We start from the raw sequence: 86671 nt of genomic DNA on the forward strand, positions 1-86671 counted from the left end.
CCATTCTAACTTATTTCTGCTGTTTTGTCAGTCTTAATTTCTGGTATCATTATAGAATAACCATCCGTAAACATTGAGTTTTTTAAAGGCATATCAAGTGTTCCTTCTGTGCACTTAAACCAAAATTTGTTAGATACGGTCCATGGATCATCAGCTAATTTTGCAGCTGCTTTAGCTTCTGCAGGCAAACTAGAATGATAACTCCACAAAAACTCTTTTCCACCACTATATTTCCATCCTAGAAAAAAAATAGGCATTGGCCTGTAAACATTGCCCACTCAACAGCACAAAAAATAATAATAAGGACACTACACATTTAAACTTCTTTTTGCTATTCACAAAAACCTTACTTCCTTCAATAGTATTTTATTCTGACAAGGTTATCAGCTGAATACAAAAAACTTAACATTCAAATTAATATACTTTTAAACTAACTTCAAACCCATTAATTAGTTTAACAAATTTATTGCGCTATCTCATTATGTAGCTTTATAAATTTTTTCTAGAAAAACATTTTCAGAATTAAACTTCATATATCCTTTAGAGGTTATGAAAGCCTATTTTCCCAAAGTTACAACTGTATGAATAATTAGCCATGATATATAATAGTTTAAGCTGTTTTTAAATTTCCTTATTATTACTGCATGCAGTTTTTCTAGTTTTTTATCTACTTCTATCACAAAACTTTTAGTAAAAGATACCCCCTTTCCTCATACGAAAATTAAACCAAGTTTTTCTAAATGAATAGCGACTATAATTACTTCCAGCAACTCGCAATATACTATCAAAAAACTTTTTTTGTAGCAATCGTCCGTTATTTTTTTAAATTTTCTACTTCTTCAATAAAATAGCTTCTGTGAAACTTCAGCATATACTGCAGTTCTATCAATTCATTTATTGATTTGACAATTACAATATTATGCTAAAGTTTTTCATTCACAGTACTTACCTCCAAATAAAGTTAGCACAATAATTAATTTTAATATATCCATATAGTTACATAATAATATATTATCCTAACTTATTGTAACAACACTTCAAAAATCAATTAATTATAATAAATGCTAATAATACAATACATATATACTATATTTGTCAAGTTAATTTTTCTTTACATGGAAAACTTACCCAGTTTTTTTCAATTAAAATGTGCCAATAAACTTTCGCACCCACCCGGGTAGCTAATAGTCACTTTTTTAAATCTGGACAGCAGGGGACCTAAAAAAATAATAGAAGATCTCATTTCCGTTGCGAGATCTTCAGGAATTTCGGTGCTGTTAATGGTTGAAGAATCAACTGTTACAACATCTTCTTCAAACTTAACCTTGCAACCTAACTTCCTCAAAATCTCAAGCATTATCTCCACATCCCGAAGCCTCGGGCAATTCTTTATGACACTTATACCATCATTAAGAACTGTGGCGGCAAGTATGGGTAAAACGGCATTTTTTGAACCCTCAACAACTATTTCACCCTTTAGCTTCTGTCCACCTGTCACAATCAACTTACTCATAATACACCTCCGTAACATTCGGTGGTTAAACCCAAAATATCTTTTTCTATTCGTATAAATATAGATATAACTATATGTATATAATTATTTTATGCTGGGTTTACAAAAATGTTACTTTGGTGATTATATAAGAAAAAGGACTCTTCGCGAGTCCTTATGTCAAGTTTTCTGTTTTGTTTTCATTATGTCTTTTATTATTGCATATATTTTTTCCGTTGCATTTGTTATACCCATGCTCTTTGCACTTTTGGCCATATTGGAGAGCATGTCATTATCGTCAAGAAGTCTTGTAATCTGATCATACAATATATCCGGCCTTAAGTTCTTTTCCAGAATCACCACCGAAGCTCCATTATGCTCTAAGGCTCTCGCATTGTGCTCCTGATGATTGGCCGTAACATAGGGTGAAGGAATCAATATTGAAGGAACTCCCAATGCGGTAAGCTCGCTTATTGTTATTGCCCCTGCCCTGCATACCACAAGGTCTGCCGCCGCCATGGTATTTGCCATGTCAAATATATATGGCAGAACATTAATATTTGGAGACTTAACATCCCCGATTTTCTTCATTATATCCTCATATTGAGCCTCACCGGTTGCGTAAATCAAATGAAATCTCAAATCGTTTTTATGTCTTTTAATAAGCTCAGCCACAGTGCTGTTTATATTTTCAGCACCCCTGCTTCCTCCAAATATTACGACAAGGGGCTTATCTTTCGGTATCCCAAGTTTCTTTCGGGCAGTCTCCCTGCTAACTTCCAACATCTCACTTCTTATGGGATTTCCGGTAAATACCACTTTTGATTTGTCTTTAAAGTACTTTTCCGCTTCCTTAAAGCTTATTGCCACCTTGTCAACAAACTTTGACAGTATCTTGTTCGTCACTCCCGGAAAAGCATTCTGTTCATGAACAAGGGTTGGTATTTTCATTCTTGAAGCATTAAACAATACCGGTCCGCAAACATATCCTCCGGTTCCTATCACCAAATCCGGTTTAAATTCTTTTATAATCTTTCTTGCCTCCGAAAGCCCCTGAAACAACTCCTTCACAGCAACAAAAGTATCTACGGAAAGCTTTCTTTTAAATCCCCTCACCTTTATCATCTTTATCTCAAAGTTCTCTCTCGGTACAAGCTTGGTCTCAAGTCCTCTCTCGGTCCCAATAAAAAGAATCTCAGCTTTAGGGTTCTTCTTTTTAATATACTTGGCAATCGCAAGTCCCGGATTAATATGCCCCGCTGTACCTCCCCCGCTGATAATCACCTTCAAAATCAACTCACCTCAGATTCTTTCATAGTTTGAATATCTAGAAATATTAAGAAGTATGCCTACCCCCGCCATAAGGAAAATAAGAGAAGTTCCTCCGTAGCTAAAAAACGGAAGAGGCATTCCCGTTACCGGCATGGAAGATGTAACAACAGCAACATTTATAACTGCCTGAAATGCAATCAGCGAAGTTATACCTATAGCCACCAGACTTCCGAAGACATCGGGAGCATTCATGGAGACCTTGACTCCACGCCATATAAAAATGAGGAACAAAAGAAGCACCAAGGCAACTCCTATAAATCCCAATTCTTCAGCCAATACCGCCAAAATAAAGTCATTATACGGCTCCGGGATATAAAGGAATTTTTGAAGACTGTTTCCCAATCCCCTTCCAAACAATCCACCGGAACCAATGGCATAAAGGGATTGTATAACCTGCCAGCCCGCTCCCGTCGGGTCATTCCAAGGATTTAAAAAGGACAAAACTCTGTTCATTCTATATTCGGAGGTAAAAATCAAATAGCTTACCGCCGCTACAGCTGGCACTCCCATTAATACAAAGTGTTTTATCTTCGCCCCTGCGCAAAAGAGAATTACGCACGATACCAAACCTATAATAATTGTCGCACTCATGTGAGGCTGCAAAAGCAGCAACAATGCATGAACGCCTATCAGTATCAGGTACGGAACAAGACCCTTGAAAAAGTACTTAAGGGTATCCTGCCTTTTGGAAAGACTGTAAGACAGGAAAAGTATCATGGCAAGCTTTGCAAATTCTGACGGCTGAAAGTCAACAAACCCTAAATCAAACCACCGGGTTGCATTGTTACGGGTGGCACCGATTCCGTCAATCCAAACAACAGAAAGCATCCCAAGACTTACAAGCATGATAATCGGCGATAATTTACCAAGCTTTCTGTAATCGATATTCATTGTGACAAACATCACACAAAGCCCCGCAGGAACATATAACAACTGCTTCTTTAAAAAATGATATGAATCACCCTTCAAATAGTTATATGCATGGGGAGCACTAGAACTAAATACCATTATAGAACCGATGGTAAGCATTATCAATACAGTAAGAAATATCAAAAAATCGAATGGCTTTTTAGTTGTAGTTATAGATTTCATTGTTTTCCCCCTCTAAAGCTTTCAGCCTTAAAAGCAGCTAATACTTTTTAGGATTTTACCTTGCAAAACGGGTTAAATCAATAGAATTTAAGTCTTAGTGCAAAGAATCCAAGGATGCAAAGGAGCACCGTTATTCCCCAAAATACCCAAACCACCTTTACTTCTTTCCAACCTGAAAGTTCGAAATGGTGATGAATAGGCGCCATCTTGAAAACTCTTTTTCCCGTCAATTTAAACGAAAGCACCTGTATCATTACCGACAATGCCTCAATTACATAAATACCGCCAACTATTATTAAAATAAGAGGCATTTTCATCAAAATTGCAATTGCACCGACTGCGCCGCCCAATGCCAGCGAGCCCGTGTCTCCCATAAAAACTTTGGCAGGGTGCGCGTTAAATGCCAAAAATCCCAAACACCCTCCCGAAACTATGGCTGAAAATATTTTTATGTATTCCCACTCGCCTCTTGTCATTGCCACTATGGTGAAAAAGACAGTCACTATTAAAGTCACTCCCGCTGCAAGTCCGTCCAGCCCGTCGGTAATGTTCACCGCATTCGTTGACGCAATTAATACAAGAACAACAAAGGGAACAAACAGCCATCCCAACGACACCGTTCTATCCATTCCCATAAAAGGAATTATGATATCCGAAGTCTGGGTACGAGACACATAAACGGCAAAAACAACAGCAACCAAAAGAAGTCCAAACATTTTCTGATTCCAGTAAAGACCGTCTTTTCTTTTTTTCACTACTTTTATAAAGTCATCAATAAAACCTATAATCCCAAATCCCAAAGTCACAAAAATAAGAGGAAGAATTCTCTTGTCATGCCCTGCATAAAAAGCCGCAAGAACAACAACAGGTATTAGAAAAATCATTCCCCCCATGGTCGGCGTACCTGTCTTTTTATAGTGGGATTTCGGTCCGTCATCCCTTACCGTCTGGCCGAATTTCAACCGCGTCAGCATTGGAATAAGTACAGGACCTAATATCAGAGAAAAAATGAAACATAGTATAAATTCAAAAACATGTGTTGAAATATTAAACGGCAAATTCAATTCCACACTCCCCCAATAATAGCAATAATCTACTCATTGCAGATTATCCGTGCAATTTTATATCAATCCAACTTTACACCTTTATGCCTGACTAGTCAATATATTAACTATTTCCTCCATTTTCATACCCCTTGAACCCTTTACAAGCAGTACATCACCGCACTTTAAAAATTCTTTTAAAAACCTGGCGGCATCCGTATTGTCCTTAAATTCAAAAACCCTTTCCTCTTTTGCCCCTGCCTCAATGGCACCATAGGCAATATTTTTTCCAAGTTCTCCCACAGCCATTATATAATCTATTCCCTTTGCGACAGCATATCTACCCAATTCCATATGAGCACTTTTGGAGATTTCCCCAAGCTCAAGCATGTCGCCCAACACGGCAAAGGTCCTGCCTTGACCGGATATATCCTTTAAAACATCAATCGCAGCCTCCATTGACTGGGGACTTGCGTTATAGGCATCGTTTATAATCTTCAAACCATTGTAGTTTAAAATATTGAGCCTCATCTTTCCCGGCGAAAATTCCTCAATACCTTCAACTATTTTCTCCGGCGGTATGCCAAGCTCAATTCCTGCTGCAATGCCTGCAAGGGCATTATAAACATTATGTATTCCCGGCACAGGAATTCTCACCCTGTACTCTTTTCCTTTAATCTCAATATCAAAGGTGGAGCCTTTCTCCCCCAAAGATTCTACATTGTATGCCCGGTAATCGAGCCCTTCTTCCGTTCCGTAAAATACGGTCCTAAACTTTAAAAGGTTGTTTAATCCATACAATAATTTGTCATCACCATTTAGTATTGCCAAACCTTTCTCATTTAAGCCCTCAAAAATCTCCATTTTTGCTTTTAATATATTATTTTTTGAACCCAGCTTTTCTATATGGGAAACTCCTATATTTGTTATTATTGCTATATCGGGCTTTACTATTGATGCAAGACGGCTTATTTCGCCAAAACCGCTCATGCCCATTTCCACAACGGCAGCTTCGTGAGATTTGTCAAGGTTGAAAATTGTGAGGGGTACTCCAATCTCATTATTAAAGTTGCCCTGAGTCTTTAGCACATTAAAGCCTTTTGACAATACTGCAGCAGCCATTTCCTTGGTGCTCGTTTTTCCCACACTTCCGGTAATTCCTACAAAAGGGATCTTGTATTTCTGTCTGTAATACGCCGCAAGATCCCTTAATGCCTTAAGTGTATCCGAAACCTTTATCAAAACTTTGCCTGAAAATGGCTCCGTTTCCTTTTGGGTAAAACTTCCGAAAGCACCTTTTTCCAAGGACGACTGAATGTAATCATGCCCGTCAAATCTTTCTCCGATAAGAGGAACAAATAAGTCTCCTTCCTTAATATTTCTCGAATCGGTGGAAATATTATAAAAAACTGTATCTATTTCTCCGGATATTAAGGTACCGCCAACTGCTTTTAGTACTTCCTCGCATTTCAAGTTTTCCATCTGATGTTCCCTCCAAGGCCGGTTAATTATTGTTACTGCCTAGTTCCTTAAGTATATCCCTTACTACTTCCCTCTCGTCAAAATGGATGGTTTTATCCTTTAAGATTATATATGTTTCATGCCCCTTACCTGCAAGGAGAATTATGTCCTTTGGTTTTGCATTCGCCAAAGCATATTTTATAGCTTCTCGCCTGTCGGTAATTGTGGTATACAAGCCCTCTGTCTTTTTTATTCCCTCTTCAATGTCCCTTATTATTGCCTCCGGGTCTTCCGTTCGCGGATTATCCGAGGTTATGACGGTAAAATCCGCTATTTCTCCCGATATTCTTCCCATAATCGGTCTCTTGGTCTTGTCACGGTCGCCACCGCATCCGAACACACACACCACCCTTCCGGGAGCATACGCCTTTACTGTGGTCAGAATATTTTCAAGGCTGTCGGGAGAATGGGCATAGTCAATCATTACAGTATAGTCTTTTTTGACATCAAGAACCTCCGCCCTTCCCGGAACGGTCACATTCTCCAATCCTTTTTTGATATACTCAAAGGGAACTCCCATAAGAGCACAGCTTCCTATGGCAGCTAAAGCATTATATACACTGAATTTTCCGGGAATATTCACCTTTATGTCCCCGGCAAACCAGGGTGAAACAACCGTAAAATTCACACTGTCCGAATGGTGTACAATATCCACCGCCCGCAAATCCGCTTTATTGTCTATTCCCATCGTATAGACTTCACACTTGGCGCTGTCCACCACTTTTGGTCCGAATTCATTGTCTATATTTATCAGGCCTTTTTTACACATGCCAAAAAGCTTGGTTTTTGCATTAAGATAATTATCAAAAGTCTTGTGAAAGTCGAGATGGTCTCTTGAAAGGTTTGTAAAAACTCCTATGTCATATTCACAGCAACTTACCCTGTGGAGTTCAAGGGCATGGGAAGATACTTCCATTACAACACTGTTCACATTCTTTTGAACCATCTCCGAAAAAAGTTCCTGAAGGTCATAGCTTTCCGGTGTTGTTCTGTCAGTTGGAAGAACCTCGTGCCCTATCATATTTGATATTGTACCTATAAGCCCAACCTTCTGTCCGAAAGCTTCGAGAATCGACTTAATCATGTATGTAGTGGTGGTCTTCCCTTTTGTTCCGGTAATGCCCACCAAATTAAACCGGCTTGACGGATGCCCGAAAAAAGCATCGGCCACGCTGGCAAGAGCATATCTTGTATCCTCAACCTTGACAACCGTCGCATCGTCAGGAACATCCACATCTTTTTGAACCAGAAAAGCTCTGGTTCCATTCTCTATTGCCTGGGGAATGAACTTGTGTCCGTCCGCCTTAAAGCCTTCTATGCAGACAAAGAGAGAACCTGCTTTTGCTTTTCTGGAATCATAAGCAATATCATTGATTTCGACATCCATATCGCCTTCTAATTCAACCACATTCAGCCCTTTTACCAGATCTTTAAGTTTCATAAAAATCCTCCCGTCAAATTCATCCTGTGTTCTTATAATAGTTTTAGGTTAATGTGTATCAAGGAATACAAACTCAACCTCAACCACTTCGCCCTGAGCTATTTTGGTCCCCGGCTCAATGCTCTGCCTCACCGCATTTCCGCTGCCTACAACTTTTATATTAAGTCCTGCAGTATTTAATGTTCTCGTTGCTTCATCAATTGTCTTGCCAATTACCTCCGGTACTTCAACCATTATTTCCTCTTCCGGCTCATAGGTATACACAATAACAACGGATTTTTTTGCAAGAAGCGCACCGGGCTTTGGAATTTGCTCTTTGACAACCGTGTTCCCGTCAGTATTGTCCCCTTCTATTCTATATTCAAGTCCATACTCTTTTAGAATCTTTTTTGCTTCATCTATAGTTTTATCTCTTATATCGGGAACATATACCTCTTCTGCTATCATTTCCATGTCTTTTTCACTGTATATTCTTTCGACACCGAGATAACTTAATGTTTGCTCCACTATTTTGCCCGCCACCGGCGCTGCAATAGTTCCTCCATAGTACGCTTCACCTCTCGGATTATCCAAAGCCACCAGAACGCATATGCGCGGATTGTCTGCCGGCGCAATGGCTGCAAAGGAAGCAATGTATACCCCTTCATCATCAGTTTCGGAAGTACCTGTCTTTCCGGCAACTCTGTATCCTTTAACATACGCATTCCTTCCCGTACCTTCAGATACAACTCCTTCCAGCACATTCAGAAGGGTTTGGGAAGTCTGCTTTGAAATAACATTTCTAACAACCTGAGGCTCAAACTTCTCTACCACATTTCCTTCCGAGTCAACGACCTCTTTTACAAGATGAGGCTTTATAAGCTTTCCTCCGTTGGCAATTGCCCCATAGGCAGCAATCATTTCAAGGGGAGTAACTTTAAATCTCTGTCCGAAGGAAGCAACAGCCAAGTCAATATCCTTCGGCTTTTCATGGAAATTTCCCTGAGCTTCTCCAGGAAGCTCTATACCCGTCTTGTCATAAAATCCAAAGGCCCGAAGGTAATTGTAGAACTTTTCAACACCTACATCCAATGCCACTTTGACAAAAGCGGGGTTACAGGAATTGTACACGGCTTCCCTGAAAGATTCCTCGCCATGGAAATTCGGCTTCCAGCAATTTATATTATGTCCCTGAACATTAATGGTTCTGTCGCTGGTTCTTGTCTCAGGAGTTACAACGCCTTCTTCAAATCCTATGGCAGTTGTTATTGCTTTAAAAGTGGAACCCGGTTCATAGGTATCCGAAACCGCCTTGTTTCTCCATACAGTCCTGTACAGGGTTTCTACATCCTTCTGAGAGGTTCCGGTCCATGTGGTAGGATCTTCTGACGGGGGACAGGCCCTCGGGTCGTTGAGATTAAAGTCTGGCTTTGATACCAACGCCAGGATTTCTCCGTTTCTAGGATCCATTACAACGGCAAAAGCACCGTTTGCCACCTTGTTGTCTTCTACGGCTTTCTGCAAAGCCTCCTCGGCAAAATACTGAATGTTTTCATCTATTGTGAGCACCACATTCAATCCATCCTGAGGGTCAATACGTTTGTTTTCATAGTTGGGCATTTGACGCCCTTTGGCATCGACCTCGCTCAAAATTTTCCCCGGCACTCCCTTAAGATATTTTTCCATGGTCTTCTCAATACCGTCAAGACCCTGGTTGTCTTCTCCGACAAATCCTACTATATGGGCCGCAAGATTTCCCTTGGGATAATAACGTTTAGTGTCTTCGTCAATATACAGTCCCTTGATTTTCTCTTCACTTTTCCACTGTCTTATCTGATCGCCGACACTCTTTTCAACTCTTTTCTTTATTATCTCATATCTGCTGTTGGTCTTGTTTATCTTTTTTAATACCGATTCCTCGTCCAAGTCCAAAAACTCCGAAAGCTTTTTAGCAATTTTTTGTCTTACTTCCGGTGATTTATCTATCTCTGTGGGGTTTACTACTATCCTGTCAACAGTGGCACTTATAGCAAGTTGCTTGCCGTTTCTGTCAAGTATTGAACCTCTTCTGGGAGGTATTTCCCTGTCGCTGTTTTGCTGTTCATAAGCCTTTCTTTGCAGTTCTTCACCCCTAGCAATTTGAAGCCATCCGACTCTTCCCAACAAAGCTATTATTAAAAAAGTAAATATCAATAATACAGCCAAAAGCCTCTTTTTCATCACCAAAGTTGTGCCTGCCAACCAAATCCCCCCAATACTGTTTTTAAACCAATACTGCTTTTAATACTATAAAAACTGCCCACTAAATTTAAGCCAAAAAACTCTTTCCCCTCAAACAAAAAGACTTGTATTCGGGGTTTACTTAAAAATTTAACGTGCAGTTTTCCAAAAATACAAACATATTCTTTTATACCGGCTGTACTATCAATTTACCTCTCTTTAAGCAGCAAGCTTAATACAAGAGATTGGCAAGCAAATCAATCTTGTTAATAATGGCAGAGAATATGCCGGCATTTTTCATTTCCTCCTGCTTTGCCGCTTCAGATACTATGGTAAGGTCACTTTGGGGAACCTTCACATATGTAATCTGGTGTTTGTCGGGTTTATGCATACCAAGTTCTTTTTCAGCATATTCCTTTATCTTCTGTATGTCAATGCTGTTTTCTATTTCAACTTGTATTCTGATATTTTCATTTTTTATTTCATTATAAGCTTTAAGTTGTCTGTCAATTTCATAATTCATCTCAGTTATATGGGAATATCTGTACATTGCCAAGACTCCCATGGCAAATACGGCTATAAGGCAAAATACAATCTTCCTTTTTATTTTGTTGTTGTTCCTTTGTTTCTTCTTTGCATTTAGTACTTTGTTTTCTTCATATACGTCGTATTCAATTTTTCTTGCCGCTGTTCCGTTTATATAGTTCTTATCCTCTAACATATGTATTCACCTCACACCAATTATATTCCCATTAAACAGACAACAAATCCGGGGGCTAGCATAAAAGCATCCCCACCCGGAATAATCAATCAAAAAACATCTGCCGTAAAGCTTTATCTTTTGTAACGCTACTTAACTTTCTCTTTTTCCAAATTAGGTTTTTTCTTTTGTTTTCTTCTACTTTGTCTTTTGTTTGTTTTTTAGTCCAATTTTTCTTTTGTTTTTTAGTTTTTGTTTTAATTTTTCGTTTTTTCTTTTGTATAAAGTTCTGGTATCAATTTTTTCTTTTTTCTTTTGTTTTTTAATTCTTTTAGTTTTATCTTTTGTTTTTGCTTTTAAATTTTGTTTTATTTTATTAAAATTTTGTCTTTTGTATATTTTTTGCTTTATCCTTTGTTATCGTATCTGTTTCTTTATTATTTAAATCTAAATTTTTTCCAATACTCTAAGTTTTGCACTTCTTGCCCTTGGATTAACCTGAAGCTCTTTTTCATCCGCAACTATCGGCTTTCTGTTTACAAGCAATGCCACAGGTTTTCTTCCGCATGTACAAACCGGAAACTGTTTCGGGCAAGTACAAGGATTTACTTTCTTGCCAAACTCATCCTTGACAATCCTGTCCTCTAGCGAATGGAATGTTATTATGCAAAACCTTCCGCCAGACTTTAAAAGCTCTGTCCCGTCTTCAATGGTCTTGGCAAGTATCCCCAACTCATTGTTTACAGCTATTCTTAATGCTTGAAAAGTCCTTTTTGCAGGATGGGGACCTTCACGTCTTGCAGAGCTGGGTATCGCGGCCTTGATAATGTCAACCAACTCTCCGGTTGTCTCAATTTCTTTGGTCTTTCTTGCCTCCACAATAAACTCTGCAATTCTTGACGCCCATTTTTCCTCGCCATAGTCTCGAATTATTCTCTTTATTTCCTCCCCATCGTATTCATTGACTATTTTCTTTGCTGTAAGCTCCCCTCTTCTGTCCATTCTCATATCCAATGGGGCGTCTTTGTTGTAGCTAAAGCCCCTGGAAGCCTCATCAAGCTGATGGGAGGAAACCCCCAAATCCAAAAGTATCCCGTCTACAGACTTAATATTGTGCTTTTCACAAACATCCTTGATGTTTACAAAATTTGTGTTTTCGAGAATAATTCTTGCTTTTAAGTTTAATTGGGCCAATTTCACTTGTGATGTTTTAATCGCAAACTCGTCCTGATCCAGGCCTATTAATGTACCGTTTTTATCAAGCCTTTTTAAAATCTCACCGGAATGACCTGCGCCTCCCAAAGTACCGTCTATGTATACTCCATCAGGCTTGATATCAAGGTTTTTAATGGTTTCTTCGAGCAAAACAGGCTTGTGATGAAATTCCATTTAAGTTAACCAACTCCCACTTTAAAATTCAGCATCTATTTTATACAGCTTCATATTCCCAGCATCGCCATCTTTTCAGCAATACTTTCGGCACTCATATTTTCATCTCCAGAATAGCTTTCCCATTTGCTCTTATCCCATACTTCAACCCTTGTGGATACACCAATTATATATACGTCCTTCTCCAGGCCTGCATACTCCCTTAGATTTTGCGGTATGAGTATTCTTCCCTGCTTGTCCACTTCAACCTCAGCAGCACCCGCAAAGAAAAACCTCACAAACGCTCTTACATCTTTATCTGTGAATGGAAGTGATTTTAGCTTGGCTTCCAAGTTGCCCCATTCTTCCAAGGAATACGCAAACAAACAGTTATCCAAGCCCTTGGTCAATATAAATCTCTCACCAAGGCCTTCTCTGAATTTGGAAGGTATTATCGCCCTTCCTTTTGCATCAACTGAATGTTGGTATTCACCATAGAACAACAATTTCACCTCACATTTTGGAACAACTCACCACTTCACACCACTTTCCACCACTTATACTTCAATTTTAGTTCAAAATCGTCCAATAATCAAGCCTATTTTAAAAATTTCCTAATAAAAAAGCAAAAGATAGGAAACAAGTCCTATCTTTTGCAATAAACATTAGCTTTTCTCTTCTACAATTTTTTGATTAATTACTCACTTATTTACTCACATAAAAGCTTTTTTGTCTCCTTGCCGATACACTTAAAACCACTCCGATGGCAATATAGTTGGTAAGCATCGCACTCCCGCCCTGACTTACAAACGGCAGGGGAATTCCCGTAACCGGCAAAAGCCCAATGCTCATACCAATATTTTCAATAAAGTGTATTGCCAAAAATGCCGTTATGCCAGTAACCACAAAAGTTCCATATCTATCTCTGGCATTTCTTAAAATATACAAGCATCTCATAAGAATGAAAAACACCAATCCCACAATTACAATTGCTCCAACAAACCCCAATTCCTCGCCTACCACAGAGAATATAAAATCCGACTCCTTTACGGGCACCAAGGAATTTTGCGTCTGAATCCCTTTAAAAAGCCCTTTCCCGAAAATCTTACCCGAACCTATGGCAATTTTCGACCGGATAACGTTCCATCCTGCTCCCAAAGGGTCCAATTCAGGGTTTAGGAAAACTCTTATTCTATTCTTTCTTGTATCATTGAGCACAAAAAACCACATAATCGGTAAAGCTGCAACACCGGCTCCCATTAGCATAAAAATATACTTATAACCAATTCCGAAAACAAACAGCATTACAAAAACCACAAATACAAATACCAAGGTGGTTCCAAAATCCTTTTGTGCCATGACCAGAGCTATCGGTATGGCGGAGTATATGACAAACTTTATGATGTTGGCAACCCTGTTCTTTTGCCCGTCATAAATTCTTTCCAGAAAAACGGACGAAACCAGAACCATGGATATCTTCGCAAGCTCCGACGGCTGAAAGCTGAAACCCATTATTTTAAGCCAGCTTCGGCTTCCCAAGTCCTCTCCCGTACCTACGAAAAGAACCAATACCAATAAAGCTACAGTAAAAATATAAAATGGAATTCCCAGTATCTTAAAATCCTTATAGTCCAGCAAACTAATAATTAGAGCCAAAACAGTTCCCACTACAATGCTTCCCGCCTGTACCAAAAACATTCTCCGTCCGCTGGGCATTGTAGCTACTGCGCTTCTTAAAACAAAAGCTCCTATAACAGATAACAATGTTACAGCAAAAAACAGCAAATAGTCAAATCTTCTCAATATATTGGAGTTTTTCACCTTTTCAATAAAATACATAGAATGTCACCTTCTAAAAGAATAATATGTAATCGGTCAACAGGCATTGAAATCAATAATTAAAAACTACTGCCAAGCCCATCTCGGATTTATTGCCTGACAGTAGTCCAACTGCTAATAATCACAATATAATTATATTTTCATATCAAAGCAATGTCAACCAATTCCAAAATTTAACCGTATAGAGCTTAATAAATAATATCTTCTGCTTGGTTAATTCGCATTCTTCCTCCCTAACAATTCGTTGTAGTACTCGACAATAAGCATGTCAAGCTTGACACTCAGTTCGTATATTTTTGAGTAATCTTTTGAGTAATCGTCGCAGTTGTCAATCATATCATTCAATTGACTCTGTAAATCTTGAATTTTCAATTGCATTTACTACACCACCATTTATCTTTTGTAAATTTTTACGACGTGAAAACTAAATTTGTGACATTCATGTTTATTTTTTGTTCCTCTATTATAAAAAATTACTAATTACGAGTCAATAGCCTTCGAAAAATGTAATAATAATGTAATATTTGATGTATACATGCCAATTATAGCATTTTTTTATTGTCAACCTGACTCTCTTCAACACTTTTTTCCATATTTTCCTGTTTGGTGTCGTATTCTGTACCATTTTCGGAATCCTTTACGTCCAAAGGTTGTCCCAAAGCATTGTAGACCAGTTCGCCTTTTGAAGTCCTGTGCCTTATAACAATTATTACGGCAAATGTTATCGAAAAAACAATAGCAAGAACCTGTGAAATCCTAAAACTGCCAAGGTAGAGGCTGTCGGTCCTAAGTCCTTCAATCCAAGCTCTGCCTATGCCGTATAGGAGCATATAGAAGGAAAATAATTCGCCGCGCACCCTATACCTCTTTCTGTACCAAATCAAGAAAAGGAAAACTCCAAAATTCCACAGGGATTCATATAAAAATGTCGGATGGACCGGCATTGTAGGATCAACACCGATGACTTTCAAATCTCTTAAGTATTTTTCCACCGCTTCACTGTGCATTCCCCATGGAAGATTGGTATTTGTCCCGAAGGCTTCTTGATTCACAAAATTACCCCATCTACCAATTGCCTGGGCCATGACAAAGTAGGGAGCACCAAGGTCTGCCAAACGCAGAAAATCTATCTTTTTTGCTTTTGCAAAAAAATATGCTGTAACAACTGCGCCGATCAATCCCCCATAAATCGCCAACCCACCGGTCCTGATGTTAATTATTTTCTTTATATCGCCATTAAACTCATGCCAATTAAAAATCACATAATAAAGCCTTGCACATACAATTGCTATGGGTGCGCCCCAAAAAACAAGGTCAATTGCGTCATCGGATTTTATGCCGAATTTCTCACTGTTTCTAAGACCTAAAACAACTGCAAGAAAAAAACCTATGGCAATTATTATTCCGTACCAGTAGACAGGCATGCCGAAAATATAGAAGGCAACCCTGTCTATGGTAAACTCCAATCCCAATTTCGGGAATTTCACAACATTTACAGTATCCATATTTTCCCCCTTTTCTCTATACCGGATTTATCACCGACATTGCCAAATTATCCAAATTAAAATGACTATCAAATACGCCTTTTACATAATCAAAAGTCATATTGTCATAGACATCCGGATAATCAAACATACTTACCTCTCTAAAATACACCGATATAAACATATGCGAAATTCTTTCCACCGAATTGAGCTGCCTCATAAATCTTCCCTTCATGGCTCTTTTTATCCGCTCGTAGCTGTCTTTGTCAAGTCCGCTCATTTGGATTTTCTTAATTTCATCCATCACCCTTTTCTTTACCGCCAAAGGGTCTTTGGACTCACCCCCGAAGGCTGAATAGGCATAATTTTCTTCGATGGTATAATCAAAATCAAAGCTGTTGTTTATAAGACCGTCATTGTACAATTCATTGTATAGGCTTGAGCTTCTTCCCATTATCATTTCAAGTATGAGCTTTATTGCAATTTCCCTCTTTAAGCACTCAATTCCCTTTGAATTAAAGTCATTGTCCTTAAATCCCATTTGAAACATGGGCATGGCAACTGCAAGCTTCTGCTCGACATAGTCCCGGTTAATGGTTTTGGGTTCCTCGGGAAAAATCCTCTTTATTTCCGGCTTGCTGCTCTTTGTATCAATGCTGTCCTCAATCTGTTTGAACACTTCTTCCGGTTCCACATCTCCTACTACCAGAATCATCATATTGGAGGGATGGTAGAAGGTATTATAGCACGTATACAAAATATCCCTGTTGATTTTGCTTATACTTTCAACCGTTCCTGCTATGTCAATCTTTACAGGATTGTTTACGTAAAATGCATCCAGCAAATTGAAGAAGACTCTCCAGTTGGGATCATCTTCATACATCCTTATTTCCTGAGCTATGATGTCCTTCTCCTTCTCAACGCTTTCCTCCGTAATAAAGGGGTTTTGGACAAAATCCAAAAGGAGCTGGAAATTGTCTTTGAACCTGTCGGTACAGGAGAAAAGATAAACCGTCTGAGCAAAGCTGGTATACGCATTGGGATTTGAACCAAGCTTCGAAAACTTATCCATGACACTTCCGTCTTTTTGCTCAAAGAGCTTGTGCTCCAAAAAGTGCGCAATTCCGTCGGGAACTCTGATAGCATCTTTTTCCCCTGGCACAATAAACTCATTATTTATAGAACCGTAATGAGTTGCAAAGGTTGCATACTTCTTGGAATATCCTTTTTTAGGTACCACAAAGGATTTAAGACCGCTTGAATGCTCATAAATATATACAGTTTCATCGATGTTTTTATACTCAATAGTCCTGATATTCATATGATTTTGGATTCTCCCTTCTATTTTTTCTGCCATTTATTCCTTCGATGTTAAAAAATAAACTGTATCCAGCTTTATTCTTTCGGAAATATCCACTACATCCTGCTTAGTTACTTTCTTTACATTTTCAATAACATCATCGGGAGTGTCATTGGTCTGTGCTATATACTGGCTAAGATAAAAATCTACAATCTGAAGCTGGCTGTCCTTTAGAGATTTAATCCCCGTTTCTATGCTTTTGATGGATGCTTCATATTCGTAGTCGGAAATATTGCCTTTTTTTATCTCTTCCAGCTGCTCATATATTATCTCCAAGGCCTTGTCTTTGTTTTTTATCTCTATCCCGCTGCTTAGCACCATAAGGCCCTTGAATTTTTCAAGTCTTGAAAACGCATAGTATGCAAGCCCCGCTTTTTCTCTTACATTCTGGAAGAGCTTCGAGTGAAGACCGCCGCCTAAAATGCTGTTGTAGACCAGCAATTTATAATAGTCCTTGCTGCCGGGCGGTGTATTGGTTCGAAAACCCAGGCACAGTTTTCCCTGGTTTACACTCACTCTTTCAGTTATGTTTTTGACTTCTCCCACTTCAACTTCCACTTTGGTCTTGGCAATAGGCTTGATATTTCCCCTCTTTATTTTCGCAAGACCGTCCGCTATGTATTTCACTCCTTCATCATCAATGTCGCCGGAAATGAAAACATATACAGGCAAAGTCTCAAGGAAGTATTTATAGTGTTCGTATAGGTTTTTCTCATCAATCTCTTTCAAATCCTCCACATTTCCGTAGTCATATATCCCAAAGGGCTCATCCTTGCACATTTCTTCAAGGCATTTTTCAATGACATATTGCATTTTATCATTTACCCTGCTTTCGATAAGCTCTTTCAAATTCTGGGCTTCCTGCTCCACATACTCTTTTTTAAAAGCATTGTTTTCAAGTACAGGCTTCGTTATTATGTCTAAAAGCAGGTCAAAGGTTTTCTTTGTCAGGTCAATATCGGATCTTGCATATTTATTGGAAATATATTCAATATAAAACTGAATAATCTGATGCTCTCCCTTTTTCGTCACGCCGCAGTCAAACACAGAGCCATAAAGCTCTTCAAGATAAAGAGAGATGTCTCTTATTGTGGGATAACCCTCGCAACCTCTTCTCAAGACAGCAGGAAGCATTGCATTTTTGGCTGCATTTTCCCTGGTCAAATCGTCATAGAAGAAGATATTAATTGAATTGGTCTTGAATTTCCGGCTTTGAATCCTGTAAATCTTTATTCCGTTAAAAGATGCAATTTCAGATACTTTATTTTCTGAAATCAAAGTATTCATCAGATCAATCCTCTCTTTAAAAATGATAACTCTCATGAAAATTCCAGCTTTAACAAAATCAACTTCAAAAACTTTCGGTAAAACAATGTATGTTAATAGTATAATAAAAAAATACACCTTTATTCAATATTTGTCAGTTAAGTTTTATTAGTTGTTTATTATTAGTAAAATAAAAATCTTGAGCATTGAAAATAATAATATTGGAGGGATTTCAATGAATCAGGTTAGATATTACAGAAAATATCCTAGAACGCATTCAAAACAAAGTGAACAAAATGAACATAATGACGCTCCGACCATTGATTTAAGTATTGCCCAAGCTGCAGGAATACTTGTATTGACCTTTGCAACAGGGATGCTATCGGGATGTTTGCTAAAAAGATTTAGATAAAGAGGGAGGCATATCTGCCTCCCATTCATTCTATCTACAACTTCAATTAAGCAAAATCAAATATCAAAATATTTTCTGGTAATCTCTACATCATTTTCTATTTGATTTATAAGTTCTTCTGCGCTGCCAAACTTAATTTCATCTCTTAGTTTTGAAATGAAAAAGACTTCTATTTCTTTTCCGTAAATATTCCTTTCAAAATCCAGTATATATGTTTCGACAGAAATATTGTCCAAACCTCCAAATGTGGGGTTATAGCCAACACTTGTAACGCTGGGATACATTTTGCTGTCCACAAGGGTCTTTGTTATGTACACACCGTTGCAAGGAAGAACAAGATAATCCTCCGGATAAATATTAGCAGTGGGAAACCCAATAGTGTTTCCAATCCTTTTGCCTTTTTCAACCCTTCCGGCAACGGAATAGTGCCTACCTAAAAATGCAGACACCTTCTCCATATCCCCATCTAAAATGTAGCTTCTTATCTTGGTGCTGCTTACCACTTCATCTCCAAACATAACCGGCTCAATAACAATGACCGTAAAGCCCAGCTCTTTTCCCAGCTTGTATAAAAGCTCGGTATCTCCCTGTCCCTGGTAGCCGAATCTATAATTAAAGCCTGCCACTGCAAGCTTCATATTCAATCTTCCCACCAGGATATCTTTTACAAACTCTTTAGGCTCCATTCTGGAAAAGGTTTCATCAAATTTCTCAAAATATAAATAGTTGAGCCTGGTCCTCTCAAGCAGCTCCACTTTCTTACGTGTTGAAGTAATCAAAGGAGTAAACAGCTCTTTTCTGATTATGTTTTCCGGGTGCTTGCTAAAGGTGTAGACAACCGAATCCAATGAACTTTGCTCCGATTCCTTTATTAATTTGTCTATCAAAGCCATGTGACCTACATGCAAGCCATCAAAATTTCCAAGTCCCACACCCGTCGGCTTTATAAAATTGTGTTTGTTTTCTGCTCCATATATGACTTTCATATGCTTTCCTTCTACAACTCCGCCTACAATAATAAAAGTTTGGGGTATCAGTCCCTTTGCTTTTACCCCTTTCATTCGCTTCAAGGGGCTGGATAACTGTTTTTTTGCTAATATATAATACTATGTAAAAAGCTTGTCAATCTTAAGACTTAACTGTCCGTTTCTGTCCAAAACCGTTTCTCCCAAAGCCAGGAAAGTGCCCTCATTACTATATACCCTGATTTTTTGAGCCAAAATATATTCGCCATACCTTCCAAGGCTTACAAATCCACCGTTTAAAAATCTTATTTTATCCTTTTCATTGAGACAAACTTTGTCATAATCCTGAAAAGCTACATCTATGCCCGTGAGCATTTTTTCAAGGGTTCCTTCCCGGGCCATCTCTTTTATCTGTTCCAAGGTCAAAGCATTTTCAATATCAAAGCTTCCTGACCTCATCCTTACCAGAAAAGCCATATGTCCTCCGCAGCCCAGCCTGTCTCCGATATCGGAGCACAAAGTCCTAATATAAGTACCTTTGGAGCATCCCACATCAAAAACAACCCTGCTACCCCTGATACTTAAAATATTAACAAAATATATTTTTACATTCCTAGGACTTCTCTCTACTTCAATACCGCTTCTGGCAAGCTCATACAGCTTCTTTCCGTTCATTTTGATTGCCGAATACATAGGAGGCAGCTGGCTGTAATCCCCTTCGAAGGACTTAATCACCTTTTCAATTTCATCATGGGAAGCCTTTACTTCCTGCTCCCTTATAACTTTTCCGTAAGAATCCTGGGTATCGGTGGATACACCCAGCAAAAGCTCCGCTCTGTAAACCTTATCTTTGTCAGTAAGATATTCAATTGCTTTTGTAGCCTTGCCTATACAAATAGGAAGCACACCTGCCGCACCAGGGTCAAGCGTGCCCGTATGTCCAATTTTTTTTATTTTCAATATTCCCCTAAGGTATGCCACCACATCAAAGGATGTCATGCCAGGAGGTTTTAAAACATTCAATATACCATCCATAACTTACAAGACTTCACTAATCTCCTTTACGAGCATTTCTTTTACATCATTTATATCGCCTTTTACCGTACATCCGGCAGCTCTTTTGTGGCCGCCGCCGGAATGCCTGTTTGCAATAACCGAGACATCAACATAGTCTTTTGACCTGAAGTTCACTTTAAGCTCACCGCTTGCACGCTGACGGATTACCACTGCCACTTCCACACCTTCTATATTTCTTCCTATGTTGACGATGCCTTCGCAGTCCTCTTCCTTTGCTCCGACACTCTTTAGCAAGTCGTCGGTAATCTTTATCACTGCCAACTTTCCGTTTTCAAACAATTCAAGATTCTCAATTGCCTTTCCCATCAGTTTTACTTTTTGCAAGGACAAGGTATCAAATACCGTCTGGGATATATAGGAAACATCCACACCGTTGTTTATCAAATCGGCGGTTATCTTATGGGTATCAGGCGTTGTATTGCTGTACCTAAAGCCCCCGGTATCTGTAGCTATAGCAACATAAAGACATGTGGCCATATCTTTGTCCAAGCCGATTTTCATCATCGTAAGAAGCCGGTATATTATTTCACCAACCGCCGATGCGTTTGTATCCACAAAATTCACGCCGGCAAACTCTGTATTTGTAGGATGATGGTCTATATTAACGGTAATGCCGGCATTATTGAATATTTCCACCCTTTTTCCCAGCCGGTCCAAATCACCGGTATCCAAGGCAATTACAAGCTCGTATTTGTCCGGTTTTCCTTCATATATCCGTGAAAGCTCCTTGCCCGGTAAAAAACCGTATATGGAAGGCATCTCTTCCTCAAAATAAATCACTGGCTTCTTGTTTAAAATATTTAGCGCCAATGCCAGTGCCAGACTCGAGCCTAATGCATCTCCGTCTGCCGAAACATGAGGCAAAATAGCAATTTTATCTGCTTTTTCGATTAAAGAAATAATTTCATTCTCAATCATTATATAACCTCTCAACAATTCATCCTACATTTTTATCAAATTCCATTAATTTGTCAAGCATCTTCAGGGTCTTTTATGCTATTATCCTGAGCTGATGTCTCATTAATAAGCTTGGTAATATACGCTCCCTGCTCAATGGAATTATCCAACTCAAAATGAATTTCGGGAGTATACCTTATTTGTACCCGCCGGCCGATTTCGCGTCTTATAAAACCCGCTGCACTTTTAAGCCCTTCCAATGCATTTGCTTTTTCCTCTTCGCTTCCTAAAACACTGACATAAGCTTTCGCATAACGAAGATCTTTTGTAACGTTTACATGAGTTATGCTTATAAGTTTTGGAAGCCTCGGGTCCTTTAATTCATTTTGAATAATACCGCTCATTTCCCTTTTTATCTCTTCCGAAATACGTTCTATCCTCTCCATGAAAAACACTCCTACAACTTATTGCGTGTTTATATTTTGATGCAAAGTCAAAAGAATTATTTTACCTCTTCCATAACAAAAGCTTCAATTACGTCTCCTTCTTTTATATCATTGAACTTTTCTATGGATAAACCGCATTCATATCCTTGGGCCACTTCTTTTACATCATCTTTAAATCTCTTTAATGAGCCCAGTTTTCCTTCGTGAACTACTATTCCGTTCCTTACCAATCTGATACCGCTATTTCTTGTAATTTTTCCATCAGTTACATAGCAACCGCCAATTGTTCCCACACCGGAAACTTTAAATATTTGCCTTATTTCAACATGCCCAATAATAACTTCCCTGTAAGTCGGGTCAAGCATTCCTTTCATAGCGGCTTCAATGTCCTCAATGGCATTGTATATAATTGTGTAAAGCCTTAGGTCAACTCCGGCTTTCTTTGCGGCGTCAATGACATTGGCTGAAGGTCTTACGTTAAATCCGATTATAATGGCGTTGGATACCTGTGCCAAAGTAACATCGGATTCGTTCACCGAACCGACGGCGCCATGGATAATCTTGATTCTAACCTCATCATTGCTAAGCTTCTCCAATGACTGTTTCAGAGCCTCAACAGAACCTTGGACATCGGCCTTTACAATGATATTAAGATCTTTAACCTTACCCTCTTTTATCTGGTTAAACAGGTCATCGAGAGTTACTCTTGCGGTAGCTTTTAGCTGCTGCTCTCTTAATTTTAGTTTTCTCTTTTCTATCAATTGTTTTGCAGTTTTTTCGTCAGTTATGGCATAGAAAGTTTCTCCAGCTTCCGGAACTTCATGCATACCAAGAATCTCAACCGGTGTTGAAGGTCCTGCCTTTTTGATTCTGTGACCCTTGTCGTCCGTCATTGCCCTTATTCTTCCGGTAGTGGTACCGGCTATAATGGAATCTCCAACATTCAAGGTTCCTCTCTGTACAAGTACTGTAGCAACCGGTCCTTTGTCTTTGTCAAGTCTTGCCTCTATGACAGTACCTTTCGCTTGTTTATTCGGATTTGCTTTAAGCTCCAGCATATCGGCCGCAAGAAGAACCATTTCCAACAGCTGGTCTATATTCATTCTCTTCTTTGCAGACACCTCAACGAAAATTGTATCGCCGCCCCATTCCTCAGGAATGAGTCCGTACTCTGTCAACTCCTGCTTTACTCTCTCGGGATTTGCAGTCGGCTTGTCAATTTTGTTTATTGCAACAATAATTGTCACGTTTGCGGCTTTAGCATGGTTTATAGCTTCAATTGTTTGAGGCATGACACCGTCATCCGCCGCTACAACCAAAATGGCAACGTCAGTAACCTGGGCACCCCTTGCTCTCATGGCAGTAAAAGCCTCATGACCCGGGGTGTCGAGGAATGTAATATTCCTATTATTTATTTTTACCATGTAAGCGCCTATATGCTGCGTAATTCCACCTGCTTCACTTTCCGTAACATTTGATTTCTTTATAGCATCCAAGAGGGATGTCTTTCCGTGGTCAACATGCCCCATAACAACTACTACAGGCGGTCTTGGCACTGCCTCCGGATCGTTCGGGTCATCGGAATCGTCAAAGAGAATATCCTCTTCGTTGATAACAACTTCCTCTTCCGCTTTTACCCCAAACTCATCCGCAACTATAGCCGCCGTGTCAAAGTCCAGTTCCTGATTTAATGTTGCCAAGATTCCCAAGGACATAAGCTTCTTAATTACTTCAGCAGATGTCTTTTTAAGAGCCTCAGCCAATTCTTTTACAGTAATGGGAGCAGAAATTTTTATAGATGTAAGAACGGCCTTCGGCGGAATATACTTCTCTTCTTTTTTCTCTTCCTTCTTCTTTTTCACTTTTCTGACTCTCTTTGTACCATTGAAGTAATATTCCTCCATTTCAAAATCGTCGGACAATACTTCAGCAACTCCTTTTTTAGCACTAAGGACATTCTTAATCACCTTGTGATTTTTATTCCTTCCGCTATTGATTCCGGCACGGGGCTGTTCTTTCTTAAGCTCTCTTTTTGAATCCTTTTCAACATCTTTATTGAAATCTCGTCTCTCAGAGCGTTGTGAATTCAATTCTTCTTTTTGCGAAGCAGTAAGCTCTACCTTTGGTATTTCCAAAGGCTTTTTAGAAACCATACGGCCGCCTTTATCGGTACCGGGCTTGTTATTGTTTTTATTATTGGCATCCTGAGTACGATTAAAATCATTTCTCTTCATATCAGGTCTGTGTTCATTTTTCTTTACATTATTGCCTTTATTGTCATTCTTCCTGACATCATTTTTCTTTTCATTATTCTTTTTTGCATCGTTCTTTTTATTCTCATTTTTCTTGTCTGAATCTTTCTTGTTTGCAGACTGCACAGCATTGCTTTCTACACCACCTGCTACACCGCTTTCCACAGAAGCTTGCTTGCTTTCATCTGCTTTTTTGTCTTTGTCGGTATTAACATCCAAATTTGCATTCACATTATCAACGCTCTGTTCAGAGACAGTTTTTACTTCTTCAATCACTTTACCTTCCATATTCATAGAGCCATCCTTAATTTCAGCAGTTTGTTTGGAAACATCCTCTTTCTTTTTATCATGAGTCGTATCCTTTGGCAAATTATCTTTCATATTGTTTTTATCCGCATCTTTCTTCTCATTGATTTGAGCTTTTGACGTCTCATTCTTTTTCTGTTCTTCAAGAATTCTCAGATATTCCGGCTTTGTTTCCCTCACAAGTCCCGGTCTCAAACCGGAAGTATCTGTTGAGACTTTGACAAAGTCATTTTTCTTTCGCCTGTCTTCAGCTTTTTTTTGGTTTTTGGATTCAGCTTCCCTGTTTTCCTTTGATTCTTCCTCTTTTGAATCAAGATAAATCTCCGTTGTCCTAATAATTCTCGGTGCCTTTTTGGCATCTCTTTTAATTTCCTTCACAGCCTCGCTGCTGTGCTGAACAACTGTATGAGCAGTAGTACTTTTATTGTCATCTGTATCGGATTTGTCATCTTTATGCCTGATAACACCAATATGGTCATATAAAGCTTCCAGTTCATCCTCCTCTAAAAAGCTCATATGGTTCTTGACAACTATGTTTATTTCCTCGAGTTTTTCCATTAATCTCTTACTTGTTGTGTTTAGTTCTTTTGCGAGCTCATAAACTCTCTTTTTTGCCAATAGCTTCACCCCCGCATCCAATTTTTGCTTCATCAATCATTTGTATTGTCCTATTCGCAAATCCCTTATCAAGTATTGCTATCACCGACCTTATATCTTTACCGATAAATTTGCCCAACAACTCTTTCTTTCCGAATATTTTTATATCCACGCTCCTGTAATTGCAGGCATTAATAAACTTTTCCTTTGTGCTTAGCGAAGCATCCTCGGCCACAATTATCAAGCTTACTTTTCCTGCTTTTAATAATCTTTCACAGGATTCATATCCCGATACCAGCTTGTTTGCTTTTCTAGCCAAACCCAGAAAAGAGTATATTCTCTCAGTCATGCCCTTCCTCCAACTCTTTCCGTAATGATTCAAATATTTCTTCATCAATAGAAGTCTCAAAGGCTCTTTCAAACTTTCTACCCTTTCTGGCTTTTTCAAAACAAGAAATACTCTTGCAGATGTACGCTCCTCTGCCCGGTTTTTTTCCGTTAAAATCCAAAGAGATTTCGTTCTCTTTGTTTTTAACCACTCTGATAAGTTCTTTCTTAGGTCTCATCTCCTGACAACCAAGGCACATTCTCATTGGAATCTTTTTCTGTTTCACAACTCACCACTTCCCAAAATCAAGCTTAAAATGTATAAAGTTCCTCCTGCTTCCAGTCGATGAACCGTAAGGAGCAAACTAAAAATATACAGCCATATTCATTATATATTAAATTATATATCATCTGTAGTATCTTCCACTACATCCTCAATTACATCTTCCCCAGTATCGTCGATGGAATTTTCATCGCCGTTTTCTTCAAAATCGGTCTTAAAGAGTTCACCGGATATAATATCCGGGTCGGCACTGTAGCTGCCGTTAAAGTTTAAAAGTTGCTGCTCAATCGTAGCCCTAAGCTGTGATTCACTCTTAATATCGATTTTCCAACCGGTAAGTTTCGCAGCAAGCCTCGCATTCTGTCCCTCTTTACCTATCGCCAGCGAAAGATGAAAGTCGGGGACGGTCACCTTGGCACTCTTTTCTTCTTCATTTATATCAACTCTTATAACCTTTGCAGGGCTAAGGCTACTGGAAATATATTCCTCAGGATTACTGCTCCATTTTATTATATCTATTTTTTCACCGCGAAGTTCATCAACAATTGCTTGAACCCTGGTACCCTTTTGACCGACACATGCTCCTACCGGATCTACATTGTCATCTTTAGAGTAAACGGCAATCTTTGTTCTTGAGCCCGGCTCCCTGGAAATACTCTTTATTTCAACAATTCCTTCATATATTTCAGGAACCTCAAGTTCAAACAGTCTCTTAATAATCCCGGGATGTGTTCTTGACACCATTATTTGAGGACCCTTGGTGGTCTTTTTCACTTCAATTATATAAGTTTTTATCCTGTCGTTAAATTTATATTCCTCGCCCGGTATTTGCTCTGCGGGAGCAAGTATAGCCTCGGCTTTTCCAAGGTCAATTATAACGTTTTTTCTTTCTATTCTTTGAACAACCCCGGTAACTATTTCGCCCTCTTTATTTGAAAACTCGTTAAAAATAATTCCTCTTTCCGCTTCTCTGATACGCTGTACCACCACCTGTTTGGCAGTCTGAGCCGCTATCCTTCCAAACTTTCTCGGTGTTACCTCTATCTCAACGATATCATTTTCTTCAAAACCCGGATTTATTCTCTTTGCATTTTCGATAGATATTTCCAATAACTCATTTTGAGGATTTGCGGTAACCTTTTTCAAGGCAAAAACTTTAAAGTCCCCTGTTTCACGGTCTACCGCCACCCTTACATTCTGAGATGAGCCAAAGCTTCTCTTGTAAGCTGAAATGAGGGCAGCCTCAATAGCTTCAATTATTGTATCCTTATCAATCCCTTTCTCTTTTTCCAATTGTTCCAATGCATGAATTAAATCAGCACTCATTTTAGAGCCTCCTTGTTTACTTTCCATGTTTATAATATCAAAAAACATCACCTAAAGTGATCTTGTTTTAATTTTTGTCAGCTTAAGCTAAAACTTTATGACTCTTCTCACCATGGCAACCTTATCCCGCTCAAATTCCATGTTTTCATTATCATTCTTTTTTATAACAATCTTGTTGTCCTTATATCCCACAAGTTCACCTTCAAATATTTTCTTTCCTTCAATGGGCTTAAAAACTTTAACTTCTACCAGTTCTCCTTTAAACTTTTCAAAATCTGATTCTTTCTTAAGCGGTCTGTCAAGCCCCGGTGAAGATACTTCCAAAAAGTAACTTTGAGGTATAGGATCCTCTTTATCCAGTATATCGCTTATTTCCTCGCTTACAATCTGGCAGTCATCTATAGTTATTCCGCCCGGCTTGTCAATATATATACGCAGGTACCAACTTGAGCCTTCCTTTATAAACTCAACATCTACCAACTCAAAAGAGTGCCTGTTTACTATTGGATTGGCAATTTCAGTTACAAGTTCTTCTATTCCTTTCCTCGACATACAAACCTCCGATAGAATTGGGTTTTGGTAGCTTTTCATGTCCTCTTTTTAAAAAATAATACGAAAGAGTGGGTCCGACCCACTCTTTACCATAAGCTACTATTTGCTTTAGTCCAAATGTATTATAACATTATTATTTGTAATTATCAACATTTTATTATCATTAATTATAATTATTATTGAAATTTCATGGATTCCCAGATTCTTTCCAGAATTTTTTTGTTGTTCTCACTGGCTCTGAAGCTTTCAACGGTAAGAAATACACAGTAAACGTTACCGTTTTTACCGAAAACATATATAGACTGTTCAAATACATATGTACCTTCCTTCAGTGTTACGTTAAACTTCTTTGCATTTGTTCCTTTGGCCGTAACATCCTCAATACTGTTTACAGTGATACCCGACACTTTGGACGACTGGCTTATTTTATCAATAAACTGGTTGATATACTCGTTGAAAGATACCCCTTCCAAAGTACTCAGCGTAACACACATGTATCCGTCATCGTTAATATATTCCACCAAGCTAGTTCCATTATTGTTCTGGCTTGGCTCCCATGTCGAAGGCAGCTCCATTGACCACTTATACCTGGTACTTTCCACAGTTCTATAGCTTTCTTCAATGCCAAGGAATCTGGTATCCAACATATAACCGATTTCGTCAAAGTCAGGCTCTTCAAATCTGAAAGAATACATCATATCCAATATTTTTTCCCTGGATTTGATATCATTATAAGTTTCCTCGGTAAAACTACAGCGAATATTGTATTTATAGTTTTCCCCCAACACAAATATGTCCATCAAGTATTCCGTCATATCACCGTTTGAAAACTTATACAGCAACTCCTTTGCTTTTTTGCCGTCAATTAAGACATCCTTTGTGCTCACAAGGCTATACATCTTCGGATTGTACTCTTTTTTGATATAATCAATCTCCTTCTTTACGACTTCGTCCAATGAAAGGCCTTTATCGTAAGAAAACATATTAATGCAAACGGAGTTTCCTAAATTATCTACAAAATCCACAGTATTTTCCGTACCCTCATATTTTATTTCCGCCCAGTCGGCCAAAACATCTATTGAGTATTTCAAGTTTTTGTTTGTATAAGGCCTTACACCCTTTTCAGTAACATCCGAAAGGTCCTCGATACTTCCGTCATTTACAAACTTTACGCTAAAAGAATCAAGAAGCCTTTGAATGTCCTGATCAGACTTGTAAATGTTATAATCCTCAAAAATCAAGTTAAGATAATATATTTTACCGTCTTTGATATAATACCTGTCCTCATAGGCAAATATTCTGTCTCTGTATACCACTTTAGCATAACCTTCACCCTTTTCCTGCTTCATAAGAGTGTAATCATCTTTTACACTGCTTAAAGCGAAAGAAAGAAGATTGTCTATTGTAATTTTATCGCTTTGCAATATGCTCAACATAATGGAATAATTGCCGTCTTTGTCAGCAAATATGTTTAAATTACCGTTAAAGCTTCTGTATCTAAGATTCAAATTTTTTGGGAAGTTCATGGACCAACCGTAGTAACTGTCTCCTACTTTATCCTTGGTCGTTTTCTTCAAAATAAGGCTAAAATCTTTTATACTGTTCTCATTTGCAGTTTCTTTTACAACCGTAATCTGCTTTGTTTTATCATCATAATCCACGTCCGCTCCAAAGTTTTCCGTTATAAATCTTAATGGAACCATTGTCCTGTCGTTTATTATCCTCGGAGCTTCCAAAAGCTCTATGGCAACGCCATCCACATATGCTTCTTTTTTATCAATGTACAGCTTTATTGTAACTTGGCTGTAGTTTAGAGTAACACATCTTTGCTGTCCGTCCCAATTAACCTCGGCACCGAAAGCTTCCGTAATAACTCTTAAAGGCACAAGTGTCACGCCGTTGATAACAACAGGCTTTTCAACTTTGACATCTTCACCGTTTATTTTCAAGATTTCGTCTCCGACTTTAAAGCTTATCTCTATCCTTTCTCCTTCTTCTGCCGCCCCGGCAACGCAAGTCAGCAAAACAACAAATAAAAGGGCAACAACCAGCACAGAAAACTTTTTCAAAATAATTCCTCCCAACTTTTGTAATCTCAAAATATATCAAACGCTATTCTTAGAAACCTTTAATATCAGTTGCCAAGAACAACATTTACATTCGTTTTTACGCCTTTCCTGCTTATCTTTATGTTTACCTTGTCGTTCGGAAGATACTTTTTCATTTCTTCATTAAAGTCCACCAGGGTATTTACATCCGCACCGTTTATTGCAAGTACCACATCTCCTTCCAAAAGCCCGTATTTCTCTGCGGCCGAATTTCTATCAACCCCTACTATCTTAAGGCCGCTGTTGGTAGGAAGCCCTACTTGGGCAGCCCAATCCTCCTCAAAGGCAACCCCAAGCTTCGGTCTTACAACTTTGCCGTACTTTTCAAAGTGTTTAAGCACAAAATCTATGGTACCTACAGGAATTGAAAAACCCAAACCTTCAACGCCAATCCCTGAGAATTTACTGGAATTCATCCCCAAAACCTTTCCGTTTAAATCCACAAGGGGTCCTCCACTGTTTCCGGGATTAATGGCGGCATCGGTCTGAATCAAGCGATATGAACTGTTAATGCTCCTGTTTACTCCGCTTATTATTCCTATAGATGCGGAATTCCTCAGAGAAAAGGATACCGGAGTGCCGATTGCAATAACAGTCCTGCCTATGATTATATCTTCCTCAGTTCCAAATTCCGCAGGTTTAAGGCCTGTCTTGCCTATTTTTATTAATGCCAGGTCGGTTTCTTCGTCGATACATTTAAGCTCGGCTTCATATCCGCTTCCATCCGCAAGAACCACCACTATCTTTTCCATGTCTTTGACAACATGGGCATTGGTAAGTATCTCACCATTTGACTTTATTATAACACCCGTGCCGTGAACAATTTGCTCCTCATACTTTCCGGACGAATACAGGTAATCTTCCTTAAGGTTGCCAATGACACCGACTACCGAAGGACTGACAGATTTAATCACTTCCGGAACCTGGCTGTCTCTTCCGCCCTCAGGTAATGTGATGCTTACGGTTCTTTTCGTACCGTCCCAATCAACATTGGCTCCTAGCGCCTCGGATACAGCCCTTGCAGGAAGATATACCCTGTCATTTATTATTGCGGCATCACTATTTAACTCAACACCATTGACAAGCACCTTGATATTAGCATTTCCAAGAGCCGTAAACATTGTCAGCCCAAAAAGGAAAATAACTATAATTCCAGCCGATATAAAAATCTTTTTCATAGAATTTGACCCCCAAACCATTTTCCTGCCGCCAGCATAAAACTCATTCTACCGATGCATTAAAATCTCTTTGCTGCAAGTATGCAACAAAAAGATATATTGAAAAAAGATATATTGAAAAAAGATATATTGAAAAAAGATATATTAAAAAAAGAAATTGTAAGATAATAGAGATTTTTAGATTACAAAAAATCTCTTTCGATAACCAGAGCAATTATTGAAACTTTTATTAAAAATTAACTGAATAGATGTGCTAAATATGTATAATAACTATTATTTTTTTCCAAATCCGCGATTATAGTTACAATTATACATAATATTTGTATTATATTCAATAAAGCTTTAGAATAAATTTTCAAACAGAATATCAGCCAAACAAGCTTATCTGGTTGCTCTCCGGCAAACCGTCCAGACATCCGCTTTGCTGCAAAATTTCTATAACCGTCTTGCTTACTTTCGCCCTTACACGCAAGTCATCCACAGACAAAAACTCACCTTCGCATCTTGCCTCTACAATACTTTGCGCTGCCGAACTTCCAAGCCCTTGAAGAGCATTGAGGGGCGGTCTGATACCGTCTTTCTCAATCAGAAATTTTACGGCATCCGATTTATAAATGTCGATGGGCAAAAACTTTATGCCCCTTGCATACATTTCATTGGCAACCTCAAGTATGGTAAGAGTATTTTTTTCTTTCTGAGTCATGTTGTTTCCCTTTAGCTCAAACTCTCTTATCTTGTTTTTTACTTTTTCCTTTCCATGGCACATCATAACAGCATCAAATTCATCCGCCCGGACAGTAAAGTATGTTGCATAAAATGCTTCCGGATAATATACCTTAAACCATGCAATTCTGAAAGCCATCATAACATACGCCGCCGCATGGGCTTTCGGGAACATGTACTTTATTTTTTTGCAGGAGCCTATGTACCAGTCGGGTACATTTTTCTCTCTCATTATCTGCTCATACTCTTCCTTAAGTCCCTTACCCTTTCGGACATCTTCCATAATCTTAAATGCTGTTTTGTTCGGTAGACCGTAATGTATAAGGTTTAGCATTATGTCATCCCTGGTACATATAACCTCGGACAATGATGCAATATTATTCCTCACAAGGTCCTGGGCATTGTTAAGCCAGACATCCGTTCCGTGGGAAAGCCCCGAAATCCTTATAAGCTCGGAAAAAGTTTTCGGCTTGGTGTCTACAAGCATCTGCCTTACAAACTTGGTTCCGAATTCGGGAATCGCAAAGGTCCCCACAGGGCTGTTTATGTCTTCGGGGTTTATTCCCAGAGGTTCGGTACTGCTGAATATCCCCATGGTTTTCTTCTCTCCTATGGGAATTGTCCTGGCATTAACCCCGGTCAAATCCTCAAGCATCCTTATAACCGTAGGGTCGTCATGGCCTAATATGTCGAGCTTTAAAAGCCTTCCGCTTATGGAATGGTAATCAAAATGGGTTGTGATGGTGCCAGAGGTTGCATCGTCCGCCGGATACTGTATCGGGCAAAACTCATAAATTTCCCTGTCTTGAGGAACAATCATAACTCCCCCCGGGTGCTGTCCGGTAGTCCTCTTTACACCGGTACAGCCCTTAACCAAACGGTTGATTTCCGCATTGGTTGCCACTATACTTCTTTCATCTAAGTAGTTTTTTACAAAACCGTAGGCCGTCTTCTCGGCAATTGTTCCTATGGTACCCGCTCTGTAAACATGTCCCACACCGAAAAGCTCTTCGGTATATTTATGGGCTACCGGTTGGTATTCTCCAGAAAAGTTTAAGTCAATATCAGGCTCTTTATCCCCTTCAAATCCCAAAAAGGTTTCAAAAGGAATGTCATAACCGTCTTTCTTTAGGTTTTTGCCGCAATTGGGGCATTCCTTCTCCGGCATGTCAAAGCCGCATCCGTAACTTCCGTCCAAAACGAACTCCGAATATTTGCAGCTTTCGCATATGTAGTGGGGCGGAAGGGAATTAACCTCGGTTATTCCTATAAGATAGGCAACAAATGATGAACCGACAGACCCTCTCGACCCTACAAGATAGCCGTCACTCAAGGATTTCCACACAAGCTTTTGAGCAATAATATACATAACCGAAAAGCCGTTGGTTATTATTGAGTTAAGCTCCTTTTCCATGCGCTTTTCCACAATCTCCGGAAGGTTTTCCCCGTAAATCTCTCTGGCCTTGTTTTGGGCAAGCATCTTTATTTCCTCTTCGGCACCCTCTATTTTGGGAGGAAAGGTTCCGTCCGGTATGGGAATTATGTCTTCACACATATCTGCAATCAAATTGGTATTGGTTACAACCACCTCGTAGCATTTTTCCTCGCCCAAGTATTCAAATTCTTCCAGCATTTCATCGGTCGTCCTAAAATACAAGGGTGCCTGATTGTCCGCATCCGCAAAGCCTTGCCCTGCCATAAGTATCCTTCTGAAAACCTCATCCTGCGGATCCATGAAATGCACATCGCAGGTGGCAACCACCGGCTTGTTGTATTTTTCACCGAGAGCTACGATTTTTCTGTTTATTTCTTTTAAGTCTTCCTCACTGTTTACCTTTCCGCTGTCCAAAAGAAAACGGTTGTTGCCCAGAGGCTGTATTTCAAGATAATCGTAGAATCTGGCGATTTTTGCAATTTCGGCATCATCCTTGTTTTCAAGAATTGCACGGTAAAGCTCTCCAGCCTCGCATGCACTTCCCAAAATAAGGCCTTCTCTGTACATCATTAAAAGCTTTCTCGGAAGTCTCGGCCTTTTATGATAATATTCCAAATGAGTCTTAGATACAATCTTGTACAGATTCTTAAGACCCACGTAGTTTTTTACAAGTATAATGGCATGATACGAATTTGCCTTTTGATAGTTCCAACAATCCTCAAAGGCATTCTGAATATCGTCAATAGTTTTAACATTCTTTTGTGACGATAGTATCTCAAGGCATTTTATAAAAATACCCGCACAAGCCATTGCATCATCCGAAGCCCTGTGATGGTTTTCCAGCGATACCCCCAGATGCTTTGCAACAATGTCCAGCTTATGCTTTTTAAGCTCGGGAAACATCTGCCTTGAAAGCTCTAAAGTGTCAATCACAGGGTTGTCCACATTAATATCCATAAGACGGGCATTGTGCTTGATAAACCCCGTATCAAAAACCGCATTATGAGCCACCAGGGGAGAAGTACCCACAAACTCCAAAAACTCGGGCAATACTTTGTCAATGGTTGGAGAGTCGGCTACCATATCGTCCGTTATACCCGTTAACTTGACAACCAACTCCGGTATCGGAATTTCAGGATTTACAAATGTACTGAAAGTATCTATTACTTTACCTTCCTTGATTTTTACCGCGCCGATTTCCGTTATTTTATCTTTATCAGAAGAAAGACCGGTAGTCTCAATATCAAATACCACAAACTCTCCGTCAACAGGATATCCGTTGGGATGATAGACAATGGGAACGGAATCGTCAAGAAGGTATGCTTCTATTCCGTAAATAACCTTTATTTTATTCTTTTTGGCCGCATCAGCTGCATCAGGATAAGCCTGCACCACGCCATGGTCGGTAATGGCAATTGCCTTATGACCCCACTGGGCTGCACGCTTTATTAAATCCTTAACCGATGTAACTCCGTCCATTGCGCTCATCTGTGTGTGAAGATGAAGCTCCACTCTCTTTTCTGCGGCATTGTCGTTTCTTGCCTGCACGCAAATCTCAACGATATCCGAAGCCAGTACCGTAAGTTCCCTTGAGAATTTGTCATACTGGGCTTCACCGCGAATTTTTACATTGGTCTTTTCCTTAAGTCTTTCTATAACATTTTCCGACTTGTCCTTGTCCAAAAAAACTTTAACAGTAAGGGAGCTGGTAAGATCAGTTACATCAAATATATAAAGCAGCTTGCCGCTTTTTAACTCCCTTGTCTCCGTTCTTATTATCTCACCTTTTATGGCAATTCTGCCGGAATCCTGAGTCACTTCGGACATATTCATCACACTGTCATTAAAGCTTTTGCCCAGAATAACCTCCGACTTGTCGCCTGTAGTCGATTTGCTGCCTGAAGAAGAAGGTGCATTGCTCTTTTGAGCACCGTTCGTTTTTTCACTTTTTTCGGCTTTTGCAATATTCTTAACGGTATCGGTTACAACCTTTGCTTCCTCATTCACTTTAAACTCGATATATTCGTTTATCTTATCCTCATTTATTTCAAAATCCTTAAATTCAACCCTTATTTGCAATCCAAAACACTCTTTTATTATATTTTCAATTAAAGTGTCACAGTTCTTGCATTTTAAAATTTCCGTTCCTTTTGTCTTAAGGTAAATACAAAGCTTTTTATCCTCTATTTTCCACTTGCATCCGCTTAATATTCCGCGGCACAATGCAACGTTTTTCTTTGTAATATAAAGTATGCTGTCCCAGTACTTGTCAAGCGCCTCCTCTATTGAAAAATCTACATTAAAGGAAACTTTGAGATGTACCTGTTCAAGCCCAAAAAGCCTTTTAAAGCTTTGCTCAACAGTGTCGAGGGTCTTTGCAGGTATTAGTGTGTCCGAAACAATAAAAATCTCCAGTTTCCTGGATTTTTTATACACATTTATACCTTGTATTTTTGCGGCACTAAAAAGCTCTCTGTCCTTGTCATTATTAATTACCTCCGGAAAAAGTTCACAGAGCTTTTTATCATTAATCAATACATTTTGCACCAATTACTCCCCCCCTTTCCTTACATTCTCAATATTTCCTCCATAAGTTCTTCAACTGCCCTCTCCTGGGGAATCTTACGAACTATAACTCCCTTTTTGAACAGCAATACCTCGCCTTTTCCTCCTGCAATGCCGATATCCGCTTCCTTGGCCTCACCCGGACCGTTTACGGCACAACCCATAATTGCCACTTTGAGATTCTTGTCAAGACCCCCAAGCTCTTTTTCCACTTTTTCAGCTATTCCGATTAGGTCAATTTGGCATCTTCCGCACGTAGGGCAGGAAACAAACTCAATTCCGCCCTTTTCAATGCCCAAAGCTCTTAAAAGCTCATGCCCGACCAAAACCTCTTCTTTAGGGTCCCCGGTCAGCGACACCCTTATTGTGTCCCCTATGCCCTCTGCCAAAAGGCAACCCAAGCCGGCACAGGACTTAATAGTGCCTTTAAAAACGGTTCCCGCCTCGGTAACACCGATATGCAAAGGATAATCGGTTTTCTCGGACATCAGACGGTAAGCTGCTATAGTCATGGGCACACTTGACGCCTTTAAGGAAATCACTATATCGTAAAAATCAAGTTCCTCCAATATTCGAACGTGTCCTAATGCACTTTCCACCATTGCCTCAGGAGTTATTCCACCATATTTCTCAACAATGTTTTTCTCAAGGGACCCGGAATTTACCCCTATGCGAATGGGTATCTGTCTTGACTTTGCAACTTCCACGACCTTTTTTACTCTTTCTTTGTCACCAATATTTCCGGGATTTAATCTTATCTTGTCAGCCCCGTTTTCCATACTGGATATGGCAAGCCGATAATCAAAGTGAATATCGGCCACCAACGGAATCCTTACAGATTTCTTTATTGAGCGTATGGCATCGGCTGCTTCCCGGTCCACAACAGCAACCCTTATAATGTCGCATCCCATATCCTCAAGCATTTTTATTTGATTGACGGTAGAGGCAATATCCCTCGTATCGGTGTTGGTCATGGACTGAACCGGAATTTTGGAATCACCGCCTATATATACATCTCCAGCTCTAACTTTCCTTGTCGGCTTTCTCTTGATATACTCCATATTTCAAACTCTCTTCTTTCTCTTTGAAATATTGCTTGATACTCTTTTTCACTGATAGTTTTTATACTTTTATTTAATAATAAATCTCATTATGTCATTTGCCATTACAAATATTGAAAGACCTATCAAAATAACAAATCCTATTGTTGTAATAATTGCTTCCTTTTCCACAGGAATCTTCCTTCTGCTAACCGCCTCAATGGCAAGAATAAGAAGCTTGCTTCCGTCAAGCGCCGGGAAAGGCACAAGGTTTGTTGCACCAATTGCGGCACTTATCAAAGCAGTCCAAAGGAGGATGTTTAGCACCGCATCCTTAAAGGTTTCACTTTGCTGTGCCACATCATTCATGGTACTTACAATTCCAACAGGTCCTGTCATCTGATTTAAGGATACCTGACCTGTTACAAGCCAATAAAGGCTGTAAGGCACCATACGTATATTGGAATAGGTAAACAGTGCACTGTTCTTAAAAACATCCAAAATATTGCCTCCCTTTGCCCGGGAAAAAGCCAAGCCAAGAGCATAATTCTCAGTAAATTGCGGCTCAACATCAAAAACCAATTCGCTTCCGTCCCTCAAAACAGTTACCTTAACCGGCTGGTTTTTATTCTCTTTTAAGAAACTCTTTATTTCATCAATATTACCAATCTCTGCATCATTTAACTTTACAATCTTATCGCCGGGCTTCGCACCGACTTTTTCTAAAGCACCGCCGCTAACCAACTCTGCAATGACGTTGGAATTTTCCACCGACTCCGAATAATACCCGAGCTGATAAGTCCTTTCTACATAAGGCTCAATATCTTTTTTCATCTTGGTTCCGTTTCTTACAAATTCAATGGTAGTCTTTTCTCCTTTGGATATATATAAAAACTGGATAACTTCCAGAGGGTCATATATTCTCTTGTCATCGTAGCCGACAATAACGTCCCCTTCTTCGATACCGGCATTATAAGCTGCAGAACCTTCCTGAACAAGACCTACAGTTCTTGTGGTATAACCCGTTGTATAATACACTATTGATATTATCAAAAATGCGGAAATTAAATTGGCCAAAGGTCCTGCCGCCACCACCGCAAACCTCACCCATACAGGCTTGTTGCTAAAAGCCCGTTCGCTGTCCGATTCCTCTTCTTCTCCTTCCATCTTGACATAAGCAAGTATAGGAAACAAGCGCAATGTATAAGCTGTCTCACCGCGCTTTATGGAAAAAAGCTTCGGACCTACAAAGAGAGAAAACTCTTCAACTTTTATACCCGACAGTTTGGCAACAATAAAGTGTCCCAACTCATGAATGATGATAATAAAATCAAAAGCCAAAATAACCAATAAAAATCTCATAAAAACCTCCTGAATGATGAATGTGTCATACTCTATTAGTATATTAAGCAAAACAAGCCTTCCATTATTATGCAGTATGTTCTTAAGATAAAATATGCAAAAAACCTAATTAATTATCTCTCTAACCTTTCTCCTTGCCCACAAATCTATATCAATTATATCGTCAATATCAGGATCCGGCTTGATTGAATGTCTTCCCATTACATTTTCTATGATTTTCGGTATATCCAAAAACCTTATTTTCTCATCCAAAAACAATCCCACAGCTTCTTCATTTGCCGCATTGAGCACTGCCGGCATGGTACCTCCCGCTCTTAACGCTTCAAAAGCAAGCTCAAGGCACGGAAATGCCTCAATATCGGGAGCCTCGAAGGTGAGACTTCCGTTCTTGATAATGTCAAGCTTTGAAAAGTTGTTTGGCTTTCTGTCCGGATACGTGAGGGCAAACTGTATGGGGAGCCTCATATCCGGTGATCCCAACTGAGCTATTATAGAGCCGTCTTTGTATTCAACCATTGAATGAATGATGCTCTGAGGATGGACCAAAACTTCAATATCATCTTGCGGTATATCAAAAAGCCAATGGGCCTCAATAACCTCTAAGCCTTTGTTCATCATCGTTGCCGAATCAATGGTTATTTTGCTTCCCATACTCCAGTTTGGGTGCTTTAGAGCCTCCTTAAGCGTGACATTCTCAAGCTGCCCCCTTTTTCTTCCTCTAAAGGGGCCTCCGGATGCAGTCAAAATTATTTTTGACACATCTTCTTTATTATTACCCATTAGACTTTGAAAAATTGCAGAATGTTCACTGTCTACCGGAAGAATCTTAACTTCCATTTTTGCGGCCTCGGACATAACAATATGCCCTGCGGTTACAAGGGTTTCTTTATTTGCCAGTGCTATATTTTTTTTATGCTTTATGGCCTCCATGGTAGGAATAAGACCGGCAATTCCCACAATAGAAGTAACAACAGTTTCCACGCTTTCAATGGAAGCCACGGTTTTGAGCCCGTCAATGCCGCTTTCCACTTTGCAATCGGTATCCGAAAGCCTTTCTCTTAAAACCCTGGCCCTTTCCTCATCCTTTACTGCAACTACCTCGGGATGAAACTCCCTGACTTGTTTTTCAAGTAAATCAATGTTTTTATTTGCCGCCAATCCGTCAACCTTTATATTTAAATTTCTGGCCACATCCAAGGTCTGAACACCTATGGAACCTGTAGAGCCAAGAATCGAGATTCTCTTTACCATATTATCCTCCTTCTGCTTATCCATCCAAAAAAACTAAATAATCTGACTTAAATAAAAGTATATCACAGGAGCAGTGAACAATATACTGTCAAACCTGTCAAGAGCTCCGCCGTGCCCCGGCATAATCGAGCCAAAATCCTTAACCTTTACATATCGCTTAATTGCAGAAGCCGCCCAATCTCCTATCTGGGATATAATGCCGCACAAAATCCCCATAAGCAAGAAGTGGTAATATGGAATAAAATCAATAGATCCGCTTTTATTTAAATACAATCCGTAAAGCAAGGTTGTCAATGCACAGCCTATTACTCCGCCAATTGACCCTTCCACTGTTTTTTTAGGGCTTATGGCTGGCATAAGCTTGTGTTTTCCGAAAAGGAGTCCTGAAAAATATGCCATGGTGTCGGTGGAAAAAGCTCCGATAAATATAAGCCAAACAAAGAAAAAGCCGTTGTTTAAGTTCCGTGTAAGAACTATAAATGACAGCAAAAAGGCTATATAGAAAACACCGAAAAAAGTCAGCGAAATATCCGTAATATTATATTTACTATGTAAAAAAATTATAAAGGAAAATAGAACTACTATCATAATAAAAACAGCAAACATCAATGACTTCAAGGATATCATCCGGTCAAGAAAGGGTATTTGCACTACCTGACTGCAAAGAAGCAAAATACCGGCACACGATATGTAGCCTACCGCCTCGACAGGCCTGTAACCGGCATTCTTCAAAGATTTAAAATACTCATACATAGCAATAACGGAAACAAGAAAAACCGATACCCCAAGAACTATCTGTCCCGAAAATACCACTGCGAATAAAATAATTATTCCTATTAGAGCACTTGCCACTCTGGTTTTCAGCAACTTCATATCCCTCCAAATCTTCTGTTCCTCTTCTGATAATCGGAAATAGCCTCTAAAATATGCTCCTTTTTAAAATCGGGCCAGAGCACATCAGTGTACCAAAGCTCTGTATATGCCGATTGCCATAAAAGAAAATTGCTAAGCCTTTTTTCTCCCCCGGGACGTATCAACAAATCGGGATCCGGTATCGCAGCAGTATATAATCTGTCATTTAAGACTTTCTCATCAATATCACCGGCATTAATTTTTCCCTCGGCAACTTCCTTTGCTATTCTTTTTGCCGCATGCACAATCTCATCCCTGCTGCCGTAATTTAAAGCAATATTCAAAATCAGCCCGCTATTTTTCGAAGTAAGCTTTGTAACCCTGTCAATTTCTTTCTTTATATTATCGTCAAATACACTTATATCGCCTATAACTTGTATTCTGACATTTTTTCCTCCAATATGAGTCTCGGCATTTTTAAGATAGTCTAAAAGAAGACTCATCAAAGCATCCACTTCACTTTTCGGTCTCTTCCAATTCTCCGTCGAAAAAGCATAGACAGTGAGATACTTTATTCCAATCTCTCCGCAAAATGTACTTATTTCCTTAAGAGTTTTAGCACCTTCCCTGTGACCTACAGAGCGCGGAAGAGCTCTTTTTTTTGCCCATCTGCCGTTTCCGTCCATTATAATTGCAATGTGAGCCGGCAATTTAGTATAATCTATATTACTTTTTCTCCGATCCCTTATTTTAAATATATTTTTCAAAAAACTCATTATAACCTCCAAAACCTACTGACAAAAATACTTTTATTATTGGCTATTATTATATTATATATATAAGCATCAGTAAAAGCAATAAATTCCTTTCGCCAGCAAAACTTTAAAACCCCTCCAATGTTAGAGGGGTCTGCAAACAACAAGCTCAATGCCTTCTTCACCTTTATCGATAGCATTTATCACTCTGTAATAATCTTCAATTTCTATAAATTCAGCCTTGGGCGGAGATGTCAACCTGACAGAAGCAATTTTCCCTCCTGCGTCATTTAACATACTTATTGCTTCTTGCAATGTAAAACCGATAACATTTCCGTCCTTCATAACTAAACCTCAAGTATTTCTTTCTCTTTTGCTTCAACTATCTTATCTATTTCCGCAATATATTTGTCAGTAAGGTTCTGGATTTCTTTTTCCGCATTCTTGAGATCATCTTCGGTAATTTCGCCATTCTTTTTCATAGCTTTCATTTTTTCAAGCCCGTCTCTTCTTATAGACCTTACAGCAACTTTGGAATCTTCTCCGTATTTTCTGGCAAGCTTTGTAAGCTCTTTTCTTCTTTCCTCGGTAAGCGGAGGAAATACCAATCTAATAACCTTTCCGTCATTATTCGGATTTATGCCAATATCCGATTTCTGAATCTCCTTTTCAATTTCCTTTAATATCTGGGTATCCCAAGGTTGAATCATTATAACCCTTGGTTCCGGTATTGAAATAGTACCAAGCTGGTTAATCGGTGTGGGCGCGCCGTAATAGTCAACCGTTATCCTATCTAATATCGCTGCATTTGCCCTGCCCGCTCTGACAGTATTAAGCTCATCTTTCAATACACTGATAGTTTTTTTCATTTTTTCTTCAATATTCTTATACTCGTCCATTGACATATTCCTCCTCTATTTACATTACTATTGTACCAATGTTCTCACCCAATACAGCTTTAACAATATTTTCCGGTTTGTTGAGTCCAAAAACTACTATCGGAATATTATTGTCTTTGCAAAGGGAAGCAGCAGTTGAATCCATTACCCCCAGACCTTTATTGAGCACATCCAAAAACGTAAGCCTATCAAACTTCTTTGCGTCAGGGTTTAAATTCGGGTCACTGTCATAAACGCCGTCAACCTTCTTTGCGAGCAATATAACTTCTGCGTCAATTTCAGCTGCACGCAAGGCTGCTGTGGTGTCCGTGGAAAAATAAGGATTTCCTGTTCCGCAAGCGAAAATAACAATTCTTCTCTTTTCCAAGTGCCTTACTGCTTTCCTTCGTATATACGGCTCTGCTATCTGCCTCATTTCTATGGCTGTTTGAACCCTTGTAGGCACTCCCTGGGATTCTAAGGCATCCTGAAGTCCCAATGCATTAATGACAGTTGCCAGCATACCCATATGATCCGCAGTGGTGCGGTCCATTCCTTTTCCGCTTCTGCCTCTCCAAAAGTTCCCACCCCCTACAACAATGGCAATTTCAACTCCCATATTGTAGATCTCTTTTATATTCCTTGAAATCTCATTTATTGTATCGGTATCAAGCCCTTGCTTTTTATCTCCCGCCAGGGCCTCACCGCTTATTTTCAACATAACTCTTTTATACTTTGCTTTTTGCATTAAAGATAATCCTCCGCTCCTAAATGTTATTTTAACACAGAAACCTTCCGATTGGAAACAATATTTTAAAATAACAATAATCCCTAAAAAGGGAACATATAAATACATTATATGTTCCCTTAATATTTGAAAATTAGCCACCTATTTGCTTCATAACTTCCTCTGCAAAGTTCTCTTCCTTCTTCTGTATGCCTTCGCCTCTTTCAAATCTTACAAATCTTCTGATATTAATATTTTCACCTATTAAAGCTATCTTCTCGTTGAGAAGCTGTTGTACAGTCTTATCGGGATCCTTTATAAACGGCTGTTCTAAAAGGCATATTTCCTTATAGAACTTATCTATTCTTCCTTCAACCATTTTCTCGACAATCTTTTCAGGCTTTCCTTCATTTAATGCCTGAGCTCTGAGAATTTCCTTCTCTTTTTCAACCGTTTCCGCAGGAACTTCATCTCTGCTTATGTATTCAGGCTTGCTTGCCGCAATGTGCATTGCAATATCCTTTACAAAGGCTTTGAAATCTTCATTTTTTGCAGCAAAGTCGGTCTCGATATTTACCTCAACCAATACGCCTATTCTGCCGTCACCGTGGATATAAGCGTCAACCAAACCTTCTGCCGCAATTCTTCCGGCTTTTTTCGCCGCTGCTGCCAGTCCTTTTTCTCTTAAAATCTCAATAGCCTTTTCCATATCGCCATTTGCTTCCGAAAGAGCTTTCTTACAATCCATCATACCTGCTCCGGTTCTTTCACGAAGCTCTTTAACCATTTCAGCAGTAATCATTCCGAATTCCTCCAAACAATATTAATTTTTCAAATTGATAAGCTGATTTTTGAATATTATTGTCATTTATGATGTTTTTTAAACCTTAGTGTAAAAACTTAAGAAACATGATACCAAAAGTTTTTACATCTCACATATCACCAAAATAGACCTCCGACTTCAGCCTGATAATCAGCTGAAGTCGGAATGATCATTAAGCTTCTGCAACAGCTTCTTCCTGAGCACTTTCTTCAACCTGCTCTTCAGTAGTGCTTTCAACTGAAAGCTGCTCGCCCTGTCTTCCTTCTATAATAGCATCTGCCATTTTTGATGCAATCAATTTAACAGCTCTGATGGCATCGTCATTTCCAGGAATTACATAATCCACTTCATCAGGATCGCAGTTGGTATCAACGATTGCAACTACAGGAATACCAAGCCTTCTAGCTTCAAGAATGGCAATTCTTTCTTTTCTTGGGTCCACAACAAACAATGCTCCCGGAAGGTCTTTCATTTCTTTGATTCCACCAAGATACTTTTCCAATTTTTCCATTTCTGCCTTAAGCTTTATAACTTCTTTCTTCGGCAGAACGTTGAAAACGCCTTCCTCTTCCATCTTAGTGAGCTCTTTCAACCTGTTTATTCTTCCTTTGATTGTCTTGAAGTTGGTGAGCATTCCACCCAACCATCTTGCATTTACATAGAATTGATCTGCTCTTATGGCTTCTTCCTTTATGGAATCCTGAGCCTGTTTCTTGGTTCCTACAAAAAGAACTCCCTGGCCGTTCATTGCCACTTCTCTTAGAAAATAATAAGCCTCTTCAACTTTTTTCACAGTCTTTTGAAGGTCTATGATATAGATACCGTTCCTTTCTGTGAAAATGTATTCGGCCATTTTAGGGTTCCATCTCCTGGTCTGATGACCGAAGTGAACACCTGCTTCCAGTAATTGTTTCATTGAAATAACTGACATTTAAAACACCTCCATTAGTTTTATACCTCCGCAACCTTCATCTTTATGGGAAACCTTGCGGCACCATCCCACAAATCAAGCTTGCGTGCGTATTTTCCGTTTAGTAGTATAACACATAGTTATTCTTTTATCAATAATAAATAAAATTTTTTGACAAAAATCAATTTTACTAAAAATCATATCCTTCATTTCAGTATTTTTCAGTATTTCTATTTTGTTGACAAGACTCAATACCTATTTTACAATAATATAGTTATAATAATAACATAATAATAACTGAATTTTATAGATTTAGAGGGAGATTTTTGTGGAAAATATTGGTGGAAATATTAGAGAAAACATTAGAAATGTCGCTATAATAGCCCATGTCGATCACGGGAAAACAACACTTGTAGACGCAATGTTAAAACAAAGCGGTATATTCAGAGAAAATGAACAGGTTCAAGAAAGAGTAATGGATTCAAATGATTTGGAGAGAGAAAGAGGAATTACCATTCTGGCAAAAAACACTGCCGTAACTTACAAAAACATCAAAATTAATATTGTGGACACTCCGGGACATGCCGATTTCGGCGGTGAAGTCGAACGGGTGCTTGGAATGGTCGACGGTGTCCTTTTGTTGGTGGACTCTTTTGAAGGCACCATGCCCCAAACAAGATTCGTACTCAAAAAAGCTCTTCAGCTCAATTTAAAACCTATAGTTGTAATAAACAAAATTGACAGGCCTGAAGCAAGACCAAATGAAGTGATTGATGAGGTCCTCGAGTTGTTCATTGAACTTGGAGCGGACGATGAGCAGCTTGATTTCCCAATCGTATATGCTTCTTCAAGAGAAGGCTACGCTATATACAACTTAGGTGACGAACCGAAAAATCTTGAGCCGCTGTTTGAAACCTTGATAAGTCATGTACCCGCTCCCAAAGGTTTTACGGACAAACCGCTTCAGTTTCTAGTATCAAATATAGATTATGATGATTATGTGGGAAGAATAGCAGTGGGAAGAGTCGAAAGGGGCACAATCAAAACGGGACAGCAAGCTGTTTTGTGTAAAAAGGACGGAAGCACTGAAAATGTCAAAATAAGCAGGCTCTATGTATTTAACGGTCTTAAAAGAGTTGAAGCGGAGTCCGCAATGATGGGAGACATTATTGCAGTGTCGGGTATCGGAAATATTAACATCGGTGAAACAGTCTGCGATGTTAACTCACCGGAACCCTTGCCCTTTATTGATATAGACGAGCCCACAATTTCCATGACCTTTAGCGTAAACAACAGTCCTTTTGCCGGACGCGAAGGAAACTTTGTTACTTCAAGGCATTTAAGAGACAGGCTCTTTAGAGAATTGGAAACCAATGTAAGCCTTAGAGTCGAAGAAACCGACTCCCCCGACTCCTTCAAGGTGTCCGGAAGGGGCGAGCTTCACCTTTCAATTTTAATTGAAACCATGAGACGTGAAGGCTATGAATTTCAAGTTTCCAAGCCAAGCGTTATTTACAAGGAAATCGACGGCGAATTGTATGAACCTGTAGAATACCTGATTATTGACGTCCCCGAGGACTTTTTGGGTGTTGTCATGGAAAAGCTGGGAAGCCGAAAGGCTGAAATGGTAAATATGCATTCTGCCCATCAGGGCTATATGAGACTGGAATTTAAAATTCCTTCAAGAGGGCTTATTGGCTACAGGTCGGAATTTTTGACTGATACAAAGGGAAATGGTATAATGAATCATGTCTTCCATGGTTTTGAACCTTTTAAAGGAGAAATACCGAGAAGACAAAGAGGCTCAATGGTTGCATGGGAGGATGGAGAAGCTGTTACCTACGGCCTTTACAATGCCCAGGAAAGAGGTTCCCTGTTCATCTCACCCGGCACAAAGGTGTACGAGGGTATGATCGTAGGGGAAAATTCCAGATCGGAAGACATTGTTATAAACGTCTGCAAAAAGAAACACGTTACCAACATGAGAGCATCCGGTTCCGATGAAGCCCTAAGGCTTACACCTCCTGTAATACTAAGCCTTGAGCAGTGCTTGGAGTTTATCGAAGATGACGAACTGGTGGAAGTTACTCCGAAGAACATTCGATTAAGGAAAAAAATCCTCAATACTGAGCTTCGGGCAAAGTCAAGAAGAAAAGAATAACAATATTAAATATATGGCAATAAGATTTATGTAATAAAAAAATATTGGGTGGTGAGAATAATGAGTGGAAGCAGTACGGCAACATCGAAGAATAAAACAAAAAAGCGCAAAAATAAATATATGTCTTTATTTTTGTACTTTCTTGTCTTCCTTATTATATTTACAATAAGCACCCTGGCTTCTTACACATATTTTGTAAATGAGAAAGAAATCAACTACGAGGAAGTTTTATCAAAAATAGACCCCGAAAACGGTATTCAGGTTGAAATCCCCAGGGGGGCCAATACCGAGGACATTGCAAATATACTTAAAAAAGAAGGAGTAATAAAATATCCTTTTTGGTTTAAGTTCGTTTCCAAATTCAACGGTTATGACGGCCGCTACAAATCGGGAAAACATATTGTTGACAAAGACCTTGAATATAAAGAAATTATGGAGATACTGTGCAGCAACCCTGTTACAACTACTGTCACTATAATTGAGGGCAAAAACACAGATCAAATTGCCGATATTCTAAGCGAAAAAAAGGTCGTGGACAAAGATGCTTTTGTTGAGGCCTGCAATACCGAAAAATTTGACTATGAATTTTTAAAAGATATTCCGGAAAGTCCGGAAAGAAAGAACAGACTTGAAGGATATCTCTTCCCTGACACATACTTCTTTGATCCAAAGTCAGGAGAACGGGCAATAATTGAAAAGTTTTTAGACAACTTCGATGCAAAATTCAAGCCGGAATTTTACGAAAGAGCCAAAGAACTTAATATGACAGTGGACGAAGTAATTATTCTTGCTTCCATAATAGAAAGAGAAACAGCTCTCCCGGAAGAAAGACCAATTGTTTCCAGCGTATTTCACAACAGGCTGAAATCTTCGAATGCTGAGCTGAAAAAACTTCAGTCCTGTGCCACCGTACAATATATTTTATATGAAACTCAGGGAAAAATGAAAGAAAAGTTATCCGATGAGGATACCCAAATAAACCACCCGTACAACACATACCTTCATGAAGGGCTTCCGCCAGGACCCATATGCTGCCCGGGTCTTGCTTCCATAGAAGCGGCGTTGTACCCGGACGAAGAATCGGAGTATCTGTACTTTGTTGCTAAAGGCGACGGAAGTCACCATTTTTCAAAGACTTTGGCCGAGCATTTGGAAGCAGTTAAAAAATACGAAGCAAATTAAGCAATACAATATAAAAACTGTTGTGAGGATTTTAAAAAATCCTCACAATTTTTATAACTTTCATAAAAATACAAGGACTGAATAAAAATGATTTGTTATGAGTATATAAACAACTATATAAGAAAAACAATTAAGAAAAATGACGGGATTTTGGCAGAGCTTGAGGATTTTGCAAAAGAAAATCATGTGCCGATTGTGCATCCTGAAGTGGCATCACTCCTTAGAGTAATCGGTCTTTCTCTAAGGCCCTCCCGCATTTTGGAAGTAGGAACTGCCATAGGTTACTCTGCCATCCTCTTCTCCACCGTTTTAGAGCCGGGAGGAAGAATTGACACCATCGACAGGTACGAACTGATGCTTCAAAGAGCCAGAACCAATGTAAAAAAGGCCGGACTTCAGGATGTCATAAACATAATCGAAGGAGATGCCTTAGAAGTCTTAAAATGCCTTGAGCATAAATATGACATGATATTTTTGGATGCCGCGAAAGGCCAGTATCCGGAGTTCCTGCCCGAATGTCTCAGGCTTCTAAAAAGTGGCGGTCTTCTCATATCCGACAATATCCTGTACAAGGGAATGGTTGCAACGGATGAGCTTGTAGTAAGAAGGAAAAAAACTATTGTAAAGAGGCTACGAAGCTACCTTGAAACCATTTGCAGCATGGATGAACTGGAGACAAGCATTTTGCCTGTTGGCGACGGAGTGGCAATAAGCTACAAAAAATAACCTTATTTTTCATTAATATCTGTTGGCAGAATTTTATCAATATATTGGGAGTGAAGTATATGAAAAAAGTTGAACTGCTTGCGCCAGCCGGAAGCCTTGAAAAATTGAAAATGGCTGTTTTATATGGCGCAGATGCCGTTTACCTGGGCGGTGAGGAATTCAGCCTCAGAGCCTATGCCGAGAATTTTACAATGGATGAGTTAAAAGAAGGAGTGGAATTTGCCCATAATAAAGGGAAAAAAGTATATATAACCATGAACATCTTTCCTCACAATAACGATTTAAAAAGAATTCCGGAATACTTAAAAGAAGTTACGAGCATGGGAGTTGACGCCATAATACTGTCAGACCCCGGAATTTTCTCGATGGTAAAAGAAATGGCCCCGGATATGGAAATACATCTAAGCACCCAGGCCAACAACACCAATTTTATGAGCGCGCGTTTTTGGCACAACCAGGGTGTAAAACGAGTGATACTCGCAAGAGAGCTGTCCTTAGATGAGATTCGGGAAATAAGAAAAAATACTCCCGATTCTTTGGAACTTGAAGTTTTTGTCCACGGAGCCATGTGCATCTCCTACTCCGGAAGGTGTCTTCTTAGCAATTACATGGCCGGCAGAGATTCCAACAGGGGACTTTGTGCTCACCCCTGCAGATGGAAATACTACTTGATGGAGGAAAAAAGGCCCGGCGAATACTACCCGGTATATGAAAATGAAAGAGGTACATTCATTTTCAATTCCAGGGACCTTTGCATGATTGAGCATATACCGGAATTAATTGAGGCCGGTGTCACCAGTCTCAAAATTGAGGGACGCATGAAAAGCTCCTTTTATGTCGCAACCGTTGTAAAAGCATATCGCGAAGCTTTAGATGCCTATTATGAGGACAAAGAAAACTACAAATTCCATCCGAAGCTTTTAGAAGAAGTTTGCAAAGTAAGCCACAGGGAATTTACCACAGGCTTTTTCTTCAACAAGCCCGGGCCGAAGGACCAGATTTACACCACCAGTTCATATATAAGAGAGTATGACTTTATAGGAGTTGTTCAAAAATACGACAAGACTACAAAAATAGCAACAATAGAGCAAAGAAACCGTATGTACAAGGGTGAAGAAATTGAAGTGGTAAACCCCGAAGGAGACTTCTTTGTTCAGAAAATCGAATGGATGAAAAACGCCGACGGTGAAGACATAGACGTTGCCCCCCACCCTCAAATGACTGTATACATGCCTATGAAAGAGGATGTACAGGAATACACAATGCTTCGGCGAAAAAGCAGCTCTGATAAATAAGGTATAAAGCCCCCTCTATTTGGAAAAATTAATTAATAATACTAATAATACAAGGGGGCATACTATGATAACCAAACGCAATAAAATTATTCTGGCAGTGTTTAGTATCTCAATCCTACTGCTTGTATTAAGAGTGGTATATATACAACTGTTCATAGGCGAAAAGCTTTTCATACAGGCAACAGCACAAAAAATATCCGCAGTTCCCATTGAAGTGCCGAGAGGAAACATACTTGACAGAAATTTTATTCCTCTTACCAACAGAAAAAAGAAGGTGGATGCGGTAATACAGCCGCTTTATCTTAAGGACAACTACAGTGATCTTCAAAAGATATCAAACATCCTTAAGCTCAATTTCGATGAAATTCGAAGACAGATTGAAATTAAAAAAGAACCCATAAAAATCAGTATTGACGAAAACGAAAAAGAGCTTCTAATTAAAGAAAAAGTTCAAGGAATATCTTTTATACACTCCCTTGAAAGATATGATGACAGCACACCTGCCAAGCATGTTCTAGGATACCTGAACAAAATTGACATGACCGGACAAACAGGCATAGAAAAAGCTTATGAAGACTATCTAAAAAAAGACTCCAAAATCAGTGTGGCTGTTATAACCGATGCAAAACCCAACCCTATAAAAGGTCTGGGTTATAGATTTATAAACTCCGGCGAAAACACCGAAATGCTCAATGTAAAACTAACCATTGATTACAACATCCAAAAAACAGCGGAAGAAGTCATGGACAGGTATAATCTCAAAGGTGCTGTCGTAATAGAAGAAGTCAGTTCCGGCGATATTGTTGCAATGGTAAGCAAACCCGATTACAACCCCAATGAAATCGAAAAATATCTAGAGAGCCCGGACAATGAGTTGTTTAATAGAGCTGTGGCATCCTACAATCTTGGCTCCATATTTAAAATTATTGACTTGGCAAGCACCTACAGCCAAAATATTGATCCCTCAATGTATTACTTCTGCCCGGGGTATGTGATTTTGGGAGACAAGGAATTCAGATGCTCTGCTTATGGAAGGGGCGGACACGGATTAATTGACCTTCACGAAGCCTTTGCATCTTCGTGTAACCCTTATTTTATCGAGCTGGGCATAAAAATAGGTCCAAAAAGCATAATAGAGACTGCAAACAAGTTTGGTTTCGGCAAGGTTACCGGCATTGACGCTCAAGGAGTTGAAGAATCGGCCGGAAATCTTCCCTCCCCCGACAGTTTCACTTACGGAGATACCGCCAATATTTCCATAGGTCAAGGGGATGTCCTGGCAACTCCCCTCCAGGTTGCAGACATGGTTGCCACTATTGCCAACGGAGGAATCAAGAACAATGTAAACATAGTTGATTCAATAGTTGACAGCAAAGGAAATACTGTAAAGGTCATAAGGAAAAATAAAGGCCAAAGAATTATCGGCAAAGAAGTATGCGATAAAATAAAGCAGCTTATGGAGGAGGTTACAGTAAGCGGTACCGGAAGCAGAGCAAATTTGAGTGAATATGGCGGTGCCGGCGGAAAGACCGGAAGTGCCGAAACCGGTCAATATATTAATGGCCAAAAAGTGGTTCATGCTTGGTTTGCCGGCTATTTTCCCAGGCTTGACCCGAAATATTCGGTCGCAGTGTTTATTGAAGACGGAAAAAGCGGTGGAACAATAGCTGCACCCATCTTTGAAGAAATTGCCAAAACCATCTTGAAAAAAGGCTTTTGATTTTATTGTTGTACTGGCACCTCAAATACTCTTCCTACATATAATTATAGGGTAGCCAATTCATTGGAGGTGCCCTATTTTGCTATATATATTAATTTCCTCGTTTATTGAAATGCTAAATAGTATATTCTTCCTTTCGGGCTATATATCCAATATCAATTCTTTTCCCCAACCTTTAAGTCCTGAGGAAGAACAGTATTATTTAAATCTCTTAAAAAAAGGTGACGAAGAAGCACGGAACATACTTATAGAAAGAAATTTAAGACTTGTTGCCCACATCGTAAAAAAATACAACTCTACCATAAGTGACAGCGACGATTTAATTTCAATCGGAACCATAGGATTAATAAAAGCCATTTCCACATTCAAGCCTGAAAAAGGCACAAGACTTGTAACTTATGCAGCACGATGCATTGAAAACGAAATTTTAATGCATATTCGCTCCACCAAAAAGAACCAAAGCGAAGTTTCCCTCCAAGACCCCATAGGCGTTGACAGGGATGGAAATGAAATAGCTCTCATTGACGTTATCGGCAATGAATCGGAATCGGTAGTTGAAGAAGTAGAACTTAAGATGCAGGTCAAACGCCTCTACAACAAAATGAAAGATGTACTAAAATCCCGGGAGAAAATGGTCTTAGAGCTGCGTTACGGACTCTTAAACGGCTCAAGCAAAACCCAGAGGGAAATAGCCAAAATGTTGGGAATTTCAAGGTCCTATGTATCAAGAATTGAAAAAAAAGCAATAAAGAAATTGGGAAAAGAGCTGAAATCAGAAAGCTGTAAGTAACAATTATTGGCTTTCTGACTTCTTTGTCTTTTGCAAAGCATCCATATGCTCCACAACTTAGTTTTTTATTTTTTTGTAAAATCGCTTATCAGCTCTTTTAGGCTCCTTTGTTTTATCATTCCCAAAATGACGTTTTTAAAAACCAATACCGTAATAGGGCCTAAAATAAGCCCAAAGAAACCAAAGAACCGCATCCCGAGATACATTGACATCAGCGTTACCAAAGGGTGGAGTCCTATCTGCTGTCCGACTATCTTCGGCTCTATCATCTGCCTTATAACAAGTACGATGGCATACAAAATCAGTAGCGAGACTCCCATCCTGATGTCCTTGGTTAAAAACTCATATATTGCCCAAGGAACAAGTACTCCGCCTGTACCAAGTACCGGAAAGGCATCAATAAAGCTGATAACCAACCCCAGAAGAATAGGGCGTTTAATTCCAATTATTGTAAACCCAAGAGAAAGCTCACAAAAAGTTATTACCATCAATATCATCTGCGCTTTAATATATCCGAACAAAGCAGCAAACATATTGTCTTTTATATCTATTACCTTATTTAAAAATTCTTGGGGCACATTGCGTTTGATATAGTCATAAATTCCGTCCCTATCACTGGCAATAAAGTAGGTTGATAAAATTGTCACAAGCACAAATATTACCATCTGAGGTATGGATACCGCAGTATTGTAAATCCCCTTCACAAAAGAATCCACCACGCCGGTAACGGAATGGGAAAGATTCGAAACCATATTTGAAATTTGCGCGGTAACCTCACTGGGAAGACCAAAATAAATGTTCAATCCCTTGTTTATCAAATTCGATATATTTTGATATGTTTCTTTCCAAAACTGCGGCTGAGAGTTTGAAAGGCTTGCTATTTCATTATAAAGTTTGGATATTAGCAAAAGAAGCAGTATAGCTATAACCATTAAGCCCAAAAGCAATGACACCAATGCGGCAAATTTTCTTCTAAACTTCAATTTTTTCATAAGAAAACAGATTACAGGCTCTATCAATGAAGATATGGCAAATGCAATAAGAAATGGCGCCAAATAAATTGCAAGCCTAAATCCTAGCAATAAACCCACAACTGTTCCCCCAAAAATAAGAACAAGCTTTATTACAAGTTTTATTCTTTTATCCATAGTACCCTTCCCATTTGAAAAAAGTTTAATAAAGAGTTTTATTATCTGAAAGAGATAACATTCTTTTGATTATATAATATTAGACCCTTTGATATAATGCAAGAGATTTTTTTATTGAATATGTGCCTAATAAAGGAAATAATTAAAAAAGTGCTTGTATCTACTGGAATCTACAAGCACTTAAGATAAATTATGCGTTTGTCGAACCAATTATAAAATACCTTATTTTTCATGTGATTGTCAACATATTTACATGTTTTATTTTACACACACTAAAATTTGTGTTTAACATGTCATAACACTATAAAATACCGGTAAACAACATTATTTAAGCTCGACTATTGTAACCCCCGACTCACCTTCTCCGTACTTTCCAAGTCTGAAAGATTTAACCCTGGGGTCTGACTTTAGGTACTTCTGTATACCGCTTCGCAGTATTCCGGTTCCCTTGCCGTGAATGATAGAAACTTCCGTAAGCCCGGAAAGAGATGCATCATCCAAATACTTGTCAACACTTTCAATGGCCTCTTCCAAGTTGAATCCCCTAAGGTCAATCTCGGTTGATATATTTTTAGCCTTTGATACACCTATCTTGCCAATCCCTGAGCTGTTTAGCACGCTTTTTTGCTCGTCTATCAGTTTTAAGTTTGATATATGGACATTTATTTTCATTATTCCTGCCTGCACCACTGCCTCTCCGTCTTTGTCCGGAGGAGTAATAATTGTCCCCCTCTGATTTAAGTTGACAATCAAAACACTATCCCCGGGTTTTAAGTTTTGGGGTGGCTTTACCGAAGCATTCCTAGGAGCAAGAGGTGAGGCCAATGTATCCTCGATAGAATCAATCTTTCTTTTAAGCTTGAGCCTAAGTGACTCTGCTTCCTTTTGCCTCTGTGCGTTATGGACTTCCTGTTCAAGCCTTCTCATGTCCGAAATAATCTCTTCGGCTTCCCTTCTTGCTTCAAGAAGGATTTTCCGTGCTTCTGCCTTGGCTTCCTGCATGAATTTCTCCCTGGTTTCATCAAGTCTCCTTTTCTGATGCTCAAGCTCTTTTTTTAGTTTTTCGGCCTCAAGCCTGTAGCTTTCGGCTTTCATCTTTTCACTTTCCGACTGACTTAAGTTTTTCTCAATTGACATAAGCATGTCTTCAAATTTTATATCGTCTTTCGTCAAAAACTCTTTTGCCCGCTCAATAATATCATCAAAAAGCCCCAGTCTTTTGGATATGGCAAAGGCATTGCTCTTTCCTGGAATCCCAATCAAAAGCTTGTAAGTAGGCTTTAGTGTCTCCACATTAAACTCACAGCAGGCGTTTTCCACAAAATTTGTTGTTACAGCATATACTTTCAGCTGGCTGTAATGAGTGGTGGCAACCGTAGTGCTTCCCCTGTTTCTTATATACTCAAGTATTGACATTGCAAGAGCCGCTCCTTCAGTCGGGTCTGTTCCTGCACCAAGCTCATCGAACAAAACAAGGGAATCTTCATCCACATCGTTTAATATTCCAACAATATTCTTCATATGCGAAGAAAAAGTACTAAGGCTCTGCTCTATGCTCTGTTCATCCCCTATATCCGCATAAACCTTTTTAAAAACACTCATCCTGGTTCCCTCATTTGCCGGAATATGAAGGCCGGCCTGGGTCATAAGGGTAAACAGACCTACAGTTTTTAATGTAACTGTTTTTCCTCCGGTATTCGGACCCGTTACAACAAGGGTGTTAAAGTCTTCCCCAATCCAAAAATCAATGGGAACCACAGTTTTTTTCTCAAGAAGAGGATGTCTTCCCTTTTTTATTAATATTTTATGCTCATCGTTAAGTACAGGGCAAACACAGTTGTAATCAAGGCTGAGCTTGGACTTGGCAAATATGAAATCCAGCCTTGCAAGAACGGAAACATTTGATTTTAGAAAATCAACAATTTCCCTTACCGCTTCGGTTAATTCCCACAATATTTTCTCAATCTCAGCCTGCTCCTTAATCTTAAGCTCTCTTATATTGTTGTTTGCTTCAACAACCGCCATGGGCTCAATAAAAATAGTGGCTCCGCTGGCTGAAGAATCGTGTATAAGTCCGGGTATTTCGGTTCTATACTCCTGCTTGACAGGAATTACATACCTATCACCCCTTAAAGTAACTATGGGCTCTTGAATATACTTTTGATATTTTGATGACCTGATAATTTCGTTGAGCCTGTCTTTTATAGATTCCTGTGCATTGCGTATCTGCCTTCTTATACTGGCAAGGGTCGGACTTGCATTATCGGCAATTTCATCCTCACCTAATATTGACATATAAATCCTGTCTTCTACGCTTTTATTGGACTCAAGGCATCTTATAAGCTCACCCACCATATTGTCGTCATCCGTCTTAATATTATCATTGCTCGCATAGTTTTTTAGATTTCTTACCGCTCTTAAAACATCAGCAGTTTTTAAAAGCTCTCCCGGGCTTAAAACTGCTCCTATTTCAACTCTTTTTAAACTATTCCTTATATCATGAATTCCTCCCATTGGAGGGCTTCCTCTTCTTGCAATAAAAGTCACACCGTCACTGGTCTCCTTAAGCGACTTCAGAACCCTTTCAAAATCATTATCGGGCATCAGCTTTTCAGCCAATTCCTTTCCCAAAGGAGATGTCGTAAAACTCACCAGCTTGTTAATTATTTTGTCAAATTCCAATACTCTAAGCGTTTTTTCGTTCATCTATCCCATACCTCATGTGTTTTTATAGTTTAATTGCACCAAATAATTATAACACAAATATGTCCGTCTTAAAAGGAAGTTATAACCCGATACACTCCCCTAATATATTCCATTTTTAAAACTCTGTATACAAAAGAAAACATTGCCTTGAATAAATAAATAATAAAACGAAAAACCTATAAATGGATAAGTTTTTATTTACTCTTTAAAACCTTAAGGGAGGTTTTAACAAATGACAAATGAAAAGAAGCTTGAGATAATAAAGTCTTACATTGACGAAATAAAAGCATATGAAGAAAGCCAAGACTGGCCTGTAAGCAAGAAGCAGCACATTAAAAGAGCTCGTGAAGCTTATGTAAGTCTGTACAGGGATGCCGAAAACGGCAAACTTGACCCGGATCTGCTCCATGAAAATATCACAAGCTTCATGTATATGTTGCAGTAAAAACAGCACCTTAACATGATTACTGCAGCCTGAAAGCTTATGCCAACCGGTAGAAATTGAACTTCTAGAAATTGTGCTTTATGAAATAAAAAAAGCAATACTAAAATAATTATTACTATTTAGTATTGCTTCAATCAATCAAATACTTTTATTATACTTGTTATCGGAAAAGCTTTATTTGTACATCTTTTCCAAGCTTTCAAGTACAGCATCCCTTAATGCTTCTGCCGCTTGCTGCTTATATGAATCCGTTTTCAGCTTCGAAAGCTCCGCACTGTTTGTCATATAGCCGATTTCCGCTATGACCGCAGGCATGTTTGATGTTCTTAATACTGCAAGATTCGGTCTTTGAATGACTCCCATATCCTTTGATTTCAAGGTCTTGTTCAAGTTTTTCTGGACTATTTTCGCAAACTCATATGCAGTAAGGTTTCCCTTTTTTTTGCTGCTGTCAGGATGATACAAGGTCATAGATCCTGTAGTCTTACTGTTCCCGGCATTGTTATGAACGCTTACAAGCAAATCCGCGTCAACATTGTTTGCAAGAGCAGATCTTGTATAAAGCCCCACTGTTGCGTCATTGTCTCTGGTCATATATGTTTTTATACCCTCAGCTATCAGCAAACCATTTAGCCTCTTGGCAATATCCAGATTCAAGTCTTTTTCCTTTATTCCTCCATACACAGCCCCTGATTGAGTACCCCCGTGACCGGCATCAATAACAACTTTATAGGTTCTATTGTTTGTAAGTCCGCCTCTTGAAGGTATTTCTGTCGGCTGCCTTCCAATATAAGCTATCTCGTTCTTTGCATCCCATCCTACATTTTCACCGAAAGCTTCGGCAACAAATCTAATTGGGACCATAACAGTGCCGTTTACAAGGATAGGCGGAGCTTCCATATACTTTACGGAACGATCCGTATATGCCACCTTGAGCCCTATACTCATTGTAATGGACTTATCGCCTTTAGACATCTCTATTACCCCATAAGAAGGGTACCATTCGGTTGTTACTCCCAACACCTGAAATGTAGTTCTTGCCGCAACCAAAATTCTTCCGTCAATAATTACTGGATTACGCTCTAGCGTCAAAACTTTTCCGTCTACAGCTATAAATGCATTAGAAGTTACACCCCAATACCCCGAATAATATTGACCGCTTGCAGCAAAGCCAGGAACTGCCATGATTGTTACAACTGTTAATACAGCCAATAAAAATGCTAACTTTTTCACAACTCCCCTCCTCTCTTTCCTCAAATCTAATTATATCAGGTTTACATAATAATTCTATAAAAAAAATCAATCTTCCTCTATGTAATTTATTCTAAGGAAAAATTAGATTTAGGTGAAATAAGTTAGCATAATATTTGTGCGTCCTAAAATTATTTGACATTTAATTTTTAAATTTGCTTCTGATAATCGGAAATATCCAAAAACCAAGAGACATGGAAACAAGGCATGCACCTATTCCCGAAAGAATGGGAAGCAAAACAAAATACAGTTGTGAAACCGATACAACAGAACTGTCTAAAATGGCTGATGTCATTCTAATAATGCCTATCATAAATAGAAAGGCTATTCCCGTGATTTGAAATATATAATGCTCTTTTAACAGGTTTAAAACAGAAGCTGATAATAAAACCACAATAAATACCGCAATTGAATATGAAATACTTAAATCTGCGTTCAAACCACAACACCCGGTCTTTCAATTTTATGAATCTATAACATTTCATTTACTCAACTACAACTTATATTGTAATATTTAATTAAAAAAATTTCAAATTATTTCCCACCCCCCAAAAATAAGTTTAGGCTTCGACAAAATTAAATTTCGCCAAAGCCCAGATAAAATTAATTAAAGCTTTTTATCAAAATTAAATCATATTTCAGATAAAATTGATTGTATCTTTAAAAATATTATTCAAATAAATCCCTTAGTTAATTAATCAAAGGATTAACCTTTAACTGCTCCGGCAGTCATACCGCTAATAAACTTCTTCTGCATAGTGAAGAACATTATAAGTACTGGAACAGTTACTATACTTCCCGCTGCCATCAGCAAATCATACCTTGCTGTTGTGAAAGCAACAAAGGCTCTGATACCAACAGGAATAGTGGTTACTTCAGCATCTTTCAGAAGAACCCAAGCAAAAATCAACTCGTCCCAAGCCATCAGGAAAATGTATATTGCAGTTGCTACAATTCCCGGAACGGCCAAAGGAAGCATTACTCTTAAGAAAGCTGTAAACTTGTTGCATCCATCTATTCTGGCAGCTTCTTCAAGCTCACCGGGTATGGACGCGAAAAATCCCCTGATTATCCAGATACTAAAAGGAACAAAAAACGCCGAATATACTATTACAAGTCCTGGAAGTGAGTTTATCAACTGTATTCCGGTAGCTTCCTTAATCTTAACAAAGTCGAGATATAGAGGAAGCAAGAACATCATTCCAGGAAGCAACTGAGTCGAAAGAATAAGAATGCCAATAAAACCCGAACCCGGGAATTTATACTTTGCCAGTGAATACCCTGCGAGTGTTGCAATAACGAGTGCAACAATCATAACAGATGTACACACAATAAGACTGTTTCTAAAATAAATACCGAAAGGAAGTTTCTGGAACACTTCAACATAGTTGGAAAAACGAGTAGGCGCAATCCATTTGCCTGCTGCTATGGCATTATGATTCATTAAAGAAGTCAATACCATAAATACTATAGGGCCCAGGGCTAATACTACCAATACAGCAAGAAGTAGATTGGCAAGGGCATCCTTTATTTTTTTCTTTCGTTTCATTGATTCAAAATAACCTACTTTAGCCATTACTTCACCACCAAATCATCTTTAAAGAATGAATACCATAAGGCAACGATACCAAGTACAAAGAACATTACAATCATCATTGCCGCAGCACCGGGACCAAATTGCCACAACTGGAATGAGTTTCTCTGAATGTTTGTCATCAGAAGATCTCCCCAGTCACCCGGGATACCGGCACCGTTACCGAACATCATTGCAACAATGTTGTAAGAATAAATATTTGAAATCAGAGAAAACATGACGTTGATGGCAAGAATGGGTTTTAAAAGGGGCAAAGTTATATTCCAGAACTTCTGCCAACCGTTAGCGCCATCAATATCAGCCGCTTCATAATAATCAGGCGATATACTCTGCAAACCAGCGAGCATAAGAATCATTGAAAGAGGAAGACCTCTCCATATTGTAGGTATGATTATTGCCCAAAGCTGGTTGCGTCCTACCAGCCAATACGGCTTGTTAGGCAGTATATGCAGAATGTCATGCAAAATAATATTTATCAAACCGGAATCTTGTCTCCATAAAAAGCCCCATATCATACCAACAACATATGAAGGTACAACCCAAGGCAAAAGAAGTGCGGTTCTTACAATACCTCTGCCCTTAAATTCTCTGTTTACAAGCATAGCCAGTATAATTCCAAAGGCAAAAGTTGAAAAAGTAACTAAAAATGTATAGATAGCCGTATTCCTAAGAGCAAACCAGAAACCTGTTCTAAGTAAACTCTCTTTATCAAAAAGAACCTCGTAATAATTTCCAAGACCTATAAACGGTGCTTTCAGAAACTTAGTCATTGTCATCATGTTAAGATCCAGGAAAGACATATATATTCCCTGAAGCATAGGAATAAAGTGAATGCACAGCATGCACACAAAGGCAGGTATTAACATGGCATATGCAAATAAATTCTGTTTTATTGAATATAACAGATGACTTGACCTTTTTTCTTTAACACCTATACCAGATTTCTTTAATTGTATATCCATATAATCAAGCTCCCACAATTATTATAGCATTTTGACAATAAAAAACATAATAAAAGTATTGAGTCTGTGCAGAGCATTTCTGCCCTGCACTAAACACAATTAACTTATAAACGATCTTTTAAGAAAAAACTATTTCTAAAAAATCATTTCATACTTGATTTTATTACTGAATCTTGTTTTCTTCCAATAATTTGTTGATCTGACCTTCAACATCTTTTACGATTTGTACAGTCTTATCGTAGCTGTATGCACCTTCAATTCCCATAGCGTTATCCCAGATCTTGCTGAGACCCTGCTGGAAGTAGTTTTCTGCAGAAGCCCATGCAGGAATTGATTGATAGTGCTTAGCATAAGCCAACTGATCCTTGAATACTTTCATCAATGCATCAGATTCATAGTATGGATCTTCATAAGCTGCCTGAACTGTCGGAAGCATACCTGTAACTTTTGAGTATGCAACTTGACATTCTTTAGTAGCTAAGTATTTGAGGAGTTCGAAAGCTGCTTCTTTATTCTTTGATGAATTGAACATAGAAATGTTACTTCCACCCAAGAATGCAAATCTTCCTTCTGGTCCTGCAGGAACCATAGTAACTCCTGTTTTATCGATCATGTCGCTTTCGCCCTTGTCTTTTTCTTTTCTCATGTTAGCAATGTTCCAAGGACCGAGGAATGATGTAGCGTATGCGCCTGATTTGAATCCGGACTCGATATCACCTGTGTTCTTTTCAAGTGAAGGCATATCCATTAAACCTTCAACAGCAAGTTCTGAGTAGAATTTGATACCTTTAAGTGCTGCATCACTTGAGAATGTAGCTTTCAAGCTATCTTCACTTACAAAGTCTCCGCCAGCACCGTAAACCCACCATGAGAAGTTGTGAACAACGTTCCAGTCGTTCTTACCAGGCATACCCAATGCAGCTAACTTCTGACCGTCAATTTCAATACCGTTGAGTTTCTTAAGAGCTGCTTTGTATTTGTCCCAATCTGCGAAATCTGTTTCAGGATTTACGCCTGCTTTTTCAGCTGCATCTTTTCTGTAGAAAAGAGCTCTTGTTTCAGTAAACCAAGGCATACCGTACATTTCGCTCTTACCTTTGATAGTAGCTGATTGCAAAGTTGATGGAACGAAAACGCTCTTGTCAATTTCTGTGCTGAGGTCAACCAAAGCACCCATTGATCCAATAGCAGCTGTCCAAGTTGAACCCAACTGAGTAAGGTCAGGAGCTTCTCCGCTGGTAGCAGCAGCTGTGATCTTTGTCAAAGCTGCACCCCAGTCAACAACTGTAGGCTGAACTGTAATATGTGGATTAGCGTCAGTGAATGGTTTGAGAACATCTAAGAGATCTTGGTCTGCAGTGTCACTGTTAGGCATGATCCAAACTGACAATGTCACTGGATCCTTCTTTGTACCTGCATCCGGTGAAGTTTGAGTGTTACCTGAATCTGGTGAAGGATTAGTCTTGCCACCGTCGCCTCCACCACATGCTGCCAGACTTAAAGCCATAACAGCAACCAACATTAATGCGATTACCTTTTTGAGCATAGTTTTTCCCCCTTTAATGATATTAGATATTGCTTATACAATAAATTATATTATAAATTAATCTAAAAAAAAACAACATGAAATAATTACTATTTTTAGTGAAAATATTACGTTATAGCTCAAAATGCACCATTTTGCTTATTCTACGTCCGTTTTTTAGCTTATTGTATCAATTTTATCGGCCAGGCTAAAATACCCCGTTGCCTAAATCTTTCTCGCAAATAGCGATATTCTGCCTGTTTGGAACGTTTACAAGACTCATTGATTCTATTGATTTGCATATTAATAGCATATTAATGGATATTAATTACATATTAATTATGTAGTAAACTGCAAACTTTTTTTAGATTAATTTTTTGTATAAACAATACCTTGCTCACTTTATATATATTATCATATTTTTTGTATTTATTCTATCATTTTAAAGCATATTATTTTATTTTTATGCATATTTTTTGCGCTATGAATTTTTTACCACTCCCCAACATATTAATTTGACTCTTTTTCTACACATTTTGTTGTTATGTTAACATATTTTTAAGAGTAAAATAAGCAAAGTACTTCCATAGTATTTTGTATGGCAGTACTTCGCAAATTTCTCTGTCTCTTTTTGTACCCCTCGCTAATTTGGCCAGGCTACAGAATAATACAGATAAGTCCTCCGCTTCCCTCGTTAATTATTTTTTGCAATGTCTCCTGAAGTTTGAGCTGTGCATCTTCCGGCATTCTGTAAAGCTTGTTTTGGAGTCCTTCACTCACCAGTTCATGCAATGACTTTCCGAAGATGTTTGATTGCCATAACTTTTCCGGTTCGCTTTCAAACTCTTTGAGAAGGTAGCTAACCAGCTCTTCCGATTGTTTTTCCGTTCCCACCAAAGGTGCAATTTCCGTTTCAATATCTGCTCTTATCATATGTATTGAAGGTGCGCTTGCTCTAAGCTTTACTCCAAAGCGGCTTCCCTGCTTTATTATTTCGGGTTCTTCAAGAGACATTTCTTCAATCTGAGGTGATACTATGCCATATCCTTTAAGTTTGACCTCATTGAGAGCATCCCGAACCTTGTCGTACTCTTTCCTTACCTTTGCAAGCTCCGTCATAAGGGATATGAGTCTGTGCTCACCGTCAATCTCAAGTCCGGTCATTTCGCTTAATATGCGATAAAACAATCCATCCTGCTCATTAATCTCCACATACGCAGTTCCTGAGCCTAAGTTTATATGGTCGATGTAAGCCCGTTTTATAAATTCAAATTCATCAAATCTGCCTACACTTCCTTTGATCTCCCGAATCCTGGTAATTCCTCTGAAAGCCTCTTTTACCGCGTTTACCATGTCAACTTTGAGCCAATGATTATCCTCGAGGGACTCAATCCATTTCGGTATGTTAACTCCGATTTCACTTATCGGGAACTCAAGCAGCACCCTCTCCATTATGTTGTTCAAATCTTCGATTCTGAGCTGCGCACAATTGGTGCCTATCACCGGAACATTGTATTTTGCTTCAAGCTCCTGCCTTAAACTTTCCGTTTCAGGGCTAGATGGATTTACTGAATTTAAAAGTATTACAAAAGGCTTGTTAATCTCTTTTAATTCCTTCACAACGCGCTCTTCGGCTTCAACATAGTCCTCCCTGGCAATATCGGTTATACTGCCGTCGGTTGTAACTACAAATCCGATAGTAGAGTGTTCGTTGATAACCTTCTTTGTGCCGATTTCAGCGGCTTGAACAAACGGAATCTGCTCATCAAACCAAGGCGTCGACACCATTCGGGGCGCATCGTTTTCCATATGACCGATGGCACCTTTTACCATGTATCCGACACAGTCCACCAATCTTACCTTAAACTGAACGTTTTCATCAAGCTCAATTTTAATGGCTTCATTTGGAACAAATTTAGGTTCAGTGGTCATTATTGTTCGCCCGGAAGCACTTTGCGGAAGTTCATCCTTTGCCCTTCCCCTTGAGAACTCATTTTCTATATTAGGTATAACCAATAAGTCCATGAACCTCTTTATGAATGTAGATTTTCCTGTTCGAACCGGACCTACAACACCTATATATATATCTCCCTGCGTTCTTTCTGCTATTTGCTGGTATATATTATATTTTTCCACCCGCAAACCCCCCTTACTTTTATTTAAACCTTCTGCAATCAATTCTTTATCCCTCGAAACTTAAGCTTAAATATTGCGGCAATACCGTCTTTAGTGCATCCATAAAAGCTGTAGGAACATCTTCTGCCCGTTTTGCCTAAATAGAACGCATCTTAAGTTTTGAGTACTAGTATTCTTATCAATATAAATATATTGTCTATATTCTTCTATTATTACAAAAAGGACAAAAAAAAGTGAGCAGTCGTCTTTCATTATCTGCTCACTTTTCTATCTCGAATTCTTAGCATATTTTTATGACTCTAAAAAATCCATTCTAATCAGAGCCATTTTCCGTCCAATTCCTCAACTTCATTTTTCTTATTTCTCATCATAAGGTCGTACACTGCCTGCCTTGGATTCTTGCCGTTAAACAATACTTCATGCGCTTCAAAGGTTATGGGCATCGGCACATTTTTCTTCCGGGCAAGTTCATAGGCGGCTTTTGTCGTCTTAACGCCCTCAACAACCATTTTTACCTCATCCATGGCTTCTTTGGCCGATTTTCCCTGACCGATTAAAATTCCGGCCCTCCTGTTCCTGCTGTGCATGCTGGTACAGGTCACAATTAGGTCTCCTATGCCCGTAAGCCCTGCAAAAGTCTGGGGATTTGCTCCCATGGAAACACCCAGCCTTGAAATCTCGGTTATTCCCCTGGTCATAAGTGCGGCTTTGGTATTGTCACCAAACCCCAAACCGTCCGATATTCCGGCGCATAATGCAATTACATTTTTCAATGCTCCGCCAAGCTCAACTCCGACAACATCCGAATTGGTGTACACTCTAAATTCCGGACACATAAATATATCCTGAACAATCTCTGCCGCTTCGATATCACAAGATGCTGCAACAACCGCCGTAGGCACACCTTTTCCCACCTCTTCGGCGTGGCTTGGGCCCGAAAGGATAACAGTTTTTGAACCTTTTACCTCCTGGTCTATTACCTCTGACATTCTAAATCCGGTACCCTCTTCCAAACCTTTAGAACAACTTACAATTATCGTATCGTCCCTTATATATTTTGATATATCTTTCACAGTCTGTCTGACCGTCTGAGAAGGCACCACTACAACCAGCACCTCCGCATCACTCACAGCATTCTCCAGATCCGAAGTAAATGTGACATTTTCAGGGATAACAACTCCCGGCAACTTATGTACATGCTCTCTCTTTTCACTCAGCATCTTGATTTCATCTTCAAAAACGGACCACATCCGAACATTTATCCCTTTGTTGGCCAATAACACCGCCAGAGCAGTACCCCAGCTTCCGGCGCCAATTATAGACAATTTTTTGTTCATATTCAGCCTCCCCTTATTCCTTCTTTTTGGTACCGAATTTGTGTTCGGTACCTTTGCACAATCTTACAATATTAGAACGATGCCTGATTATAACAAGAAGAGATACAAAAACGGCAAACGAAGTATATATGATTTCCTTTTCCATAAAAGCAGCCAGAAAAGGAAAACACACCGCAGCCGTTATGGATCCTAAAGACACATACCTGGTCAGGGCAACCACTACCAAGAACACACCCAAAAGGATGAGCCCTTGATACGGCCCTGCAAGAAGTATCACAGCAAAAGTAGTCAAAACCCCTTTTCCTCCTCTAAAACCGAAATAAAGGGGCCAGTTGTGTCCAAGGATTGCCCCCAATCCTCCGGCAAACAATCCGGCTTTGTCAAGCTCAACAGCATAATTGAATTCGGATGAATCAAAACCTATTTGGAAAATATAATACCCAATAATACATGCCAAAATTCCCTTTAGCATATCCCCCACAATTACAAGCAAAGCGGGAATTTTCCCCAGTGTCCTCAAAGTATTTGTCATACCGGCATTTCCGCTGCCGTGGTTTCTCACATCCACACCGTAAAATTTTCCAACAATAAGCGATGTGTTTGCGCTTCCCAAAAGATAACCTATTAATGCGGCCAATACCGCCTTCAATACCAGCCAAAACAATGCCATCACTCCTTTTCTTTTTCCCTTAATATGAATTTTATCGGTGTACCTTCAAAACCAAAACTCTTTCGAAGCTGGTTCTCAAGGTATCTCTCATAGGAGTAATGCATAAGCTTCATATCGTTTATAAAAAGAACAAATGAAGGCGGTTTGACAGACGCCTGAGTCATATAATAAATTTTGAGCCGTTTTCCCTTGTCCGACGGTGGCTGCACCATTGCAGTAGCTTCGTTCAGAAGGTCGTTTAATACTCCGGTGGAAATTCTCATAGCTGCCTGATCCGCAACATATTTTATAAGTCCGTATATCTTGTCGACTCTCTGTCCGGTCATAGCCGATATAAAGATTACCGGAGCATAGAGCATAAACCCTAGTTTTTCATGAACCTTTTTTCTGTACTCCTCTAAAGTTCCGGTTTCCTTTTCTATCACATCCCACTTGTTTACCACTATAATCGAAGCCTTGCCCTGTTCGTGAGCATATCCGGCTATCTTTGTATCCTGCTCGGTAACCCCTTCTTTTGCATCTATTAATATCAGGCAAACATCCGCCCTTTCAATCGCCGTCCATGACCTTATTATGCTGTACTTTTCAATTTTTTCGTTAATCCTGCTCTGTCTTCTGATACCTGCCGTATCAATAAAAACAAATTTACCATGCTCGTTTTCAATATAAGTGTCAATGGCATCCCTTGTCGTCCCCGGAATATCGCTTACAATAACCCTGTCCTCACCTGCAATTCTGTTTATAAGAGAGGATTTGCCAACATTAGGTTTTCCGACCACCGCAACCTTTATTACATCTTCATCGTATTCCTCGGCATCCTCCTCAGGCAAATATTTGAATATCTCATCAAGCAAATCGCCCATTCCCAGTCCGTGAATAGACGAAATGGTCATTAATTCTCCAAAACCCAGGTTGTAAAACTCGTAGACATCCGCGGGAGGCTCTCCAATCTGGTCCACTTTGTTGACCGCTAGTATTACAGGCTTTTGGGTCTTTCTGAGCATGGTGGCAACCTCTTTGTCCGAAGCAGTAATCCCGTCCTTTACATCCACCATAAATACAATGACATCAGCTGTCTCAATCGCTATCTCAGCCTGTCTTTTCATCTGCTGCATTATCGTATCTTCAGAATATGGCTCTATACCGCCGGTATCTATCAGTGTAAATTTCCTGTTTCTCCATTCCACTTCGGCATATATTCTGTCACGGGTTACTCCCGGTGTATCCTCCACAATGGAAATCCTTTTTCCCACAAGGTAATTAAAAAAAGTCGATTTGCCCACATTAGGCCTTCCCACTACTGCAACTACAGGCTTCGGCAACTTATCTCCCTCCATATGTTCAAAATAGTTAAAAATCAAACCATAATATTATAAAACTATTCCCAAAACTTTTTCAATGAAGTCTTTTCCATTATTTCCAACTATCGTTATCCTCGTTTTTAACTTGTTCTCCAGCATTTCAACAGTATAATCATCAAGAAATACACTCTCACCGGACTTTAGCATAGACTCCGAAAGCAAAAGTTCCTGCCCAATCTTATTTCCCGACAGCTGCTCTAATATGTCCTGTCCTGTAAGAAGCCCGGTCACAGTAACATTTTCTCCAAAAAAATGATTCTTTATTTTATAAATGTGAACAGTCAAATTTTCATATTTCTTTCCAAGAACATCTATCATTTCCTTTATATATTTATATGAAGTAACTCCGGTTGCTATAGCAACCTCCCTCTTATTTTTAAGCTCAAACTTAAGATTTCCAAGATAATCGTCAAATTCCTTTTTTAGCATCGCAATAAGGCCCACTCCGTTTTCTATTTGGGGAAAGTCTTCGTAAACGCAATAATCCGGTATTTCGAGCTCTCCCATGATATAGAACTCATCCGCAATATAAACTATCCTGGAGCCATATTTTGAAAGAAGCTCCCTTTGCCAAGCTTCAACCTGCTTGATGACTTTCCGGGATGACTCCATATCAAAGGGCTTTAACTCGTACAAGCCCTCGCGATGCCTTGTAATACCTACCGGCACGACCGAAATACTGTTTAGGCCCGGATAAAGGGAACTAAGGTCTCCTATGGTTCTATCCAGTTCTTTTTCGTCATTTACTCCCCTTACCAAAACTATCTGGGCATTAACAGTTATTCCGCCGTCTATCAGTCTCTTAATTTTATCCATTACGTCCCCTGCTGTCTTGTTCCTTAGCATATATACCCTCAGTTCGGGGTTTGAGGTGTGAACCGAGACATTGATAGGAGACATTTTATATTTTATTATCCTGTCAATATCATTGTGACTCATATTCGTCAGTGTAACATAATTTCCCATAAAAAACGAAAGCCTGGAGTCATCATCCTTAAAATAAAGAGTCTCTCTCATCCCCTTGGGCAATTGGTCTATAAAACAAAAAATGCACTTATTTCTGCAGCTTTTGGCATCGTCAATCATCAGGCTCTCAAACTCAATACCCAAATCCTCATATTCGTCTTTTTCAATCTCTATTTCCCAGATTTCTCCGTCCTTTTTTTGTATTTCAAGGACAAGGTACTCATCGGCAATTAAAAACCTGTAGTCAAATATATCGCTTATTTTTTCGCCATTAATGGACAGCAAAAAGTCCCCTTCCTGAAGCTCCGACTCTTCCGCAATGCTTCCGGGCAGTACCCTTTTAATCGGTATAGGCCTGTACTCCAACCCAAAACCTCCCCATTTTTTTACTTAAACCGTATTCTCAATAAAATAAAAGCTCGGAACATCGAGTCCCTTCGCTTTTGCCTCTTTCATTTCATTCCAAGAGGCCAAATATAAGCAAAAAACAGCAGTTGTATCTGCTGCTTTTACTCTATTCTACGCTGAGAACCTCAATTGACTTACGCTCACCTTTATGCCTTACCGTATAATGTCCGCACTCTTTGCATACTCTATGGAGCATCTTCAAGGAGTGACAATGTGGACATTCGACCAAATTAGGTGCTGATAATTTCCACTGAGACCTTCTCTTGCCTGTTCTAGCCTTAGACCATTTACGTTTTGGATTTGCCATGAATTACACCTCCTCGTCACCATACAACAAACCTTGTGTATAAATAAAATCTTGTACACATAGAAGGTACTCGATTTTGTTGTTGTTGTTACTTTGATATAATCTAATCAGTTGTCTTTAAAAAAGTTTTTAAATACTTCCAATCGCGGGTCTATGTCTTCATTTACACATTTGCATTCATTATTGTTAAGATCCGCACCACACTTCGGGCAATATCCCTTGCAGGCTTCATCACAAACCTGTTTTACCGGAAGATTCAATATGATATTATCTATCATTACTTTTTCCAGCTCAATGAACTTGCCCTGGTATGTATAATAGTCCTCTTCGTCTTTATCGCTGCCTTCCTCAATAAAGTCCTCTTTAACGGCAATGTGTATCTTTGAATCAATGTCTCCCAAGCACCTTGAGCATTTTGCCCTGTAATCCGCCCACAACTCACCGTCAAGCTTTATAATCCCGCCGGAATTTACTAAAGTACCTTTAAAAGTTATCGGCCCGCCAAAGTCAAAATCCTCAGGAATAAAGTCATTGACTTTAACATGTTCGGCAAAATCCAGTTTCAGCGATGCTCCATTGTGCTTTAAAATATCGGATATATCAATTCTCATAAAAGTCACCTCTTAAAACCGACAGGAACTATTATACTAACTAATAACTCACATGTCAAGAATTATGTGATAGATTAGCTCAAAGAACAAAATAATTTTTGTTTATCTTTATACGGAATTTCTTCTTATATTATTAACATATTCCTCATATTCATACAAAAAAACTTCACATAAAAAAAAGAAGAGAAAATTTACAAGCCCGCTTTCAAAGAAAACAGGCTTGTAAACTTAAAACCGTTATTTTTTTATAAGCCTTAAAGTTTCCCTTGCAATCTCCAATTCCTCGTTTGTCGGAATAACTAAAGTTTTTACTTTGGCATCGGGAGCACTGATATCGGTCTCTATACCCTTTACCTCATTTTTCTCCCAGTCTACTTTAATTCCGAAAAAGTCCATGTCTTTCAAAACTTCTTTTCTTATATAAGCATTGTTTTCGCCAATACCTGCAGTAAATACCACTGCGTCAACACCGTTTAACACTGCAATATATTTTCCTATATACTTCTTTACTCCATAGCAGAAAATGTCCAATGCCAGCTGCGCCCTGTCGTCTCCCTTTTCAGCCGCATCCTGAACATCTCTGAAATCGCTGCTTACACCCGAAACTCCCAGTACTCCGGATTTTTTATTGAGGAAGTTGTTTATATCGTTTATATCCATTTTTTCTTTTTCCATAAGATAAGTTATAACTGCCGGGTCAACATTTCCGCTTCTGGTACCCATGCACAAACCTTGAAGAGGAGTAAATCCCATTGAAGTGTCCACAGATTTTCCGCCTTTTACTGCACAAATACTTGCTCCGTTTCCAAGGTGGCAGGTTATAAGCTTTAAGCTCTCAATGGGTTTTCCCAGCATTTGTGCCGCCCTGTGAGCCACATATTTGTGGGAGGTTCCGTGGAATCCGTATTTTCTCATTTTATACTTGTCATATATCTCATAAGGAAGAGCATAAATATATGCATGTCTTGGCATTGTCTGATGAAAAGCGGTATCAAAAACAGCAACCATCGGTACATCGGGCAGTATCTGTTTGCAGGCCTCAATTCCCACTATATTTGACGGATTGTGGAGGGGAGCCAGCTCAACACAATCGCTGATTGCCTTCATCACATTTTCGTCAATTATAGCAGATTCCTTAAAATTCTCTCCGCCGTGAACAATACGATGACCAACGGCGGAAATTTCCGACATGCTCTTTATAACTCCGATTTTTTCATCTGTAAGAGCGGAAATTACCTCTTGTATGGCAAGCTTGTGGTTGTACAGGTCTTTTTCTATAACTACAGTTTCCCCACCGGTCTTTGAATGCTTTAAAAAGGAATGCTCAAGACCGATTCTGTCACACACACCCTTTGCAAGTACAGACTCGTTTGTCATGTCAATCAGCTGATACTTTAGTGATGAACTTCCGGTATTGATAACCAAAATATTCATTTAAAAACTCACTCCTGTTCTGTTTTTTTAAATTTATATTTCTATTAAGCTCTAAGCAACAACTTCCTTAAAGTTTGCGCACAATTTACGGCTTGACGTATTGAGCCTGAACTGCAGTAATTGCTGCAACTCCTACTATATCCTCGGCACTGCAGCCTCTCGACAGATCGTTTACGGGTCTTGCCAAACCTTGCGTTATAGGGCCGTAAGCTTCGGCCTTTGCAAGTCTCTGTGTCAGCTTGTATGCAATATTACCAGCATCAAGATCGGGGAAAATGAGAACATTTGCCTTGCCTGCCACACTGCTGCCCTTCGCTTTGGACTTTGCCACTTCCGGAACAATGGCGGCATCCACCTGCAGCTCCCCGTCAATTGCAAGATTCGGAGCCTTTTCCTTTGCAAGCTGTGTTGCTTTAATCACTTTTTCTGTCAACTCGCTTTTCGCACTGCCGTAGGAAGAATAAGAAAGCATGGCTACTTGAGGCTCAGCATCAACTAAAACCTCAAAAGATTTGGCTGCAGATATTGCAATTTCGGAAAGCTCTTCTGCATTCGGATTTTCCACCAATCCGCAATCGGAATATACGAAAGTTCCGTTATGACCATATTGACAATTGGGTACAACCATAACAAAAAAGGATGATACAAGTTTGGTGCCCGGAGCTGTCTTTAATATCTGCAAAGCAGGTCTTAAAGTATTTGCAGTGGAATTGACGGCACCAGCCACCATACCGTCCGCTTCACCTTTTTTTACCATCATGACTCCATAATAAAGGGGATCCTTTATTGTCTCTCTTGCAGCTTCAATAGTCATCCCCTTTGATTTTCTAAGCTCATATAATGTATTTGCATAATCCTCCAATTTTTCGGAGGTTAAAGAGTCTTCTATCGTCACTCCTTCAAGGTTTATGTCTCCCGCCAGATTCTTGATTTCGTTTTCATTGCCTATAAGCACAACCTTTGCAATTCCCTTTTCAGCTATCATAGATGCTGCTTTAATTACCCTCAAATCCGTACTTTCCGGCAAAACTATGGTTTTGATGTTTGATTTTGCCCTTTCAATTATTTGTTCCAAAAAACTCATAAATTCTTCTCCTTTCATAATACCAAATGCTATTTCAAAAATTGTACTTACATAATTTAATTAATGATATATTATCACCAGGTAATAATACCTGCTCACTATAAATAGCTAATTTACTGGCTTTCAAGCAACTCTAATTATATACAAAATGTTTTTTGTATACAAGACCGTCCCACCTGTTTTTTTGGCTCTAACTGCAAATAATGACATATTGCTTTGATATACAGGCTTTTTCATCATTTTTAGAGTCTTTCCATTCATTTGGATTTGGTTGAAACCAAAGCCTCCAATTCCTTTATATGGTCATCCAATTCTTTTTCTTCAAGATTGCTAAGGTACGACATTTTATAGTTTTTTGCCTTTTTTGCCATTTCCAACGCCTTCTCCACCGTTCCCAAGTTTTTTAAAACACAGCTGTAATTATAGTATGCTTCAGGAAAGGAAGGATTAAGACTAACAAGTTTTTGATATATTTCCTCAGCTTTTTTAATATTACCGATTTTATAATAGGTATATCCTAAATTATCCAGTATAACAGCATCGGAGCTATTGTACTCATATGCCTCTTTATTGAAGTTTAAAGCCTTGTTCATATCTCCGTCCAAAACAAGAAGATAGCCGAGGCTGCCGTATATTGTTGTGTTTTTATAGCTTGAAAACACGTCCTCCAGCATTTTTATACCGTCTTTTAACTGTCCTTTTTTCCAAAGAACCAACGCATAATTGGACTTTGCTTGGAGCATGCTGTCATTGTCAATATTTGAATTTAAAAGCTCCTCAAAAACTTTCTCGGATTTTTCTAATTTTCCTGTCTTAAGAAGCAAATAGCCGTACAAGATTTTAACTGCCGGTTTGCTTTTCGCAGTACAGCATGCCTTTTCAAGCCATCCAATTGCCTTATCCGTATTTCCCTTTCGATAAGCGCGGCTTGCAAAAACTTGGTAAAAAACACTTCTTTCGCTGTATAAGGTATAAATCAGAAATGCTAAAAAAAGTATATATCCCACTGTTTTGTTTATCAAAAAACTGCAAGCGATTAACACTGCACAAATTACATATTTAGTTAATGCATTCTTATTCATAATCAAACCTCCTGCGCCAAAAGATTAAAGCAAATTTGCGGCGCACATTGTATTTATAAATCTTTCTTTTCAAGTTCATCTTTCAAAAGTTTGTTTAAAAGCTGGGGATTTGCTTTTCCGCCTGTCTCTTTCATAGCCTGTCCCACCAGAAATCCAAAAACTTTATTCTGGCCTTTTTTATAATCTTGAACCGATTTTTCGTTGTTTAAAATTACTTTTTTCACAACCTCGGCAAGGGCTTTCTCATCACTTACAACTTCGAGGCCTTCTTCCTTCACTATGGCCTCCGGATCCTTTTTTTGCTCAAACATTATCTCCAATACCTTTTTGGCAATGGTTATGCTTATTGTTCCCTTGTCAACCAACTTAACCAGCCTTGATATGTACTCAGCCGGAAAAGGTATGTCTTCAGCTTCCATTCCCTTATCATTAAGAATTCTCGAGACGTCCCCTAAGATAAAATTACTCACGGCCTTTGGATTATTGCACTTTATCGCCGCAGCTTCAAAGAAATCGGCAAGAGCCTTTGAGCCTGTAAGAATCGTTGCATCATATTCGGGAAGTCCGTAATCGGTTATATACCTTTTCCTTCTGGCATCTGGAAGCTCAGGAAGGCTTCTTCTTATCTCTTCCTTCCATTTTTCATCCACAACTATCGGCATAAGGTCCGGCTCCGGAAAATATCGATAATCGTGGGCCTCTTCCTTGGTTCTCATGGAATAGCTTATGCCCTTGTGTTCATCCCATCTCCTGGTTTCCTGAACGATAAAGCCGCCATTTTCAATAACCTCAATCTGCCTTTTGGCCTCACCTTCAATTGCCCTTACCATTGACCTTATGGAGTTTAAGTTTTTCATCTCCGTCCTCGTCCCGAGCTCCTTTTGCCCCTTGGGCCTTACCGAAAGATTGACATCAACTCTAAGGGAGCCTTCCTGCATCTTGCAGTCAGAAACATCAATGTACTGAAGTATGTTCCTGAGGCTTTCCACAAAAGCCTTAGCTTCCTGCGCCGAACGCATGTCCGGCCCGGTAACAACCTCGATGAGCGGCACACCACATCTGTTATAATCAATCAAAGTCCCCGTTTCATGTTCATCATGCATAAGCTTTCCCGCATCTTCCTCAATATGTATCCTCGTAATTCCAATTCTCTTTGTTCCTCCTTCCGCCTCAATATCAATATATCCGTTTTGGCAAAGGGGAAGGTCATACTGTGAAATTTGATATGCTTTGGGAAGGTCGGGATAAAAATAGTTTTTCCTGTCCTGCTTGCTGTATTCCGCAATACTGCAATTGGTGGCAAGTCCTGCCCTTACGGCATATTCCACCACCTTTTTATTTAGAACCGGAAGTACTCCAGGCATACCGGTGCAGACAGGGCATATGTAAGTATTTGCTTCTCCCCCGAAATCTGTAGTGCACGAACAATATATTTTCGATTTTGTTGAAAGCTCAACATGAACCTCCAACCCTACAATTATTTCATATTCCATCCCAACACACCTCAAATTCTTGCCCTTATTTTGTGAAACTCAGTATTTTGCTCGAAAGTGTATGCCACACGCAGCAGAGTGCTTTCGTCAAAAGGCTTTCCTATAAGCTGCAGCCCTATGGGAAGGCGGTTGGTGTCAAATCCGCAGGGTATTGTCAGGGCCGGAAGTCCTGCTATGTTTACCGACACCGTATATATGTCCCCAAGGTACATCTCAAGGGGTTTTTCTTTTTTCTCCCCAATCTTGTAAGCTGTGGTAGGAGCAGCAGGCCCAATCAAAACATCGTATTTTTCAAATGCCTCTTTAAAATCATTCTTAATCAGCGTTCTTACCTGAAGTGCTTTTTTATAGTACTCATCATAATAACCCGAGCTTAGTGCATATGTCCCCAGCAATATCCTCCTCTTTACTTCAACACCAAACCCTTCACTCCTTGTTTTCATGTACAAGTCCATTAAATCTGTATATTCTTTGGCTCTGTACCCATACTTTATCCCGTCGTATCTTGAAAGATTGGAGCTGGCTTCGGCAGATGAAATAATATAATAAGCGGGAACGGCATAACAAGTCAATGGAAGAGAAAACTCTTCCACCAGGGCACCAAGGTTTTTTAAAGTCTCTGCCACATCCAAAACTGCTTTTTTAACCTCCGGATTTGCTTCGTTATCGATATATTCTTTTGGTATACCGATTTTAAATCCCTTTACGTCATTAATCAAAGCCTTTGAATAATCGGGATACTTTACATCGGCAGAAGTGGAATCCATCGGGTCATAACCGGTTATGGCATTGAGTACTATGGCACAATCCGTCACATCTTTCGTCAAGGGACCAATCTGATCCATGGAGGATGCAAAAGCAATTAACCCGAAACGCGAAACCACACCGTAAGTGGGCTTCATCCCTACAACACCGCAAAAGGAAGCAGGCTGCCTTATTGAGCCTCCCGTATCCGAGCCTAATGCAAATCCTGCCATACCTGCGGCAACAGCCGCAGCCGAACCGCCGCTTGAACCTCCCGGAACCCTGTCTAAATCCCACGGATTTCGTGTAACTTTATAGTAGGAGTTTTCAGTGGATGCTCCCATGGCAAACTCATCCATATTGAGTTTGCCCAAGAGCACAGTATCCTCATTATAAAGCTTTTTGGATACCGTTGCATCATAGGGCGGTATAAAATTATCCAGCATTTTTGAAGCGCAGGTTGTTTTAACATTCTCAGTACAAATATTGTCCTTTAATGCCATGGGAATACCTGCAAGAGGTGATTTCACCTCTCCTTTATCAATCCTCTCTTGCACTTTTTTAGCCCTCTTTAACGCCTCATCCCCAAGGACTGTTATATAGCTTCCTATCTTTTCGTCAACAGCATTTATCCTGTCAAGCACCGACTGTGCAAGCTCTACAGCACTAATCTTTTTTCTTTTTATGAGGTCGCTCATTTCGTGAACCGTAAGCTGGTAAAGTTCCACTTATCTGTCCTCCTCATCTTTTGCCCTTTTTCAAAAATACATCTATTCAACCACCTTGGGCACTTTAAAACATCCGTCCTCTTTTTCCGGAGCATTCATAAGCATTTTGCTTTTTGGATATGAATCTAAGACCTCATCGTCTCTGAAAACATTCTTTATCGGTATGACATGATCTGTTGGGATAATTTCTGACGTATCAAGTTCATTTAATTTATCCATATAGGATATAATATTTTCCATGTCATGAATAAGCTTTTCCTTTTCTTCTTCGGAAAGGTTAAGCCTTGCAAGGTTTGCAACATGCTCTATCGTTTCCTTGGTAACCTTCATTTAAAATTCCCTTCCTAGATACTGAGCAATAATATAAATTTTCTGTCTTGCGGCACAAATTTCTCTTGAATATGTTATTGTGCAGCTTAAGAATAAACAACAATACCATTGACTATTATATAAAATGGTCAATAATGCGTCAATTATCAATATTCTAAAGCTTCAAACAACATTTTTATTATTCCCGGCAACGCAGAGTTCTAAATCATAAAAACAACAAAAAAGCGGCCAAAAAAGACCGCCGTTTTCTCATCTGCATCTTTCAAGTAAATTCATTATCACAATTCCTAATTCCTCATCACTGACATCATTCTTAAGAACCTTTTCATAGCCTCTGAAATTAAAACTGTATGAGCCATCCGGTTTTCGCCTTGTCGTATTAAGCACGAGGCCAAGCTGTTCTTTGTAGTAAATTGAGATGTTTCTTTTCCCTTTTGCAAATTCATCCCATGACTTGCATTTAAGCTTGTTCATAAGCTGAGAATCGGAATGAATTATCTTGCCGTTGCACTTTGCCATAGAAGACCTTACCAGCTCTCCCAGTTCCAAAGGCTTGTATGGAGCCTCTAGGAACACAGGACCTTCCACAGCTTTTCCGTTACCCTGTTTGTCTCTTGCGTAAGGAATTACAGTCACATTGTTGTTCTCATCGAAAAACACACAAACATTACCATAACTAATGCACGACCTATTAGCTGCTTTTTTGAGTTTACTTTTTCTTTTAATGGCCAGCAAGGCGAACACAAGTATTAGTACAAGTACTGCAGCCAAGCAGCAAAACAGATACACCAAAAACCTGTTTTCCATAACCAACACCCTGTTTCATGGCCCTTAAAAGTCCGGTGAGACTCCAATAAAGCATATGCATCGCGCTTTACCGCAATAGCCACTAAAAGATTTCCCATCACCTCGGTTAATGTGTTTTTCGATTCTTTTTCCCTCTGAGTTGCACCTAATACCAGTTCTTAACATATGTACCCCCCTAAATAATAATTAATTAATTATAAAAAAATTTATATTTCTACTTATATTATATAATAATGTATATATTTTTAACATAATAATATATTAATATAGATATTAATGTAGATTAATGATATTAGTGCAAACAAAATATTATACTACTCTATCATTTGTCTGAATCTTTCCTCATCAATTATTTCAACGCCCAGCTCTTTTGCCTTTTCAAGCTTGCTTCCCGCCTCCTCGCCGGCCAACACATAATCGGTCTTTTTAGATACGCTTCCCGAAGTTTTTCCTCCAAAACTCTTTATAATCTCTTCAGCTTCCTTTCGAGTAAAACTTGGAAGGGTGCCGGTAAGCACAAAGGTCTTTCCCTCAAACCTGTTATCCTTTATTTTCTTTTTACCGAAACTGATTGTATTTACTCCTGCGTCTTTGAGCTTTTCTATGATATCCCTGTTTTGCTTCTGTCCGAAGAACTGTACGACACTTTCCGCCATCTTGTCGCCGAATTCGGGTATTGCCACAATGTCTTCCAAAGATGCACTCATAAGGGCATCAACAGATTCAAAATTTTCACTTAACAGCTGTGCCGCCCTAAGTCCTATGTGTCTGATTCCAAAACCGAATATCAGCCTGTCAATATTATTTTGCTTTGATTTTTCTATCGAAGCAAGGAGGTTTTCCACAGACTTTTTACCCATTCTCTCCATTTTAACAAGGGTATCCTTTTCTTTATGCAAATAGTACAAATCTGCAATTCCTTTTATGAGCCCTTTTTCAAGAAGCACCTCAATAATCGCAGGCCCAAGGCCTTCTATGTTCATTGCATCCCTTGAAGCAAAATGAACTATCTTCCTGTAAAGCTGGGCGGAACATTCCATCCCGGTACATCTATATGCCGCCTCTCCCTCTTCTCTCATTACATCCGCACCGCATACGGGGCATTGCAAAGGCATGTTAAACTCATCTTCATTTCCGCTGCGCTTTTCAAAAACCACATCCACAACTTCGGGAATTATGTCCCCTGCTTTTCTTATGCGTACCGTATCACCTATTCTTATATCCTTTTCTTTTATGTAATCCATGTTGTGAAGCGTTGCTCTGCTCACGGTTGAGCCTGCAATTCTAACCGGGTCAAAAACGGCAATCGGCGTCAACACTCCCGTCCTTCCCACGTTTACTGATATTTCTTTTACAACAGTCTCTTTGACTTCCGCAGGATATTTATAGGCCGCCGCCCATCTTGGAGCCTTGATTGTTGAGCCTAAAAGCTCCCTATGTCTCAAGGAGTTTACCTTGACCACTGCACCGTCAATTTCAAAATCTATGTCTCCCCTCTCATCACCAATGCGGCTTATTTCCTCCCAAACGGCATTTATATCCCGGCATACCTTGTATCCCGGGCTTACTTTAAACCCTAGCTCTTTTAGATACTCAAGGGTCTCGGAATGAGTCTCAAAACTTTGACCCTCAATTCTTTGTATATTAAAAACAAATATATCAAGCTTTCTTTGACTGGTCACCTTTGGGTCCAACTGCCTTAATGAGCCGGCAGCAGCATTTCTGGGGTTTGCAAAGAGCTGCTGGCCTGCGAGCTCCTGCTCTTCATTTATTTTGATAAAATCTTTTTTAGAAATAAACACCTCTCCCCTTACTTCAAGTAAAGGCAAATCCTTTTTGAGCCTTAGAGGTATTGATTTTATGGTTTTGAGGTTCTGAGTCACATCTTCTCCCACCGAGCCATCACCCCGGGTTGCCCCCCTTGTAAACACACCGTTTTCATAAACCAGAGAAACGGACAATCCGTCAATTTTCTTCTCGACAACATACTCAACATTATCCCCTATAACTTCTCTCACCCTTCGGTCAAATGCCAAAAGCTCTTCCTTGCTGAAAACATCGGAAAGACTTTGCATCTGCACAGCATGTACCACCTTTTTAAAGCCTTCCAATGGCTTGTCTCCCACCCTCTGAGTGGGAGAATCCGGTGTAACAAGGTCAGGCCTTTCCTGTTCGAGCTTTTCTAACTCCCTGTAAAGAGCATCATATTCGGAATCGCTTATTTCCGGTGCATCCTCCACATAGTACTTATGGCTGTGGTAGTTTAAAATCTCTCTAAGCTCAAGTATTCTCTTCTCTATGTCCACTTGTTTTTTCCCTCCGTAAAGCAGTCATAATTTGTCAATTTTATCCATGTTTATTAATAAAAACTATATAATTACTACCTTCCGATTAAATGAAATTTCTCTTTGTCCCAAATCAATTTCGTCTTTTTCCGGTTCTAGTCATTTTTAAAACCACCGCATTTAGCACCAATACCGAAATTGCAATCCAGACTATTGCCCATAACAATTCGGGCAATCCCGTAATATTTCTTAATCTTGCTATATCCAAAGCTATACTTACGTTCCACCCCTTTATAATCGAAAAACGCTGATTAATCTTAAACAGCAAAGTCTCAACCAACGTCTCATAAATAATATATGCAATGGATGACATGGCCACGACATCAATTACAATTTCCTCAATGGCATCCCTTTGAATCATATAAAGAAGAATCGCAATTGCCGTAAATACAGCAGCATATAAAACAGTTCCCCTTAAGGCAGGAACGCTTATTGAAACAAAAAGATATATAATTGCAAGACTCCCCGGAAGATATTTTTTTGCATTGGTTCTTTTAAAAAACATTATCAATACAAAAAACAGTATACTTCCAAAATAACCTCCGTTGGATATCATAAAAGATGGAAACCATCCTTCTGCACTAACCATTGAGTCCCCCATAGACCCAAATGCGGCTCCAAAAGCGTTCGAACCGTAGCCGAAAAGAAACGCCATGAAAGCATGCCCCATCTTGTGAAAAAATACGGATAAAATCCTAAAGGGCTTTAGCATAATCTGGTTCCATAGCAAAACAACAGCAATTAAAATCGCAAGGTATTTCCCTATAGTTTTCATATTCACCCCATGTAATTTTACTCAAGTTTTAACATGCCAACGCCAAATAAATCCTATTAACGATGCTAAAATTTAATTGCCAAGCTTATACATAAAATTATACCTATAGACAATAAAAAAAGAAAGAGATTTCCCTTTCTTTTTTGAGTAATAAAATTCATCTATAAAATTCTGTTAAGGGCTCTCTAAAAAAGCTTAATCCCGGTTTAATCATTAATCTTCGATTATTGTATAGCCTCCGTTTTCATCTTTAACAGCACCCATCTCATCAAGTGCCTTCATCACTGCATCTGCCAGAGCCTGGGCTGCTTTCTGCCTGAACGCAGTATCTTTAAGTTTTGCTCTGTCCGACGGACTTGAAATGTAGGCAATTTCGGCTATTACCGCCGGCATCACAGTTTTTCGCAATACTGCCAGATTGGGTCTTTCTATTATACCGTTGTCTACAGTACCGAGCGCACTTATCAATTCTTTTTGAACAATTGTTGCAAGTTTTTTGCCATCCATCTTACTGTATTTGGGATTTACCGGAGGACAGTAAAGAGTCTCCGTACCCCGGTAGTCGGAATTATCGGGCATGGAATTGCTGTGTACACTGATAAAAAGCGTGGCATCAAGCCTGTTCGCAAGGTCAACTCTCGGATCAAGGTCAATAAAAACATCGGTTTTCCTGGTATATACTACCTTGACCCCCAGCTCCTCAAGAAGCTCCCCAAGCTTTAATGATATATCCAGATTTATATCCTTTTCATAAAAAGTTCCATTATAAGCTCCCAAGTCCTCTCCACCATGTCCCGGGTCTATCACCACAATTACCTCTTTGGGCCTGGATTTATCAATATTGCTAGGTTCGTCTAAATTTTCGCGGCCGCCAACTGAATTGTTGTTATTGTTATTTAAATAATCATTTCCGCTTTCAGCCCTCTTTGACATCATTTGGCTTCCAATGCCAATTCCGACTGCCGCCAAAATTACAATCCCCATTGTAAAAACCAATGCCCTTTTTCTTGGTGAAGCGTGCAAAAAAAGCTTTCGCAATTTTATAAAAAAACTCATTCTGTTCATAATCTTCCCCATTTACAACCTTTTATATTGAAAATCATACTATCAAAAAACTTTCAAGTCAAATGAAAAAGTTCCATTTTTAGCTTCTAAACGCAAAACAAAAAACTGTTTTTATACTTAAGACAACATAAATTGAATATGCAATGCACAGATTATGTCGTCTATATTATCGTATAAAAACAGTTTTATTACAATGTGAATTTTATTGGAAAGCTGTATAATTTTTACTGAACATACCGGTTTACATCGTTTAATGTAATACCCTGATGAAGCGCAATATTAAGGCCGTTTGCAATTACCTTTGCAATTCTGTCAACAACATCGTCAATCTCTTTTGGAGTTACTACGAGATTGCCGACATAGGGCTGCAGCACCTCTTGTATCAACTGGTATTTCTCATTTCTGTCAATATTTTTGAGCAAATTGTAAAAATGGGCATCCTCTTTTGCTTCTTTTATGAGGTTGTCTATAACCAGGTCTATGGTGTCATTTGCCATGGTTGCGGCATCCACCACTGTCGGAACTCCGATTGCGATAACAGGCACGCCCAGAGTTTCTCTGGAAAGCTCCATTCTTTTATTTCCCACACCGGAGCCCGGAGCAATTCCTGTATCTGCAATCTGAATAGTGGTATTCACTCTTTCCATCTTTCTGGAAGCCAGAGCATCTATCGCAATCACAATATCTGGTCTAACCCTGTCCACAATACCCCTTACAATCTCACCCGTCTCTATACCGGTAATACCCAGTACCCCGGGTGATACCGCACAAACTGGTCTTACCCCTTTATCAACCTGTTCGGGAACATATTCAAGCAAATGCCTTGTGACCATAAGCCCCGACACAGCTTTCGGTCCTAATGCATCCGGTGTGACATTCCAGTTGCCCAGTCCGATGACCAGAATCGTTGAATCGTCCCTAAGTCTCAATATGCGTGTCAATTCCTTGGCAAGGGCTTTGCAGGTCTCTTCGTACAGTTCCTGGTCATTTTCTTTCAGCCTTGGCACCTCAAGGGTGATATAATTACCCATCGGCTTTCCGATGGCCGCCTCACCAGTAGGAGATGTTACTCTCACCCGGGTTATCTTTATATCCTCCGTACCGTCATTTTCGATGTCAACCCCCGGCGGATCCCTTCTTTGATTTTCAAACTCGTTTTCTTTCAGCAGTTCGTGAGCTTCCAACACAAGGTCTGTTCTTATACTCTTTTTCACTCCATAATCCTCCCTTACCTGTTTTTCCAAATGAAATAATTTCGATTATCTCAGATAAGCTTTATTTTTCCTCAACAGCTAATAATAAATACCTGTATTTTGACCTTAGGCACAACAAAACTTTTTGTCTCCATGTCAATATTTATGCAAAAAATGCGAATTTGCCCTTGCATTTTGATTTATATCGTGTTAAAATACTCTCTGTTGAATAACTCGCAGGAGGTGAAGAGGTTGCCAAATATTAAGTCTGCTATCAAAAGAGTACGTGTTTCAAAGAGAAAGACTCTTACAAACAGTATTAGAAAATCAGTACTTAAAACTAATATAAAGAAATGCAAACAAGCTATTGCAAGCAATGATTCAAACGCTGCAGAAGCTCTTAAAATTGCAATAAAGACCATAGATAAAGCAGCAGCAAAGAACGTTATTCATAAAAACACCGCTGCGAGAAGAAAATCAAAGCTTGCCAAGGCATTAAACGCTGCCGCTAAACAATAAAAACGTACTGGATAGTACGTTTTTTGCTTAAATCCTGATTTCAAAAGCTCACGGGTTCTTTTCCCGGAGCTTTTTTATGTGTCTTTTTATTCAGCCGCCAAATTGCAAATTAGTATTTCAACAGCTGTTCTGTCGTTTATCTTACCCGTCTTTATTGAAAGATCCAGCTCAAGGGCTTCCTGTACTGCCTTTTTAAGTTTATCCAAGGAAAAACAGTCGGACTGGCGAATCATTTTATTGACGGCATAGGGATTTACGCCCATTTTTGAACACGCCTCTTTCCCATCCATACCTTTGCTGCGCAAAAGTTTCAATTCCAATAACTGTTTTAGTTGCTTTGCTATCATAAATAAAACCTTGGGCATGGGTTCTTTTAAAATAATCATGTCATTAAGGAGCTTCAAAGCCAAATCAAGCTTTCTTTCCGCTATAGCATCAATCAAATCGAATATTCTGCTTTTTATAGATTTCGTGCAAACCTTTTTTATATCATCAACATTAACTTTAGGCCTTTCACCCAAATAAAGAACAACCTTGTTTATTTCGTTCAGTATTTCAGTCATACCTTCCTCACATATATCTATAAAGTATGACGCCGTACTCGCATCAATCTCCTTGTCGTAGGACTTAAAAACCCTAACAGCCCACTTTACAAGTTCGGGCGGCTTTTGAAAAGGAAATTCCACCATCATTCCATGTTTCTTTATAGCACCTGTAATTTTAAGTCTTTTATCTATATCCTCCTCATAAAAAACAAGGCAGGTATAATTGGGCATACTCTGCAAGTATTCAATCAATTCATCCTTTTTGCTATCCTTTGAGGTTTTTGACTTTTTTGAGCTAAATAATTCCGACTTTTTAACAACAACCAGTTTCTTTTCGGCAAAAAACGGCATCGTCTCACAGGCTTCAATAATCTTTGAAGCCTCAGTTCTTCCCTCTATTACTACTTTATTTAGGCCTGTTGTGTCATCTCTTAGAATAATCTCTTCTATTTTGCCCAGGTAGAATTTCTTCAGGTATTCTTCCTCACCGTAGAAAAGATATAGCTTGTTTAAGCTTTCGTTTTTTATTTCCAGCTTTAATTTGTCTATACTCATTTTACTCTCCCAAAGTCTTTGAATTTCACCAACAACATAGATTATATATTTTCCGAAGTATTTGTTCAAGCCCGGCTCAAATTTGAAAAATTATTATTTTCGCAATATTTTCGCAAAAATTCTCTTGACTTATATCCGAATTTCAATTATACTATTCATTGCCGTCACAAAAGGCTGTGAAAAATGTGAAATTCATTGCATTTTGTGGAATATAGTTTTACACGGGCCTTTAGCTCAGTTGGTTAGAGCAACCGGCTCATAACCGGTTGGTCCGGGGTTCGAGTCCCTGAAGGCCCACCAACAATAAGTGTTTTGCCCAGATAGCTCAGTTGGTAGAGCAGAGGACTGAAAATCCTCGTGTCGCTGGTTCGATTCCGGCTCTGGGCACCACAATATTCATTAACTTAATATTATACATGGAGGGATTCCCGAGAGGCCAAAGGGGGCAGACTGTAAATCTGTTGTCACTGACTTCGATGGTTCGAATCCATCTCCCTCCACCAAAAACGGTTAGAGTTTAAACTCTAACCGTTTCTTATATTTATCCACGTTTTTGCCACTAATTCATTCTCGTCAGGCCTTGATGGAATTAACAATCTCTTTAAACTTCCTGCCTCTCTCCTCAAAGCTTTTAAACATATCAAAGCTGGCACTTGCCGGGGACAAAATTATTGTATCCTCAGAGGAGGCAAAACTATAAGCAGCTTGAACTGCATCTTCAAGCGAACTGCACTTTAAAACCGGAATATCGGCGCCTTTTCCCGACCTTTCCGTCTCATCCTTCAATGCCTTTTCTATTTTAGGAGCTGTCTGCCCAATCAAGACAAGGCACTTTACCTTTTCTGCAATTACCGGTCCTAAGGCGTCATAAGGTATTTTTTTGTCATAGCCGCCGGATATTAAAATTACTTTGTCCTTAAAGGAGTTCAACCCAGCAATCGTTCTCGTGGGACTGCTTGCTATGGAGTCATTGTAGAATTTTACACCGCCAATATCCCTTACAAGCTCAATCCTGTGCTCAACCCCGGTAAAGGTCGTTGCAACCTTTTTTATAACGTCTTTGTCGACATAATCTATTACAGCAGCAGTTGCCGCAAGGAAATTCTCTATGTTATGCACTCCCGGAATAATAATCTCATTAGTCCTAACAATCTCAGTTACCGATTCGCCGTCTTTAAAAACAAGCATATCGTCCTTTAATATTGCGCCCTTTTCAAGATTGCTTTTTCTGCTGAAATAAACCACATTTCCTTTTGCCTCATCTGCAAATTCGCGGGTAATGTCATTGTCAAAATTAAGTACCAGCTTATCTTTTGGCGACTGGTGTATAAAAACATTCTTTTTGGCAAATACGTATTCATCCATGGATTTATGTACATCCAAGTGGTTGGGTGAAACATTTGTAACAACCGCCACATGGGGACTTTTAGTCATGGTATGCAGCTGAAAACTGCTAAGCTCCAGTACAACTTTGTCCGTATCCTTTATTTCATCAATCTTACTTAATAAAGGTATTCCTATATTTCCCCCCAGCCAGCAATTATAGCCCTGCTCCTTTAGCATATTGTAGATAAGCGTGGTGGTTGTGGTCTTTCCGTCGCTGCCCGTTACGGCAAAAATCTGCGCTGGACAAAGCTCAAAAAAGACTTCCATCTCGGAGGTCACCACAGTCCCCTCCTCCTTTGCAGCCAGAATCTGGGGAATATCATACCTCATTCCCGGAGTTCTGAACAGTATGTCAAAACCTTTTAAATTGTCAAGATATCCTTCACCCAAACTATATTTAATATCCATGCCCTTAAATTGTTCCAATAGAGGCTCCAGTTTTGTTTTGTCCGACTTGTCAAAGGCTGTGATATCCGCACCGAGATTGTACAAATAAGAAATTAACGGAGTATGGCTGATTCCTATACCCAACACGGCAACTTTTTTATTTTTTATTTTGCTTTTGAAGTCATTTAATTTGCTATTCAAAATATTTCCTCCATTTTTTATTTCAAGTATATTATATGGTAAAAACCCATATAAGATTATAGATAAAAATTTTTTATATATAAAACGCCGTTTACTACGTTCTTTTTCGATTATTGCGGTACATATAATGCATTAATGTCTTGTCGAATTTTCTTACCCACTTTTCAGAGCCGATTTTTTTGGAAAACTCTATACACTGTCTTAAAAAAACCTCTTCGCTTTTTATCTTGCTGTTTATCATTCTTTCTCTTATTGACATAAAAGTACCGTATTTGTCGTAAAGAATGATATTTTCACGGCATATCATATACAAAAACGTTCCCACCATTTCATCTTTGTATAATATTTCCTCAAATATTTCCGGAGTATAATTCAAAACATTGACATTTAGATATTTTTCTTTTAAAAGTTCCAACTTGACAGTTTCATTAAACAATATAAATTTATCGAGGGAAGTTTCATTTAAATTGCAAGTTTAATTGCCTTACAAAATCTTACAGAACCCTGTTTTAA

At 39.1% G+C, this 86671-nt stretch carries 75 protein-coding genes and 3 tRNA genes; 12 read left to right on the forward strand and 66 right to left on the reverse strand.

The genetic code is table 11. The features are described from left to right. Window positions 1-5: 5 nt before the first annotated feature. The 16 genes from PLH43_RS00005 to PLH43_RS00080 form a co-directional block, all read right to left on the reverse strand. Window positions 6-188, reverse strand: coding sequence for a hypothetical protein (locus PLH43_RS00005; RefSeq protein ID WP_324358770.1), 183 nt, complete (start codon window positions 186-188; stop codon window positions 6-8). Window positions 189-1138: 950 nt separating this feature from the next. Then, a complete protein-coding gene (locus PLH43_RS00010; protein ID WP_324358772.1) occupies window positions 1139-1513 on the reverse strand; it encodes a UDP-N-acetylglucosamine 1-carboxyvinyltransferase in 375 nt (124 codons plus the stop codon). Between the two features lie 159 nt (window positions 1514-1672). After that, window positions 1673-2782, reverse strand: a complete 1110-nt coding sequence (gene murG, locus PLH43_RS00015; RefSeq protein WP_324358774.1) for an undecaprenyldiphospho-muramoylpentapeptide beta-N-acetylglucosaminyltransferase — start codon at window positions 2780-2782, stop codon at window positions 1673-1675. A 12-nt stretch (window positions 2783-2794) separates the two neighbouring features. Beyond that, on the reverse strand, window positions 2795-3916 hold the full coding sequence (gene ftsW, locus PLH43_RS00020; RefSeq protein ID WP_324358776.1) for a putative lipid II flippase FtsW: 1122 nt from the start codon (window positions 3914-3916) through the stop codon (window positions 2795-2797). A 77-nt stretch (window positions 3917-3993) separates the two neighbouring features. Then, window positions 3994-4980, reverse strand: a complete 987-nt coding sequence (gene mraY, locus PLH43_RS00025; RefSeq protein WP_324358778.1) for a phospho-N-acetylmuramoyl-pentapeptide-transferase — start codon at window positions 4978-4980, stop codon at window positions 3994-3996. An 81-nt stretch (window positions 4981-5061) separates the two neighbouring features. After that, window positions 5062-6441 (reverse strand): UDP-N-acetylmuramoyl-tripeptide--D-alanyl-D-alanine ligase, encoded by a 1380-nt coding sequence (gene murF, locus PLH43_RS00030; RefSeq protein WP_324358780.1) that lies wholly within the window; start codon window positions 6439-6441, stop codon window positions 5062-5064. Between the two features lie 22 nt (window positions 6442-6463). Beyond that, the gene (locus PLH43_RS00035; protein WP_324358782.1) at window positions 6464-7921 is read right to left on the reverse strand and encodes a UDP-N-acetylmuramoyl-L-alanyl-D-glutamate--2,6-diaminopimelate ligase; all 1458 of its coding nucleotides are present in this window, start codon (window positions 7919-7921) and stop codon (window positions 6464-6466) included. A gap of 48 nt (window positions 7922-7969) precedes the next feature. Further along, on the reverse strand, window positions 7970-10141 hold the full coding sequence (locus PLH43_RS00040; protein WP_324358783.1) for a penicillin-binding transpeptidase domain-containing protein: 2172 nt from the start codon (window positions 10139-10141) through the stop codon (window positions 7970-7972). 211 nt (window positions 10142-10352) lie between these two features. Next, window positions 10353-10841: a cell division protein FtsL gene (locus PLH43_RS00045; RefSeq protein ID WP_324358785.1), complete on the reverse strand. Its 489-nt coding sequence runs from the start codon at window positions 10839-10841 to the stop codon at window positions 10353-10355. Between the two features lie 426 nt (window positions 10842-11267). Beyond that, a complete protein-coding gene (gene rsmH, locus PLH43_RS00050) occupies window positions 11268-12209 on the reverse strand; it encodes a 16S rRNA (cytosine(1402)-N(4))-methyltransferase RsmH (protein WP_324358787.1) in 942 nt (313 codons plus the stop codon). 50 nt (window positions 12210-12259) lie between these two features. Continuing rightward, window positions 12260-12691, reverse strand: a complete 432-nt coding sequence (gene mraZ / locus PLH43_RS00055) for a division/cell wall cluster transcriptional repressor MraZ (RefSeq protein WP_324358909.1) — start codon at window positions 12689-12691, stop codon at window positions 12260-12262. A gap of 202 nt (window positions 12692-12893) precedes the next feature. Continuing rightward, window positions 12894-14027, reverse strand: a complete 1134-nt coding sequence (gene rodA / locus PLH43_RS00060) for a rod shape-determining protein RodA (RefSeq protein ID WP_324358789.1) — start codon at window positions 14025-14027, stop codon at window positions 12894-12896. Window positions 14028-14240: 213 nt separating this feature from the next. Then, window positions 14241-14405, reverse strand: a complete 165-nt coding sequence (locus PLH43_RS00065) for a Spo0E family sporulation regulatory protein-aspartic acid phosphatase (RefSeq protein WP_324358791.1) — start codon at window positions 14403-14405, stop codon at window positions 14241-14243. A 164-nt stretch (window positions 14406-14569) separates the two neighbouring features. Continuing rightward, a complete protein-coding gene (gene lgt, locus PLH43_RS00070) occupies window positions 14570-15532 on the reverse strand; it encodes a prolipoprotein diacylglyceryl transferase (RefSeq protein ID WP_324358793.1) in 963 nt (320 codons plus the stop codon). Window positions 15533-15548: 16 nt separating this feature from the next. After that, a complete protein-coding gene (locus PLH43_RS00075; RefSeq protein ID WP_324358911.1) occupies window positions 15549-16832 on the reverse strand; it encodes a pitrilysin family protein in 1284 nt (427 codons plus the stop codon). Window positions 16833-16868: 36 nt separating this feature from the next. After that, complete coding sequence (locus PLH43_RS00080; RefSeq protein ID WP_324358795.1) at window positions 16869-18158, reverse strand: pitrilysin family protein; 1290 nt, start codon at window positions 18156-18158, stop codon at window positions 16869-16871. A gap of 214 nt (window positions 18159-18372) precedes the next feature. Here PLH43_RS00080 and PLH43_RS00085 point away from each other — a divergent pair, with 214 nt between their 5' ends. Next, window positions 18373-18549 (forward strand): hypothetical protein, encoded by a 177-nt coding sequence (locus PLH43_RS00085; protein ID WP_324358797.1) that lies wholly within the window; start codon window positions 18373-18375, stop codon window positions 18547-18549. Between the two features lie 56 nt (window positions 18550-18605). Here PLH43_RS00085 and PLH43_RS00090 read toward each other — a convergent pair whose 3' ends face one another. The 22 genes from PLH43_RS00090 to rpsB form a co-directional block, all read right to left on the reverse strand. After that, on the reverse strand, window positions 18606-19535 hold the full coding sequence (locus PLH43_RS00090; RefSeq protein WP_324358913.1) for a bifunctional riboflavin kinase/FAD synthetase: 930 nt from the start codon (window positions 19533-19535) through the stop codon (window positions 18606-18608). A gap of 120 nt (window positions 19536-19655) precedes the next feature. Further along, window positions 19656-20549, reverse strand: coding sequence for a tRNA pseudouridine(55) synthase TruB (gene truB, locus PLH43_RS00095; RefSeq protein ID WP_324358799.1), 894 nt, complete (start codon window positions 20547-20549; stop codon window positions 19656-19658). 3 nt (window positions 20550-20552) lie between these two features. Continuing rightward, window positions 20553-21509, reverse strand: a complete 957-nt coding sequence (locus PLH43_RS00100) for a bifunctional oligoribonuclease/PAP phosphatase NrnA (protein WP_324358801.1) — start codon at window positions 21507-21509, stop codon at window positions 20553-20555. A gap of 53 nt (window positions 21510-21562) precedes the next feature. Next, on the reverse strand, window positions 21563-21934 hold the full coding sequence (rbfA, locus tag PLH43_RS00105; protein WP_324358803.1) for a 30S ribosome-binding factor RbfA: 372 nt from the start codon (window positions 21932-21934) through the stop codon (window positions 21563-21565). A 56-nt stretch (window positions 21935-21990) separates the two neighbouring features. Beyond that, window positions 21991-25143, reverse strand: coding sequence for a translation initiation factor IF-2 (gene infB, locus PLH43_RS00110; protein WP_324358805.1), 3153 nt, complete (start codon window positions 25141-25143; stop codon window positions 21991-21993). Beyond that, on the reverse strand, window positions 25088-25438 hold the full coding sequence (locus tag PLH43_RS00115) for a ribosomal L7Ae/L30e/S12e/Gadd45 family protein (protein ID WP_324358807.1): 351 nt from the start codon (window positions 25436-25438) through the stop codon (window positions 25088-25090). Before PLH43_RS00115 ends, infB begins: the two co-directional genes overlap by 56 nt. Beyond that, entirely contained in the window at window positions 25431-25703 is a 273-nt protein-coding gene (locus tag PLH43_RS00120) for a YlxR family protein (protein ID WP_324358809.1), read from the reverse strand. The genes PLH43_RS00115 and PLH43_RS00120 overlap by 8 nt, the downstream gene beginning before the upstream one ends. Before the next feature lie 113 nt (window positions 25704-25816). After that, entirely contained in the window at window positions 25817-27025 is a 1209-nt protein-coding gene (gene nusA / locus PLH43_RS00125) for a transcription termination factor NusA (protein ID WP_324358811.1), read from the reverse strand. Window positions 27026-27112: 87 nt separating this feature from the next. Then, the gene (gene rimP, locus PLH43_RS00130) at window positions 27113-27577 is read right to left on the reverse strand and encodes a ribosome maturation factor RimP (RefSeq protein WP_324358813.1); all 465 of its coding nucleotides are present in this window, start codon (window positions 27575-27577) and stop codon (window positions 27113-27115) included. 176 nt (window positions 27578-27753) lie between these two features. Then, on the reverse strand, window positions 27754-29646 hold the full coding sequence (locus tag PLH43_RS00135) for a copper amine oxidase N-terminal domain-containing protein (RefSeq protein WP_324358815.1): 1893 nt from the start codon (window positions 29644-29646) through the stop codon (window positions 27754-27756). 65 nt (window positions 29647-29711) lie between these two features. Next, complete coding sequence (locus PLH43_RS00140; RefSeq protein WP_324358817.1) at window positions 29712-30863, reverse strand: trypsin-like peptidase domain-containing protein; 1152 nt, start codon at window positions 30861-30863, stop codon at window positions 29712-29714. Between the two features lie 367 nt (window positions 30864-31230). Then, window positions 31231-35568, reverse strand: a complete 4338-nt coding sequence (locus PLH43_RS00145; RefSeq protein ID WP_324358819.1) for a PolC-type DNA polymerase III — start codon at window positions 35566-35568, stop codon at window positions 31231-31233. A gap of 20 nt (window positions 35569-35588) precedes the next feature. Then, a complete protein-coding gene (ispG, locus tag PLH43_RS00150) occupies window positions 35589-36647 on the reverse strand; it encodes a flavodoxin-dependent (E)-4-hydroxy-3-methylbut-2-enyl-diphosphate synthase (protein ID WP_324358821.1) in 1059 nt (352 codons plus the stop codon). A 69-nt stretch (window positions 36648-36716) separates the two neighbouring features. Then, a complete protein-coding gene (rseP, locus tag PLH43_RS00155; RefSeq protein ID WP_324358823.1) occupies window positions 36717-37988 on the reverse strand; it encodes an RIP metalloprotease RseP in 1272 nt (423 codons plus the stop codon). Window positions 37989-38093: 105 nt separating this feature from the next. Next, window positions 38094-39239 (reverse strand): 1-deoxy-D-xylulose-5-phosphate reductoisomerase, encoded by a 1146-nt coding sequence (locus PLH43_RS00160; RefSeq protein ID WP_324358825.1) that lies wholly within the window; start codon window positions 39237-39239, stop codon window positions 38094-38096. A gap of 33 nt (window positions 39240-39272) precedes the next feature. Next, entirely contained in the window at window positions 39273-40106 is an 834-nt protein-coding gene (locus tag PLH43_RS00165) for a phosphatidate cytidylyltransferase (protein WP_324358915.1), read from the reverse strand. Window positions 40107-40108: 2 nt separating this feature from the next. Continuing rightward, complete coding sequence (locus tag PLH43_RS00170) at window positions 40109-40867, reverse strand: isoprenyl transferase (RefSeq protein WP_324358827.1); 759 nt, start codon at window positions 40865-40867, stop codon at window positions 40109-40111. 123 nt (window positions 40868-40990) lie between these two features. Further along, window positions 40991-41191: a hypothetical protein gene (locus PLH43_RS00175; protein ID WP_324358829.1), complete on the reverse strand. Its 201-nt coding sequence runs from the start codon at window positions 41189-41191 to the stop codon at window positions 40991-40993. A gap of 2 nt (window positions 41192-41193) precedes the next feature. Further along, the gene (gene frr / locus PLH43_RS00180; protein WP_324358831.1) at window positions 41194-41745 is read right to left on the reverse strand and encodes a ribosome recycling factor; all 552 of its coding nucleotides are present in this window, start codon (window positions 41743-41745) and stop codon (window positions 41194-41196) included. A 19-nt stretch (window positions 41746-41764) separates the two neighbouring features. Continuing rightward, window positions 41765-42472, reverse strand: a complete 708-nt coding sequence (gene pyrH, locus PLH43_RS00185; protein ID WP_324358832.1) for a UMP kinase — start codon at window positions 42470-42472, stop codon at window positions 41765-41767. Window positions 42473-42605: 133 nt separating this feature from the next. Next, window positions 42606-43253 (reverse strand): translation elongation factor Ts, encoded by a 648-nt coding sequence (gene tsf, locus PLH43_RS00190; RefSeq protein ID WP_324358835.1) that lies wholly within the window; start codon window positions 43251-43253, stop codon window positions 42606-42608. 193 nt (window positions 43254-43446) lie between these two features. After that, window positions 43447-44205: a 30S ribosomal protein S2 gene (gene rpsB, locus PLH43_RS00195; protein ID WP_324358837.1), complete on the reverse strand. Its 759-nt coding sequence runs from the start codon at window positions 44203-44205 to the stop codon at window positions 43447-43449. Between the two features lie 307 nt (window positions 44206-44512). Here rpsB and typA point away from each other — a divergent pair, with 307 nt between their 5' ends. The 6 genes from typA (at window position 44513) to sigK (ending at window position 52058) form a co-directional block, all read left to right on the forward strand. Then, window positions 44513-46345, forward strand: a complete 1833-nt coding sequence (gene typA, locus PLH43_RS00200) for a translational GTPase TypA (protein ID WP_324358839.1) — start codon at window positions 44513-44515, stop codon at window positions 46343-46345. A 60-nt stretch (window positions 46346-46405) separates the two neighbouring features. Further along, on the forward strand, window positions 46406-47527 hold the full coding sequence (gene mltG, locus PLH43_RS00205; protein WP_324358841.1) for an endolytic transglycosylase MltG: 1122 nt from the start codon (window positions 46406-46408) through the stop codon (window positions 47525-47527). Window positions 47528-47614: 87 nt separating this feature from the next. Beyond that, window positions 47615-48253 (forward strand): O-methyltransferase, encoded by a 639-nt coding sequence (locus tag PLH43_RS00210; RefSeq protein WP_324358843.1) that lies wholly within the window; start codon window positions 47615-47617, stop codon window positions 48251-48253. A 59-nt stretch (window positions 48254-48312) separates the two neighbouring features. Beyond that, window positions 48313-49548, forward strand: a complete 1236-nt coding sequence (locus PLH43_RS00215; protein WP_324358845.1) for a U32 family peptidase — start codon at window positions 48313-48315, stop codon at window positions 49546-49548. 64 nt (window positions 49549-49612) lie between these two features. Continuing rightward, window positions 49613-51268 carry a penicillin-binding transpeptidase domain-containing protein gene (locus PLH43_RS00220; RefSeq protein WP_324358847.1) on the forward strand — a complete coding sequence of 552 codons (1656 nt, stop codon included), beginning with the start codon at window positions 49613-49615 and terminating at the stop codon, window positions 51266-51268. A 79-nt stretch (window positions 51269-51347) separates the two neighbouring features. Beyond that, a complete protein-coding gene (gene sigK / locus PLH43_RS00225) occupies window positions 51348-52058 on the forward strand; it encodes an RNA polymerase sporulation sigma factor SigK (RefSeq protein WP_324358849.1) in 711 nt (236 codons plus the stop codon). Between the two features lie 65 nt (window positions 52059-52123). Here the strand turns inward: sigK and ytvI are convergent, their stop codons facing one another. Continuing rightward, a complete protein-coding gene (ytvI, locus tag PLH43_RS00230; RefSeq protein ID WP_324358851.1) occupies window positions 52124-53206 on the reverse strand; it encodes a sporulation integral membrane protein YtvI in 1083 nt (360 codons plus the stop codon). Between the two features lie 324 nt (window positions 53207-53530). Further along, window positions 53531-55912 (reverse strand): endonuclease MutS2, encoded by a 2382-nt coding sequence (locus PLH43_RS00235; protein ID WP_324358853.1) that lies wholly within the window; start codon window positions 55910-55912, stop codon window positions 53531-53533. A 232-nt stretch (window positions 55913-56144) separates the two neighbouring features. On the opposite strand from PLH43_RS00235, the gene PLH43_RS00240 reads away from it, so the two are divergent. Continuing rightward, complete coding sequence (locus PLH43_RS00240; RefSeq protein ID WP_324358855.1) at window positions 56145-56357, forward strand: hypothetical protein; 213 nt, start codon at window positions 56145-56147, stop codon at window positions 56355-56357. A 174-nt stretch (window positions 56358-56531) separates the two neighbouring features. Here PLH43_RS00240 and PLH43_RS00245 read toward each other — a convergent pair whose 3' ends face one another. The 23 genes from PLH43_RS00245 to gpr all read right to left on the reverse strand — a co-directional run bounded on the left by PLH43_RS00245 (window position 56532) and on the right by gpr (window position 82586). Then, window positions 56532-57590, reverse strand: coding sequence for an N-acetylmuramoyl-L-alanine amidase (locus tag PLH43_RS00245; protein WP_324358857.1), 1059 nt, complete (start codon window positions 57588-57590; stop codon window positions 56532-56534). Between the two features lie 160 nt (window positions 57591-57750). Continuing rightward, the gene (locus PLH43_RS00250; RefSeq protein WP_324358859.1) at window positions 57751-58047 is read right to left on the reverse strand and encodes a hypothetical protein; all 297 of its coding nucleotides are present in this window, start codon (window positions 58045-58047) and stop codon (window positions 57751-57753) included. A gap of 267 nt (window positions 58048-58314) precedes the next feature. Then, window positions 58315-59184 carry a carbohydrate ABC transporter permease gene (locus PLH43_RS00255; protein WP_324358861.1) on the reverse strand — a complete coding sequence of 290 codons (870 nt, stop codon included), beginning with the start codon at window positions 59182-59184 and terminating at the stop codon, window positions 58315-58317. Beyond that, the gene (locus PLH43_RS00260; protein ID WP_324358863.1) at window positions 59184-60164 is read right to left on the reverse strand and encodes a sugar ABC transporter permease; all 981 of its coding nucleotides are present in this window, start codon (window positions 60162-60164) and stop codon (window positions 59184-59186) included. Before PLH43_RS00260 ends, PLH43_RS00255 begins: the two co-directional genes overlap by 1 nt. 163 nt (window positions 60165-60327) lie before the next feature. After that, window positions 60328-61710 carry a sugar ABC transporter substrate-binding protein gene (locus PLH43_RS00265; RefSeq protein ID WP_324358865.1) on the reverse strand — a complete coding sequence of 461 codons (1383 nt, stop codon included), beginning with the start codon at window positions 61708-61710 and terminating at the stop codon, window positions 60328-60330. 636 nt (window positions 61711-62346) lie between these two features. Further along, complete coding sequence (spoIVA, locus tag PLH43_RS00270) at window positions 62347-63825, reverse strand: stage IV sporulation protein A (RefSeq protein WP_324358867.1); 1479 nt, start codon at window positions 63823-63825, stop codon at window positions 62347-62349. A gap of 317 nt (window positions 63826-64142) precedes the next feature. Next, entirely contained in the window at window positions 64143-65162 is a 1020-nt protein-coding gene (locus tag PLH43_RS00275; RefSeq protein WP_324358869.1) for an NAD(P)H-dependent glycerol-3-phosphate dehydrogenase, read from the reverse strand. 13 nt (window positions 65163-65175) lie between these two features. Then, on the reverse strand, window positions 65176-65832 hold the full coding sequence (plsY, locus tag PLH43_RS00280) for a glycerol-3-phosphate 1-O-acyltransferase PlsY (protein WP_324358871.1): 657 nt from the start codon (window positions 65830-65832) through the stop codon (window positions 65176-65178). Beyond that, on the reverse strand, window positions 65832-67154 hold the full coding sequence (gene der / locus PLH43_RS00285) for a ribosome biogenesis GTPase Der (RefSeq protein ID WP_324358873.1): 1323 nt from the start codon (window positions 67152-67154) through the stop codon (window positions 65832-65834). Before der ends, plsY begins: the two co-directional genes overlap by 1 nt. Window positions 67155-67202: 48 nt before the next feature. Then, window positions 67203-68525: a DUF512 domain-containing protein gene (locus tag PLH43_RS00290; protein WP_324358875.1), complete on the reverse strand. Its 1323-nt coding sequence runs from the start codon at window positions 68523-68525 to the stop codon at window positions 67203-67205. Between the two features lie 148 nt (window positions 68526-68673). After that, window positions 68674-68874 carry a 50S ribosomal protein L32 gene (rpmF, locus tag PLH43_RS00295; protein ID WP_038287256.1) on the reverse strand — a complete coding sequence of 67 codons (201 nt, stop codon included), beginning with the start codon at window positions 68872-68874 and terminating at the stop codon, window positions 68674-68676. Window positions 68875-68981: 107 nt separating this feature from the next. Further along, window positions 68982-69485: a DUF177 domain-containing protein gene (locus PLH43_RS00300; RefSeq protein ID WP_324358878.1), complete on the reverse strand. Its 504-nt coding sequence runs from the start codon at window positions 69483-69485 to the stop codon at window positions 68982-68984. Window positions 69486-69722: 237 nt separating this feature from the next. Further along, the gene (locus tag PLH43_RS00305) at window positions 69723-70919 is read right to left on the reverse strand and encodes an acetate kinase (protein WP_324358880.1); all 1197 of its coding nucleotides are present in this window, start codon (window positions 70917-70919) and stop codon (window positions 69723-69725) included. A gap of 85 nt (window positions 70920-71004) precedes the next feature. Further along, the gene (pta, locus tag PLH43_RS00310; protein ID WP_324358881.1) at window positions 71005-72003 is read right to left on the reverse strand and encodes a phosphate acetyltransferase; all 999 of its coding nucleotides are present in this window, start codon (window positions 72001-72003) and stop codon (window positions 71005-71007) included. 257 nt (window positions 72004-72260) lie between these two features. Further along, window positions 72261-73085: a tetratricopeptide repeat protein gene (locus PLH43_RS00315; protein WP_324358883.1), complete on the reverse strand. Its 825-nt coding sequence runs from the start codon at window positions 73083-73085 to the stop codon at window positions 72261-72263. Window positions 73086-73138: 53 nt separating this feature from the next. Further along, window positions 73139-74578 (reverse strand): Asp-tRNA(Asn)/Glu-tRNA(Gln) amidotransferase subunit GatB, encoded by a 1440-nt coding sequence (gene gatB, locus PLH43_RS00320; RefSeq protein ID WP_324358885.1) that lies wholly within the window; start codon window positions 74576-74578, stop codon window positions 73139-73141. Window positions 74579-74589: 11 nt separating this feature from the next. Next, on the reverse strand, window positions 74590-76050 hold the full coding sequence (gene gatA / locus PLH43_RS00325) for an Asp-tRNA(Asn)/Glu-tRNA(Gln) amidotransferase subunit GatA (RefSeq protein ID WP_324358887.1): 1461 nt from the start codon (window positions 76048-76050) through the stop codon (window positions 74590-74592). A 42-nt stretch (window positions 76051-76092) separates the two neighbouring features. Then, window positions 76093-76380 carry an Asp-tRNA(Asn)/Glu-tRNA(Gln) amidotransferase subunit GatC gene (gene gatC / locus PLH43_RS00330; protein ID WP_324358889.1) on the reverse strand — a complete coding sequence of 96 codons (288 nt, stop codon included), beginning with the start codon at window positions 76378-76380 and terminating at the stop codon, window positions 76093-76095. Window positions 76381-76629: 249 nt separating this feature from the next. Further along, window positions 76630-77187, reverse strand: coding sequence for a hypothetical protein (locus PLH43_RS00335; protein ID WP_324358891.1), 558 nt, complete (start codon window positions 77185-77187; stop codon window positions 76630-76632). Window positions 77188-77501: 314 nt separating this feature from the next. Then, on the reverse strand, window positions 77502-79493 hold the full coding sequence (ligA, locus tag PLH43_RS00340) for an NAD-dependent DNA ligase LigA (RefSeq protein WP_324358893.1): 1992 nt from the start codon (window positions 79491-79493) through the stop codon (window positions 77502-77504). A gap of 112 nt (window positions 79494-79605) precedes the next feature. Next, window positions 79606-80307 carry a M50 family metallopeptidase gene (locus PLH43_RS00345; protein ID WP_324358895.1) on the reverse strand — a complete coding sequence of 234 codons (702 nt, stop codon included), beginning with the start codon at window positions 80305-80307 and terminating at the stop codon, window positions 79606-79608. A gap of 213 nt (window positions 80308-80520) precedes the next feature. Next, complete coding sequence (locus PLH43_RS00350; protein WP_324358897.1) at window positions 80521-81372, reverse strand: N-acetylmuramoyl-L-alanine amidase; 852 nt, start codon at window positions 81370-81372, stop codon at window positions 80521-80523. Between the two features lie 224 nt (window positions 81373-81596). Further along, window positions 81597-82586: a GPR endopeptidase gene (gene gpr, locus PLH43_RS00355; RefSeq protein ID WP_324358899.1), complete on the reverse strand. Its 990-nt coding sequence runs from the start codon at window positions 82584-82586 to the stop codon at window positions 81597-81599. Window positions 82587-82817: 231 nt separating this feature from the next. Between gpr and rpsT the strand changes: the two genes are divergently transcribed. Continuing rightward, window positions 82818-83084, forward strand: coding sequence for a 30S ribosomal protein S20 (rpsT, locus tag PLH43_RS00360; protein ID WP_324358901.1), 267 nt, complete (start codon window positions 82818-82820; stop codon window positions 83082-83084). Window positions 83085-83170: 86 nt separating this feature from the next. Here rpsT and holA read toward each other — a convergent pair whose 3' ends face one another. Further along, window positions 83171-84184 (reverse strand): DNA polymerase III subunit delta, encoded by a 1014-nt coding sequence (gene holA / locus PLH43_RS00365; protein WP_324358903.1) that lies wholly within the window; start codon window positions 84182-84184, stop codon window positions 83171-83173. 223 nt (window positions 84185-84407) lie between these two features. Between holA and PLH43_RS00370 the strand changes: the two genes are divergently transcribed. The 3 genes from PLH43_RS00370 to PLH43_RS00380 all read left to right on the forward strand — a co-directional run bounded on the left by PLH43_RS00370 (window position 84408) and on the right by PLH43_RS00380 (window position 84687). Further along, window positions 84408-84484 (forward strand) — tRNA-Ile (locus tag PLH43_RS00370). A gap of 14 nt (window positions 84485-84498) precedes the next feature. Beyond that, a tRNA-Phe gene (locus tag PLH43_RS00375) sits at window positions 84499-84574 on the forward strand. A gap of 28 nt (window positions 84575-84602) precedes the next feature. Then, a tRNA-Tyr gene (locus PLH43_RS00380) sits at window positions 84603-84687 on the forward strand. A gap of 70 nt (window positions 84688-84757) precedes the next feature. Here PLH43_RS00380 and murD read toward each other — a convergent pair. Together murD and PLH43_RS00390 are read right to left on the reverse strand one after the other, a co-directional pair. Then, window positions 84758-86158, reverse strand: coding sequence for a UDP-N-acetylmuramoyl-L-alanine--D-glutamate ligase (gene murD, locus PLH43_RS00385; RefSeq protein WP_324358905.1), 1401 nt, complete (start codon window positions 86156-86158; stop codon window positions 84758-84760). Window positions 86159-86252: 94 nt separating this feature from the next. Further along, the gene (locus PLH43_RS00390) at window positions 86253-86573 is read right to left on the reverse strand and encodes a hypothetical protein (RefSeq protein WP_324358907.1); all 321 of its coding nucleotides are present in this window, start codon (window positions 86571-86573) and stop codon (window positions 86253-86255) included. Between the last annotated feature and the right edge of the window lie 98 nt (window positions 86574-86671).

The sequence above is a fragment of the Acetivibrio sp. genome, assembly GCF_035371925.1.
Lineage (GTDB): Bacteria > Bacillota > Clostridia > Acetivibrionales > Acetivibrionaceae > Hungateiclostridium.

Coding starts and splice junctions, on each gene's coding strand:
- PLH43_RS00010 (WP_324358772.1), bottom strand. CDS start 1,513: ATGAGTAAGTTGATTGTGACAGGTGGACAGAAGCTAAAGGGTGAAATA.
- ftsW (WP_324358776.1), bottom strand. CDS start 3,916: ATGAAATCTATAACTACAACTAAAAAGCCATTCGATTTTTTGATATTT.
- murF (WP_324358780.1), bottom strand. CDS start 6,441: ATGGAAAACTTGAAATGCGAGGAAGTACTAAAAGCAGTTGGCGGTACC.
- PLH43_RS00035 (WP_324358782.1), bottom strand. CDS start 7,921: ATGAAACTTAAAGATCTGGTAAAAGGGCTGAATGTGGTTGAATTAGAA.
- PLH43_RS00045 (WP_324358785.1), bottom strand. CDS start 10,841: ATGTTAGAGGATAAGAACTATATAAACGGAACAGCGGCAAGAAAAATT.
- rsmH (WP_324358787.1), bottom strand. CDS start 12,209: ATGGAATTTCATCACAAGCCTGTTTTGCTCGAAGAAACCATTAAAAAC.
- rodA (WP_324358789.1), bottom strand. CDS start 14,027: ATGTATTTTATTGAAAAGGTGAAAAACTCCAATATATTGAGAAGATTT.
- PLH43_RS00065 (WP_324358791.1), bottom strand. CDS start 14,405: ATGCAATTGAAAATTCAAGATTTACAGAGTCAATTGAATGATATGATT.
- lgt (WP_324358793.1), bottom strand. CDS start 15,532: ATGGATACTGTAAATGTTGTGAAATTCCCGAAATTGGGATTGGAGTTT.
- PLH43_RS00075 (WP_324358911.1), bottom strand. CDS start 16,832: ATGAATATCAGGACTATTGAGTATAAAAACATCGATGAAACTGTATAT.
- PLH43_RS00080 (WP_324358795.1), bottom strand. CDS start 18,158: ATGAATACTTTGATTTCAGAAAATAAAGTATCTGAAATTGCATCTTTT.
- PLH43_RS00085 (WP_324358797.1), top strand. CDS start 18,373: ATGAATCAGGTTAGATATTACAGAAAATATCCTAGAACGCATTCAAAA.
- PLH43_RS00090 (WP_324358913.1), bottom strand. CDS start 19,535: ATGAAAGTCATATATGGAGCAGAAAACAAACACAATTTTATAAAGCCG.
- truB (WP_324358799.1), bottom strand. CDS start 20,549: ATGGATGGTATATTGAATGTTTTAAAACCTCCTGGCATGACATCCTTT.
- PLH43_RS00100 (WP_324358801.1), bottom strand. CDS start 21,509: ATGATTGAGAATGAAATTATTTCTTTAATCGAAAAAGCAGATAAAATT.
- rbfA (WP_324358803.1), bottom strand. CDS start 21,934: ATGGAGAGGATAGAACGTATTTCGGAAGAGATAAAAAGGGAAATGAGC.
- infB (WP_324358805.1), bottom strand. CDS start 25,143: ATGAAGCAAAAATTGGATGCGGGGGTGAAGCTATTGGCAAAAAAGAGA.
- PLH43_RS00115 (WP_324358807.1), bottom strand. CDS start 25,438: ATGACTGAGAGAATATACTCTTTTCTGGGTTTGGCTAGAAAAGCAAAC.
- nusA (WP_324358811.1), bottom strand. CDS start 27,025: ATGAGTGCTGATTTAATTCATGCATTGGAACAATTGGAAAAAGAGAAA.
- rimP (WP_324358813.1), bottom strand. CDS start 27,577: ATGTCGAGGAAAGGAATAGAAGAACTTGTAACTGAAATTGCCAATCCA.
- PLH43_RS00140 (WP_324358817.1), bottom strand. CDS start 30,863: ATGAAAAAGATTTTTATATCGGCTGGAATTATAGTTATTTTCCTTTTT.
- ispG (WP_324358821.1), bottom strand. CDS start 36,647: ATGGAGTATATCAAGAGAAAGCCGACAAGGAAAGTTAGAGCTGGAGAT.
- rseP (WP_324358823.1), bottom strand. CDS start 37,988: ATGAGATTTTTATTGGTTATTTTGGCTTTTGATTTTATTATCATCATT.
- PLH43_RS00160 (WP_324358825.1), bottom strand. CDS start 39,239: ATGGTAAAGAGAATCTCGATTCTTGGCTCTACAGGTTCCATAGGTGTT.
- PLH43_RS00170 (WP_324358827.1), bottom strand. CDS start 40,867: ATGAGTTTTTTGAAAAATATATTTAAAATAAGGGATCGGAGAAAAAGT.
- PLH43_RS00175 (WP_324358829.1), bottom strand. CDS start 41,191: ATGAAGGACGGAAATGTTATCGGTTTTACATTGCAAGAAGCAATAAGT.
- frr (WP_324358831.1), bottom strand. CDS start 41,745: ATGGACGAGTATAAGAATATTGAAGAAAAAATGAAAAAAACTATCAGT.
- pyrH (WP_324358832.1), bottom strand. CDS start 42,472: ATGCAAAAAGCAAAGTATAAAAGAGTTATGTTGAAAATAAGCGGTGAG.
- tsf (WP_324358835.1), bottom strand. CDS start 43,253: ATGATTACTGCTGAAATGGTTAAAGAGCTTCGTGAAAGAACCGGAGCA.
- rpsB (WP_324358837.1), bottom strand. CDS start 44,205: ATGTCAGTTATTTCAATGAAACAATTACTGGAAGCAGGTGTTCACTTC.
- mltG (WP_324358841.1), top strand. CDS start 46,406: ATGAGTGGAAGCAGTACGGCAACATCGAAGAATAAAACAAAAAAGCGC.
- PLH43_RS00210 (WP_324358843.1), top strand. CDS start 47,615: ATGATTTGTTATGAGTATATAAACAACTATATAAGAAAAACAATTAAG.
- PLH43_RS00215 (WP_324358845.1), top strand. CDS start 48,313: ATGAAAAAAGTTGAACTGCTTGCGCCAGCCGGAAGCCTTGAAAAATTG.
- PLH43_RS00220 (WP_324358847.1), top strand. CDS start 49,613: ATGATAACCAAACGCAATAAAATTATTCTGGCAGTGTTTAGTATCTCA.
- ytvI (WP_324358851.1), bottom strand. CDS start 53,206: ATGGATAAAAGAATAAAACTTGTAATAAAGCTTGTTCTTATTTTTGGG.
- PLH43_RS00235 (WP_324358853.1), bottom strand. CDS start 55,912: ATGAACGAAAAAACGCTTAGAGTATTGGAATTTGACAAAATAATTAAC.
- PLH43_RS00240 (WP_324358855.1), top strand. CDS start 56,145: ATGACAAATGAAAAGAAGCTTGAGATAATAAAGTCTTACATTGACGAA.
- PLH43_RS00255 (WP_324358861.1), bottom strand. CDS start 59,184: ATGGCTAAAGTAGGTTATTTTGAATCAATGAAACGAAAGAAAAAAATA.
- PLH43_RS00260 (WP_324358863.1), bottom strand. CDS start 60,164: ATGGATATACAATTAAAGAAATCTGGTATAGGTGTTAAAGAAAAAAGG.
- PLH43_RS00265 (WP_324358865.1), bottom strand. CDS start 61,710: ATGCTCAAAAAGGTAATCGCATTAATGTTGGTTGCTGTTATGGCTTTA.
- PLH43_RS00275 (WP_324358869.1), bottom strand. CDS start 65,162: ATGAACAAAAAATTGTCTATAATTGGCGCCGGAAGCTGGGGTACTGCT.
- plsY (WP_324358871.1), bottom strand. CDS start 65,832: ATGGCATTGTTTTGGCTGGTATTGAAGGCGGTATTGGCCGCATTAATA.
- rpmF (WP_038287256.1), bottom strand. CDS start 68,874: ATGGCAAATCCAAAACGTAAATGGTCTAAGGCTAGAACAGGCAAGAGA.
- PLH43_RS00300 (WP_324358878.1), bottom strand. CDS start 69,485: ATGAGAATTGATATATCCGATATTTTAAAGCACAATGGAGCATCGCTG.
- PLH43_RS00305 (WP_324358880.1), bottom strand. CDS start 70,919: ATGAATATTTTGGTTATCAATACCGGAAGTTCATCACTAAAGTATCAG.
- pta (WP_324358881.1), bottom strand. CDS start 72,003: ATGAGTTTTTTGGAACAAATAATTGAAAGGGCAAAATCAAACATCAAA.
- PLH43_RS00315 (WP_324358883.1), bottom strand. CDS start 73,085: ATGAATAAGAATGCATTAACTAAATATGTAATTTGTGCAGTGTTAATC.
- gatB (WP_324358885.1), bottom strand. CDS start 74,578: ATGGAATATGAAATAATTGTAGGGTTGGAGGTTCATGTTGAGCTTTCA.
- gatC (WP_324358889.1), bottom strand. CDS start 76,380: ATGAAGGTTACCAAGGAAACGATAGAGCATGTTGCAAACCTTGCAAGG.
- PLH43_RS00335 (WP_324358891.1), bottom strand. CDS start 77,187: ATGGAAAACAGGTTTTTGGTGTATCTGTTTTGCTGCTTGGCTGCAGTA.
- PLH43_RS00345 (WP_324358895.1), bottom strand. CDS start 80,307: ATGAAAACTATAGGGAAATACCTTGCGATTTTAATTGCTGTTGTTTTG.
- PLH43_RS00350 (WP_324358897.1), bottom strand. CDS start 81,372: ATGAACAGAATGAGTTTTTTTATAAAATTGCGAAAGCTTTTTTTGCAC.
- holA (WP_324358903.1), bottom strand. CDS start 84,184: ATGAGTATAGACAAATTAAAGCTGGAAATAAAAAACGAAAGCTTAAAC.